Source organism: Hymenobacter psoromatis, from assembly GCA_001596155.1.
GTDB lineage: Bacteria > Bacteroidota > Bacteroidia > Cytophagales > Hymenobacteraceae > Hymenobacter.
The window spans coordinates 3,631,401-3,746,743 of record CP014771.1; the positions used below are offsets into that span (position 1 = coordinate 3,631,401).

General features: G+C 60.2%; 86 protein-coding genes and 1 pseudogene (2 of these 87 cut by a window edge). 41 read left to right on the forward strand and 46 right to left on the reverse strand.

Going from position 1 to position 115,343, the window contains the following annotated elements:
• From A0257_15535 to A0257_15560, 6 genes are all read right to left on the reverse strand, one after another.
• Nucleotides 1-161 carry the 5' end (the start) of a hypothetical protein gene (locus tag A0257_15535; protein ID AMR28361.1) on the reverse strand. The gene continues 670 nt to the left of window position 1, outside the view, so 161 of the gene's 831 nt are visible here — the first part of the coding sequence; it begins with the start codon at nucleotides 159-161; the stop codon falls past the left edge of the window.
• A gap of 178 nt (nucleotides 162-339) precedes the next feature.
• Complete coding sequence (locus tag A0257_15540) at nucleotides 340-1,161, reverse strand: energy transducer TonB (protein ID AMR28362.1); 822 nt, start codon at nucleotides 1,159-1,161, stop codon at nucleotides 340-342.
• Nucleotides 1,161-1,715: a biopolymer transporter ExbD gene (locus A0257_15545; GenBank protein AMR28363.1), complete on the reverse strand. Its 555-nt coding sequence runs from the start codon at nucleotides 1,713-1,715 to the stop codon at nucleotides 1,161-1,163. Before A0257_15545 ends, A0257_15540 begins: the two co-directional genes overlap by 1 nt.
• Nucleotides 1,716-1,724: 9 nt before the next feature.
• Nucleotides 1,725-2,357: a biopolymer transporter ExbD gene (locus A0257_15550; GenBank protein AMR28364.1), complete on the reverse strand. Its 633-nt coding sequence runs from the start codon at nucleotides 2,355-2,357 to the stop codon at nucleotides 1,725-1,727.
• A gap of 215 nt (nucleotides 2,358-2,572) precedes the next feature.
• Nucleotides 2,573-3,454, reverse strand: a complete 882-nt coding sequence (locus A0257_15555) for a flagellar motor protein MotA (protein ID AMR28365.1) — start codon at nucleotides 3,452-3,454, stop codon at nucleotides 2,573-2,575.
• Nucleotides 3,455-3,791: 337 nt separating this feature from the next.
• A complete protein-coding gene (locus tag A0257_15560; protein ID AMR28366.1) occupies nucleotides 3,792-4,628 on the reverse strand; it encodes a pyrophosphatase in 837 nt (278 codons plus the stop codon).
• Nucleotides 4,629-4,797: 169 nt separating this feature from the next.
• On the opposite strand from A0257_15560, the gene A0257_15565 reads away from it, so the two are divergent.
• The 4 genes from A0257_15565 to A0257_15580 all read left to right on the forward strand — a co-directional run bounded on the left by A0257_15565 (nucleotide 4,798) and on the right by A0257_15580 (nucleotide 10,002).
• Nucleotides 4,798-6,192, forward strand: a complete 1,395-nt coding sequence (locus A0257_15565) for a phosphoglucosamine mutase (GenBank protein ID AMR28367.1) — start codon at nucleotides 4,798-4,800, stop codon at nucleotides 6,190-6,192.
• Nucleotides 6,193-6,398: 206 nt separating this feature from the next.
• Nucleotides 6,399-7,547 (forward strand): cysteine desulfurase, encoded by a 1,149-nt coding sequence (locus tag A0257_15570; GenBank protein AMR28368.1) that lies wholly within the window; start codon nucleotides 6,399-6,401, stop codon nucleotides 7,545-7,547.
• A gap of 97 nt (nucleotides 7,548-7,644) precedes the next feature.
• Nucleotides 7,645-8,688: a hypothetical protein gene (locus tag A0257_15575; protein AMR28369.1), complete on the forward strand. Its 1,044-nt coding sequence runs from the start codon at nucleotides 7,645-7,647 to the stop codon at nucleotides 8,686-8,688.
• 75 nt (nucleotides 8,689-8,763) lie between these two features.
• Nucleotides 8,764-10,002, forward strand: coding sequence for a hypothetical protein (locus A0257_15580; GenBank protein AMR28370.1), 1,239 nt, complete (start codon nucleotides 8,764-8,766; stop codon nucleotides 10,000-10,002).
• A gap of 102 nt (nucleotides 10,003-10,104) precedes the next feature.
• Here the strand turns inward: A0257_15580 and A0257_15585 are convergent, their stop codons facing one another.
• Complete coding sequence (locus A0257_15585; GenBank protein ID AMR28371.1) at nucleotides 10,105-11,403, reverse strand: ABC transporter permease; 1,299 nt, start codon at nucleotides 11,401-11,403, stop codon at nucleotides 10,105-10,107.
• 117 nt (nucleotides 11,404-11,520) lie between these two features.
• Between A0257_15585 and A0257_15590 the strand changes: the two genes are divergently transcribed.
• On the forward strand, nucleotides 11,521-11,946 hold the full coding sequence (locus A0257_15590) for a hypothetical protein (protein AMR28372.1): 426 nt from the start codon (nucleotides 11,521-11,523) through the stop codon (nucleotides 11,944-11,946).
• Nucleotides 11,947-12,050: 104 nt separating this feature from the next.
• Here A0257_15590 and A0257_15595 read toward each other — a convergent pair whose 3' ends face one another.
• Nucleotides 12,051-12,977, reverse strand: a complete 927-nt coding sequence (locus A0257_15595) for a hypothetical protein (GenBank protein ID AMR28373.1) — start codon at nucleotides 12,975-12,977, stop codon at nucleotides 12,051-12,053.
• 182 nt (nucleotides 12,978-13,159) lie between these two features.
• On the opposite strand from A0257_15595, the gene A0257_15600 reads away from it, so the two are divergent.
• The 3 genes from A0257_15600 to A0257_15610 all read left to right on the forward strand — a co-directional run bounded on the left by A0257_15600 (nucleotide 13,160) and on the right by A0257_15610 (nucleotide 16,973).
• A complete protein-coding gene (locus A0257_15600; GenBank protein AMR28374.1) occupies nucleotides 13,160-13,519 on the forward strand; it encodes a ModE family transcriptional regulator in 360 nt (119 codons plus the stop codon).
• A gap of 91 nt (nucleotides 13,520-13,610) precedes the next feature.
• Entirely contained in the window at nucleotides 13,611-14,135 is a 525-nt protein-coding gene (locus A0257_15605; protein AMR28375.1) for a hypothetical protein, read from the forward strand.
• Between the two features lie 177 nt (nucleotides 14,136-14,312).
• On the forward strand, nucleotides 14,313-16,973 hold the full coding sequence (locus A0257_15610) for a TonB-dependent receptor (protein AMR29800.1): 2,661 nt from the start codon (nucleotides 14,313-14,315) through the stop codon (nucleotides 16,971-16,973).
• A gap of 60 nt (nucleotides 16,974-17,033) precedes the next feature.
• Here the strand turns inward: A0257_15610 and A0257_15615 are convergent, their stop codons facing one another.
• Both A0257_15615 and A0257_15620 read right to left on the reverse strand, forming a co-directional pair.
• Nucleotides 17,034-17,441 carry an antibiotic biosynthesis monooxygenase gene (locus tag A0257_15615; protein AMR28376.1) on the reverse strand — a complete coding sequence of 136 codons (408 nt, stop codon included), beginning with the start codon at nucleotides 17,439-17,441 and terminating at the stop codon, nucleotides 17,034-17,036.
• 105 nt (nucleotides 17,442-17,546) lie between these two features.
• Entirely contained in the window at nucleotides 17,547-17,957 is a 411-nt protein-coding gene (locus A0257_15620; protein ID AMR28377.1) for a hypothetical protein, read from the reverse strand.
• Between the two features lie 201 nt (nucleotides 17,958-18,158).
• Here A0257_15620 and A0257_15625 point away from each other — a divergent pair, with 201 nt between their 5' ends.
• The 6 genes from A0257_15625 to A0257_15650 all read left to right on the forward strand — a co-directional run bounded on the left by A0257_15625 (nucleotide 18,159) and on the right by A0257_15650 (nucleotide 24,594).
• A complete protein-coding gene (locus A0257_15625; protein AMR28378.1) occupies nucleotides 18,159-19,259 on the forward strand; it encodes a hypothetical protein in 1,101 nt (366 codons plus the stop codon).
• A 418-nt stretch (nucleotides 19,260-19,677) separates the two neighbouring features.
• Nucleotides 19,678-20,343, forward strand: coding sequence for a hypothetical protein (locus A0257_15630; protein ID AMR28379.1), 666 nt, complete (start codon nucleotides 19,678-19,680; stop codon nucleotides 20,341-20,343).
• 1,260 nt (nucleotides 20,344-21,603) lie between these two features.
• Entirely contained in the window at nucleotides 21,604-22,470 is an 867-nt protein-coding gene (locus tag A0257_15635; GenBank protein AMR28380.1) for a hypothetical protein, read from the forward strand.
• 242 nt (nucleotides 22,471-22,712) lie between these two features.
• On the forward strand, nucleotides 22,713-23,708 hold the full coding sequence (locus tag A0257_15640; protein ID AMR29801.1) for a cyclic pyranopterin phosphate synthase MoaA: 996 nt from the start codon (nucleotides 22,713-22,715) through the stop codon (nucleotides 23,706-23,708).
• Between the two features lie 191 nt (nucleotides 23,709-23,899).
• Nucleotides 23,900-24,142, forward strand: coding sequence for a molybdopterin synthase sulfur carrier subunit (locus A0257_15645; protein ID AMR28381.1), 243 nt, complete (start codon nucleotides 23,900-23,902; stop codon nucleotides 24,140-24,142).
• A gap of 23 nt (nucleotides 24,143-24,165) precedes the next feature.
• Nucleotides 24,166-24,594, forward strand: a complete 429-nt coding sequence (locus A0257_15650; GenBank protein ID AMR28382.1) for a molybdenum cofactor biosynthesis protein MoaE — start codon at nucleotides 24,166-24,168, stop codon at nucleotides 24,592-24,594.
• A 112-nt stretch (nucleotides 24,595-24,706) separates the two neighbouring features.
• On the opposite strand, the gene A0257_15655 is transcribed toward A0257_15650, so the two are convergent.
• The gene (locus tag A0257_15655; GenBank protein AMR28383.1) at nucleotides 24,707-25,198 is read right to left on the reverse strand and encodes a cyclic pyranopterin monophosphate synthase accessory protein; all 492 of its coding nucleotides are present in this window, start codon (nucleotides 25,196-25,198) and stop codon (nucleotides 24,707-24,709) included.
• 347 nt (nucleotides 25,199-25,545) lie between these two features.
• Between A0257_15655 and A0257_15660 the strand changes: the two genes are divergently transcribed.
• Nucleotides 25,546-27,339 carry a hypothetical protein gene (locus tag A0257_15660; protein ID AMR28384.1) on the forward strand — a complete coding sequence of 598 codons (1,794 nt, stop codon included), beginning with the start codon at nucleotides 25,546-25,548 and terminating at the stop codon, nucleotides 27,337-27,339.
• Between the two features lie 625 nt (nucleotides 27,340-27,964).
• Here A0257_15660 and A0257_15665 read toward each other — a convergent pair.
• Both A0257_15665 and A0257_15670 read right to left on the reverse strand, forming a co-directional pair.
• Nucleotides 27,965-36,031 carry a hypothetical protein gene (locus A0257_15665; protein AMR28385.1) on the reverse strand — a complete coding sequence of 2,689 codons (8,067 nt, stop codon included), beginning with the start codon at nucleotides 36,029-36,031 and terminating at the stop codon, nucleotides 27,965-27,967.
• A 495-nt stretch (nucleotides 36,032-36,526) separates the two neighbouring features.
• Nucleotides 36,527-44,299 carry a hypothetical protein gene (locus A0257_15670; GenBank protein ID AMR28386.1) on the reverse strand — a complete coding sequence of 2,591 codons (7,773 nt, stop codon included), beginning with the start codon at nucleotides 44,297-44,299 and terminating at the stop codon, nucleotides 36,527-36,529.
• A gap of 730 nt (nucleotides 44,300-45,029) precedes the next feature.
• Here A0257_15670 and A0257_15675 point away from each other — a divergent pair.
• Nucleotides 45,030-45,413, forward strand: a complete 384-nt coding sequence (locus A0257_15675; protein AMR28387.1) for a hypothetical protein — start codon at nucleotides 45,030-45,032, stop codon at nucleotides 45,411-45,413.
• Nucleotides 45,414-45,522: 109 nt separating this feature from the next.
• Here A0257_15675 and A0257_15680 read toward each other — a convergent pair whose 3' ends face one another.
• Nucleotides 45,523-48,285 (reverse strand): hypothetical protein, encoded by a 2,763-nt coding sequence (locus tag A0257_15680; protein AMR28388.1) that lies wholly within the window; start codon nucleotides 48,283-48,285, stop codon nucleotides 45,523-45,525.
• 142 nt (nucleotides 48,286-48,427) lie between these two features.
• On the opposite strand from A0257_15680, the gene A0257_15685 reads away from it, so the two are divergent.
• A complete protein-coding gene (locus A0257_15685) occupies nucleotides 48,428-49,165 on the forward strand; it encodes a hypothetical protein (protein AMR28389.1) in 738 nt (245 codons plus the stop codon).
• Nucleotides 49,166-49,309: 144 nt separating this feature from the next.
• Here the strand turns inward: A0257_15685 and A0257_15690 are convergent, their stop codons facing one another.
• Nucleotides 49,310-50,620, reverse strand: a complete 1,311-nt coding sequence (locus tag A0257_15690) for an N-acyl-L-amino acid amidohydrolase (GenBank protein AMR28390.1) — start codon at nucleotides 50,618-50,620, stop codon at nucleotides 49,310-49,312.
• A 153-nt stretch (nucleotides 50,621-50,773) separates the two neighbouring features.
• On the opposite strand from A0257_15690, the gene A0257_15695 reads away from it, so the two are divergent.
• Both A0257_15695 and A0257_15700 read left to right on the forward strand, forming a co-directional pair.
• The gene (locus A0257_15695; GenBank protein AMR28391.1) at nucleotides 50,774-51,481 is read left to right on the forward strand and encodes a hypothetical protein; all 708 of its coding nucleotides are present in this window, start codon (nucleotides 50,774-50,776) and stop codon (nucleotides 51,479-51,481) included.
• A 525-nt stretch (nucleotides 51,482-52,006) separates the two neighbouring features.
• Nucleotides 52,007-52,648, forward strand: a complete 642-nt coding sequence (locus A0257_15700; protein AMR28392.1) for a hypothetical protein — start codon at nucleotides 52,007-52,009, stop codon at nucleotides 52,646-52,648.
• A 467-nt stretch (nucleotides 52,649-53,115) separates the two neighbouring features.
• On the opposite strand, the gene A0257_15705 is transcribed toward A0257_15700, so the two are convergent.
• Nucleotides 53,116-54,540, reverse strand: coding sequence for a hypothetical protein (locus A0257_15705; protein AMR28393.1), 1,425 nt, complete (start codon nucleotides 54,538-54,540; stop codon nucleotides 53,116-53,118).
• A 49-nt stretch (nucleotides 54,541-54,589) separates the two neighbouring features.
• On the opposite strand from A0257_15705, the gene A0257_15710 reads away from it, so the two are divergent.
• The gene (locus tag A0257_15710; protein AMR28394.1) at nucleotides 54,590-55,300 is read left to right on the forward strand and encodes a hypothetical protein; all 711 of its coding nucleotides are present in this window, start codon (nucleotides 54,590-54,592) and stop codon (nucleotides 55,298-55,300) included.
• A gap of 261 nt (nucleotides 55,301-55,561) precedes the next feature.
• Here A0257_15710 and A0257_15715 read toward each other — a convergent pair whose 3' ends face one another.
• Together A0257_15715 and A0257_15720 are read right to left on the reverse strand one after the other, a co-directional pair.
• Nucleotides 55,562-56,095, reverse strand: coding sequence for a hypothetical protein (locus A0257_15715; protein AMR28395.1), 534 nt, complete (start codon nucleotides 56,093-56,095; stop codon nucleotides 55,562-55,564).
• Nucleotides 56,096-56,887: 792 nt separating this feature from the next.
• Entirely contained in the window at nucleotides 56,888-57,703 is an 816-nt protein-coding gene (locus A0257_15720; GenBank protein ID AMR28396.1) for a phytanoyl-CoA dioxygenase, read from the reverse strand.
• Nucleotides 57,704-58,118: 415 nt separating this feature from the next.
• Between A0257_15720 and A0257_15725 the strand changes: the two genes are divergently transcribed.
• From A0257_15725 to A0257_15735, 3 genes are all read left to right on the forward strand, one after another.
• Entirely contained in the window at nucleotides 58,119-59,675 is a 1,557-nt protein-coding gene (locus tag A0257_15725) for a hydroxymethylglutaryl-CoA reductase (protein ID AMR29802.1), read from the forward strand.
• Nucleotides 59,676-59,828: 153 nt separating this feature from the next.
• A complete protein-coding gene (locus A0257_15730; protein AMR28397.1) occupies nucleotides 59,829-60,503 on the forward strand; it encodes a hypothetical protein in 675 nt (224 codons plus the stop codon).
• Nucleotides 60,503-60,748, forward strand: a complete 246-nt coding sequence (locus A0257_15735; protein AMR28398.1) for a transcriptional regulator — start codon at nucleotides 60,503-60,505, stop codon at nucleotides 60,746-60,748. The genes A0257_15730 and A0257_15735 overlap by 1 nt, the downstream gene beginning before the upstream one ends.
• On the opposite strand, the gene A0257_15740 is transcribed toward A0257_15735, so the two are convergent.
• Nucleotides 60,745-62,397, reverse strand: a complete 1,653-nt coding sequence (locus tag A0257_15740) for a peptidase S41 (protein AMR29803.1) — start codon at nucleotides 62,395-62,397, stop codon at nucleotides 60,745-60,747. The genes A0257_15735 and A0257_15740 overlap by 4 nt on opposite strands.
• Before the next feature lie 469 nt (nucleotides 62,398-62,866).
• Here A0257_15740 and A0257_15745 point away from each other — a divergent pair, with 469 nt between their 5' ends.
• The 4 genes from A0257_15745 (at nucleotide 62,867) to A0257_15760 (ending at nucleotide 66,106) form a co-directional block, all read left to right on the forward strand.
• Nucleotides 62,867-63,301: a crossover junction endodeoxyribonuclease RuvA gene (locus A0257_15745; protein AMR28399.1), complete on the forward strand. Its 435-nt coding sequence runs from the start codon at nucleotides 62,867-62,869 to the stop codon at nucleotides 63,299-63,301.
• Nucleotides 63,298-63,918, forward strand: coding sequence for a peptide deformylase (locus A0257_15750; GenBank protein AMR28400.1), 621 nt, complete (start codon nucleotides 63,298-63,300; stop codon nucleotides 63,916-63,918). Before A0257_15745 ends, A0257_15750 begins: the two co-directional genes overlap by 4 nt.
• Nucleotides 63,919-64,024: 106 nt before the next feature.
• Nucleotides 64,025-65,101 (forward strand): hypothetical protein, encoded by a 1,077-nt coding sequence (locus A0257_15755; protein AMR28401.1) that lies wholly within the window; start codon nucleotides 64,025-64,027, stop codon nucleotides 65,099-65,101.
• A gap of 24 nt (nucleotides 65,102-65,125) precedes the next feature.
• Entirely contained in the window at nucleotides 65,126-66,106 is a 981-nt protein-coding gene (locus A0257_15760; GenBank protein AMR28402.1) for a S1/P1 Nuclease, read from the forward strand.
• Nucleotides 66,107-66,195: 89 nt separating this feature from the next.
• Here A0257_15760 and A0257_15765 read toward each other — a convergent pair whose 3' ends face one another.
• The 4 genes and pseudogenes from A0257_15765 to A0257_15780 form a co-directional block, all read right to left on the reverse strand.
• The gene (locus A0257_15765; protein ID AMR28403.1) at nucleotides 66,196-67,614 is read right to left on the reverse strand and encodes an MFS transporter; all 1,419 of its coding nucleotides are present in this window, start codon (nucleotides 67,612-67,614) and stop codon (nucleotides 66,196-66,198) included.
• Between the two features lie 150 nt (nucleotides 67,615-67,764).
• Nucleotides 67,765-69,552 carry an alpha-amylase gene (locus tag A0257_15770; GenBank protein ID AMR28404.1) on the reverse strand — a complete coding sequence of 596 codons (1,788 nt, stop codon included), beginning with the start codon at nucleotides 69,550-69,552 and terminating at the stop codon, nucleotides 67,765-67,767.
• A 71-nt stretch (nucleotides 69,553-69,623) separates the two neighbouring features.
• Nucleotides 69,624-69,998, reverse strand: a pseudogene (locus A0257_15775) (GxxExxY protein).
• A gap of 51 nt (nucleotides 69,999-70,049) precedes the next feature.
• Nucleotides 70,050-71,927 carry an alpha-amylase gene (locus tag A0257_15780; GenBank protein ID AMR28405.1) on the reverse strand — a complete coding sequence of 626 codons (1,878 nt, stop codon included), beginning with the start codon at nucleotides 71,925-71,927 and terminating at the stop codon, nucleotides 70,050-70,052.
• Between the two features lie 236 nt (nucleotides 71,928-72,163).
• Between A0257_15780 and A0257_15785 the strand changes: the two genes are divergently transcribed.
• The gene (locus tag A0257_15785; GenBank protein AMR28406.1) at nucleotides 72,164-73,810 is read left to right on the forward strand and encodes an alpha-glucan family phosphorylase; all 1,647 of its coding nucleotides are present in this window, start codon (nucleotides 72,164-72,166) and stop codon (nucleotides 73,808-73,810) included.
• A 193-nt stretch (nucleotides 73,811-74,003) separates the two neighbouring features.
• Nucleotides 74,004-74,666 carry a hypothetical protein gene (locus A0257_15790; protein ID AMR28407.1) on the forward strand — a complete coding sequence of 221 codons (663 nt, stop codon included), beginning with the start codon at nucleotides 74,004-74,006 and terminating at the stop codon, nucleotides 74,664-74,666.
• 28 nt (nucleotides 74,667-74,694) lie between these two features.
• On the opposite strand, the gene A0257_15795 is transcribed toward A0257_15790, so the two are convergent.
• The 4 genes from A0257_15795 to A0257_15810 are packed head-to-tail and all read right to left on the reverse strand — an operon-like array spanning nucleotide 74,695 to nucleotide 81,758.
• A complete protein-coding gene (locus A0257_15795; GenBank protein ID AMR28408.1) occupies nucleotides 74,695-77,106 on the reverse strand; it encodes a hypothetical protein in 2,412 nt (803 codons plus the stop codon).
• Nucleotides 77,107-77,144: 38 nt separating this feature from the next.
• A complete protein-coding gene (locus tag A0257_15800; GenBank protein AMR28409.1) occupies nucleotides 77,145-78,314 on the reverse strand; it encodes a hypothetical protein in 1,170 nt (389 codons plus the stop codon).
• Complete coding sequence (locus A0257_15805; GenBank protein AMR28410.1) at nucleotides 78,301-81,060, reverse strand: TonB-dependent receptor; 2,760 nt, start codon at nucleotides 81,058-81,060, stop codon at nucleotides 78,301-78,303. Before A0257_15805 ends, A0257_15800 begins: the two co-directional genes overlap by 14 nt.
• Nucleotides 81,061-81,119: 59 nt before the next feature.
• Nucleotides 81,120-81,758, reverse strand: a complete 639-nt coding sequence (locus A0257_15810; protein ID AMR28411.1) for a hypothetical protein — start codon at nucleotides 81,756-81,758, stop codon at nucleotides 81,120-81,122.
• A gap of 264 nt (nucleotides 81,759-82,022) precedes the next feature.
• On the opposite strand from A0257_15810, the gene A0257_15815 reads away from it, so the two are divergent.
• On the forward strand, nucleotides 82,023-83,183 hold the full coding sequence (locus tag A0257_15815; protein AMR28412.1) for a hypothetical protein: 1,161 nt from the start codon (nucleotides 82,023-82,025) through the stop codon (nucleotides 83,181-83,183).
• A gap of 170 nt (nucleotides 83,184-83,353) precedes the next feature.
• Here the strand turns inward: A0257_15815 and A0257_15820 are convergent, their stop codons facing one another.
• From A0257_15820 to A0257_15830, 3 genes are all read right to left on the reverse strand, one after another.
• A complete protein-coding gene (locus A0257_15820) occupies nucleotides 83,354-84,004 on the reverse strand; it encodes an endonuclease III (GenBank protein AMR28413.1) in 651 nt (216 codons plus the stop codon).
• Nucleotides 84,005-84,161: 157 nt separating this feature from the next.
• Nucleotides 84,162-84,347 carry a hypothetical protein gene (locus A0257_15825; protein ID AMR28414.1) on the reverse strand — a complete coding sequence of 62 codons (186 nt, stop codon included), beginning with the start codon at nucleotides 84,345-84,347 and terminating at the stop codon, nucleotides 84,162-84,164.
• Nucleotides 84,325-84,960: an RNA polymerase subunit sigma-24 gene (locus A0257_15830; GenBank protein AMR28415.1), complete on the reverse strand. Its 636-nt coding sequence runs from the start codon at nucleotides 84,958-84,960 to the stop codon at nucleotides 84,325-84,327. The genes A0257_15825 and A0257_15830 overlap by 23 nt, the downstream gene beginning before the upstream one ends.
• A gap of 269 nt (nucleotides 84,961-85,229) precedes the next feature.
• Between A0257_15830 and A0257_15835 the strand changes: the two genes are divergently transcribed.
• Together A0257_15835 and A0257_15840 are read left to right on the forward strand one after the other, a co-directional pair.
• Nucleotides 85,230-85,949, forward strand: a complete 720-nt coding sequence (locus tag A0257_15835) for a hypothetical protein (protein ID AMR28416.1) — start codon at nucleotides 85,230-85,232, stop codon at nucleotides 85,947-85,949.
• A gap of 115 nt (nucleotides 85,950-86,064) precedes the next feature.
• Nucleotides 86,065-87,042: a hypothetical protein gene (locus A0257_15840; protein ID AMR28417.1), complete on the forward strand. Its 978-nt coding sequence runs from the start codon at nucleotides 86,065-86,067 to the stop codon at nucleotides 87,040-87,042.
• A gap of 9 nt (nucleotides 87,043-87,051) precedes the next feature.
• On the opposite strand, the gene A0257_15845 is transcribed toward A0257_15840, so the two are convergent.
• Nucleotides 87,052-89,313 (reverse strand): hypothetical protein, encoded by a 2,262-nt coding sequence (locus A0257_15845; protein AMR28418.1) that lies wholly within the window; start codon nucleotides 89,311-89,313, stop codon nucleotides 87,052-87,054.
• Between the two features lie 292 nt (nucleotides 89,314-89,605).
• On the opposite strand from A0257_15845, the gene A0257_15850 reads away from it, so the two are divergent.
• From A0257_15850 to A0257_15860, 3 genes are all read left to right on the forward strand, one after another.
• Nucleotides 89,606-90,049, forward strand: coding sequence for a hypothetical protein (locus tag A0257_15850; GenBank protein ID AMR28419.1), 444 nt, complete (start codon nucleotides 89,606-89,608; stop codon nucleotides 90,047-90,049).
• A gap of 177 nt (nucleotides 90,050-90,226) precedes the next feature.
• Nucleotides 90,227-90,730 (forward strand): hypothetical protein, encoded by a 504-nt coding sequence (locus A0257_15855; protein ID AMR28420.1) that lies wholly within the window; start codon nucleotides 90,227-90,229, stop codon nucleotides 90,728-90,730.
• A gap of 1 nt (nucleotide 90,731) precedes the next feature.
• Nucleotides 90,732-91,163: a thiol-disulfide oxidoreductase DCC gene (locus tag A0257_15860; protein ID AMR28421.1), complete on the forward strand. Its 432-nt coding sequence runs from the start codon at nucleotides 90,732-90,734 to the stop codon at nucleotides 91,161-91,163.
• Between the two features lie 16 nt (nucleotides 91,164-91,179).
• Here A0257_15860 and A0257_15865 read toward each other — a convergent pair whose 3' ends face one another.
• The 7 genes from A0257_15865 to A0257_15895 form a co-directional block, all read right to left on the reverse strand.
• Nucleotides 91,180-93,225, reverse strand: a complete 2,046-nt coding sequence (locus tag A0257_15865; GenBank protein ID AMR28422.1) for an excinuclease ABC subunit B — start codon at nucleotides 93,223-93,225, stop codon at nucleotides 91,180-91,182.
• 107 nt (nucleotides 93,226-93,332) lie between these two features.
• Nucleotides 93,333-93,734 carry a hypothetical protein gene (locus A0257_15870; protein ID AMR28423.1) on the reverse strand — a complete coding sequence of 134 codons (402 nt, stop codon included), beginning with the start codon at nucleotides 93,732-93,734 and terminating at the stop codon, nucleotides 93,333-93,335.
• A gap of 9 nt (nucleotides 93,735-93,743) precedes the next feature.
• Nucleotides 93,744-94,076, reverse strand: a complete 333-nt coding sequence (locus A0257_15875) for a hypothetical protein (GenBank protein AMR28424.1) — start codon at nucleotides 94,074-94,076, stop codon at nucleotides 93,744-93,746.
• An 80-nt stretch (nucleotides 94,077-94,156) separates the two neighbouring features.
• Nucleotides 94,157-95,833, reverse strand: a complete 1,677-nt coding sequence (locus tag A0257_15880) for a hypothetical protein (GenBank protein AMR28425.1) — start codon at nucleotides 95,831-95,833, stop codon at nucleotides 94,157-94,159.
• Nucleotides 95,834-95,849: 16 nt separating this feature from the next.
• Nucleotides 95,850-96,413, reverse strand: a complete 564-nt coding sequence (locus A0257_15885; GenBank protein ID AMR29804.1) for an RNA polymerase subunit sigma-24 — start codon at nucleotides 96,411-96,413, stop codon at nucleotides 95,850-95,852.
• Between the two features lie 490 nt (nucleotides 96,414-96,903).
• Nucleotides 96,904-97,647 (reverse strand): shikimate dehydrogenase, encoded by a 744-nt coding sequence (gene aroE / locus A0257_15890; GenBank protein ID AMR28426.1) that lies wholly within the window; start codon nucleotides 97,645-97,647, stop codon nucleotides 96,904-96,906.
• Nucleotides 97,648-97,696: 49 nt separating this feature from the next.
• Nucleotides 97,697-98,365 (reverse strand): hypothetical protein, encoded by a 669-nt coding sequence (locus tag A0257_15895; GenBank protein ID AMR28427.1) that lies wholly within the window; start codon nucleotides 98,363-98,365, stop codon nucleotides 97,697-97,699.
• Between the two features lie 185 nt (nucleotides 98,366-98,550).
• Between A0257_15895 and A0257_15900 the strand changes: the two genes are divergently transcribed.
• Both A0257_15900 and A0257_15905 read left to right on the forward strand, forming a co-directional pair.
• On the forward strand, nucleotides 98,551-99,402 hold the full coding sequence (locus tag A0257_15900; protein AMR28428.1) for a hypothetical protein: 852 nt from the start codon (nucleotides 98,551-98,553) through the stop codon (nucleotides 99,400-99,402).
• Nucleotides 99,403-101,959: 2,557 nt separating this feature from the next.
• Complete coding sequence (locus tag A0257_15905; GenBank protein AMR28429.1) at nucleotides 101,960-102,454, forward strand: hypothetical protein; 495 nt, start codon at nucleotides 101,960-101,962, stop codon at nucleotides 102,452-102,454.
• 80 nt (nucleotides 102,455-102,534) lie between these two features.
• Here A0257_15905 and A0257_15910 read toward each other — a convergent pair whose 3' ends face one another.
• From A0257_15910 to A0257_15935, 6 genes are all read right to left on the reverse strand, one after another.
• On the reverse strand, nucleotides 102,535-103,365 hold the full coding sequence (locus tag A0257_15910; GenBank protein ID AMR28430.1) for a phosphosulfolactate synthase: 831 nt from the start codon (nucleotides 103,363-103,365) through the stop codon (nucleotides 102,535-102,537).
• 124 nt (nucleotides 103,366-103,489) lie between these two features.
• Nucleotides 103,490-104,887 carry a hypothetical protein gene (locus A0257_15915; GenBank protein AMR29805.1) on the reverse strand — a complete coding sequence of 466 codons (1,398 nt, stop codon included), beginning with the start codon at nucleotides 104,885-104,887 and terminating at the stop codon, nucleotides 103,490-103,492.
• Nucleotides 104,888-105,043: 156 nt separating this feature from the next.
• Nucleotides 105,044-106,072 (reverse strand): epimerase, encoded by a 1,029-nt coding sequence (locus A0257_15920; protein AMR28431.1) that lies wholly within the window; start codon nucleotides 106,070-106,072, stop codon nucleotides 105,044-105,046.
• Between the two features lie 56 nt (nucleotides 106,073-106,128).
• The gene (locus tag A0257_15925; GenBank protein AMR28432.1) at nucleotides 106,129-106,815 is read right to left on the reverse strand and encodes a capsular biosynthesis protein; all 687 of its coding nucleotides are present in this window, start codon (nucleotides 106,813-106,815) and stop codon (nucleotides 106,129-106,131) included.
• 103 nt (nucleotides 106,816-106,918) lie between these two features.
• Complete coding sequence (locus A0257_15930; protein ID AMR28433.1) at nucleotides 106,919-109,414, reverse strand: hypothetical protein; 2,496 nt, start codon at nucleotides 109,412-109,414, stop codon at nucleotides 106,919-106,921.
• 48 nt (nucleotides 109,415-109,462) lie between these two features.
• Nucleotides 109,463-110,266, reverse strand: a complete 804-nt coding sequence (locus tag A0257_15935) for a hypothetical protein (GenBank protein AMR28434.1) — start codon at nucleotides 110,264-110,266, stop codon at nucleotides 109,463-109,465.
• 357 nt (nucleotides 110,267-110,623) lie between these two features.
• Here A0257_15935 and A0257_15940 point away from each other — a divergent pair, with 357 nt between their 5' ends.
• The 4 genes from A0257_15940 (at nucleotide 110,624) to A0257_15955 (ending at nucleotide 113,544) form a co-directional block, all read left to right on the forward strand.
• On the forward strand, nucleotides 110,624-111,772 hold the full coding sequence (locus tag A0257_15940; protein AMR28435.1) for an acyl-CoA dehydrogenase: 1,149 nt from the start codon (nucleotides 110,624-110,626) through the stop codon (nucleotides 111,770-111,772).
• 83 nt (nucleotides 111,773-111,855) lie between these two features.
• A complete protein-coding gene (locus A0257_15945) occupies nucleotides 111,856-112,053 on the forward strand; it encodes a 30S ribosomal protein S21 (GenBank protein ID AMR28436.1) in 198 nt (65 codons plus the stop codon).
• Between the two features lie 162 nt (nucleotides 112,054-112,215).
• Nucleotides 112,216-113,100, forward strand: coding sequence for an integrase (locus tag A0257_15950; protein ID AMR28437.1), 885 nt, complete (start codon nucleotides 112,216-112,218; stop codon nucleotides 113,098-113,100).
• A 144-nt stretch (nucleotides 113,101-113,244) separates the two neighbouring features.
• Nucleotides 113,245-113,544, forward strand: a complete 300-nt coding sequence (locus A0257_15955; GenBank protein AMR28438.1) for a ribosomal subunit interface protein — start codon at nucleotides 113,245-113,247, stop codon at nucleotides 113,542-113,544.
• Nucleotides 113,545-113,645: 101 nt separating this feature from the next.
• On the opposite strand, the gene A0257_15960 is transcribed toward A0257_15955, so the two are convergent.
• Nucleotides 113,646-115,115 carry a hypothetical protein gene (locus tag A0257_15960; GenBank protein AMR28439.1) on the reverse strand — a complete coding sequence of 490 codons (1,470 nt, stop codon included), beginning with the start codon at nucleotides 115,113-115,115 and terminating at the stop codon, nucleotides 113,646-113,648.
• Nucleotides 115,116-115,235: 120 nt separating this feature from the next.
• A protein-coding gene (locus A0257_15965; protein ID AMR28440.1) for a methionine adenosyltransferase crosses the window boundary here: on the reverse strand, nucleotides 115,236-115,343 show its 3' portion. The gene runs 1,155 nt beyond the window's last position; 108 of the gene's 1,263 nt are visible here — the last part of the coding sequence; its start codon lies off the right edge, out of view; its stop codon occupies nucleotides 115,236-115,238.

Genomic DNA, 115,343 nt, shown 5'->3' on the forward strand with positions numbered 1-115,343 from the left:
CTAAGCAGCAAAAAGGCAAACAGCAGCAGCGTGATGCCCCCGGCCGAGGCCAGGTTGCGCTGGTAGTCATGGCGCAGCTGATACGCGCCATAGGCTTGGTTGCGGCCTTCAAACACAACCTCGTCGAGGCTGTCGAGCAAAAATGCGGGCAGAAGTGGCATAGTGGGTAAGGAGAAAAAGTGAGGGGTAACACTGGGAGCAGCCAGCTACCAGACTGATGCTACCCCACACTTTTTTCCACATCACCACCGCACTTTTTGTAGTAATAGTTTTTGTCACGAACGCAAAAAGGCCCTGGCTGCATCGCAGCCAGGGCCTTCAGTTTGAAGTAATTTCAGACTACTGAATTTTCAGCGTTACCGGTACCGTAAACGATACTTTCACCGCCCGGCCATTCTGCTTGCCTGGGATAAACTTTGGCAGCGCTTTGATGGAGCGAATGGTTTCGGCATCAACCGTGCCGGTCAGGCCTTTTACAATCTTCACGTCCGAAATATCACCATTTTCATCGACCGTAAAGCTGGCGAACACCCGGCCTTCTACCTGGTTGCGCAGGTCAACCGCGGGGTAGCGGAAGCTTTTCTGGATGGCCGCTACGATGGCACTCATGCCACCGCCACCGGGTAGGGAGGGCATTTGCTCCACGTAGGTGTACACCTTGTTCTCGACGACCTCGGCTACCACCTTGTTGCCTTCGCCGCTTAGGGCGCTGAGGTCGGGGGCATCCGTATTGCCTTTCACGGTCACGGTAGCTACCGTTTTATCCTTCAGCTCGTCTTGGTCGGGCACTTCCTCCTTCTTCACTTCCTCGTCCTTCTTGATTACCGGCGGCGTGAATTTCACCGTCGTTAGCTTAGGAGGTGGGGGTGGGGGCGCCTCGGGAGGCGGGGGCGGGGGCGGGGGCTTGGTATCGTCCAGGGGCGGCGCGTCCATCAGCACGTTCTCCTTTAGGTTCAGCACCTCTTTGGGCCTGCGGTCCTCGAAGAACTTTGCCACGGCCGGAAGGAAGACCAGAATTGTCAGCAGTATCGTGCCGATAACCAGGGCCCGCGACACGTTGCGTCCGTAGATGCGGCGCAATTGAAACGCGCCGTACTCCTTGTTCCGCCCCTCAAATACGATGTCATTCAGGCTGGCATTAGCCAGCTGCGCGTTGTCCATCATAGCAGGTTCTGTTTTTTAATGAGTTCCACGTCTTTCTTCGGGATGTCAATCAGCGCGTACTTCTTCTGATTGGTGATGTTCATCTCGTCCAGGATATCTACCATATTCTTGTATTTGGCATCCTTACCGTCCACGGAGTAAGGCTCAATCAGAATAATGGGTTCGGGCTGCTGGCGCTGGCGCGCCAGCAACACCTTGCGGATACCGTTGGCCGAGAAGTCCGTTACCTTGATTTCGGGCACGGACACACTCTTGTCACTGGGCTCGTTCAGGCCAAAAAAGTAGAATACTTTGTTGTCAGGAGCCAGAATAACCGTCATGGCCTGCGAGGCCTTGATTTTGGTTTGTTCGTCGGGAATCGGGTTCTTTTCCTTCACCGGCATCGTGAGCTGCATCACGTTGGGCTTGGCGAAGGTGGTCGTGAGCATGAAGAACGTCAGGAGCAGGAAGGCCAAGTCAACCATCGGCGTCATGTCAATCTTAGTTGACATTTTTTTCGCCCGTTTCTTGCCTCCCTTTCCGGAGTCGCCTTTTTGTTGGATTTCAGCCATGAGTTCAGACTATTTTTCGATGTAGGAAGGCTTCATTTCCAGGCTCGTGAGCAGGTTGAAGCGGTTAATATCCTTTTCCTGCAAGTCCTTGATAACGGTTTGCACCGTCTTCACATCCGCGTCGCCATCGCCTTTGATAACCAGAAAGGTAGGCTTCTGGAACAGCTTGGCGTTGGCTTTGCGGGCTTCCAGCACCCAATCCATCATCTGGTTGTTGAGCGAGTCGTAGGGGATGCCGCCCAGGGTAGGGTTCAGCGCCTTACGCTGCTCCGTATCCTTGTCGAGGTAGCTGCCAAGCTGTTGAATCGGCACCCCGAAGTTGGGGAGCAGCGAAAACTGCTTGGTCTGCGCCGGCGTGAAGGTCACACCGTATTTGGCTCCAACGGCTTTCAGGGCCTCTTGCAACACGGGAGCCTTGTCGTAGCCGAAGAAAACGCGCTTCTTGGCATCAATCGTCAGCGTCAGAATGTCGCTATCGGGGGCGTGCAGGTCGGAAGTCGAAGACGGGGGGTCCACGACTACCGCTTCATCGGGGCGAAACTGCGTGGTCAACATAAAGAATGTTACCAGCAGGAACGCCAGGTCCACCATCGGCGTCATGTCGAGCGACGGCGAGGTGCGGTGCGGTTTTACTTTAGGCATTGCCGGGGGGAGTTAAAATGACTGGGCTGGTCACGGGCGAGGGGGTAGGGAGGGATGAAAACTCAGCGGGCCACGGACCCGAAAGCCCGGCATTGGGAGCCGCTCACTAAGTCTGATGCCGACCAGCTACCGATTGCACACGCACCAGCCAAAAAAAGTTGGGGCGGGGACGGCAAAACGCCTCCGCCCCATTTTTCAAGCCAGTCGCTTGCGCTCTACGACACCTGGTTCGCGTTGCCGTGCTGCGCAGCGAAGGTCTGGATGATGCTGAACCCAGCCTCATCGATGCTGTAAGTTAGCTCGTCAATCTTGCTGGTGAAGTAGTTGTAGGCCACAATGGCCAGGGCTGAGGTGCCGATACCGAGGGCCGTGTTGATGAGGGCCTCCGAGATACCCGATGCCAGGGCCGTCGCGTCGGGGTTGCCGGCCTGAGCCAGGGCCGAGAAGGCCTTAATCATACCGAATACCGTGCCGAGCAGACCTACCAGCGTGGCGATAGAAGCCAGCGTAGAGATGATAACTAGGTTCTTTTCCAGCATGGGCAGCTCCAATGCGGTGCTTTCCTCGATTTCCTTCTGGATAGCCAGTACGCGCTGGTCAGTATTCATCTTGGTTTCGTGGCCCATTTCCTGGTATTTCTTCAGGCCGGCGCGCACTACGTTGGCTACTGAGCCCTGCTGCTGGTCGCAGATGGCGATAGCACCGCTAATGTCATTGGAGTTCAACTTCTGACGCACGCCGCGCACGAACTCTTCAATGCTCTTGGTGCCTTTAGCCCTACTGATGGTGAGGGCGCGTTCGATAGAGAATACGATTACGCAAAGCAACATGGTCATCAGCACTGGTACGATGGGTCCGCCCTTGTGTACAATGCCGAGGTAGTCGCCAGGTTTTGCAGCGAGCTCAGGGTTGCCACCTAAGTAGTGGCTGGGGGCGCCCAGCACGAACATGAAGATAATGATACTGACAACGAAAGCGAGAATGATAACGATGACCGAAAAGAGGGAGGCACCACCGCTGCTCTTGGCGGGTGCGGCCTTGGGAGCGACCGGGGCAATAGGCCGAGCGCCTGGGTTTACAGCATTTTTCTGTTCCATGAGTCCAGTAAGTGTAGGAGGTGGGGGTTGGTTGAGGGAAAAAAAGAAAGTAATACGAAGCAGTGGGGGAGGGCATGTTACCTGGTGTCGCCCTCGCAAGCAGAGGTTTCGGGGCCGAATCTACGCCGAAGCCAGTAAAATCCAGACTTAGTAGAATTTTTTTTGAGTGAGCTACCACTCACTAGTCTGATTGCGGGACAATTTTTCGGGGCCAAATGCCTAGCTGAATTATGGGTGAGCGGTGAGCGGGGGGGGCGGAGCGGGGGTTAGCAGCTTCGGGCTGCACCAGGGGGTAGGGAATGGAACTTTTACAAGCAGTTGTCGATAATTCAGGTAATTAGGTAGTCGCCGTTTCGCTTTGTTTGGCCTCATTCCAGTACTTATCCATTTGGGCCAGCGTGAGGTCGGGCAGGGATTGGCCGGCTTGCTTGGCCGCTGTTTCTAAATACTGGAAGCGCCGAATAAATTTTCGATTAGTTCGCTCCAAAGCTTCTTCTGGGTTGATGCCGGCAAAGCGTGCGAAGTTGACCAGCGAGAATAACAGGTCACCAAACTCCTGGGTGGCGCGGGTGGCCTGGGCCTCATCGGCGGGGGGCTGGCCATGGCCGTATTCGGCCCCAAACTCGGCCAGCTCTTCCTGCACCTTGAGCCATACTTGGGCCGGGTCTTCCCAATCGAAGCCCGCGCCGCGCGCCTTTTCCTGAATGCGCATGGCCTTCACGAGGGCGGGTAGGGAGGTGGGCACGCCGCCCAGCACGCCGCCCGTATTACCCTTTTCCTTGAGTTTAAGCTGCTCCCAGTTGCGCTTCACGGCGTCCTCGTCGTCGGCGCGCACGTCGCCGTAGATGTGCGGGTGGCGATAAATGAGCTTCTCGCACTGCGCGTTCAACACGTCGGCAATGTCGAAGGCACCTTGCTCGGCGGTAATGCGGGCGTAGAACACGAGGTGCAGCATCACGTCGCCCAGCTCTTTTTTGAGGTCGGGCAGGTCGTGGCGCAGGATGGCGTCGCTGATTTCGTAGGTTTCCTCAATGGTGAGGTGGCGCAGGCTTTCGAGCGTTTGCTTCTTGTCCCAGGGGCATTCCTGGCGCAGGCGGTCAAGCACATCGAGCAGGCGGCCGAAGGCTTCGAGCTGAGCGGGGCGGCGGCTGGCGGTAAGTAAAGAATTTTCCATAAAAAAAGCGTGGGCCAATTGTTCTCGCTGGTCGAAGCCGAGCCCTTATCCGCCGATTGTGCGGCTCAGCTTACGTTATCTCACCAAGGTGGCTAACCGGCCACGAAGCTAAAAAGGAATGGCCAGAAAGGCCAAATTGCCTACTTTTGTACAGCTTAAAAGACAAAAAGTGACCCTCATAAAATCTATTTCCGGCATTCGCGGCACCATTGGTGGGCCGGCCGGCCAGGGGCTTACCCCCCTCGACGTGGTGAAATATACGGCGGCCTATGGTAGCTGGGCCGCTACGCAGCAGTCGGGCAGCAAGCTCATCGTGATTGGCCGCGACGCCCGCCTGTCGGGCGAGATGGTGAACCGCCTCGTGGCCGCTACCCTGCAAGGCTTGGGCTTCGATGTGCTCGACCTGGGCTTGAGCACCACGCCTACCGTGGAGATGGCCGTACCTGCCCGGCAGGCCGCCGGCGGCATTATCCTCACGGCCTCGCACAACCCCAAGCAGTGGAACGCGCTGAAGCTGCTCGACGCGCACGGCGAATTCTTGTCGGCTGCCGCGGGCGAGCAGGTTTTGGCGCTGGCCGAAGGCGACAGCATTGAGTACGCGCCCGTGAACAAGCTGGGCAAGTACAACACCGACGACACTTTTCTGGCCGAGCACATTACCGCCATTCTGGCTTCGCCGCTGGTTGACGTGGACGCCATCAAGGCCAAGAAATTTCGGGTGGTAGTCGATGCCGTGAATAGCAGCGGGGGCATTGCGGTGCCGCAGTTGCTGGCCGCGCTGGGCGTGGAGACCATCGAGAAAATTCACTGCGAGCCGACCGGCGACTTTGCCCACAACCCCGAGCCGCTGCCCGAAAACCTGCGCGACATTGCCAAAGTGCTCTACAACGGCGGCTTCGACCTCGGCATCGTGGTGGACCCCGACGTGGACCGCCTGGCCCTGGTGAGCGAAAACGGCGAGATGTTTGGCGAAGAATATACGCTGGTGGCCGTGGCCGACTACGTGCTGGGCTACCACGGCGGCGGCAACACCGTGAGCAACCTCAGCAGCACCCGCGCCCTGCGCGACGTGACCGAGAAGCACGGCGGCACCTACACCGCCGCGGCGGTGGGCGAGGTAAACGTGGTGACCAAGATGAAAGAAACTCAGGCCATTATCGGCGGCGAGGGCAACGGCGGCATCATCTTTCCCGAGCTGCACTACGGCCGCGATGCGCTGGTGGGTATCGCGCTGTTTTTGACGCATTTGGCCAAGTCAGGCCTCACTATGAGCCGCTTGCGCAACTCCTACCCCAGCTATTTTATCTCGAAGAATAAGATTGAGCTAACGCCCGAAATCGACACCGACCATGTGCTAACGCAGATGGAGCAACGCTACGCCAAGCAGCCGGTGAATACGATTGACGGCGTGAAAATCGAGTTTGACAAGGAGTGGGTACACCTGCGCAAGTCTAACACCGAGCCCATTATCCGCATCTACGCCGAGTCGGACTCGAACGCGACGGCCGAGCATCTGGCCCAGAAAATTATTACCGATATAAAAGAAATTATTTCGGCGAATTAGCGAGGTTGGGTAAGCTTTAGCTTGCCGGATTTAGTTTGCCAGGCGTTAAAGCTCAGCGTACTTCGCAAGCAATAACTTAGCAAAACGTTAATCTTTGCAGGATTTTGCGGGTTATTCTTTTCATATCCTATCTTACTCAACCTGGACGGCAAGCTAAAGCTTACTACACAGTCGTTCAGGCAGTAAGCTAAAGCTTACCCTACCCTATGCACGCTTACTTCGACAACGCCGCTACTACCCCCCTCGACCCCGCCGTGCTCGATGCCATGCTGCCTTATTTGGCGCAGCATTATGGCAACCCGAGCTCGCTGCACGGGCCGGGCCGGCAGGTGCGGGCGGCCATCGAGCAGGCGCGCAAGTCGGTGGCGCAGCTTATCAATGCCGCGCCGAGCGAAATCACCTTCACCTCGGGCGGCACGGAAGCTGATAATTACGCCATTTTTGGCAGCGTGCGTACGCTGGGACTGAAGCACGCCATCACGTCGCCGCTGGAGCACCATGCCGTGCTGCACCCGCTGCAAGCCCTGGCCAAAAGCGGCGAAACCGAGTTGAGCTACCTGCGCCATGATGCCCAGGGACGCCTCGACCTGGCGCATCTGGAAGAGCTGCTGGCCACGCACCCGCGCACGTTCGTGAGCCTGATGCACGCCAACAACGAGCTAGGCAACCTCAACGATATCAAGGCTATCGGTGAAATTTGCGCCCGGCACGACGCCATTTTCCACACCGATACGGTGCAGACGATGGGCCACTACCCCCACGACGTGCAGCAGCTTTCAAACCACTTTCTGGTGGGCTCGGCGCACAAGTTTCACGGGCCGAAAGGGGTAGGGTTTCTGTATCGGCGAGGTGGCGTGGAGGTGGCACCGCTTATCCACGGCGGCTCGCAGGAGCGCAACGTGCGCTCGGGCACCGAGAACGTGTACGGCATCGTGGGCCTGGCCAAAGCGCTGGAAATTGCCTGCCACGACATGGCCGGGCACCAGCGGCACGTGCAGGCGCTCAAGGACCGCTTTATCGGCCAGCTGCGGGCCGGCATTGCCGATGTGCGGTTTAACGGCCTTTCGACCGAAGCCGACCAGAGCCTCTACACGGTGCTCAGCGTGAGCCTACCCCCCTCCAGCATCAGCGAGATGCTGCTCTTTAGCCTGGATATCAATAAAGTAGCGGCTTCGGGCGGCTCGGCCTGCACCAGCGGCGCGCAGCTGGGCTCGCACGTGCTCGAAGCCCTAGGTGCCGACCCGGCCCGGCCCACCGTGCGCTTCTCGATGAGCAAGCTCAACACGGAGGAGGAGGTGGACTACGCTGCCGCACAGCTGGTTAAGCTCTACCAATCGGTGGCGACACCGGCTTAGGGAAGGTGCTCCGGCGCGGCGGATGAGGTAAAAGTGAATTGCCTGGGCTATACTTGCAAGTTGCCGGATAGGCTTGTTGTAATCCGGCAGCTCTGCTATGCCTGTTTCGCCGCCCCCACCTCGCCCACCCGGAAGCCGCTGGCCCGCCTGGCGCTGGCTGCGGCGCTATTTCGGCTTTTCGCGGGCCGAAACCAGCGGGTTCGTGCTGCTGCTGCTGAGCGCGCTGGCTATCGCCGCCCTACCCCCCCTGTTGCGCCCCGCCGACCCCGTTTACCTGCCCGCCGCCGACCAGCACCAGCTCGACGCCTGGGGCCAGGACCTCAGCACCCGCCTCGACTCGGGCCGCGCCGCCAGTGCGCGCGCCTTTGCCGAGCGCTACCCGGCGCGGTCGCGCGCCAGCGGCAGCCGCTACCCCGCGGTGCCGCAGGTGCGCCTGGTGCCGTTTGACCCCAACGCCCTCACGGCCGAGGACTGGGAGGCGCGCGGCGTGCCGCACTTCGTGGCTGGCCGTATCGTTAATTATGGGCAGAAGGCCGGCGGCTTTCGGGCTAAAAGCCAGGTGCAGCGCATTTATGGCCTGCCCGACTCGGTGTTTCAGCGGCTCGCGCCGTTTATGCAGCTGCCCGAGGTGCCGCCGGGGCGCGGCGGCGCGGGCTACGCGGCAGCGGGCCGCTTCGGCGCGGGCGAGGGGGGTAGGGCCTTTGAGAAAGCCGCCCGCAAGCCGGCGCACTTGCAACCCTTCGACCTCAACCTGGCCGACACTACCCAATTGATGCAGATAAAGGGCATTGGCCGGGGCCGCGCCAAGGGGCTGGTGAAGTACCGCGCCGAGCTGGGTGGCTACGTGAGTGAGGGTCAGCTCACCGATTTTTTCATGTTGCGCGACGCGCCCGACCTCGTGGACAGCTTGCGCAAATACACGTTCGTGGCGGGTAGTTTCGCGCCCCGGCCGGTGCTCGTCAACTCGGCCACGTTTGATGAGCTGTGGCCGCATCCGCTGGTGCGCAAGCCGCTGGCCCGGCTCATCGTGGCTTTTCGTAAGCAGCACGGACCCTTCAAAATGCCCGACGACCTGCGGCAAATCAAGATTCTGAAGGAGGAAGATTTCGTCAAATTGCGGCCCTACGTGCGCTGTGAGTAGGCGGTGGTCGAATAAAGAGGCGATTGTTATTTAAAATCGTTCTAAATTGCGAGCCTATTCAATCGGCTTGCTTTTATGAACGTGATTTTTCGCCGCCTTCACCTGTACCTGGCCCTGGCGGCGGGCCTGGTTTTCTTCGTGCAATGCCTGACGGGCACGGTGCTGGTTTTTGAGGAAGAAATTACCCACGCGCTCTACCCGGCGCACTACGGCGTGGTGCTGCCGGCTGGCCAGCCCCGACTGGCGCTGGCGCAGCTGGCCAGCCAGTTTCAGCAAGCCAACCCCGAAGCGAAAGTGCTGGGCTTCAAAGTGTACGCCGACCCGGCTCGCACCGTGGAGCTGAGCTTTCGCGAGGACAAGGCCCGCCCCGCTGGCCCACTTCGCAGCGAAAGGGGGGGTAGGGAGCCGCCGCCGCGCGGGCAGGAAGGCGGCGAAGGCCGGGGCGAAGGTGGCCGAGGCCCGCAAAAAGGCCGGCCCGAGCGCGGCAGCACCGCCTTCGTCAATCCCTACACCGCCCAGGTAGTTGGTCTGCAAAAGGAGAAGCAGCTGCGCGTATTCAAATTTGCTGAGGACCTGCACCGCCGCTTGCTGGCCGGCGAAGTTGGCAAGGCGCTGACGGGGATTTCGGCACTGTTTATCCTCGTCATTACGGCGACGGGCATCGTGCTGTGGTGGCCCAAAACGCGCGCGATGCTCACGGGTCGCCTGCGCATTAAGTGGGGCAGCAGCGGCAAGCGCATCACCCACGACCTGCACATCGTGCTCGGCTTTTACTGCTCGCTGTTCCTGTTTGGGTTGGCATTTACGGGCGTCATTATGTCGTACCGCTGGGCCACCAACGGCCTGTTTTGGCTCACCAATTCGCGGCCGACGGTGGGCCTCCCTACCCTCCGCTCGGCGGCCGAAGGCGGCCCGGCCATCGCTTATGATGCAGCCCTGCGCGCCGGGCAGGCCACGCACCCCACGGCCGACTTCTGGCGCATTGGCGCGCCCAAAGACCCAACGGCGGCCATCCCCGTGAGCGCGCCCAGCACGCTGCCGCTGCGCAGCCTGGGCCTCGACACGCTGTTCGTGGACCGCGCCACCGGCGCGGTGCTGGGCCAGCACCCATACAGCCGGCAAACGGCGGGCGCGCAGCTGCGCCGCCTCACCAAGCCGCTGCACACCGGCGAAATCGGCGGCATCTGGACCAAAATTCTGGCCCTGGTGGTGACGCTGTGCAGCCTCACGTTCCCGGTCACGGGCGTGCTGATGTGGCTGCGTCGCACCCGCAAGGCGCGGCGCAAGCAAGGCCGGGTGGCGGTGGTGGGGTAGGGTGCGGGGCTTGCCCCCGCCCAGCGTTCGCATGATGCCCGCCTGGCGTTGCACGAAACCAGCGCGATTCGTGCAACGACGGGCGGGAGCAAGCCCCGCACCCTACTTTTCCGCGCCTTCTTGCAGGTTGCGCAGCTGGTCGGCGCGCCAGGCCGTGAAGCCCACTACTACCAGCGTCATTATTCCGCCGAAGACTACGCTGGGCACGGTGCCCATGAGCTTAGCCGTGGCACCACTCTCGAAGCTGCCGATTTCATTGCTGGAGCCGATGAAAATGTTATTCACCGCCGACACCCTACCCTTCATATACTCGGGCGTGTGGGTATGCACCAGTGTCGAGCGCACGATAACGGATACCGAATCGAACACGCCGGTGAGGAAGAGCAGGAATAAGGAGAGATACAGATTGGTCGAGAGCGCGAAGGCGATGGTGGCCGCGCCGAAGCCCGCCACGGCCCACAGCAGCTTGCGGCCCGCGCCCTTTTTGAGGGGCGAAAACGTGAGCCAAACCGCCATAATGACCGAGCCCACCGCCGGCGCGGCGCGCAGGTAGCCGAAGGCATCGGGGCCGCCGTGCAGAATGTTGCTGGCAAAAAAGGGTAGCAGCGCCACCGCGCCCCCAAAGAGCACCGCGAACATATCCAAAGACAGTGCGGCCAGCACCAGCTGGTTGCTGAAAATAAATTTCACGCCGCTTAAAATGCTCTCGCTCAGCTTTAAGCGCTGGCCTTCGATGGGCGGCAGCTCACGGCCCGCGATGCTGATGAAAAAGAGCAGCGCCAACCCTTCCATGACGGTATCGACGCCGTAGGCAAACTCGATGCTGCGGTGCAGCAGCAAGCCGCCGATGGCCGGCCCGACTACCGCCGACGCCTGCCAGGTGGTGGAGCTCCAGGTGACGGCGTTGGGCAGCAGGCCGCGCTCGGGCAGCAGCTGCGGCATGAAGGAGAACAGCGCCGGCCCCATGAAGCCCCGCGCGATGCCGCTCACGAAAATAACTAGGTACAGCGGCCACACGATGGTGGCGTTCACGGCGTCGAGGTGCACGCGGCCCTGCGCCAGCAGCGCCTGCTGCAAAGGGTGCGCCAGCCACCACAGCGTGATGGCGCACAGCACCAGCACCACCACGGCCGGCACCACGATGCGCTTGCGGCGCACCGAGTCGGCCACGTGCCCGGCGTAGAGCGAGACGGTGATGCTCGGAATGGCCTCGGCCAGCCCGATGAGGCCCAGCGCCAGCGGGTCGTTGGTGAGCTTGAAAATCTGCCAGCTCACTACTACCCCCTGAATTTGCGTGGCTACCGAGAAGAGGGCGCGGGCCGTGACGTAGCGCCGAAAATCGGGCACGCGCAGGGCCGCGTAGGGGTCGTGTTTGGTGGCGGGAGGCACACTAGGAGGCATAAACAACTAAATGACGCGAAAAACAATAACCGCCAAGGTGGGCAAAGGTAGGCTTGGGGGGAGAGGAAAAGTAGCCTATCTTGCACGCAGGCCCGTTTTGTCGAGCTTATTGCGCCCATGACTTCCGTCGGCCTCGACCTGCTCTATCGCCCCGACCTGCCCGCCGTTATCGCGCGCTGGCAGCGGGCCGTCACGCCCGCCGAGCTGCGCGCCGGCTACGAAGCGGTGCTGGCCGCCGCCGATGCCGCCGCCTGTGGCCGCTGGCTGCTCGACCTGCGCCGCCGCGAAGACCTCACCGAGCCCACCGTCAACGCCTGGTTTGGCAGCGTGTTCGCGCCCCTGCTCCGCGGCCGCTACCCCGAGGCCGTGCGGCTGGCCTTTCTCATCTCACCGCTGCGGGCCCAGCAAACCGTAACGGCCATCGTATCGGCCACTACAACCGATTGCGAAATCGCCACTTTCACCGAGGAAGCCACCGCCTACGCCTGGCTGAACAGAAGCAGTGTAGGCTTTAGCCTGCTGGGGGGTAGGGATGTGCGGTAAGATTTAGCTTGCCGTTTCCAGTCCTGAATGGCTTGCTTCGCATTGCTAATTCTTCCACGGCAAGCTAAAGCTTACCGCACATTCTCCCCACGGCAGGCTGAAGCTTACTCTATGTTGCTGCTCACCTGCGCTTTGGTGAGCGCCTCATTCAGGCAAATGGCGGCTTGGTTGCCTTTGGCGGCGGCAATCAGCGCCTGCTGCTGGCCGGGCGTGGTGTCGCCGGCCGCGTAGAGGCCCCGCACGCTGGTTTGCGAATTCTTATCGACCCACACCGCGCCCTTGCTGTTGAGCCGGGCACCCAGGCTGGCGGCCAGCGAACTGCGCTGCTCCTGCGGCGCGTGCAGAAATAGGGCCTTGCGCTCCAAATAAGTGCCATCCGTGAATTCGACGCAGCGCAGCAGGCCGTCGGGGCCGCCCACCAAGCGCGCCACTGGCTCCTGGCGTAGGCCAATGTGGTGCTGGCGCAGCCGCTGGCGGCCGTAGGCGGTGAGGTGGCCGGGGCCGTCGGTCACCACCACAATGTCGCGGCTCCAGTTGGTGAGCAGCAGCGCCAGGCCCACGGCGGCCTTGCCCCGGCCAAACACGGCCAGCGGCTGGTCGCGCACCTCGTAGGCGTGGCAGTAGGGGCAGTGCAACACGCCCGTGCCCCACAGCTCGCGAAAGCCGGGCAGGGGCGGCAGCACGTCCTCGACGCCCGTGGCGAGCAGCACGCGGCTGGCCGTGCCCGACCAGGCGTGCCCCTGGCCGGTGGTGCCCGTGGCCCGAAAGCCGTTCGCCAGTTTTTTTAATTCGCTGATTTTTAGCTCTTGAATGGCGACAGTGGGGTAGGGAGCGAGCTGCGCCCGGCCCAGCTCCAGCAGCTTGGCGGGGCGCACGCCGTCGCGGGTCAAAAAGCCGTGCACCGCACCCGAGGGCGCGTTGCGCGGCGCGCCGCCATCGGCCAGCAGCACGCGGCGGCGGCAGCGCCCCAGAGTCAGGGCCGCGCTCAGGCCAGCGCTGCCCGCCCCAATTATGAGGACGTCGTAGTCCATAGTTCACTGAATCAAAGGCAGACAATCGTTGGCGCGTCGGCTGCCTTGCTAAAGCAACTGACGCCGCAAAAGTTAAGGTCGGGCTTAACTCGCCCGCAGGGGGGTAGGGACCCGTTTTTAGCGCGGGCCTTACTTTTGAGAAGAAGCGCCTTGGTACATAGCGCTGGTTTTCCCCGTTTGCCATGCACGAGCTTTTCACTGAAAATCAAGCCTTCCGCGCCAATGGCCGCCTCTGGATAGAAGGCCCCGCCGACCGCTTTCTGGGCATTGGCCGGCTGGAGCTTTTGGAGCACATCCAGGCCACTGGCTCCATCTCGAAGGCGGCTAAGGAAATGGGGATGTCGTATAAAAAGGCCTGGGATTTAGTGAGTTCCATGAATGCTCAGGCGCGGCGGCCGCTGGTGGGGGCGCACGCGGGCGGCGCGCACGGCGGCGGCGCCACGCTCACCGAAGCCGGCGCGGCGGCCGTGGCCGGGTTTCGGGCCATGCAGGCGCGCTTCGCGCAGTTCCTGGCCGATGAGACGGCCCGGTTGTATCAGTGAAAGATAAATGGGGGGTAGGAAAATTGGCTGAACATTTGGAAGCGGCTAGCGTTATATTCTTCCAAACATAACGCTCGTCTTTATTCCCCAAATGCTACTTTTCACTGCCGGCCGCCGGCCTTTGCTTGCCGCGCTCGGGCTACTTGCCGGCGTAAGCCTCAACTCATCAGCAGCTTATGGGCAGGCAGCGGCGCCCGCCACTCTGCGCCTGGAGGGGCTGGTGGCCACGCCCCGCACCCTCACCGCCGCTGACCTGGCTGCCCTACCCTCCCGCGAGCAGACCACCACCGACAAAGACGGCAAAAAGCACGTGTACCGCGGCGTGGCCCTGGCCGATGTGCTGCACCTGGCCGGCGCGCCGGCCGGCAAGGCCATCCACGGCCCGGTGCTGGCCGAGGCCGTGCTCGCCGCCGCCGCCGACGGCTACCAGGCCGTGTTCGCGCTGCCCGAAATCGACGCCGATTTCTCGCCCCAGACCATTCTGCTGGCCAGCAGCCGCGACGGCCAGCCCCTACCCCCCCACGACGGGCCTTACCAGCTCATTGTGCCCCTGGAAAAAAAGCCCGCCCGCTGGGTGCGCCAGCTCACCAGCCTGAAGGTGGTGAAGGTGCAGTAAGCAAGGCATCTTAAACTGGGAAGAACGTCATGCTGAGCCTGTCGAAGCATCTCGCTCGCATCGCTGAACGATTGGAATTACTGCTGCGAGCGAGATGCTTCGACAAGCGGACGCTAGATGAGCATGACGTTCTGGTTAGGCCATATAAATTTTTTTATGAAGAAAAAGCTACGCATTCTGCGCGGCTCAGTGGCGTGGGCGTCGGCGCTGGCGCTGGCTCAGCCGCTGGCCGCCCAAACCCCGAAGCTGCCCCGCCGCCCTACCCCCCTTGACACGTTGCGCACCGACCTGAATGAGGTGGTAGTGTCGGCTTCGCGGGTGGAGGAGAGCTTTTTGCAGTCGCCGGTGACGGTAGAAAAGCTCAATGCCCGCGCCATTCGGTTGTCGCCGGCCCCGTCGTTTTTCGACGCTATTGAGCACTTGAAGGGCGTGCAGGTGATTACGCCCAGCATCGGCTTTAAGGTGATAAACGCGCGGGGCTTCACCAACACCACCAACGTGCGCTTCGCGCAGCTCGTGGATGGCGTGGACAACCAGGCGCCGCACATTGGCGGGCCGATTGGCAACGTGCTGGGGCCGAGCGACCTGGACATCAACAATGTGGAGCTGGTACCCGGCACCGCCGCCGCGCTCTATGGCCTGAACGCCATCAACGGGCTGGCCAATTTCACGACCAAAAACCCGTTTAATTCGGAAGGGCTGAGCCTGCGCCAGCAAACGGGCGTCAACCACCTCAACGACCCCAGCGTGAAGACGTTTGGCGAGGGCGGTTCGCCGGTGCATACCTATTCGGAAACCAGCGTGCGCTACGCGAAAGTGCTGGTGGCCGACAAGTTAGCTTTCAAAATCAACGGCACCTATCTGCGCGCTTATGACTGGATAGCTAATGACCAGACCGATATCAACCCCAACGGCAACGCCACGACGGGCCTGTTTGGGGCCGACAACCCGGCCCAGGACCAGGTGAGCCGCTACGGCAACGAGTCGTCGGACCGCAAGAATATTACGCTGGGCGGCAAGAGCTACTCAGTGGCCCGCACCGGCTACGACGAGCGCGATTTGGTGGACTACAATGTGCGGACGCTCAAGGCCGATATGGCGCTGCACTACCGTTTTCGGCCGGGCACGGAGCTGGCCTATACTTACCGCGTGGCGAGCTTCGATAATGTGTATCAGCGCTCGAACCGCTTCCGGCTGCAAGACTACCTGTTGCAGCAGCACGCCCTCACGTTTACGTCGCCGGTGGTGCAGGCCCGCGCCTACCTCACCCAGGAAAACACCGGCAAAAGCTACAACCTGCGCTCGATGGGCGAGAACATCGACCGTAGCTACAAGCCCGATACCCAGTGGTATAGCGACTACACCACTGCCTGGAACGCCGCCACCCGAGGCGGCGCGGGCGTGGCCGACGCCCTGCGCACGGCCCGCGGTGCTGCCGACGCCGGCCGCCTGCAACCAGGCACCGAGGCCTTCAACCAGCGCCTAAGCCAGCTGCAAGATATCAACAATTGGGACGTGGGGGCCGCCCTGCGCGTGCGGGCCAACCTGGCCCACGCCGAAGCGCAGGTGAACGTGGCCGAGGCCCTGCGGCGGGGGGGTAGGGCGCTACCCGCCAACCTCGACCTGCGGGCCGGGGCCGACCACCGCACCTACATCGTGGTGCCCGATGGCAACTATTTCATCAATCCCAACCCCGGCAAAGACCCGCTCCACGACGACCTGCTGTACTCCAAAACCGGGGGCTTTGCGCAGGCGGGCGGGCGGCTGCTGCAAGAGCGGCTGCGCCTCACGGCGACGCTGCGGGTGGATAAAAACGACTACTTCAACGTGAAATTCAACCCGCGCTTCACGGCTGTTTATTCCCCTACCCAGCGCCAGAACTTCCGCCTCAGCTACCAGAGCGGCTACCGGTTTCCGAGCTTGTTCGAAGGTTTTTCCAACGTGAACAGCGGCCAGGTGAAGCGCGTGGGCGGGCTGCGCGTGATGTCGAACGGCGTGTTTGAGAACAGCTACCTGCGCAGCAGCATCGACCGCTTCAACGCGGCCGTGACGGCCGGCCTCAACGGCACGCCCGCCCAAACGCGGGCCCAGGCCGTGGCCGCCAACCAGAGTCTGCTGGTAAAAAACCCGTACACCTACCTGCGGCCCGAATACATTCGCTCGCTCGAAATGGGCTACAAAGCGGCGGTAGGGCCGCAGGGCCGGCTGCTGGTCGATGTCGATTTCTACTATAATTCCTACCGCGATTTCATCGCCCAGGTAGAAGCCTACGTGCCCCAAACCACCAACGGCGCGGTGCTGGCCACTGGCACCGACCTGAACACGATAGCTACCGCGCTCAATACCACCTCCGTGCCGACTGGCGGCACCACTACGGGGCAGGCCCGCTACCGCCTCTGGACCAACTCGCAAAGCCAGGTGTACAATTACGGCGGCTCGGCCGGTGTACGCTACAACCTGGCCGGCGGCTACCTGGCCGGCGCCAACGCCACCTACACCCGCCTCGACCGCACCGAAAACGGCGACGGCCTCGAAGACGGCTTCAACACCCCGCAGTGGCTATATAACCTGAGCTTTGCCAACGAAAACGCCTACAAAAACGTCGGCTTTGGCCTGAATTTCCGGCACCAGGTCAGCTACTATTCCCAGACTTTTCTGGTGAATGGCAGCGTGCCGGCCTTCAGCAGCCTCGACGCGCAGCTGAGCTACTACATACCTGAGGCGCAGGTGCGCCTGAAGCTGGGGGCCAGCAACGTGCTCAATAAGTACTACGTGACGTATCTGGGCGGGCCCAGCGTGGGTGGGCTCTACTACCTCACGGTAGCGTACGGGTTGTAAGCCTGTTCACTTACGAGCTGGAAAATAATCGCGCAACAGAAAAGTATATCTTTTGCGGCCCTACTTTATTTTCATGCCCGGCACCAACGGCATCGCGTTGATAAGTTCGAGCGACTTAACCATCGATTGGGTGCTGGTTTTGTACTTGAGAAAGTGGGGGGTTTTCAGATGAGCCTGGTAGGCCGCCGGGCTGGCATATATCTCTAGCAGCGTGAGATGGGTGGGGTTGGCTTGCTCCTGCACCGCATACAGCGTGAGCACGCCCGGCTCTACCCGCACGGCCGTCTCGATGCCCTCCTTAAGCGCGGCTTTATAGCTTTCTAGTTGTGCCGGATATATTTCGAGCCGGGCCAGCCGCACTACCTGGCTGCTGGCCGGTGTCTGGGCTGTAGCACGGTTACACGCCACCAACGCCAGGAGCCCGGTGCTCAGCAGCAAGAGTGGCCAGCGGCGGGCCACCGCTGGCATGGGAGGTGCCCCGCCAAGTATCCCGGGCAACGAGTAGGGCAAAGGACCGGCGCAGTTAACTTTCATAAAATCAAGATGTTATTTGGTAGCGGCGGACAGCCGCTTTTACATTGTCTCCCGGCCTGCGGCCTGATACTCGGCATCCGTAACGGGGTCGAGCCAGTTGGCTACTCCCTGGCTGCTATTGGGCCCCACGGCCAGGTGGGTAAACAGGCTGGTGGCAGTAGCGCCGTGCCAGTGTACTGCGCCAGGGGCGATGATTACCGCATCGCCGGGGTGCAGCAGCTGAGCGGGCTGGCCCTTAAACTGGCAGAATCCTTCACCAGCGGTAGCTATTAACACTTGGCCGGCGGGGTGCGAGTGCCAGCTGTTGCGTGCGCCTGGCTCGAAGGTAACGCTGCCTATTACGCAGTCGGTGGAGTTGCCGGCCTGGGTGAGCAGGGTTACCCAGGCCGTGCCGTTGAAATTTGCGGCCGCTCCTATAGTAGTAGCCGCAGGCTGGTTAGAATCGCTCATAACGCAAGAGTAAGCATGGTTGAAAAGGAACGTGAGCTACCCTAAAAAGTTGGGTAGCCGCTGGTTTCGGCGTCAGCAGTGTAATCCCCGGAATCAGTGTTTTTGCCGGCCTGGGGCGGAGTTATGCCGGCCCTGACGGCCAGGGCCGACGCGGCGCGGCAACTTTCATCCGCCAGGCAGCTTTATACCCGAAAAAACGCCATGTCCTACTCCTTTTCCGCCGCCGAGCGCCAGCGCTACCGCCGCCACCTCCAACTGGCCGAAATCGGCGAGGCCGGCCAGCAGCGCCTGCGCCAGGCGCGCGTGCTGGTGGTGGGCGCGGGCGGCCTGGGCTGCCCCATTCTGCAATACCTGGCCGCGGCGGGGGTAGGGACCCTGGGCCTGGCCGATGCCGACCAGGTGGAGCTTACTAACCTGCCCCGCCAGATTCTCTACGGCCCCGCCGACGTGGGCCAGCCCAAAGTGGAGGCCGCCGCTCGCGCCCTGCGTCGCCTCAATGAGCTGAATACGTACGAGTTGCACCAGGTTAGAGTGAGCCCCGCGAACGTGCGCGAGCTGGTGGCCGCCTACGACGTGGTGGTGGATGGCTCCGATAATTTCCCGACCCGCTACCTGCTTAACGATGCCTGCGTGAGCCTGGGCCGGCCGCTGGTGTCGGGGGCCATTTATAAATTTGAGGGACAGGTATCGGTGTTTAATTACGCGGGCGGGCCGACGTACCGCTGCCTGTTCCCTACCCCCCCCGGCGCGGCCGAAGCGCCCGACTGCAACACCACCGGCGTGCTCAACGTGCTGCCCGGTCTCATCGGCACGGTGCAGGCCACCGAAACCCTGAAGGTGCTGCTGGGCCTGGGCAACGTGCTCAGCGGCCGCCTCTGGGTGCTCGACACGCTGAGCTTTCAGAGCCGCACCCTGCGCTTTCACCGCGACCCGGTGCAGAGTGCCATCAACCTCGACACGGCGGACCCGGCCGATTATTTCGACGCGAGCTGTGCGCCTGCAACGGCGGCCACCAGCATGAGCGCCAGCGAGTTGCGGCAGCAATTGGCCTCGCCTACCCCCCCGCTGCTGCTCGATGTGCGCGGGCCGCTGGAGTTTCAGCGCCGCCACCTGCCGGGGGCCGTGCTGCTGCCCCTGCCCGAGCTGGCTGCCCGTGCCGCCGAGGTGCCGCGCACCCGCCCCGTGGTGGTGTATTGCCAAAGCGGCGCGCGCAGCGCGCAAGCCGTGGCCCTGCTGCGCGGCGCGCTGGGCTTCGACAACGTGCTGACGCTGAGCGGCGGGCTGGAGGAGTACCCGCGTTAGCGCAATTAGCGGGTTGGTATTCTATTGAAGCTATTTTGAGTAGCAGGGTACTTCGTGCTTCCATTGTTGAACTTTACCAGGAGAGACTTATGCCCGCGCTAGCTAATAAAGTGGTGCGAAAGACGAGATGAAGCGTTTGAAAGCCGCCGGAAAATATTTTTTTGTTGGGAACAAAGTAATTCATTATAAATTCATGGGGGGGGATAATATTTGAAATACTTAAGGCACTCGGTACTGGTATTTTGTATAAACTGCTAGCTGGGCAGCCTGAATTAAGCTATCCTTGGTACGTACTCTTATATTCTTTTCTCAATCAAATATGTCAAACTTACTCACCAAGCTGCTGATAGGTAGCGGCTGCCTGCTGGCGGTTAGTAGCTGCCGGCACCACGACGACCCGCCCAATCCTTGCCAGGGAATGAAGCTCAAACCCTTGAGCTTCCAGTTTTTAGAATATCCTGGCACGCCTACTCCCGACACTACTTACAACAATCAGGTCGTCACCTTTGCCGGGCCGGGAGCACCTTACACGGCCTGGGATTGGCAGGTCGGGTCGGCGCTGAACACGCGCAACGTGCAGCAGTTTGCGCTGCGCTTCGACGACGTCACGACCGGACCCATTAGTGTGCGCCTGATTGCGCACCGCCCGCCCAACACGGCCTGCTTCCCGCACGACGACGGAGTGGACACCCTGACCAAGGTGCTGACGCTGGTGCCCTTCAAGGATTCACGGGCTCCCATTCGCGACCCCCGCGCACCCATCTACGGTAAGTTTCAGGGCGCTACTACCGATGCGCCGCGCGACACCTTCACGGTGCGCATATACCAAGGAACGAATTATTTCTATCCGAAAGACCCAACAGCTCCACCTACCGATTATATCGGTAATCTACCTAAGGGTTGTACGCGCGCCAACTTTAATAATTATTTAGCTTGGCGAAGTATTCATATGGACCCGAATTATTGTACAGATGATGATGGCGTTGGATACTTAACTAGCCGTGATAGTATTCGAATTAGCTATTACGTGCAGGGCAATACAGCCCGTACGAACAAAGTCTTTTTAGGCAAGCGAGTCCGCTAGCCATTTTTTACCCCCTTTTCCATCTTATATGCGTTTTTCTCTACTGTTCGCAGTGGGGCTGACAGCTACGTGCCTAGTGCATCGTGCTGCCGCCCAGGTGTGCCCACAAGCGGGCATCGAAACTGACCCACCACGGGCGACAAGTCCTGGAAGTACTCCTAATACTTTTTATTGGTATTCGGGCGATTATCAGCCCAGTGTCAACAATGGCACGCAATATCAACTTAATAGCGCTGTCGACTCTACGCCTTATATCGAATTGCCATGGCAGCAGGCTGATAATATAAATGTGGTTAGATTTCAGGGGAAAAACGATATTGGTATTAATGGCTGGGAATTAATTAAACGTGACTTAGGGTATGCCGATGCGGGTTATCCAGTAAAAACCTCTAATCCTTTCGTTATAATTTATAACAAATATCTGGGAGTATTGAGGGTTTTCGTCACTATTCAAAAACCGCTCGAATCTTATCAGTTTTCTGAAGTGAAAATAAACTTCAGCTCTAGTGCTAATTACAAAGCTGCCACACTCAATAGAATGTCGTCCCTTGGGGTACCGCTAGATGAAACACAGAAGGGCCTAACTAATCAGCCTTCTGTTATTTCACGCTACCTGAATGACGGCCGAAAGTGGCTGGTTGCGGATTTCCCAATGGACTACGACCCATGTGTCTGTCAGTTTGATTCGCGCTTGCAAATCGAAGTTAATCTTATTAAAAAAGCCTCGGTCAACCTTCAAGCAACTTCTACCGGTAGTATTGTTACCTCACAAGACGCTACGGCAGGTACTGCGAATGGTCCTTCTTTTTTTGGTGTCGCTAATAAGGCTATCAATGCGGCGGGTACGTCTTTTGACAGCGTTGATAAGCTTACAAGTAAACTCAAAAATGATGCGAAGGATACCTCGGTAAAGACAGCAATTGACCAATTCAATACTGCTGCAAAGGCCAGCGATTTTCTGCAAAAAGGATTGGCTGCATTACCTTACGTTGGTGCAGCCCTTGGCTTGTTAGATTTCTTTACCGGCGGTGGGGAAGATAGCACGCCTCAGCCGATAGCACTACAGCCATTAGCAATTCAGATGAGTACCAAAACCACGGGTACCATTCAGGATACTAATTTGTATTCTACACCCTCCCCGGTAACCGGCTGGCCAGCACGCGCCCTTCTGATGTGCCCAGTTACAACGAAGCGCTAGGAGTACTCAGCGTATTGCACCGCCCGGTAGTAGACGTTACGTCCCAAAATATTTCATCGGGTATGCGGGGCAACATTGCGCGGCAGATTGTTCAAAAGTTCAGGCTGACGCAGGATATTGCCTACGTCATCAACCCGGCGGCGGGCATGACCGTGCAGGATTTTCAAGTAGCATTGGTGGCGGAAGGTGACGAAACGACGACTGCGGGCAGCGGAGATTTTACCACCTTTGAAGGCAACACGGTGCACGTAGACCCGAACACCGGGGGTAGCACGCTACGGCAACTATACCGCAATCAGTACGTGGATGCGGCGTGCGTGAAGAACTCCGTGTTTACCTACACCAGCACCTATCAGTCAGACAATCCGGCTACGCCCCTTACGGCCGCCGTCACGACTATGTACGTCAAGCTGATGCTTAACCTGAAGCCAAATCCCGTGGCCGGAATGCCAACGACTAACCGGCAAAACGTCTTGCTAGTGGCTCGCTACCCGGTTACCCTTAAGGGCGGGACGACGTTTAGCAGTATTCCGACGGCTACTTGCGGGGTATTGGGGCAAGCCTCCGACAACGCCGTGCAGGCTACGTGCAGCAGCTCCCAATACGTAACGGCCGTCACGCTGCTCAAGAAAAATGACCCTGCGGTAGTAAGCGCAGTCGGGCTACCCGAAAAGGCCTTCTTAGTTTATCCTAACCCAGCTACGGGCAGCACGCGCTTTACTTTGACTACCACTGAACCCGGCTACGTGCGAGTGTTCTTGAGTAACGCGATGGGTCGCGAAGTCAAGCAAGTATTAGAAAATAATCAGGCTGCGGCCGGCAGCTTCGAAACGTCAGTTTCAATAGCTGACTTATTGCCCGGCATCTACTACTGCACGATGCAAACTACTAATGGGAAGGTAGTTCGAAAGTTAGTAGTAGCTCCGTAGTGAAAGTATCTGAATAAATTACGTTAAGTTCACATTTTTAGGGGTAAAAGGTCTGGCTACACGCGTAGCTAGACCTTATTTTTTGAGGTATGGTCATACTCACAGAAATTTCGTGGCAGATTGCCTTTAGTCGCATGAAAGAAACAAAAAGTGTGTTGGCTCATTAGTGTGGGCACAGAGCTAACTACATTGCCTCCCGCCGCTGCCGTAAATTTGAATTGATGTCTTCCCTACCCCCCACCGTGCTGCACGACGCTCACGGCCGGCCGCTCGAATACCTGCGCCTGGCCGTTACGGACCGCTGCAACCTGCGCTGCTTCTACTGCATGCCCGAAGAAGGCATTAAGTACCTGCCTAAGCACGAGCTGCTTAGCTATGAAGAAATGCTGCGTCTGGTGGAGATTATGACTGGCCTGGGCGTGCGCAAGGTGCGCCTGACGGGCGGTGAGCCCTTCGTGCGGCGCGACCTGGTGCCCTTCATGGAGCGCCTGGCCGCCCTGCCGGGCCTCGATGACATCAGCCTGACTACCAACGGGGTGCTCACCGCGCCCCACGTGCCGACCCTGGCCCGGCTGGGCATAAAGGCCGTGAACCTCAGCCTCGACACGCTGGACCGCCAGCGCTTCTTCGAGATAACCCGGCGCGACGAGCTGCCCCAGGTGCTGGCCACGTTTCACGCGCTGCTCGACGCTGGTATTCAGGTGAAAATCAACGCTGTAGTGATGGATGGCCGCAACATTCAGGACTTGGTGCCGCTGGCCGAGCTGACCCGCGACCTGCCCGTGGAAGTGCGCTTTATTGAAGAAATGCCCTTCAACGGCGGCAGCCACGTGGCCACGCCCGAGTCGCTGCCCTGGCACCACCGCCGCATCCGGCAGCACCTGGAGGCGCACCTCGGCGCGCTGATGCCCGCCCACACCGCCACCGGCGCCACCGCCGACGAGTACACCCTGGCCGGGCACCAGGGGAGGGTAGGGATTATTGCGGCCTACTCGCGCACCTTCTGCGGCACCTGCAACCGCCTGCGCCTCACCGCCGAGGGCGGCATCAAAACCTGCCTCTACGACCAGGGCGTGCTCGATTTGCGCGCTCTGCTGCGCGGCGGCGCCACCGATGCCGACATCGCAACCGCTCTCTCTCAGGCTTTTTATCACCGCGCCGCCAATGGCTTCGAGGCCGAGCGCCTGCGTCCCACGCATCAGCTCAACTTTGAAAGCATGGCGACGATTGGGGGGTGATTTTTTGGCTATACTAGTCACGAAATGAGTTGCGAAGAAGAACGTCATTCCGAGCTTGCCGAGGAATCTTGCTTGTAGTCGTTTGGGCTTCTTGCAACGACACGGGCAAGATTCCTCAGCAAGCCCGGAATGACGTTCTTCTTCGCGAAGTAGCCTGCGAAGAATATAAATGTTACTTTGATGATTATTGCATGAAACTAACCGTTGCCCTTTTTGGCATTGCCCGCGAAATCGTGGGGCAGTCGTCGCTGGAGCTGAGCGTGCCGGCCGGGCAGTCGGCCGCCGGCCTGCTGGCCGAGCTGCGCGCCGCCTACCCCCCGCTGGCTGGCCTGCGCAGCCTGGCCGTGGCCGTCAATAATGAGTATGCCGCCGAAGACGTGGTCCTGCACGAGCGCGACGAGATTGCCCTGATTCCGCCCGTAAGCGGGGGGTAGGGAATTGCCAGCTTAGCTATTATATGACTCTAAATCATTGCATTGACCTCACCGACCAAGCCATTGACGTAGCGGCTGTGCTGCACGCCGCCGAGTCGGAAGAAGCCGGGGCCGTGAATGCCTTTATTGGCACGGTGCGCAACCGCAGTGAGGGCCGCCGCGTGGTGCGCCTGCACTACGAAGCCTACCCCCCGATGGCCCTGCACCAGCTCTCCCGCGTGGCCGAAATGGCCCAGCAAAAGTGGCCCATGCTGCGCCGCGTAGCCGTGACGCATCGCCACGGCACCCTCGACATCGGCGACGTGGCGGTGGTCGTGGCCGTGTCCACACCCCACCGCGCCGACTCGTTCGCCGCCTGCCAGTATATTATCGACACGCTGAAAGAGGTCGTGCCCATCTGGAAAAAAGAGGAGTACGAGGACGGCACAGTCTGGGTATCGGCGCACCCGTGAGGTGAGTGAATGAGTGAATGGTCATGCTGAGCTTGTCGAAGCATCTCGCTCGCATCGTTTGGGTTCGTCCAACGATGCGAGCGAGATACTTCGACAAGCTCAGCATGACCATTCACCCGTTCACTAAAAAGTCGGACTTGCCGCCCGTTTTTTCCAGCAGCCGGATTTCCTCAATCACGATGTGGTGCGACATCGCCTTGCACATATCGTACACCGTGAGGGCCGCCACTGAGGCGCCGGTGAGAGCCTCCATCTCGATGCCGGTTTTGCCCGTGACACGGGCCGTGCACTCAATCAGTAGCGAATCGGGGGGTAGGACTTCGATATGCACCTGGCAGTCATCGAGCCCCAGCGGGTGGCAGAGGGGGATGAGGTCGGCCGTTTTCTTGGCTGCCATCACGCCCGCGATAATAGCGGTTTGAAACACCGGACCCTTGCGCGTGGGCAGGTCGCCGGCCGTCACCAGCGCCAGGATATCGGCCCCGAGGCGCACGCGGGCGCGGGCGCGGGCCACGCGGGCCGTTACGGCTTTAGCGCCGACGTTGACCATCGCTGGTTGGCCGGCGTCGTTGAGGTGGGTGAGCTTGGGTGCGGAATCGGACATACTGCGGGGACTATCGAAACCACGAAGTACGGGTTGCTAGCCGGAGAGGTGGCATAAAGCCCAACCGTAGAACACGGAAACACCTCTTATTGGATTGTTATTACGCACAGCTACGGCGGCTTTTTTGCATTATAGCTCTATAAATTATTGCTCAGCTGTTATTCGAAAAACGCGTGTATAAATTCGTAATTTATGATAAAATAAAAATTGTGAATTTTTGAGGGCAAGAGCTATATCTTTGGAACTGGTGAGGTAATAATATGACCTTTTCCTGTTATTTTCTTTCTTTTTCTTATTTTATGAAAAGTTTTTACTCAGCACGCGTGCTTCGTCTCGTAGGAGCAGCCTTGTCGCTGTGGCCGGCGCTGGCCTCAGCGGCTCCCTTCACACCTGGCAACCTGATAGTGGCGCGCGTGGGCGACGGCTCAGCTACGCTAACGGCGGCCGCGACCGAGGTTTTCCTGGACGAGTATACCACCAGTGGTACGCTGGTGCAGACTATTGCTTTGCCAACCTCCGTGAGCGGCAACAACCGCATTCTGACGGCCAGCGGCACGGCTACTTCCGAACTGAACATGACCCGCTCGGCCGATGGCCGCTACCTGGTGCTGACGGGTTACGGTGCTTCGCCAGGCACTACCCCGGTGGTAACTTCGCAGACGACGGACGTGGCCCGAGTAATTGGCCTCATCGCGGCCGATGGTACCCTCGATACCAGCACCAGCACGGGCGATGCGTTCAACGGGGTCAGCATTCGGGCAGCGGCCACCATCGATGGCACCAGCTTTTACAGCGTAGGTGGCAATTCGGGGGTGCGCTACCAAGCATTTGGCAGCTTCGCGACCACCCAACTCAACACCGCGCCGACAAACATTCGCAGCATCAACGTGGCCAATGGCAACGTGTATATCTCGTCGGCCTCCGGCCCTTACTACGGTATTAGCCAGCTAGGTGCGGGGCTACCCACCGCGGATGGCCAAACCGTGACGGCGCTGCCGGGCTTTCCGGGCGCCACGGCCGGCTCCAGCCCCTACGGCTTTTACTTCGCCGACCTGAGCGCGGCCGTGCCTGGTGTGGACGTGGTGTACGTAGCCGACGACCGCAGCGCGGCCGGTGGCATCCAGAAATGGAGCCTGGTGGATGGCAGCTGGGTGCAGAACGGCACCATTGCGGGCACCGCCGCTTCGGCGGTGCGCGGCCTCAACGGCTCAACCAATGGCACGATGGTAGCGCTGGCAGCGACCAGCAGCAACGGCCTGTTTTTTCTCAGTGACAACACCGGCTACAACACCGCACCGGTGCTGACGGCCCTGCCGGCGGCCATTGTGACGGCGGGCGCTAATACGGCTTTCCGGGGAATGGCTTTTGCGCCAGTAGCCCCCGCGCCCGCCATTGCCAGCTTCACGCCCGGTAGCGGGCCGGTGGGCACCACGGTCACGGTCACGGGCACTGACTTCACCAACGCCACTGCGCTGACTATGAATGGGGTAGCGGTGCCAACTTTCACCGTGGCAGATGCCGCCACCATCACGTTTGCGGTGCCTGCGGGCGCTACCTCCGGCCTCATCGCCGTAACTACGCAGGGAGGCACAGCCACGAGCGCCAGCGCCTTCACAGTCACGGTACCCGTGCCGGCTCCCACCATTGCGAGCTTCACGCCGACCACGGGCGGGTCCGCTACTACGGTTACTATCACGGGTACCAACCTGATGGGGGCCACGGCCGTGAGCATTGGTAGCTTAAGCATCCCAACTTACACGGTGGTGTCGGCCACTACTATTACCCTGGTGGTGCCCAGCAACACCGGCAACGTGAGCGGCCCGCTCACGGTGGTAACCCCCGGCGGCACGGCCACCAGCACCACTACCTTCAACCTGGTGCTGGCCGCGCTGGCCAGTCAGGCGCTGCCTGGTTTGACGGTATTCCCGAACCCGGCCACCGATTTCATCAATATCGAGCTGCCCAAGGCCGGGGCCGCCACGGTAGCCCTCCGCGACCTCACGGGGCGGCTGGTGATGGCGCCGGTAGCCCTGGTGCCCCAGCAGTCCCTGCGCCTGCCGGCTAGCCTGGCCGCCGGGGTGTACCTGCTCGAAGTGCATCAAGGCATAGAAACGGCCGTGCGCCGTATCGTAAAAGAATAACCCTACCCCCCCTGGTTCAGGCCAAGGGAGCTAGCCGTTTTAGAAGAAAAGGCCCCGCCCGAATTTTCGGGCGGGGCCTTTTGCGTTGCGTATATGGCGGGCCGTATGTCTAGCTAAACTTTAGCTTATAACCAACTTAGGACTTAGGCAAAATCGTCTGTCATTGCGAGCAAAGCGAAGCAATCGCACCCGAACGACCGGCGGGGGTATCATTCTGATGCGATTGCCGCGTTTCGCTCGCAATGACAGACGATTTTGCGTAAGTCCTAGAACAATTCCCAAGTTGGTGTACGGGGCGGGCTGCCGGCTTTTCGCCGGCTGTCCGCTTGTCGTTCGCGCCGCTCGTTCTTTTAGAGAGCGGACAGCCGGCGAAAAGCCGGCAGCCCGCACCAGTCAAGCTGTACGCCGACTTGGGAACCGCTCTAAGTTAGCTAAATTAGAGCTAGAAATTAGTCCTCCCTCTCCGCAGGAGTGGGGGCTAGGGGTGGGGTCACGCGGAGGGCGACAACCTTTGCGCAACGTCACTTACCAACCTGAAAACTGCTCTGACGCAATCCCTACCCCCACAAAAAAGCCCCAACCGCGCGAGTGCGGCCGGGGCTTTTCCAGGGGGGTAGGCTGGGGCTTATTCCACCACCACCTTCGTGTTTAGCTTCAGGCCATCGGCCGTCTGCCACGTCACGAAGTACAGGCCACTAGCCAGCGGCTGGGTAGGCTGGATGGTAGCTTCGGCCGCGGCGGCCACGTGGGTCAGCACCAGGCGGCCCACGTTGTCGAATACCTGCACCGTGCCGCCCGTAGTGCTCAGGTTGGTGGTGAGCAGCTGGAAGCCCTGCTTGGTAGCGGGGTTGGGATACGCCACCAGGGTAGGGGTAGCCGGCGCGCCATCGAAGCGCACGGCCACCACGGGCGAGTAGTCTTCCGTGCCGTCGGTATCGACCTGGCGCAGGCGGTAGTAGCTGAGGCCCGCCAGGGGCAGGGCATCGAGGGTGGCGTAGTCGTGGCGGCTGGTGGTAGTGCCCTGGGCCGCCACGCGCTGCTGGTCGGCAAACGTGCGGCCATCGGCCGAGCGCTGCACCACGAAGTAGGCGCTGTTCTGCTCCGACGCCGTAGCCCAGGCTACGCGCACCGCCGAGCCCTGGCGCACGGCCGTGAACTGCACGAGCTTAACGGGCAGCGGCACCGGCGGCGTGCCGGTCAGCGGGTTGTCCACTTTGTTGGTGGACGCCAAAGCGAAGAACGAGTCGCTGCCGCTGCTGCTGAGGCTAATAGTAGTGGCGGCCGACGTGGTGTAGCCGCGGGGGTCGGCGGGCGAGAACACGCCGGAGCCGCCAGCGGTGTTCCAGGTGCTGCTGCTGCTGGGAAGCGTGCCGGCCGGGACCACATTGAGGGCCACGCGCAGGTTGCCAGGCACGTGTACTTCCTCATCCACCACATCCGTATTGAAGCTCAACTGCACCGTGGGCTGGGCGATGGTGCCCGACAGCAGCTGAATACGATAGTAGCGGTTGGCCGACATGTTGGACAGTGTAGAAGCGACGATGCCGGCGGGTGCTCCGTTGATGATTTCCACCAACACTACCGGGCTTGTGGAAGTACCCTGCGGCGTAATCGTTACCGGCCGGTAGCGCCCGCCCAGGCCCACCGGGAACACCCGGATGCTGGCTGCGGCGTTGGGCAGGCTCATGGCCAGGCGCCCGGCCACGTAGGAAGTCGTGCTCGCCCCCACGATGGGCTGAACACCAGTGTTGGTGAGCGAGAGGATGTTGCTGGTGCCGGTTACGATAAGGCCCCCACGCATGGTCAGCACGTCGCCCACGGTCACGTTGGTGTTCGGGCGCAGGAAAAGATTGGCGGTGCTTACCTTCTGCAAGTCGAAGAAGGTAGTGGTGCCGGTCAGCGTGCGGTCGGCATCGGTGACGAGCTGCACCAGGCTGGTGCCGGCGTCGAAGTTGAGGCCATTGCTGTTGGTGAAGTTACCCTGCAACACCATTGTGCTCGCTTTGGCCGAGAACACGCCACCAGCGAGGTTGCTGAAATCGCCGGTTATGCGCAGGTAATTGCCCGTAACGCCATCGGTGACCCCGTACGAGCCAGCGTTCGCGAAGCTGCCCGTGGTTGCCACGTCGCCGCTCGCCGCTATAAAGTTGCCGGTGCTCGCGTTCGTGAAGTTGCTGCCCACCAGTAGATTACCTGCCCCCGCGTTGTAGGTGCCGCTGTTGGCGAAGGTGGTGTTCACCGTGAGGTTGCCGCTGCCCACGCTGGCGTTGTAAGTGCCGCTGTTGCTGAAGGCCGTGCCCACGGCTACGTCGCCGCTGCCGTTGTTCAAGGTGCCGGCGTTGGTGAGCGTGGTGCCGATGCTGGTGAGCCCCGCACCCAGGTTGAGCGTGCCGGTGCTGGTAGTAGCCAGGAAGGCCCCCGTGGTCAGCGCCCCATCGCCCTGGTTGAGCGTGCCGCTCACCGTGGCCCCGCTCGTGGCCGAGGTCAGGGTGATGTTCTGGTTGGTGGAGTTATTGACAGTGGTGCTCGGGTTGACCACCAACGCGCCGTTGATGGTCAGGTCCAGGTTGCTCAGCTGCTTGGTGTTGCCGCCCGAGAAAGTCAGGTTGTTATACGTGTCGCGGGCGGGCAGCTGCACGGCCCCGCTGTAATCCACGGTGCCGCCGTTGGTCGCCACGAACGCCGAATACTTGCCGGCCGGAAACAAGGCCGAGCCAATGCGCACGGTGCCGGTGCCGGTTACGGTGTTGAAGTTGTTGGCCGCGTAGGGACCCAGGTCCAGCGTGCCTTGTAGCGAGAGGTTGGCGGCACCCAGGCTTCCGACGGTAGTCGTAATCAGGTGGCCGCTTAGGATAAATACCGGGTTGGCCAGGGTGGGGTAGGAGTTGAACGTGGGCAGGGGGTCGCTGCCATTGGCATTGTTGGTCCAGCTAGCGGCGCTGGTCCAGGGTGAGCCCCCCGGCTGCCCCGCCGTGCTGGTGCGGCTGTAGAAGGTAGGCACCTGGCCAAACTCGGTTGCGTCGCCGCCCGTGTAGTCGCCGTCGATGGTGCCCGCCGCGCCGGAATAGCCAGGATTGTTGAGCGTGTGGGTAGCCGTCGTTACCGAGCTGGCGGGGATGCCGCCAATCGGCGTCCAGGCCCCGTTGTAGAAGCGGCCCAGCTTGTAGGTGCTTTCCGTACCGATAACGTCGTTGCTGCCGTAGGTGAAGTTCTGGTTTACCGTGGGCGAGCCGAGCGTGCTGCTCACTTTCCAGTAGAAAGAGATTTTGTTGGGCGTGCCGGTTACGGGGTCGGTAGTGGAAGGGTGCGCCAGGTCGATGGGCTGCACCGTGACGATACCGGCGGCCGAGTTAGCCGTTACGTTCATTACCACGGGCGTGTACTTGGCCGCCGCGCCCACCGGGAAGGTGAAGTTGAGCGCCCCGCTGGGGTAGTTCTTGCGCAGGCCCAGGTCAGCCACGATGCCGTTGGTGCGGATGAAGTGGCTGGCATCAAACCCTACGATAGTAGCGGCGGCCGGGCTGCTCATCCAGAGCAGGTTAGAGCCGATGGTGAGCACGCCGCTGGTCAGCGTCAGCACTTTCGTGATTTCCTGGTTCGTCGTAGTGGTCGCGCCCACGCTGTTGTTCAGCGTCAGGTTGCCGAAGCGGCCCGTGCCGTTGCCCCCGATGTTCTGGTTGGCAGCGCCGGCCAGAATCAGGCTGCCCGTGCCGGTGCCCCCGCTCAGGTGGGTCGAGTAGTTCAGCACGTCGCCCAGCACGGTGATGGTTTTGCCGTTGTCGTCGAGCGTGCCCTTGGTCAGGGTCAGCGTGCCGGCCACGCGGGCGTTGGCACCCAGCTGCAGCGTGCCGCTCGGCTGGGCATTGTTCAGCACGAGGCTGCCAAACACGGTGAGGTTGGCCGCCGTGCTGGTGAGCTGCTGCACCACCGGGCCTTTGCCGGTGAAGGTGGTCGTTTGGGTGGTCGTGCCCGGCCAGAATCCGCTGCCGGTGCCAAGGCCGGTCAGGCCGGTATTAGTCGAGGAGTTGTTGTTGTTTAGCTGCTGGTCAATGTTCAGCCCCAGGCCGTTGGCGTTGAAGAATGAGTTGTCGTTGCCAATGGTCAGCGAGCCCTTCAGGCTCAACGGAATCACGCCCGTCAGCAGGCCGGCGTTTTGGTTATTAGTGGCACCAGGGGCAACTTGCAGGTCATACAGCGGTACCGTCGAGCTCACGCTGATGGTTACGTTGCCCACGCCAGCCGCCGCGTTGCCCAGCACCACCGTGCCGGCCGTTACGACCGTCGAGTCGGGAGCCAGGTACAGGTCGGCCGTGAGGATGGGGTTCTTCTGGTTTGAGCGGTGCAGGTTCAGGGTGCCGCCGCTCATGCGGAAAATGCTGCCCGTGCCCTGCACCTCAAACAGACCGCGCTCGTTGTTCTGGGCCGCCGTAGCGCCCTGGCCGTCGATGTCGATGGTGCCGCCGCTCTGGTCGAAGCGCAGCGCGCCATCGAGGTTGGCTACGGTGCGCCGAATCTGGCCGTTCACGTAGAGGTTGCCGCCAGTTACCTGGATGCCGGGAGCCCCGGCGCTGGCATACTCCAGGTCGTTGCCGGCATTGCCGGCCGCGCCCACTTTCAGCGTGCCTTGCAGCACCTGGAGCTGGCCGGCGAGTTTGAGGTCGGCCGCCGCGTTGTTGGCGGTGGCTATCGTCACGGTTCCGCCGGTGGCGTTCACCGTCAGGCCGGCATTGTCGGTAATGAGGTAGGGCGTCGAGGAGGCATCGTGAATGACCAGCGGAGCCGCGACCGGTTTGGTGTAGTTCAGCGTGCCATTAGTCAGCGTCAGCCAGCTATTGGCGGGCGTGGTGAGTGAGCCGCTGCCGTCGAGGGTCAGCAGCGCCGCCCGGCCCAGACCTTTGTTTACCGTGAGCGTGTAGAGGTCAGTGACAGCGCCCGCGCTGGTCAGGTTGGTATTTTGGCTGCCCAGGAAGGTCAGGTCAACAGAGCCAATTATAGCGGGGGTGGTAGCCGTATTAACTTTTTTAAAGTCTAAAGTGCCATTATTGAGGAGTGAGCCCCCAACGGTCAGCGAGTTTGCTACCACAGTACCAGTCGTGTTTACATCAAACGTGGCACCATTATCTACCCGCACGTCAGTATCGACGGTCAGAGCGCGGGCGGTTGTGTTTTGATAGCGGAAGGTGCCGGCCTGTACGGCCAGCAGCGAGTCGGCCCGCAGGTTGCCTGCGGTGGCGCTGCTCACCAATACGGTGCCGGGAAAGGTCGTCGCCCCGTTCGCGACGCCCGTTTTGAGCTGGGCATAAACGCGCAGGTCCTGGTTGGGTAGGGTGACGGTCTGGCCGCTGGCGGCGTTCAGCCACAGGTTGCGGTACTGGTTCAGCGTCAGCGAGCCCGCAACGGTGGGCACCGTGAAGCTGGTGCCACTGGTGTAGTATTCCACCGTGCCCCCGCCGTATTGAATAAACGAGCCAAAGTCGCCGCCGGGAAAAACGGCCGTGGTATTGGTGCTTGACGAACTCACCCGCAGGCGGCCCGAGCCGCCAACTTTGGAATCCGGCAAGGCCCCGAAGTTGTGGCCGGTGGTAGAGGCCACGTCCAGGGTCGAGCCGCGGTCAATGACCAGTGAGCCGGAATTAGCGGTATTAGCGATTACGTTTACCGTGTGATAAATTTTACCACTGGCTGAGCCAACGAAAACGGGGTTGCCAGGACCAGGAAAATTGGTTCCGGCAGTAGAGCCGGCAGGTACTGCGGCCCCGGTGTTGCTGGCCGTGCTCCAGGTGGTGTTGGCAGTCCAGTTGCCGTTCGTCCGGCTGTAGAAAGAGGTAATCGGTCCGAAAGCCGCTGGCTCGCCGGCGGTAAACTCGCCGTCGAAAGCATCAATAGCATTAATGCCGATAAAAGAAAGTGAACCGCCTATCGACATCCCGCTATTTGGGTAAGGCGTCCACGCCACGGGCTGGTAGCGACCCGGCACGTAGTTAGCCAGCGTGCCGGTCGCATCGGCGTTGGTCATCGTAAAGGATTCGTTGACCGAGCCGCTAGGAATAGGACCGAAGCCTACACTACGAACTTTCCAATAATAAGCCAGCGAGTTAGTAGTGCCCGTTATAAAAGGATTACGTTTGTTGGTAGGGCTTACACTTACCTGACCAAACTTATCAAGCGGTGCCGACGAGGCTAGTTGAAGGCCGATAGTAGCGGGTGCATATCTTGCCGTACTGCCTATTCCAGTGCCTACAGGGAAGGTAAAGGAATTGCCCTGACCATAGGTTTTTTGTAAACCCAAATCGCTCTGGTTACCAGCGGTCTGAATAAAACACGAGGTTGAGAAGCTATTGCCTGGGCCTAGAAATAATGCACTCTTATTAGAGCCGTCGCCTATAACATTAGTAAGTGACAGGCGGTTAGCGCCGATGGCCAGGATATTAGTGCTCGACATCGTTAGCGTGTTGGCGACGCTCATGTTGGCAGTGAGCGTGGCCGCAACGGTTCCGGTGGCCGCCGTGCTGTTTAGTTTCAGATTACCAAATACGCCCATACCATTGCCGCTGATAGTTTGACCGCCAGCGCCGGCCAGCACAATACTGCCCGAGCCGCCTCCACTCGAGTGCGAGGCCGAATTAATAAGGTTGCCCAGCACATTGATGGTTTTGCCGCCGTCGTTTAATACACCATTGAGCAACGACAAAGTAACGGGGGAAGGTGGTGAGTAGTAGGTCGTTACCGCACCTCCGAGCGTGAGCGTGCCCGCCGATTTGTTAATCGTCCAGTTATTGAACGTGCCGGTGCCGGTCGCGCCTACCCCCGACGTGGGCAGCGTAGCGGCCGTGCTGTTGCTGATAGTGCCGTTATTAAATAATTGCTGGTCTTGTCCCCCGCTGAATGTCGTCGTGTTCGCTCCTGTCAGGTAAGTGCAGCTCGCGCCAATGGTCAGGGTGCCTTGAATGGTGACGTTCAGGCCGGCTGCGTCGAAGGTTGTCGGGTTGGTATTGTCGAGTGTGAAGTTGTTGAGGACGGTTATCGGCTGCGAATTATTTGTGGCACCGGTAGTGAATTGCGAATTAATGCCAGCAAGTATAGCCTTGCTGGTAGTGCCGCCCGAAAGGGTGGGCTTTTTGATAGTAAGGTTCCAGAGAGGAGCCGTAGTTAGAATAGAAGCGTTAGTATTAGTATTAGGTAAACTAACTTCGATAGTACCGCCCGTCACAGTGGCATTGTTACTATTGATACCAATATGTAGTAGGCCGGTGCAGTTTGCCGGGTTCATGACCCGCAGGGTACCTCCCGACATGCGAAAGGCCTGGGTAAGGTATGGGATGGCAAAGCGCGCAAAAGTGGTTACCGTAGAGGTCCCGGCGTAGGTACCATTTGCCTCGAATACACCGCCCGTCATAGTAAAAGACCCCCGGTGAGTAGAAGACGTGCTCGAAGGACGAAATTTATCAACCAGGGTCGTGCCACCTTCAATCAGCATCTGGCCATCTTCACGGATAACCATAGCGTCTGGGGTTATGCTCGAGAAGCTGCCACCGCTGATGTGGTACGTACCATAGACTACTACCCCCGTCGCATTATCGTTAATGACGGTGGCACCCGCTATCCAAAGAGTAGGGTTGGTAGCTGAAGAACCGATATTAAACCCAATGCCTGCGGTATTACCATTGTGAATTTTGGGTAGTACAATATTGTTCCCCAGCTTTACTACCCCATTTATTAAGCTCAGCAGGTCGTTATCAACGGTCAAGTCATTTAAGCGCAAATGGCCTTGTGCCTTGTTGCCGATAGCGGAATTGTTTACTGCGGAAGTTACATTCAATTGTACCTGGCTGTCAGTTCCTTTGTTGACTTGTAGAATGTCGAGGTCGGTCGGGCCATTACAGGCAAAATTGTTGTTCGTATTACCGGTGAAGTTGAGGAGAGCCGTTTGCGCGTCGTTAGTGGTGCCGTTATGCAGGTTCACCGTGCCGTTGTTGACGAAGCTGCCCGACGCATTTATCGTATGGAATGTTTGCGTAGCCGGAGTATTAGCAGTCGCAGGAGTCACGGGTAGGGTCACCGCTGAAACCCCCAGAAATGTACCAGCTCCAATAGTGATATCGCTGAGCACGTTGAGCGTCCGGGCAACAGCTGCTTTGCCCAAAGTGAAGCTGACCAGCGGGGTAGTAACCGTGGTGTTCGTGCGAATCAGCGTCAGGCTGCCGTTCAGCGTCAGGTCGTTATCGAGTTGGGCCACGTAGGCCGTGGCCGTGGTATTGAGCAGGCGCAGGTTGTTGTAAGAGCCGGTAGTCGGGATAGGCAGGGCCGTGGGTCCCGCGGGCCAGTTGTAGAATTCGACGGTGCCCGTGTTGGCGTCGTCAAAATTGTTGTTCGTAACTGTTGGGAAATAAGGGTACCCGATGCGGAGCGTGCCCTGGCCAGCTAGGCTATTCAGGGTAGCGAACGTAGCGCTGGAAGAGGTCAAATCGAGCACCCCGCCCTTTTGCACTGTCACGTTGAGCCCGGTGGTGGTTATGGCGGTGGTTACCGTGACCACGAAGCTATTAGTGACGACTACGCTATAGCCAGTTGTCGGCACCTGCTGATTAATAGCAGTGGAGCCGGTCGGGTCAGTAGTCCAGGAACTGGCGCTGTTCCAGTTGCCGGTAGTGCCGCCGCCATTGAACGTATACAAGGTTTGGCCCACGGCCAAGTTGCCGCATAAAAACGCTAATAATCCAAGTAATAATGCTTTCATGGAGGGTAGTTCTAATGAAAAAGGACTCAGGAAATATTTTAGTTGACTTTACTGATAACGGGCAAAATTTCTCCTCTGCGAAGTTTGCACAATTAATTCAGTATAAAAAGCCGTTTCCCGCGTGTCGATGCTTATAGCGCAATTATCTTCTATTAGAAAAAATATTGCTTCACAAAGTGCAATAAACAGTGGAAAAACAAGTAGAATTTAATTAGTATTTTAACAAGATAAAATTTTTGAACCCAAAGTTCTGACAGCAGAGGCCGCCCACGAGCCGGGCACGTAGCCAGTGCGTGGCGAGCTGGCCACCCGGCAAAATTTTCGGGAGCTACTACCCTTACCCAATGCTGGCCAGCGGTTGGGTACTGACTGGCTCCAAGGCTTTTCAAAAAGAAACCCCTACCGGAAGCCAGTAGGGGTTTGCTTGGAAAGAGGGGGGTAGGGATGGGCCTACTCCTTAATCAGGCGCAGCACCTGGCGCAGGGCGGAGCCATCGGCCAGCTTACCGGCAACGAGCACTTGGTAAGTGCCGCTGGCCAGGGACGTCAGGTCCAGCAGCTGGGGTAGGCCCCCGGCCTGGGTCGTGGTCAGTACCTGGCGGCCGATGGCATCGAGCACCACTACCTGGTAGGAGGCCGAGGCTGGCAGAGCACTCAAGTCGAGCGAGGTGCTGCTAGTAGCCGGGTTGGGATAAATACTCAGCGCTACGGCAGCTGGCTTGGTGAAGCTCACGGCGCGCACCGGCGAGTAGGCGGCCGCACCGTTGAGGTCGAGCTGCCGCAGGCGGTAGTACACCGGGCCTTGCGCCCGAGCACCAACTCCCGCGTCGGTGAAGGTGTAAGCGGTAGCCGAAACGCTGGTGCCCTGGGCCGCTACCCCGCCGATTTTAGCGAAGGCCACTCCGTCAACGCTGCGCTCGATGTCAAACGAGGCGCTGTTCACTTCCGAGGCCGTGTTCCAGCTCAGCAGCGCGTCGCGGTTCTGCACGGCCTGGGCCGTGAAGGCCGTCAGCACTACCGGCAGCGGGTTGGCCCCGATGGTGAACGTCACCGGCTGGGTGCTGATGCCGCCGTTGCTGTCGGTGGTCGTGACGTTGACGCTGTAGGTGCGGGCCGTCGGGTTATTCACCAGGCCGGTAGCGCTCACGTCGCTCACGTAAATCTGGCCGGTAATCGGGTTTAGCGAGACGCCGGCCGGCAGCGTATTGCCCGCGTTGCCGCTGGGGCCGGTGCTGGCGAGCACCGCGTTGGTGCCGCCCAGGAGCAGGCCGTTGGAGGCCTTGGCCAGCAGGTTGCCCGTAGCATCGTACACGAGGCCGGCGGCGGTGTAGGTGGCCGTATTGGGGTCCACTACCGCGGCCAGCACGTCATTGACCATATACTTATTGGCTCCGCCCTTCGCCGAGTTATAGGTGGCGTAAGCAGCGGCCTGGTCCTGCGCCATTGGGATGGTATATAGGGCCGGCGGCGAAGCCGCCCCGCCGTCGTCGGTGGCGACATAGGAGAACGTCGCGTTGCCTACGAAGCCGGGGGTAGGCACGAAGCTCAGGCCGCTGGCCGTCACCGTCGTGTTGTTCGTCACGGCCGAGCCGTTGTAGTACAGTGTGCCGCCCTGGGTAGGCGCTATGGTCACGGTATAGGAATCAATTTTGCCATCCACGTCCGTGGCCAGGAGCGGCGAGAGGGGTAGGGACAGCGCGTTGTTAGCGCGGGCCCCGCGCAGGGTGTTCCAGATATTCTCCGCTACCGGAGCCTGGTTGGCTGGGGCGGTGGTCAGCGAGGTTGTATTATTTTTGGTATTATCAGCTCCACTAACCGGGTTAGTCGCGGTTTCTCCCGCCGAGGTGATGTTGGTGCTGAGGGCTAGGTTTCCCGTGGTCGGCATCACGACTGAGAAGGTATTCACGACCGCGTTGGCCGCGCCCGGTGCCTGGCCAAAAGGAATATTCCAGGTGATGGTATTGTTAGCGCTAGCATACGAGCCACCTACGAAGCTGCCCGATACCGGTGCTACCCCGGCCGGCAGCGTCACCGTTTGGACGGTCGAGTTCGGATTCTGCGAGGGGCCGTTGTTGACCGTCGTGGCCGCGTAGGTAACGGTCGTGCCGGGCTGGGCCGTGGCCGGACCGTTCAGGGCCGCCACTACGTCCACGTTCGAGGTAATGGTTACGAAGGAGTTGGAGCGGTTTGCGCGCGGCCCATTGTCGGTAGTGGCCGAAGTGATTTCCGAGATAGCCTGCACGTCGTTGGCCGGGGCCGGGAAGGAAATCGAGTAGGAATTGCTATTAAGGCTGGCCGGCAGGGTAGCAAAGGGGGCAAAAGTCAGCAGGCCCGTCGTCTGGTTATACGTAGCTCCGGCCGGCAGGCCGTTGCTGGTGCCGCCGAAGGTAATGATATTGCCCGCCTGGGTACCCTTCACGCCGGTGCCACCTCCGCTGCCCGTGCCGTTGAGCACGAGGTCGTTGACTGACAGGCCGGTGGGCAGGTTCACGGTGCCCACCACGCTCACGGCCGGGCTACTACCCGCGTTACGGTACGCTGCGGTATAGTTGAGCTGCGTGCCGGCCGGTACCGTGGTCGGCGAGTTGCTTGGATTAAGCGAAAGGCTCGTAACCAGGTCGGCCACATCCGAAGTAATCGGGATGACGCTGGTTGTCAGGGCGGCCGTGTTGTTGGCGGCTACCTGGTCGGTGCTGGTGCTCGTTACCGCGGCAGTAGCTAGTATCAGCCCGTTGCTGACGGCGGCATCGCCGATGGCAGTGGCGCTGGGCATGGTAAAGGTCACGAAGTTGACGGTGCTGCCGCCGGGCGTGAGGGTGCCCTTCGTCGCGAATGTGACCAGACCGGTCGAACTGTTGTAGGTAGCCGAGCCGCCGGTGCCAAGGTCCACATTAGCCAGGCCCCTGGGCAGTTGCAGCGTGGGCGCGACGCCGGTAGCCGTGGTCGGACCGTTGTTGGTCGTTGTCAGGATGTAGGTAATCGGGTTGCCGATGACCGTCGTGGCCGGACCAGTCACGCTCACGGCCAGGTCGGCGTTGGGCGTTACGGTTGTCAGCTGGGTAGCCGAATTGTTGGTGGCTACCCCGTCGCTGGTCAGGCCGGCGATGGTGCTCGTCACCAGGAAATTCTGGGCCGGAGCCGTCAGCCCGATGGTATAGGTCTGGGTAGTGCCCACCGCGTCGGCGAGCAGGCCGGGGAAAGTAAGCAGGCCGCTGCCGCTGTCATAGGTCGCGCTCCCTACCGCATTGCCGCTGGCATCAGCGATAGTTACGCCGCTGAGGCCGGCCGGCAGCTGGGCCGTTTCGGTCACGGTCGCCGCGTCGTTGGTGCCGCTGTTAGTGAAGCGCACCACGTAGGTAGCCGCCAGGCCCGCTACCGTGCTGCTCGGGCCGCTGACGCTGGTGGTCAGGTCGGGCTTGGTGCGCACGCGCACGGCCACCGAGGCCACGTTATCGGCCGGCACGGGGTCCGTGAAGTTGGTGGTTTGCACCGAGGCCGTGGCCAGCAGCTGGCCGCCGTTGCCCACCGCCGCCGGGACCGTCACGGCAATGGCATCGTAGGTAGTGACATCGCCGGCCGCCTGGGTCACGCTGTAATAGGTCAGCAGGCCCGAAGCAGGGTTGTAGATTGTGGTGCCCGCCGTGTTGGCATAGCTGAGGTTGCCATTTACTATCGTGGGAGTAGCGCTACCCACATTCAAGGTGGCGGCGGTCAGGCCCGGCAACAGCTGCACCTGCTCCACTACCGTGGCCGAGGCCGTGGCAGCTTTATAGCCCCTATTAAACGATTTCACCGTGTAGGTAATCGTCGAGGCCGCATCCACCATCGTTGCCGGAGTAGTTGTCGCCCCCACGGTCGCCTGGATGGTCGTGGCTTCATTCGACAGCGCCGCAACCGTGCTCACCGCGATGCTGGTGCCAGTGGCCCCAGCGTTGAGGTGAGCCGTGTTATTCGCCGTGTTCGTCTCCGTCCCCGAAGCAGTTGTCACCGTAGCCGTGGGCGCGAAAGCGGCCGCCGGAGCCAGGAAGCTGATGCTATTAGTGATAGTCTGGCCGCTGGGCACGTTAGCCAGCGCGGGGAAGCTGACCGTTCCAACGCCGCCGCTGAACGAGTACATGCCGCCGTTGGTCATGTAGATGCTGCCCGCCAGCGTAGCTGCTGAGGGGATGCTAACTGTTTGCGTGGCGTTGCCAGCCGTGTTGGGGCCGTTGTTGGTCGTCGTCACGTAGAGCACAACGGGCGAGCCATTCACCGCCGCGGGCGGGCCGCTGAGCGTGGTCGTCAGGTCAAACTGCGTTGGCATAGTGGCCGACGCCGAGTTGTTAGCCGTCAGGCCGGCCTCGCTGGTCGTGGTGCTGATGCTGGCCGTAGCCGTCAGCGGGGCCACGGGCGCACCCGTTACCGGGTAGCTGATGGTTGAGGTCAGCGTGGTCCCCGACGTCAGGGTCGCGGGCGGAGCCGGATACGTAACTAGGCCCGTAGTAGCGTTGTAGCTGGCCCCCACGGCATCGCCGCCGTAGGTGAGGCTGGTGGCGGTCAGGCCGGCCGGCAGCTGCACCGAGCGCACGATGCCAGCGGCATCCTGCGGACCGTTATTTCTGAAATTCACGGTGAAGGTCTGCGTCGTCGTCGTGGCGGCCGCCGTGATAGTCGCGGCCACGTCGGCCGTGGTCACGGTGCTCAGGGTCAGGATTGCCTGGTCGGGCGCGATGTTGGTGCCCTGCGAAGCCGAGAGGGTATTGGCCGTCAGGGCCAGGGTAGTGCTCAACGTAGTCGGAGCCGTGAAGGCAAAGCTGACCAGGCTGCTCGCCTTGTTATCCAGCGCCACAGTGCCGAAGTTAATGGTCGTAATGGCGGTGGCCCCGCTGCCCGTCGTGGTGAAGCTGGCAGCATAGCGGGCTATCAAGTCGTTGCGCTGGGTCAGGCTCAGGCTGGCACCGGTGGGTAGGGTCACCGACCGGGCTATGTCCGAAGCGGAGGCGGGGCCTTCGTTGGTGAACGTAGCCACGTAGGTGCCCGTGCTCTGGCCCGCGTTAAGGGTAGTCGGGCCGGTCAGGCTCACCGTCACGTCGGCTACCATCAGGGCGAGGTTACCCGAGAATTCCGAAGTGCCCGTGCCGCCCAGGGTCGCCGTGCTGGTCAGAATGGCCGAGTTGCTTTGCAGCGCCGCTACCTGGGCGGCCGTCAGGCTGCTCAGCGGAATGGTTGCCGTGAAAGTGTTGGTGTTATCAGTTCCCTGGCTCAGGCCGTTGATGTTGCCGGGTCCGTAAGTGGTGGCGGCCCCAGTCACCACGTTGCCCGTGGTGCCCACAGCCGTGCCCTGGGTGAAGCTGGCCAGGTAGCTGGTGCCTTCCCCAAAATTTGTTGGGTCAGCGGCGGCCAGGTAGAGCTCTACCAGTGCGCTGGGGCGGGCGTAGCCGGTTACAACCAGGTTGGTGCCGCTCACGGTGGCCGTGTTCAGCACCGGAAAGTTGAGTAGATTATTAGCCCCGGTGCGGGTGCCGGCCGCGTTCAGCGTCACGCCGTCGCCGTTGGTCGTGGTGCCATTCGTCAAATCAATGCCCAGGCCGGTGTTGCTATCGAAGCTATTCTGGCTGAAAACGTTGTTGCTAGTGCCGCTCTGCGCCACAATGCCCCCGGCGCTGGCGCGCGTCGAACTGCGGATAACGTTGGTTTTGATACTATTGCCGGTAGCGCCGCTGAGGATACTCACGTTGGCCCCGTTGCCATAAAGCGTATTGCCGGCCACCGTGAGGCCGGTAGCCGTGCCATTGACCAGCACACCGCTGCTGGCGGCGGCCGAGCCGGTTACGCCCAGGTTCAGCAGGGATTCGTTGGTGCCCGAAAAAGCCAGGCCGGTGAAGTTGTTAAGAGTAACGATTACCTCCGGCCCGGTCGATTCGGCCCCCGCTGCCGTGGAGGGGGCATTGGTGCTACCCGTCGAGTTGGTTTGCGTGCTGCCATCAATGGCCGTTAAGGGGCCGCTAATGGTGGGTAGTGCCGATGCCAGGGTAATGCTGGCCGCCGTGCCGCCAGGAGTAGTAGCAAAGCCGCTGGTTAGGTTGGCCACCTGCCCGGCCACGGCCTGGCCGTTCGGAATCATGAAAATGCTGGTCTCTACACCCGTCGCCAGGGCCCTGGCGGTGCCCGTGCTACTGGTGTACACCTGCGCCAGCGCGGCCTCACTGCCCAGCGCGTTGCTGTTGAGGATAAACTGCCGTAACGAGCCCTGGCCCGCATCATTGGCATTTACCACCAAGTCGAAGTTGTAGCCAAAATCCACGCCCAGTGCTGGAGCTTTCGCAGCGGAGAGGGTAACGCTCGAAATACTTTCCACGGCAGTGGTCGGGCTGAACGTGCCCAGGGTCAAGCCGCTAATGTTAGCCGCCGCATCCGTGCCTGTGGGATTTTCGCCACCTACCCGGTTGGGGTCGGCTACCGTGCCACTGGTCGGCGTTGCATTAACAGTGGTGCGGAACGTTTGCACCGCAACCTGGCCGCTGGTGAAGCCGGGCTGCATAGAGGCGTTGCCCGTAGATATAGCTCCGCTACGGCTGGAAGTTACCGAGCTGTTCACTACCCGCACGGTGTACGAGTTGCCGGGGGTCAGGCTCAAAAAGTTGTAGCTGCCGTCGCTGGCGGTAAGCGTGGCCTGGTTGAAGGTCGCGGTTGCGCCCGAGCCGTTGTACAGCTCTACGCGCGCGCCGGGTCGGCCTACGCCGCTGCTGGTAGCGCGGCTTCGGCCAGCCCCGCCGCCGTAGTTCACATCCTCAAATACTACCCCCGAGATGCTGGGCTGGAAGGTAACCGGCGTGGGAGACATAGCATCGACGGCGTTGCCGCCGGAAGAAATGCGGGAGGCCGGGTAGTCAGTGGAATTAGTAGACTGGTCATTCGCCACCAAATCGTTGGGCGAAAGCAGGGTTGTGCCGTTGCTGGCCAGCCGGTAGCCGCTGTTAGGGCTGGCCGAGGTGCTGGTAGCATACGCCGTATTATTCTGGGCAGTAGTAGGTACGTTGCCCGCGGCCGAATATGTTACGCGCGCCGTGAAAGTGACAACGGCCTCCTGGTCGGGCGTTAAAGCCTGCGTGCCCGTAAGTAAGCTGGCGTTGCTGCTGCCGTTAAAGGCGGGGTTGGGTGCCAGCGTCGGGGCTGCCGCGCTGCCGTTGGCAACGTTCGTCACCGTCGGGGGGGTAGTAATCGTGATGCTGCTGGCCGTGGGAAAGGCCTGCCCGACAAAATCGCTCACCTGCACGTTGGCATCGGTGGTAGTGTAAGTGTTGCGAACGCGGATATTATACGTTACGTCAAAGGAGGTAGTGCTGATAGCCACCACGTTGACGGCCTCCTTGGTCACATCGATGCGCTGGCCGGGGTTGATGCAGCTGGCCCCGTCGCTCACGCTGGCGGGGTCAATTGAGCTGATGAGCGTGTAAACGCCCGTCGTCGTGTTTACCTGGTAGAAGTTGGCTGAGCTGGCCGTACCTACCGTGCCGTTGATGTAGGTAAACAAGTTGCCGGCAATGTCGAAAAATACCGTGCCCACGGCGTTGGCCGGATTTGCATTGGCGGCGGGGGAAGCAACGATAAGCGTAACGTTGCCCGTACCGGGGTCAACTCGATAAAGCGACCCGTTGAAGTTGGCCGCGTACAATAGTCCGTCAATGGGATTGAGGGCAAAGTCGTAGAAAGTAGGGTTGCCCGACAGCGGCACCGACGTTGCGACGGTTGGGGTCGCACCGCCTACTACCAGCTTATACAAATTGTAGTCGGCCGTGCCGGCCGTATTCTGCGCGCTGAAGTAATAGTTACCGAGCTTGTCGAAGCTGCCGCTGGCCACCGTAATCCCGAGGTTGGTAGCAGCGCCGCTCACTTTAATGGCGGTAGGGCTAACCTGCACAATGCCGCCCAGCCCGATTTTGTATAGGTAAATAGCGGCATTATTGTTAGCGCCAGCGGCACCAGGGGTGGTAATGGCGTACATATACCCATCGGCCGGGTTATACGCCAAGCCATTGAGCAGCACGCCCAGGTCGTTGGAAGTGCCGCCTACTATGTTCAAGGGCGTGGTAGTGTAAGAAGCCGGGTTAGAGCGGTCGACTTTGAACAGCGATGAGGTAGTACCTACTTGCCGAATCTGATAGAAAGTGCCGTCGCAGGAAAAGGATGTGCCTTGCGCCAACGCATTACCCGGCCATAGCAGCGCGGCCCAGGCCAGCAGCAAGCCGATGGAACGTAAGAATGGTTTCATAGGAAACTAATTAAATGAATAAAGAAAAAGTGGCGAAAGGGAGATGGCATGCCCAAGGCGCTCCGTCCGAGTGATTTTCGGAGACGGCCGCTGCCCTGTGCGGGCGGCCAATGAGTAGGGGTAGTACTAGGGGCAGGCAAAAAACAAATTGAGAAGCAGCGTAAAGAGGGTAAAAACAAGAAAGTGAAAATGAACTGACAATCTTATTCCTCCGACTAAACGCAACAAATATAATTTACGGATTCTCGGTGTAGCACAAAAACGCCCTGTCCTTCTATGAGCGAGGCTTATTTCTAGTTGAAAGGGATAAAACGCCCTTCAAATGGCTTTGAGCCACATTTTTTAATTCTACTGGCTTGATAAAAGATAAAATCACCTTACAAGAATTATTTTAATTAATTTTTCATAATGGAAAAACTATAAAACTAAACAAAAAATGAATGTAAAATTTTAGAAGAAATTTTCGCACATTAGGTGAGGGCCAAATTGAATAAATTTATTTTTCAAGAAAAAATAGAATTTATCCGCGTTCTCGTGTTTAGCTTTACCACTGCGGGGCGTAAAAAGCACGTAGCAGGATAAGCGCCGATGCTTAGGTGTCCCGACGGCTTTTCCTGGTGTTGGCCTGTGCCAGGCACGTCCGGGCATAAGCCGTGCTATGTAACCGCCGCGTTTCTTCACACTTTCCCCTCCTGCCTGCCCTATGCGCTCTCCCTTTTCCACCTGGCTGCTGAGCGGCTTGCTAGCTGCCGCCGCGCCCGCCCTGGCTGCTACCCCCCCCACCACCGTGCTGAGCCCGGCCGCCGCCGCCGGGCAGTTCGTGCAGGTGTGCCGCGCCCGCCTCGACCTCACGGCCGAGCAACGCACTTCCCTCACCGCTTACCTGGACCAGGAAATCAACTACCTGGCGGTGCAGGCCGCCAATCACCCGGCCGCCGAAGTAGCCGCCGAGCTGCCCGCTGAGCGCACGCAGTTTCAGCTGGTAGCCAGCCACCTGCTCTCGCCCGAGCAACTGCGGCAGTTCCGCGAGCTGGAGGCTACCTCCAAGGTGCGCGCCTACCTGCGCCAGATGTCGCTGGGCGAGTGATTAAGTTAAGAGTTGAGAATTAAGAGTTAAGAATTAAAAAGGGGGCTTGCCGACGTTCTCAACCGTCGGCAAGCCCCCTTTTTAATTCTTAACTCTTAATTCTCAACTCTCAACTCACTACTCCCCGGCCGCTGGCCTCCACCATTGCCCGGATGGGCTCGTTGAGCCCTGCGGCATCGCTGAGCTCTTCGAGGGTCAGGTGCAGGCGGTACTTCCAGAAGTGCTGGGGGTTGCTGGGCACGTTGATTTGCTCGTCGTGCGGGTTGGGGCGGCGCAGCTGCGTGTCCATACCCAGGAAGTCCTGGAGCGGGAAAATGGCCCACATGGCCGGGGAATGGAGGTGCTGGTTGAGCACTTCGCGCACCACCCAGGGCTCGCAGTAGTAGGGCGCGAGCTGGCGCCAGTGGCCCAGCATGGTTTCGTAGTAGCGCTGGGTGCGCACGTGGTCCTCTTCCCACCAGCCGCGTAGGGTGCTCATGTCGTGGCTGCCGGTGGTCACCACCGAGAGGTAGGGCGCGTCGTTGGGGTGGCCAAACTCGGTGGCGGGGTTCGAGGGCATCCGCTGGATATTCAGGCCCAGAATGCCGAGCTGGTGCATGACGCCGGGCACCGAAGCGGGCACCATGCCCAGGTCCTCGCCGCAGATGAGCATGTCGGTGGCGTAGCGCACGGCGGGCAGCTTGATGAGCCCCTGCTCGCGCCAGAACTCGTCGTTGCGGCGGAAAAAGAAGTCCACGTAGATGTCGTCGTAGAGCCGGCGCCGGCTCTCATCATCGGCCAGCTCGGCGAAGCTGGCCGTCTTGTTGAGCGTGATGCGCGGATGGTAGAAGTCGTTGCCAGCAGGCAGGAAAAGTACTTCATTCACAAAGTGATACAAGCCGGGCTGCACGCGCCGCAGGAAGTCGGCGCGCGCGGGCTGAGCGGCAATTTGCGCAGCGGTATATGACTCGATTTGGCGCTGGCTGGCCACCGCGGGCCGGAGCTGAATGGCGCCGTACTGGTCGGCCACCATAAACTCGTCGAACACGGCCTGGGCGTCGTCGCCGAAGGTTTGCTCCAGCAGGTGCCAGCGAATGTAGGGCTCGCACAACCGGCCGTAGTCGAACCAGCCCAGGCGGCGCTGCACCTCGTCGCGGTGCAGGGGTAGGGCCGGCGAAAAGTGACCCAGCAGGCCCTGCACCGAGTTTTCGGGCATTTCCCAGATGCGGAAGAAGCCCAGAATGTGGTCGATGCGCAGCGCGTCGAAGTAGCGGGCCAGGTGGCTCAGGCGCTCGCGCCACCACTGGTAGTCGTCCTGGGCCATGCGCGCCCAGTCGTAGGTCGGGAAGCGCCAGTTCTGGCCGGTGGTCGAGAAGTCGTCGGGCGGCGCGCCGGCCTGCTGGTCGAGGTGAAACAGCTCGGGCCGGGTCCAGGCGTCCACCGAGTGGCGGTAGATGCCGATGGGCAGGTCGCCCTTGAGCACTACCCCCCGGCGGCGGCCGTAGTCCACGGCGGCGCGCAGCTGGTGGTCGAGGTGAAACTGGGTGAAGAAGTGCAGGCCAAACTCGTCGAAGTCGGGCGCGCTTTCGGCCGTCAGCTGGTCAAGGTCGCGCGGCGTGCGGAACTCCGTGGGCCACTGGTGGTAGTCGGCGGTGCCGAAACGTTCGCGCAGGGCCGAAAACGCCGCGTAGGGAATCAGCCAAGCGGCCTGCTCGGCGCGGAATTTCTGGAACTCGGGGTCGGCCAGGAATTTCTTCTTCTCCTGCTGATACAAGAGCTTGAGAAACTTCCACTTGGCGTTCATCACGGGCTCGTAGTCCACGAAGTCCTTGGCGTTCAGCTCCTCGCGCAGCCTGGCCAGCTCGGCGCGGGCGACCTTATCCTTCAGCTCGGCAATGCCGTTGAGGTGCAGGTACTGCGGGTGCAGCGCAAACACCGAGATGGCGGCGTAGGGGTAGGAATCGACCCAGGTGTGGGTAGCCGTAGTGTCGTTGATGGGCAGAATCTGCACCAGGTTGAGGCCCGTCTTTTCGGCCCAGTCGATGAGCAGCTTCAGGTCCGAAAACTCGCCCACGCCCAGGCCTTTCTCGCTGCGCAGCGAGAACACGGGCATGGCCACGCCGGCCCCGCGCCAGGGCCGGGCCGCGTAGCGAAAGCCCTCGTCGTGCAGGGCCGTGAGCGTGCCGGGCGCGGCCGTGCCGGCGGGCAGCACCCGGTCGTCGCCGGTTTCGAGCTGCACCACCGCGTGCCGGCTGGGGTCCCAGAAGCCGTATTTGTAGCGCAGCTCGGCGGCCGGGTTTTTCAGCGTCAGCTCGGCCTGCCAGGTGGGGTAGGCGGCATCCGACAGAATGAATGGGTGAGTATTGTCCCAGCCGCCCAGGGCCGGGTCCGAGCCCAGCACGCACACCTGGTGGTGCGGGTCCACGCGCGGGGCGGCCAGCCCAAAGCGCACGGTAGCCGGCGCGGCTTTTTTGCCCTTGCCGGCCGGCGCGGGGGTAGCGCTGCCGCTGCCGGGCGCGTGGCCGGGCCGGCGAAACAGCGCCTTGGTGAAGGCCGCCGTGAACAGCTCGTTATCAGCCTCGGCCGGGGCGCGCCAGAAGTCGCGCACTTCCTGGTGGGCGTAGGCCGGGCCGGTGGGCAGGGGTAGGGCGCGGTTGTCGCCCCACTCCCACACCACGCCGCCGCCCTCAAACAGCAGCACGTACTTATACAAAATGGCGGGGCCGGCACCGGCGGGCACGTCTATTTCGGCGCTCCAACGGGTGGTGGCCTCGTCGTAGTGCAGGGGCAGGGCGTCGGCCAGCTGCCAGTTGCCCAGGGCAGGTAGCGAACCGCACAGCACCAGGCGCTGGCCGTAGGTGGTGCGGTAGGGCAGGGAAAAACGAATAGTCATGAGGAGAGCCAAAATACTGGCCGCAAGATACTGCCCCGGCCGCCGGGCCGCCGCCGGGCCAACGGCCGGGCGGCATCCGCCGTATGCGCCAGCTATCTTGCCACACTTCCCGCGCCAGCCGCTGGCCACTAGCTTTCACCCCATGCGTTTTCTTCTACTGAGTGCCTTACTGAGTGCCAACCTGGCCGCCGTGGCCGGGCCTCCCGGCTACCACGCCCCGCGCCGCTTCCTTACCCCCGATAACCAGCCCTACCACCGCCTGCCGCTGCGCCTGAACGCGGGCGTCAACCTGGCTTATTATAACGGCGACCTCACCAACCGCCTCACCGACAACAGCTTCAAAGTGGGCCTCAACGTGGGCCTGGCCAAAACGCTGAGCCCGCACCTCACCTTCGCGCTCGACCTGAGCTACCTGCACCTGGCGGCCAAGGATATCTACCCCCAGCGGGGCTACGCGTTTAGCAGCAACAACGCGCTGCTGACCACGCTCCTGCGCTACAACTTATTTGCCGATAAGAGCATGCTCATCGGCCCCAAGCACAAGGAAGTGCCGGTGCTGGTGTTTCTCAGCGCGGGGGTCGGGGCCACGCTGTTCAACCCCAGCGCGAGCCGGTATGGCATTGCGCTGCTTCCCGAAGGGAACAATACTTATCCTGGCCTGGCGGCCGTGCTGCCCGTGGGCGGCGGCGTCACGCTGCGGGCCAGCCCGCGCCTGGCGTTCACGGCCGAGGCGCTCTACTTCTTCACCACCACCGACCTGCTCGATGACGTGAGCCAGCGCGGCAACCCCGGCTCGACCGACAATTTCGCTACCCTCACGCTCAAAGTGGAGTACAGCCTGAGCAAAGCCAAAGGGAAACTGCTCATCCACAATGACTAAAAGCGTGTGCGGTAAGCTTGAGCTGGCCGTGGAAGTGGAAGGTAGGCCTTGGCCTGCCGGGCGTAAAGGCGCGTGGGTGCCGCGGCGGCCAGCTCAAGCTTACCGCACCTCTCACCCGGCCAGCTCAAGCTTACCCCACCCGCGCTACTTGCCCGTGAGGTAGTCGGCGGCCATAGTGGCCAGCGTTTTCACGCCCAGCGGAAAGGCGTTTTCATCTATCCTGAAGCCGGCGGTGTGGTGGTCGGCCACGGTGGCGGGGTCGGTGCCGGGCGTCATGCCGCCCAGGAAGAAGAACAGGCCGGGCACTTTCTCCTGGTAGCAGGCGAAGTCCTCGGCCCCGGTCACGGCTTTTATCTCGGTCACGTTGGCAACGCCGGCCGTGCGCTGGAGGGTAGGGAGCATGCGGGCCGTGAGGGCGGGGTCGTTATAGGTAACGGGCACGTAGGGCTCGATGGTGACTTCGGCCGTCGCGCCGTTGGCGGCCGCGATGCCGGTGGCCGTGCGCTTGATGGCCGCCCAGATTTGCTCCTGCGTTTTGGGGCTGAACGCCCGGATGGTGCCGCTGAGCGTGGCATCGGGCGGAATGATGTTGTAGCGCACGCCGGCCTGCAAGGTGCCCACCGTCACCACGGCGGCGTCCTGGGTCAGGTCAATCTGCCGGCTCACGATGGTTTGCAGGGCCGTGACAATCTCGGCCAGCGTCACCACCGGGTCCACGCTGGCCCAGGGCTTGGCCCCGTGCGCGCCCCTACCCAGCACTTTCACCGTGAAGCGGTCGGAGCTGGCCATTTCGCCACCGGGGCGGTATTTCAAAGTGCCCACCGGAGTCAAGGCATTGATGTGCAGCCCAAACACGGCATCCACCTTGGGCTTATCGAGCACGCCATCCTCCACCATGAGCTTGGCCCCGCCCACCACGCCGGGCAGCGACCCTTCTTCGGCGGGCTGAAAGATAAACTTGACGGTGCCGGGCAGGTCCTTCTTCACCTGGCTCAGCACCTCGGCCGCGCCCAGCAGCATGGCCACGTGGGTGTCGTGGCCGCAGGCGTGCATCACTCCCACGGGCTGGCCCAGGTACACGGTCTTGACGGTGCTGGCAAAGGCCAGGCCGCTGGTTTCGGTGAGGGGTAGGGCGTCCATGTCGGCGCGCAAGGCCACGACGCGGCCGGGCTTGCCCCCCTTCAGAATGCCCACCACGCCGGTGCGGGCCACGCCGGTTTGCACCTCCAGGCCCAGGCGCTTCAGCTCGGTGGCGATGAGGGCGGCGGTGCGGGTTTCCTCGTTGCCCAGCTCGGGGTGCTCGTGAATGTCGCGCCGCCAGGCCACCACTTTGAGCTGCTCGGTGGCGGCGAGCTGCGCGATGCGGGCATCGAGGGCGGCGTTTTGGGCGTGGGCGGCGGGGGCGGCCAGGGCCAGCCCAAGGCCGGCCAGCAAGAGGGGGGTAGCGTTTTTCATGGCCTCCAAGGTACTGCCCGGCCCCGCTTTGCCGCCCCGGCCGGCCGCGGCCCCGGCTTCAACGCGCCCGCCGCCCCGCTGGCCTTGGCCGGCTGGCGCGGCGGGGCGTACTTTTGCCTTCTTACCCCCGGCCCGTTTTAACTCCGTAGCGCCATGCACGTTTCCGCTTCTTCCGCGCCGCCCGCCGTCGCTTCTTCGGTGGTGGCCGCTCGCCCCTCCCTGCGCGCGCGCTGGGCCGAAGAGCTGGCAATGCCGGCCAACCGCCGGAGCTGGCTGCTGCTGCTGGTGCTGCTGTTTGGGGGGCTGGTGCCGCTGGTGCCAGGCTTCTTTCAACACATTCAGCAGCGGTCCGGTGGGCTGCTGCTGCCCGACCCGCTGCTGCGCCTGCTGCCCCACCACGACGTGGGCACCCTCATTTTCGTGCTCATGTACGGGGCGGTGGTGGTGGGCGTGGGCTGGCTGCTGGTCCACCCCCGGCTGTTTTTGCGCGGCCTCTGGGCGCTGTTGCTGCTGCTGCTCATGCGGATGCTCACCATCTGGCTGGTGCCGCTGGTGCCGCCCCTGGACATTCTGCCCCTGTCCGACCCGCTGCTGGCCCGGCTCTTTCACACCAGCCCCAGCGAGGCCATTACCAAGGACCTGTTTTTTTCGGGCCACACCTCCACGGTGGCCCTGCTGGCCCTGGCGGCGCGCGGCTGGTGGCGGCGCGGCCTGGCCGTGCTGATGGTGCTGGTGGGCGTGCTGGTGCTGGTGCAGCGCGTGCATTATACCTACGACGTGCTGGCCGCCCCGCTTTTTGCCTGGCTGGCCTACTGGGTGGCGGCCTTCCTGACGCGGCGCGCCACCAACGGGCCGGCCTAGCTGCGGGTCGCCGGCTGCGGTAAGCCGCCCTCCGCATCCTGTTGGCCCCTGGCATCCGGCCGCCACACCCACGCAGCCCTGCCGGGCGGGGGTAGGCCCCGCATCCTGCTGCTCGCCTCTGTTGGCAGCAGGGGTAAAGCTGTTGGCGGCGCGAACAACCTTACCCCTGGCGCGAACAACCTCGCTTCCGGCGCAAACAACCTCGCTCCCGGCGCGAACAACCTTATCCCCGCTGCCAACAGCCTTACTCCCGACGGGGGTAAGGCTGTTCGCGTTACCAATAACCTCGTCCTCGCCGCGGACAAAGGTCAGCCGGCCGGGCAGGCAAACGGCCGGCCGGCTGACAACCAGCCGGCTGAATAGGAGAAAGCCAGGAAAATGCTGGAATGATAGAATAATGACGAGTTGATGAAGGGATTTATGCCGGAGCTTACTTTACCTTTCGCCCTGCGGGGCTTTCAGGTGCAAGCCCGCTCCTAGCTGGCGGGGTGCCAGGTTATTCCTTTTCTTCTATCAACCCACCAAATGACGCGACCCCAGACTATTGCTACCAATTACAGCGGCTACATCGACCAGGACTTTATTGACCTAGGCGAAAACATTCTGGCCGGCGTGGCTGCCAACGCCAGCTACGACAAGCCCCCGCAACCCCTGGCCGAGTTGAAGGGCCTGCTCGGCCAGCTGGCCGAAGCCGCCAAGGCCATGAAGACCGGCCTCAAGGCCGCCACCCAGCAGCGCGACTACCTGCGCGCCCAGGCCGAGGCTGCCTTCAAGGCCCTGAGTGCCTACGCCACCGGCGCTACCCCCGCCCGCCCCGACCTGTGGGCCGCCGCTAACTTCCCGCTCACCAAGGCCGAAACCACGCCGCGCCAAACCAGCCTGCCCATCACGGGCCTGGCCCTGCTCGACGGCCCCAGCCCCCGCACCCTCACGGCCAGCGTCGATATCCAGGCCGGCATGTATGCCTACGCCTGGCGCGTCTTCCCCAAAGACACGGCCCCCGAAGACCTGGCCGCTGGCTACTGCTACCGCTTCTGCCTCACCCGCGAGCCCAAGGTCCTCCTCGATGCCCTCGACAGCGGCACGGCCTACGGTGTGGAGTGCGCCGCCTGGAACAACACCGGCCCCTTGCAGTGGAGCACGGCCGCGTTCCGCATCGTGCAGTAGGGGTAGGTGGTGGCTCGTCTGTCCGTCCGGCCAGCGCCCGGTTGCCTCGCGGCGGCCGGGCGTTTTGGTGGGCGGCCGGGTGGGGCCGTTGGGGTCGGCCTGGGGCAGTGCTAGAGCCTGCTTGGAATCGTTTTGGCTTGTTTAGGCTATAGGGAAAGTGAGAAAAGTACCCTGCATCTGGCGCTCATAAGCACCTTTCTTCTAAGGATATCGTGGCTGTTTCTCATCGGTCGATGGGGCTGGCCCGGAGTGCCGTCCTTATTCCCTCTGTTGTTCGCTATGAAAAGAACCACTACCGCCACCGGGCGGGCGGCCCGTGCGGGCTGGCCGCCCGCCGGCGTGTACGTGGTGCGCAGCGGCACCCGCGCCGTGCGCCTCACGGTGGAGTAAGTGCCCACAGCGAAGAAGCCAAAGACCAGATAGCCCGGCCGCCGCGAGGTGGCTGGGCTGTTGGCGTAGCGGGTGGGCTACCCCGGCTCTTCTTCCTGGACCACGGCGGCGGCCACCGGCGAGGCCACCGCCGTGGCCAGGTCCTGGCCATACCAGCCGCCCCGCAGGTACCAGATGCCCGCCACCAGCGAGATGCAGACGTTGGCCACCACGAACGACCACCAGATGCCCCGAAAGCCCAGCGCCGTGTGGTGCGACAAGTACCAGGCCACCGGAAACTGGATGACCCAGCTGCCGGTAATGGTCAGCAGCATGGCCGAAAAGGTGTTCCCTACCCCCCGAAAGGCCCCCGACACCGTTTGCTGCACCCCCGCGAAGCAGAGGCTGCCCGCCGCGATGCGCACAAAGCCCACCGCCTCGGCGGCCACGCGCGCATCGCCCCTGATAAAGAAGCCTACCAGCGGCTTAGCCACCAGCCAGATGGTGCCGCCCAGGGCCAGCAGCGTGACGAAGCTCACGCCCAGCGCGTAGTTGGCCGTGCGCAGGGCGCGGGGCAGGTTGCGCGCCCCCACGTTCTGGGCCACCAGCGTGGAGCAGGCCAGCGAGATGCCGAGCGCCGGGATGATAGCCAGCGCCACGATGCGCGAGCCGATGCCATAGGTGGCCAGGACTTCGGTGCCGAAGCCGGCCGCCAGGGTCGTGAGCATGGAAATGCCGAGCGCCCGCGCCGAGAGGTCAATGGACGAAGGGCCGCCCAGGCGCAGCATCTGGCGCAGCAGGGTCCAGTCGGGCCGGTAGCCGGCAAAGCTGAGCCGGATGCCCGCCCGGCCCCGCATTAGGATGTATAAGCCTACCAACACGCTCAGCACCTGCGTGCAGACGGTGGCCGTGGCCGTGCCCTCCACGCCCAGCGCCGGCAGCGGCCCCCAGCCGTAGATAAAGAGCGGGTCCAACCCGAAGTTGAGCGCCAGCGTGGCCAGGTTGATGTAGAGCGGAATCTTGACTTCGCCTACCCCCCGCATGAGCGACTGGAACATGAGGAAGCCGAAGTTGAAGGCCAGCCCCAGGAACAGCACCCGCTGGAAGGCGTTGGCGAGGGTGAATATGTCGGGCCCTACCCCCATCAGCCGCAGAATGAGCGGCGAGCCGACATACGCCCCCACGCTCAGCAGCGCCGCGAATGACACGGCCAAAATCAGCCCCTGCACCGCCACGTGGTTGACCATGCCCTGGTTGCGCGCGCCCGCGTTCTGGGCCACCAGCACCGAGCCCGCCACCGAGAAGCCCGAGCCCAGGGCAATGAGCAGGAAGTTGACGGGGAAGCTGACGGCCACGGCCGCCACGGCATTGGCCCCCAGGCGGCCCACCCAATAGGCATCCACCAGCTGGTAGCCGGTCTGGAGGAAGTTGCCAAAGACGATGGGACCCGCCAGCTTGAGCAGGGTCGGCAGGATGGGTCCCTTGGTCAGGTTGGGGCGGGCGCGGGGGGTAGGGGGCGGCATAGGCCCTGCATACGGCCGGGGCCAGGATGCGGCTGCCGGGGGCTGGCTTTTGGGGAAAGACCCGGTGGCGGCGGTGTTGGGTGGGCTGGCCGCTACCCTCCTGAACTTGAAGGGCAAGGAGGGGGCTTACGCTGGCGCTTGGGCCGGTGGGGGGGGTAGGAAAAAGGCGCGCCCCGGCGCGAACCACGGCAACAAAGCGCCGGGCAACGCCCCTATAGCCGCTTTCCCCTCACCCTTTAGCGTTCCTTTTCCAATGGCCGAGCAAGTCCCCGTCATCCACGACATCAGCAAGCTCCTTGAGAAAATCAAGGAGGTCAAGTACGCCACCATGACCACCCTGGAGGCCAACGGCCGCCTGCACGGCCGCCCCATGTACACCTGCGAGCCAGGCAAGGACCAGGCCCTCTGGTTCTTCACCGAGAAGGACGCGCAGAAGGTGACCGAGCTGCGCGCCAACCCGCAGGTGGGCCTCGGCTACGCCGACCTCGACAAGGCGACCTACGTCACCATCGCCGGCACCGGCGAGGTGGTCGAGGACAAGAACAAGATTAAAGACCTGTGGCGCGAGGACTTCCGCGGCTTCTTCCCCAAGGGCAGCGACGACCCCAACATTGCCCTTATTAAGGTCGAGATTGAGGGCGGCGAGTACTGGGACTCGCCCGGCAACTTCCTCGTGCGCGCCTTCGCCTACGCCAAAGCCGTGACGACCGGCAAAAAGCACCAGCCCACCGAGGACGAGCAAGCCAAGGTGCAGCCGTAGGGCCGGGTGGGCGCTGACCTGCCCGCTCCCTACCCCCCCGCAACCGCCCCGTATCCGCGCCCCAAGCCGCCGCTCCGCCCCCGGAGCGGCGGCTTGTTTTTGGAGGGTAGCCCGACCGCGCCGGCCGGGCGGCCGTACAAGCAGGGGAGCGCCGCGTCCCGCCGGGACCATTCAGCTCCCTACCCCCTGGTTGTGCCCGACACGGGCGCGCCGGGGCTTACCACGACTTATGCGCGGGTCAATCGCCACCATGTGCCGCGCCTAGCGCTGCACTTCGTACTTACGTTTGATAAAGTCGAGCATTTCGCGCACGTGCTCGTCGGTTTTGTTGGCCTCAATCTTCCACAGGGCCTCAATTAGCAGCAGTAGCAGGCGCGTTTCTTTGTCGGGCTCGGGGTAGCCGAGCTGCTCAAAGGCCGCTTGCAGGCGCGTGGGCACGGGCCGCATAAAGCGCTCGTGCTGCTGCTGGGCGGTGTCGTGGTCGGCCAGGCGGTACTGAAGCTTCCAGAAAGCGGGCTCCTCCAGCACCAGCTTGTAGGGCAGGTCGATGACGCTGTGAATGAACGTCAGCGGGTCAGTTTCGGTCAAGCCGCCCCGGTTATGCTCGATAATGCGCTGATAACCACTCTTAACTACGAAATCGAGCAATTGGTCCTTTGAGCCGAAATGCTTGAAGATAAGGGCTTCCGAAACGGCGGCAGCCTTGGCAATCTGTTGGGTGGAAGTATTCTCAAATCCTTTATCCCCAAAGAGTTGCAGCGCCACATTGGCAATGTGTTGGCGGCGGGTAATCATACGCGGAGCAAAGGGGGGTAGGGCGGCGGGCCAGCCGTAGGCAATGGATGAGGGCAAAGTTCGGGCATAAATGCCGGTCAGCCGTGCGTTAGGCCGCTTTAACGCACGTAAGGCGGCCTAACGTCTTCACTGCCAAAAAGAAACCGGCCGATTTGGAATTACCAAATCGGCCGGCTGAAAAACTTCGGACTCTACCAGGCCGGGGCGGGGTAGGGATACGTAAACCAGGCGGGGTGGGACGACGACTGGGTAAGCAGAGTGTGAGATGAAACCAGCCGGGGTGGGACAACGGCCGGTTGTCAGAGTGTGAGAGTGAAGCCAACTGGGGTGGGACAACAGCTGGCTAGTGTTGTGTAGCAAACCAGCCGGGGTGGGACGACAGCTGGCTGGTAGTGTATGGAGTAGGCTGCTACCAGGCAACCGGGTGGGACTCGTTAGCTGGTAGCGGGAGCAATATTACGACAAAATAATAAAACGTGGTGAGTGTTAGCTCACCTTTTTGGGTAAGTAGCCACTTACTTTTCGCTTTTTGAAAATAAAATGTTGTTAATCAGTGAAATAAGCTGACGTGCAAAATTATGTCATTTGTAGGAATCGTATCATTTGTTTTGCCGCTGCGCTTTCAACCCGATTTAGTGGTCTAAAAGCGCGTTTTTGCTTATTGCTGGGCAAGTGCTCGAAGTCTACTGCTTCGGGTTTTGCAACATGCTCATTACCAAACAAAAAACCCTACCCCCTTTGCAAGGAGTAGGGCATAAACGATACCGGCCAGCATTGCCGGGTTGCGCGTAGCTATTTTACCAAGTGCAGGAAGCGCAGGTAGAAGGGGGTAGGGCTCTCTTCGCTTTTGGGCTGATACTTGCCCCCGATGATGGGCAAATACATGACGCGGCGGCGTGACTCGGCCCCCACCAGCGGCGACTGCGCCACGCGGTGCCACATGCGGCCGTCGTGCACGGTGAGGTCGCCGGGCTCGGTTTCCACGGCCACTTCGTTGGGGTCGTAGAAAACGTCCTTGTAGTATTTTTTACGAAACAGCATCTTGCCCAGGCCCTGGCGATGGGTGCCGGGAATCACGCGCAGGCCGCCGTTGGTGGCTTTGGTGCCGTCGAGGTGCAGGCCCACGTTGAGCATGGGCCGGATGCGCTTGCCGTAAAAAACATCGCGCAGCGAGTCGGTGTGCCAGCCCATCTGGCTGAATTCGGAGCCTTCGACGTTCACGTAGTGGTTCACCACCAGGCCATCGCGCTCGTTTTCGCCCACGCGCCCTTTGGACGTTTCGAGCAGCGGAAACAGCGCCTCGAAGCGGGGGTCCTGCAGCAGCTCGTGCAGCACGGGGCTGTGCTGCGAGGCAAAGGCAAAGCGCTGCACGATGGGCGAGCCATCAACGTCCTTCCCATATTTAATGGGAACGCCATTTACCTTATCTACCTTGTGAGCCAGCCAGTTGGCTTGCACCTGCTGCGTGGCTTTCAGGTACATCTGCACTTGCTCGGGGGAAGCAAAGGGCCGGAAATGCAGAAACCCGTATTTAGAAAAGAAAGCCCGCTGTTCGGCCGTCAGTTCCTGGCCGAGAGTGAAGCGCGGATAATCGGATAAGGATGCCATAGAGGGAAAAGCTGGCGGAAAGAACTCCCGGCTGCCCTGGGATTCGAATGAAAGGGCAAAGATACGGTAGCACTACGTGGCAAGGGCATGAAACGTAGCGTTCTTGGGAGGTGCCGCGCGGCCTATAACCACTGTGCTCGGTAGAGGTTTGGGAGGAAGCCCAATTTTTGGGCAAAACCGGGTGCCTTTTTGGGCCAACGGGCGCAGCTTTGGTCTTAATAAGTCAATTTAGTAGTAGCATTGACTCGTATTGATGGGCACAGACATTTATTCTCCTCTTAGCCGCCGCATAAGATGGCGGTAGTCCTATTAAAATTAAATCAGCGCGCCTACCCCCGCCGGGCCGGCCAACGTACGCTAGCTGTCGCGCTTTATTCGGCACCTTCTCTCACTCCCTCAGCCCGCCCTACCCATGATGTTCACCCCCAGCCCCATGCTCCTCAAACTGCTCTACAACCGGGGCAGCCTCCGCAACTTGCCCGAGGGGCAGGGGGTAGCGTTCAGCATCAAAAACCGCCTCGACACGGCGCGGCTGACGGGCCTCAGGCAGGTGAGAATCGGGGAGGTGATAGTGCCAGCCACCCACATTCAGCTTGACCTGGGGGGTAGCGAGCGGCGGCCGGGTGCCAGCCTGGACGCTGACAGCCAGGCGATTGAGCTGCCGGTGGGCCGCACCATTACTTTCGTGCTGGCTACGCCCGCGCTGGCCGAAGGCATTCACCAGCTCCGGGCCGAGTTCAGCACCGATGCCTTTGGCGAGCTGAGCGTGGAGGTAGAAGATGCCATCGTGAGCCAGGACGGCCGGGTGCGCATTCCGCGCTCGGAGGAAGACGACTATTCTGAAGCGGCCATTCAGGCCCGGCAGCGGTTTGCCGAGCAGTTTACGGAGCAGGAATTCAAGCACTTGAAAAACTATTCCTTCGACCCGCACGAGCTAAAGGGTAACTGCGAGCAGTTTATGGGGGTAGCGCAGGTGCCGGTGGGCCTGGCCGGCCCGCTGCACGTGAACGGCGAGCACGCGCAGGGCGAGTTTCTAATCCCAATGGCTACCACCGAAGGCACGCTGGTTGCTAGCTACAACCGTGGCATCCAGGTACTTAACCTGTGTGGCGGCGTGAAATGCACCGTCATCGGCGACGCGATGCAGCGCGCGCCGGTGTTCGTGTTTGATGACGCGCGGGGTGCCCGCGACTTTGGCCGCTGGGTGGCCGAGAGCCTGGAACTGATTCGGCCCGAAGCCGAAAGCACTTCGCGCGTGGCCAGAATGCAATACATCGATACTTACCTGAGCAATAAATTTGCGTTCCTGCGCTTCAACTTTTCGACCGGCGACGCGGCCGGCCAGAATATGGTGGGTAGGGCCACTTTCGCGGCCTGCTCCTGGATTTTGGAGAATTATAAAGGCGCGCCGGTTCGGAATTTTTACCTCGAATCAAACTTCGCTACTGACAAGAAAGCCAGCCAGATAAACGTGATGCGCACCCGCGGCAAGCGCGTGGTGGCCGAAGCCGTTGTCCGGCGCGACGTGCTGCAACAGCGCATGCGCGTGACGCCCGAGCAGCTCGCCTATCACGGGCAGGTGAGCAACGTGGGTGCCTTTTTGAGCGGGGCCAACAACAATGGCGCGCACTCGGCCAACGGCATTACGGCGCTCTTTATCGCCACCGGCCAGGATGTGGCCAACGTGAGCGAATCGAGCGCCGGCGTGCTCTACTCGGAAGTGACCAAAGAGGGCGACCTGTACGTTAACATCACCATTCCGTCGCTCATCGTGGCCACCCACGGCGGCGGCACCGGCCTGGCCACCCAAAACGAATGCCTGCGGATGCTGGGCTGCGTGGGGCCAGGCACGGTCTATAAGTTTGCCGAAATCGTGGCCGGGGTGGTGCTGGCCGGCGAGCTGAGCCTGGGCGCGGCCATCAGCAGCAGCGACTGGGTGAGCAGCCACGAGCAGTACGGCCGCAACCGATAGGATAGGAGATAAACGATAAATATTTTTTGCTTATCGGAAAATATTTACTGTTTATCAATGAAAGATGACTTTCTTTGCAGCGCGTATTTTCAGGCGCTGCACCTTATGTCTTACCCTTACTTGTCTTCCATTTTACGTTTCACAAAGGCGCTGATGTGGTTTGCGCTGGTTGGCTCGGGCTTTATAGCCTTGACGCTGTGCGGGCGGGCGTATGATGTAGCCAACGCGTCGGAAGTCCGGCTAAAGCTCGATACCAGCCGGCCCAACCTGGGTGGTTTTTGGTACGAGATGGACGCTGGATTTAGAGGTGTTTGTCTGAGCCGGGCGTGCGACGCATGGGGGCCGCTGGCCAGCCCGCGCCCGGCCGCCGCAAACTTTGAGCTGGCCACTGACCTTCGCGCGCCCCTACTGCGCTACCGCGAACCCAGCGCCTGGAAGCGGGTCGGCTTACTAGCGCTGGGAGCGTTGGACGATAGCATGTCGGTGGCGGAGCTGTTACTACTGGCCGTAGGCAGTTGGCTGCTGCTCAAGCTACTGCAAGACGTGACGCCCGCTACCCCCTTCACCCTGGCCAACGCGCGGCGGCTGCGCCAGTTGGCGCTGCTGGTGTTCGGGCTCCATCTGTGGAGCTATCTGGCCTATGCCCTGGTGTGGCTGCTCGTGCCACCCTACCGCGTGGCCAGCCTAGCGGCACCGCTCAGTCACTACGTGCGCCTCAACACTGACGATTTGGTTCCTAGTGTTGCCGTGGGGTTTATGCTGCTCATTATCGCGGCCGTGTACCAGCGGGGCGTCGAGCTAAGCCGGGAAGCCGAACTTGTCATCTGATGCCCATTATTGTGAACCTCGACGTGATGCTGGCCCGGCGCAAAATGTCGCTGAGCGCCCTGGCCGAAACCGTGGACATTACGCTGGCCAATCTGTCCATCCTCAAAAGCGGCAAAGCCAAAGCGGTGCGCTTCAGCACCTTAGCGGCCATTTGCCAGGCGCTGGACTGCCAGCCCGCCGACCTGCTGGAGCACCGACCCGACCCGGCCGACCTGAGCAAGTCCGCCTCGGACGGCCCGGCCTAATGCCCGCCCAGCAGCGCGAGCTGCGCGGTGCTGTCCCGCACCACGCGCAGCGCCTGTTGCAGCTCCGGGTCATCGTCGCGCCAGATGGCGCTGGCTGCCTCGGGGCCGTAGGTAATGTGCGCGATGCTGGCCTTGAGGCTCGTGCGCAGGGCCGGCGCGCAACGGCGCAGGGCGGCCAGGTCGGGACGCAGTCCCGCCAGGGCGGCCAGCCGGGCCAGGCCATCCAGCTCGGTATCGGTGACGCGAAAAACGGCCTGGTACTGCGCGAAGCGCAGGCCCGTCAGTTCCACTTTATGCTGCTGATAAAAGGCCAGCGCGTAGGCTTGCGGCACGCCGGCCCGTTGCAGGCGCTGGTAGTAGGCCGCCTGGCGCAGCGTATCGCGGGCCACGAACACATCGGGCATAATGCCACCGCCGCCGTACACCACCCGGCCGTGGTCGGTGTGAAAGCGCGGCCCCGCGGCAAACTGCGCGCTGTCGGCCGCGGCAAACTCGCCGCGCTGCTGGCGCGCGGCCAGCTCGTGGTCGTAGGCGGCGCGGTCGGGGCCGTAGGGCTTCTGAATGCAGCGGCCGGCCGGGGTGTAGTAGCGCGCCACCGTGAGGCGCAGCTCACCGCCATCTTGCAGCATAATAGGCTGTTGCACCAGGCCCTTGCCGAAGGTGCGGCGGCCCACCAGCAGCGCGCGGTCGTGGTCTTGCAGCGCGCCGGCCAGCACCTCGGCGGCCGAGGCGCTGTTCTCATCCACCAGCACCACCAGTGGCGGCTGCTCCCAGTCGCCGGCCACGTGGGCGTAGGTTTGGGAGGCGTATTGCTCGTCTTTGCCCACCGTGGACACGATTTTGCGCGAGCCGGCAATGAACTCGTCGGCCAGGCGGGTGGCGCGGTCGAGGTAGCCGCCGGGGTTGCCGCGCAGGTCCAGCACCAGGCGCTTCAGGCCCTGGCGCTGCAAGTCGGCCAGCTGGGCCTTAAATTCTTCATAAGTGGTGGCCGCGAAGCGATTAACCTTAATGTAGCCCGTCTGCCCATCGTCCAGCAGCGCGCTCGGCTCGACCGACGCATTGGGCAGCCGCCCGCGGTTGAACTGAAAACGCAACGGCTGCGGCTGGTGCGGCCGGGCCACCGTCAGGCTTACGCTGCTGCCCCGCGGGCCGCGCAGCAGCTGCCCCAAGTGGGCTTGGCTCAGGTGGTAGCCGGCCACGGGGGTAGGCCCCACGCGCAGCAGCTGGTCGCCGGGCAGCAAGCCGGCCGTGGCGGCCGGGCCGGCCTGCTGCATCGTCACCACCGTAGCGGTATCACGGAAGAGGTTGAATTCCAGCCCTACCCCGTCAAAGCTGCTTTGCAAAAAGGCGTCGGTCTGCTCCCGGTCCTGCGCCCGAATATAGGCCGAGTGCGGGTCGAGCTTGCCCAGCAGCTGCGCCACGGCGTAGTTGGTGAGCCCATCGGCATCGACTGAATCCACGTAGTCGCGGTCGATGTAGCTCAGAATTTCCTTGTAGCGCAGGTAGCCGCGGGCCGTGGCTTCAGGGTTCTCCGTCTGCGGCCGAAAGGGGTTCGTGCCCAGGATAATACCAATCCCCAGCGTGAGCAGCGGCACCACCGTCAGGCACCACCGCCAGCCCCCTATAGTGCCCCTAACCCGGCCCGGCACCCGATTAAGTGCCGCCTTGGAGGCGTCAGCCGCTGGCTTGGGGGGTAGGAACATGGAGAAGATAGCGGCGGGCAGAAATTTAATCTAACCGCGAGAACTGGCAGCTGCCCGGCAAATTTATTGTATTCTGGCCGGCCTTGGTGCTGCCGACTAGCTAGTTAGGCCGTTTTCGAAGTTGGCCCCTACATTTTGTTGTTAAAATTCAAAAGCCCGGCTTGCCCGCGCGTTGGCGCTTGGGGAGGGGGTAGGGAGCCGGCGCTGGCTGGCCTAGCCCAGTAGCAGCGGCCTTTCTAAAACAGGTTTGGAAGTAGGCAAAAACGCTGCATGCTGAATTAAAAATTTGACAGCCAGGTTTTTGATTAATTGCTTGTCATTTTTAATGCGTTCTACAGAAAAGGGCTGGCTTGAAAACCGCCACAACCCTACCCCTGCGGCGGGGCCGTATCTTTGTGGCTTTCCCCATTACCTCATGTCCCCCACCGTTCCTGGCCGTATTCTGGCTATCGATTACGGCCACAAGCGCGTGGGCTTGGCCATCACCGACCCGCTCCAACTCATCGCTTCGCCCCTGGATACCATTCATAGCCAGGGCTTAGTGAAGTTCGTGCTCGACTACCACCTGCGTGAGCCGCTGGCGGCCGTGGTGGTGGGCATGCCGCGCACGCTGCTCAATGAGCCCACCGACTCGACCAGCGCCGTGGTGGGCCTGCTGCGCCGCCTGCGCCGCGAGCTGCCGGCCGTGCCCATCCACGAAATCGACGAGCGCTTTACCTCGCGCCTGGCCAAGCAGGCCATGCTGGCCGGCGGCCTGGGCCGCAAAGCCCGCCAGGATAAAGCCACCGTCGATAAGGTGAGCGCGGCGCTTATTCTCCAGTCTTTTCTAGAATCCACTCTGCATCCATGATTCTCCCGATTGTTGCCATCGGCGACCCCGTTCTCAAAACCCTCGCCAAAGAGCTGCCCGCCGACCTGCCCGCTGCCGACCTCACGAAGCTGGTCCAGGATATGTTCGAAACCATGTATTCGGCCCACGGCGTGGGCCTGGCCGCGCCCCAGATTGGCCGCAGCGTGCGCCTGTTCGTGATGGACTCGGGTCCGATGGTGGGCCCTGACGACGACGAGGACGACGACGAGCCCGTGGAAGTGGCCGCCCCCGACGAAATCGCTGAAACGCCCCTCAAGCGCGCCTTCATCAACCCCCAAATGCTGAGCGAAACCGGCGAGGCCTGGGGCTTCGAGGAAGGCTGCCTGAGCATCCCCGGCGTGCGTGAAATGGTGCAGCGCTGCCCTAATATCGTGCTACGCTACGAGGACGAAAACCGGCAGGTGCATGAGGAGGCTTTCAGCGGCATGGCCGCCCGCATCATCCAGCACGAGTACGACCACCTCGAAGGTATCTTGTTCACCGATAAGCTCTCCGCCTTTAAAAAGCAGCTGTTGAAAGGCCGGCTCGCCCGTATCAGCAAGGGTGATGTGAAGCACGAGTACCGGATGAAATTCCCGACCAGCACGCGTCGGTAGGAGGGTAGGATATAACTGATAAGTAGTAGGACAAAAAAACTGGCATATCCTGCGTGATATGCCAGTTTTTCTCGTTTTATTTGTCATATCAAGCATTCCCTTCGTCATGTTCTTTGCCCCTGCCCGGCCGTTTGCGTTACCTGATTTGCCGCCAATTATTGATTTTGGTAATATTCAATTCAGTCGTTTAATTGCCAAGGCGCGCACAGAGCTAGGAGAACTGAAAGGTTATTCAGCAGCGCTGCCTAATCCCATGTTGCTCCTTTCGCCAGCTATCCTGCGGGAATCTATCGCAAGTTCGGACATTGAAAATGTAAATACAACGGTGGAAAAAGCTTTGCAGCAACAACTTTTTCCGGAAGCCGAGCAGCGGCCGGCCGATAAGGAAGTATTGCGTTATGGACAAGCTATGCGTTGGGGCTTCGAGCAGCTGGCTACCCTCTCGTTGTCGTCGCGTCTAATCGTCGGTATTCAGCGGCAACTATTACCTGACGGGTACGCGGGCTACCGCACCACGCCAAATCAGATTATCAATTCAGCCACTGGACAGCCGGTTTATACGCCGCCACCTGCTTACGACATTAATCGACTATTGGGAAATTGGGAAAATTTCGTGCATCTGCCCGAAGAGCATATTGACCCGCTCATTGCCTGTGCCATTGCGCACTATCAATTTGAAGCTATTCATCCATTTGGTGATGGTAATGGTCGCACGGGCCGGATACTGATGGTATTGCATCTGGTTTATCATGAACTGCTGGCGCTGCCTACCCTTTACATTAGCGGTTATATAAATCGAAATCGCCCGCAGTATTATCGGCTGCTGGCTCAGGTGTCAGCGGCAGGCGAATGGGAGCCTTTTATCCTATTTATGCTCGAAGGTTTTTACCAGCAGGCCCGCGAAACCAAGCAAACTCTGGTTGAAAGTGTAGGATTGCTTCAACAGTTTCGGGAGGTAGTGAAACAAAATAAGCGCAAGATTCCACAGGAATTGATTGAAGCGGTATTTGTACAACCCATTGTGACACCTACCCAAGTTGCCCGCCTGCTTGACGTGCATTATAGTACTGCTACTAAGTACCTTAACCAACTAGCTGACCTGGGGCTTTTGGAAGATAGCGAGCTAGGCAAATACCACTTGTATAGCAATCAACAATTGATAGCTTTGCTCAGCCGAGCCTAATTTTAGCTGCCTGTTTTTTGGCTTATGAGAAAAAAGCGATTTCTACTATTAGTAGTACTATTGGCGCTGCCTGCGCCGGCTCAGGCCTGGGGCTTCTTCGGCCACCGGCTACTCAACCGGCTGGCCGTGTACACGTTGCCGCCCGAGATGCTGCCGCTTTTCAAGGCTAATATCGACTACCTCACCAACAACGCCACCCGGCCCGACTCGCGGCGCACGGTGGTGCCCACCGAGGCCCCGCGCCACTTTATGGATGTGGACGTGTACGGCGACAGCGCCCTGACGCGCCACGGCCTGCCCCGCGCCTACGCCGATGCCGTGGCCCTGGCCGGCGGCGAAGACTCGCTGCTGCGCCACGGCATCGTGCCCTGGCAGGTGGCGCTGATGAAAAACCAACTCACCGCCGCCTTCCGCAACCAGGACACCGACCGCATCCTGTACCTGGCCGCCGACCTGGGCCACTATGTGGCCGATGCCTGCGTGCCGCTGCACACCACCCGCAACTATAATGGCCAATTCACCGGCCAGCGCGGCATCCACGCGCTCTGGGAGTCGCGCCTGCCCGAGCTGCAAGCGGCTGACTACGACCTGCTCACCGGCCCCGCGCCCTACCTCGAACAACCCACCGAAGCCGCCTGGGCCGCCGTGGCCCGCGCCCACGCCGCCGTCGATTCCGTATTTCGGATGGAAAAGCTGGTTTCGGCAGAGCTGGCCGAAGACCGCAAATTCAGCTACGAGCAGCGCGGCAACCAGACCATCCGGGTCTATTCGCGCGAGTTCAGCCTGGCTTACCACCGGCGTTTGAACGGCCAGGTGGAGCGCCAGCTCCGCTACGCTTCCCGGCTCATCGGGGCCTTCTGGTACACCTGCTGGGTCGATGCCGGCCAGCCCGACCTCACGGGCCTCGACCAGCAGCCCTCAGCTGCCGCGCAGCTGCAAGCCACGCAGGAAGCCAAGGCGGCATCGGCAGCGCCCCCTACCCCTCTACCGGGCCACGAAGACTAATAACAAATGACCAGGGACCCATGACTAATGTCGTTCATTTAGCTTGAACGACATTAGGCATGGGTCCCTGGTCATTTGTTATTAAAACCCTATACTTCGGGATTGGCGCCGGCTAATGAGGCTTCATAAGTCAGGTTTTCGGCCGGGGTCATGTCGTTGGGTAAGCGGATATCGTCGGCGTCGTGAACACGGAGGGTGAGAAAACCGGCTAGTATCATTGAAATGCCCCCCATTACCAAGACATAGATGGGCTGGCCATGAAAAGCATATTTGATAAGGGGACCCTGTACTATGCCAACAACTCCTTGCGGAATCACAATGAAGAAATTAAAAACCCCCATGTAATAACCCATTTTGTGCGCGGGCAGCGCGCCGGCCAGCATAGCATACGGCATCGATAAAATACTGGCCCACGCAATGCCAACACCTACCATTGATAGTAATAAGTAGTGGTAGTCCTGGATAAAATAGATGGAAATCATGCCAATGCCGCCGGCTATCAGGCACAGCATGTGGGTAAAGCGCCGGCTGGTAGCCCTGGCTATGGTGGGCAGTAGTATGGCTACAAGCGCCGACAATCCATTATACACCGAGAAGCATACCCCTACCCAATCACCCCCTTTATTGTACAGAATAGAGTGAGTATCAGTAGTGTGAAATATATGGCTTGTAACGGCCCCAGTCGTGTAAACCCACATGGAAAATAATGGGAACCACGAGAAAAACTGCACCACGGCGAGTTGCCGCATTGTGCGCGGCATATTGGCAATGCCCGCGAAAGATTCTTTGATGCCGTTCATAAAGCCCGCGGTGCGGTGCTTCTCGGCCTCAAATTCTGCTAAATTGTAAGGTGGATATTCACGGGTGCGCAGGATAGTCCACAGCACGGCAGCAAATAGAATGAGGCCACCCGCATAGAAAGCATACGTCAGCGATGGGGCGATGTGGCCAGGCGCAGCGGTGTTGGCCATGCCAAACCAATTGGTGAAAATCCAGGGCAGTGAAGAGCCCACTACTGCGCCAACACCGATAAAAAACGTCTGAGTCGCAAAACCCACGGTGCGCTGGTTGGACGGAAGCAGGTCGCCGACCAGCGCCCGAAACGGCTCCATTGAAATATTGATACTGGAGTCAAGTATCCAGAGCATGCCGGCCGCCATCCACAGGGCCGAAACGTGCGGCATCACCAGTAGCGCCAGAGAAGCCAGCACAGCCCCAACGAAGAAAAACGGCCGCCGCCGCCCCCAGCGCGGGCTCCAGGTGCGGTCAGAAAGGTAGCCAATAATGGGCTGTACTATCAGGCCAGTGAGTGGCGCAGCCAACCATAGAAAAGCCAGATTATCCGCATCAGCTCCCATTGTGGAAAAAATGCGGCTCATGTTGGCGTTTTGCAGGGCAAAGCCAAACTGGATACCCAGAAAGCCGAAGCTCATGTTCCAGATTTGCCAGAAGCTAAGGCGGGGCTTAGCCTGCATGGCAGGGTTGTCGATGATGGCAGTATTAGCCATAACAGCGAAGCGAATGTTGGTGGGAGAAGAGGGGTGTTGAAAGTTACGGTGTGCTGTTGGTATTTCAGCATGCTTGGCAAGGCCAGCGGTGCCGGAAGTGTCTGTCTGACCGCAAACGTTTCCGCTCTAATACAGGGCTTGATGACCGTATTATCGAGGCTTAATCTCCAGCACCATAGCTGCCAGCGGCACCAGCGTTAGGCTGAGGCTGGGCTTGGGGTCACCGCCATTCAGCAAGTCCTGGTAAGTGTACACACGCTGCGGGTCGAGCCCCATGCGTTGGAGCACTTCGGCCGGAATGAGGAGGGTAGGGCGGTAGGTTTTGGTATCGCTGAAGTTGACCACTACCAGCACCTGCTGGCCCTTAGTGTAGCGCAAAAAGGCGTACACCTTGTGCTGGTCGTACTCTTTGCTGAGATTATTGGCATCCTGCAGCTCGTAGAACTGGCCCTTGCGGATGGCCTCGCTGCTGCCGGCCAGGTTGAGCAGGCGGCTGTAGAAATCGCGCAACTGCTTCTGCTCGGCGCTCAGCCGGCCGCCGTCCATCTTTCCCTGGTTCAGCCACTTCTGGTGCTCGGGCACACCCCAGTAGTCGAAAATAGTGGTGCGGCCATCGGCCCCCGAAAAGCCCTCGCTGCCCACGGCCGGCTCGGCCACTTCCTGGCCCATATAGAGCATTACGGGGCCGCTGCCCAGCGTGGCCGATACCGTCATGGCCGGAATGGCGCGGCGCGGGTTGCTCGCAAACTCCTGAGAGGCAATGCGTTGCTCGTCGTGGTTTTCCAGGAAGCGCAGCATGTGCGAGCCGAAGCCGCGGCTTTCGGTTTTCCACGCGTGGGTGATGTCGTCGGTGGTGCCTTCTTGGCGCATCAGCCGGCGCAGGCCGTCGTAGAGGCCCACTTTGTCATACAGAAAATCGAAGTGACCTTTGGTAAGGTAGGTGCTGTATTCCTGGGCGTTATAGGCTTCGCCGATGAAAACGAGGCCGGGCTTTAGCTTCTTTAACTCCGGGATGACGTAGGCCCAGAACTCGACGGGCACCATCTCGGCCATGTCGCAACGGAAGCCGTCCACGTCCTTGTTGGCCCAAAAAACCAGGATATCGCGCATCTTCAGCCAGGTGTCGGGCACTGGCTCGAAGTGCGTTTTGCGCCCGTTCTGATAATCGACGCCGTAGTTGAGCTTGATAGTTTCGAACCAGTCGTTGACGCTGGGCGCGGCCGAAAACACGTCGTTGCCAGTGGCCTTGGCCGGGAATTCATTGTACTTGCCATCCTCGCCCGGCCCGTGCAACGCTCCCAGCGGGTTGTAGCCGGCGGGCACCACAAAGTGCTGGCCGGGCAGGTAATAGAAGTTGTTATTCGGCGCGAAAGTCTTGGTCTTGTCATCCTGCGCGCCCAGGTCCACCACGCCGGCCGGCTTGGCGTCGGAGTGGTACGAGCGCGCCACGTGGTTGGGAATGAAGTCCATAATAACCTTCAGCCCGTGGGCGTGGGTGCGCTGGATGAGGGCTTCGTACTCCGCCAGGCGGTTTTTTTTGTCCACGGCCAGGTCGGGGTCCACGTCGTAGTAGTCCTTTATGGCGTAGGGCGAGCCAGCGCGGCCCTTCACCACGTCGGCATCGTCGGCGAGTAGGCCCGATTGGGGGTAGCTGGTCATGGTGGCGTGTTCGAGCACGCCGGTGTACCACACGTGCGAGGCACCCATCTCCTTTATCTTGGTCAGGGCCAGGTCGTTGATGTCGTTGAACTTGCCGCAGCCGTTTTCCAGCACCGTGCCGTAGGGCTTGTTCAGGGCCACCTTGTTGCCGAAGAGGCGGGGTAGCAGCTGGTAGATAACCAGCTTGTTATCCTGGGGTATTTCGTCGGTGGTGTTGGGGTTTTGGGCGAGGGTCACGAGGGGAAAGAGCAAGGTGAGAGCTAGCAGGAGGTTTTTCATGGGGTAGGCGATGTTTTCACCGCGGAAGACGCGGAAGTATTCGCGGAAGGGCGCGGAGGTAACGTCTCCGTCATGCCGTTGACTTTCCGGAAAATGCCGTCTCTGATGCGCGCTACGTTGAAATTAATCAATAACCCCGCCCGGCATCCCGATAGATTGAGGTAAGTTACCAGCTGCATGTGGTGTACCTCCAGAATATTTTCCAAAGCTTTTAGCTCGACTATCACTTTGCCTTCCACCAGCAGGTCGATGCGGTAGCCGACATCCAATCTAGCCTCGCCATAGCTCATGGGCAAGCCAACCTGGCTTTTGACAGTCAGGCCAACTCTTTGTAATTCGTACATCAGCGCCGCTTCATAAGCCGACTCCAATAGCCCAGGCCCCAGCGCAGTATGCACATTATAAGCCGATTGCCTAATCAAATACGTGATATCGTTTTCGTGCATAAGCTTCCGCGTCTTCCGCGAGTACTTCCGCGTCTTCCGCGGTGAAAAAAACTACTTCCGCAACTCCACCACCCAAGCCGTATGCGCCGGCACGGTTAGCAACTTCAAATCCGAAATCCCTACCCCACTCACCACCTCCACCCCCGAGGCAAACCCACCCGTGCGCTCCGCAAACCGCGTTCCATCGACCTTCTTCGCCTCCTTGCCCACGTTGGCGATAACCATCACGCACTCCGTAGCAGTATAGCGGAAATACGTATAAACCCCGTCCTGCGGAATGAACTGCATCAGCTTGCCGCTCGACAAAACCGGGTGTGATTTCCGGTAGTTGGCCAGCTTGCTCACGTAGTCAAATGCCTCGCCCGCCGGCCCCGGCCGCGCCGTGAAGTAGTCCACCTTGTCGCCGGCCCAGCCGCCCGGAAAGTCCTCGCGCACCTTGCCATCAGGGTTCGAGAAGTTCTTCATCAGGACCTCGGTGCCGTAATACAATTGCGGAATGCCGCGCAAGGTCAGCAGCCAAGCCAGGCCCATCTTGTACTTCGCAAAGTCTTCGCCGATAACCGAATAGAATCGACTCATGTCGTGGTTATCGAGGAAAGTCACGTTGCGCGTGGCATCCACGTACAGCCAGTCGCTTTGCATACTTTGGTAGAGATGCTCCAGGTTGCCATCCTTCAGCGCGTCCTGAATGGCGAAGGTGGTAATGAAGTCGAGTACGCCCGGCAGGTTCGACTTGAAGCCATCAACCGGCTGCATAATATTCTGAGCGTAGAAAGCCTGCTCGGCGGTGCTACCCTCCCAGGCCTCGCCATAGAGCGTGAGCTTGGGATACTCGTCCATGATGGCCTTGCCCCAGGCCATCAGAAACTGCGGCTCCGAGTAGGGATAAGTATCGATGCGGTAGCCATCGAGGCCGGTGCTTTCTACCCACCACAAGAAGTTCTGAATGAGGTAGGTAGCGACGTACGGGTTGCCCTGGTTCACGTCGGGCATGGTGGTGTCAAACCAGCCGTCGTTGTAGCGCTTGCGGTCATACTGCGAGCCGTGTGGGTCGTTGAGGGCGTAGGCGTTGTAGTTGGAGCGCGTGAAGCTGGGCCACGCGTGAAACCAGTCGGCCGCCGGCTTGTCCAGAAACAGGTAATTGTAGCTGCCCCAGTGGTTTAGCACAATGTCCTGCACCACTTTCAGGCCCTGGCCGTGCGCGTTTTTCACAAACTGCCCGTACTCGGCATTGGTCCCATAGCGCGGGTCGATTTTGTAGCAGTCCGTAACGGCATAGCCGTGGTAGCTGGCCTTGGGCATATCATTCTCAATGACGGGTGTAGGCCAGATGGCCGTGGCACCTAGCTGCTTAAAATAAGCAAAGTGGTTTTCGATGCCCTTCAAATCGCCGCCGTGGCGGGCGTACATCGAGTCGCGGGCCACATGGTTCACGCGGGTGCCCTTCACCACGTCGTTTTTTGAGTCGCCGTTCGAGAAGCGGTCCGGCATTAGCATGTAGATAAAGTCGGCCTGCGTGAGGCCCTGCGTGCGCGCCGGGTCCTGGTTGCGGGGCCGCAGCTCGTAGCTGTGCGTGAAGCTTTTGCTGCCTTTAAACTGCAATTTGAGCTGGCCGGGCTGCGCCTGCGGGCTCACCGTGAGGTTCACAATCAGGTAGTTGGCGCTTTCCAGCTTCTCGAAGCCGTCGAGCGTCACGCCGGGGTAGGTGGCCAGCGTTACCTGGTCGGTGGCAATGCCGGGGGCTTTGACCAGCAGCTGCAATTTGGGGTTTTTCATGCCCACAAACCAGTACGTGGGGTCGATGCGAACCGGGGGGGTAGGGCGGGCCGCCGGGCGGGCCAGCGGAGGCAGCGAAACGGCTGCGGCCGGACTGGCCGCCAGCAGCAAAATGGCCGACAACGGGGCCAGCAACGCGCTAAAAACGTGCATAGGGCAGATAATGAGAGAGAAAGGTGGGAGAAAGACTGAAAAGCTGCGGGGCGTAAGAAAGGCGCGGGCGAGCCGGAAAACGGCCATTCTGGCCCGCAAACCATTGCGGAGCTATCGCCCCTGCTTAGCCTCCAAAGTACGCCGACTTGCCCGGCCGCGCCGCTAGCTTTGGGCCGCGGGCGCTTCCTTTGTGGCCGCGAACTCACTTAGTAACAACTCGCTACCAACTTTTTTACATGGCATTTCAATTCAAAATGGCGGCTCCGGCGGCCAAATACAAGGCGGCGGCGGCATACTTCTCGATGGAGTTTGCCCTCGACCAGAGCCTGAAAATTTATTCCGGTGGCCTGGGTTTCCTGGCGGGCTCGCACATGCGCTCGGCCTACGAGCTCAAGCAAAACCTCGTCGGCATCGGGATGCTGTGGACCTACGGCTACTACGACCAGGTGCGCAACCCCGACCAGACCATGAAGGCCGAGTTTCTGCACAAGCAATACTCATTTCTGGAAGACACGGGGATTGTATTCCCGGTGACCATCCACGATGCCGAGGTACACGTGAAGGCGCTGTACCTGGCCCCCGAGACGTTCGGCACCGCGCCGATGTTTTTCCTCACCACTGATATTGAGGAGAATGACTACCTCTCGCGCACCATTTCGCACCACCTCTACGACCCGGACGCCGCCACCCGCGTGGCTCAGAGCATCGTGCTGGGGGTAGGCGGCGGCAAGCTGCTCGACATCCTGGAGCGCCAGACCGACATCTACCACCTCAACGAGGGCCACGGCCTGCCGCTGGCGTTTTTTCTCTACGAAAAGTACGACCGCAACCTGGCCGAGGTGCAAAAGCACTTGGTTTTCACGACCCACACGCCCGAGCTGGCCGGCAACGAGGAGCGCCCCATGAAGCTGCTCACCGACATGAGTTTTTTCGCCGGCGTGCCCGAGGAGGACGTGCGCCGCGAGGCCCGCATTGAGGGCGACACGCTCAACTACACGCTCACCGCGCTGCGCTTCGCCCGCCGGGCCAACGCCGTGAGCAAGGTGCATGGCGAAGTAGCCCGCGAAATGTGGGGCCACTATGAAGGCATTTGCCCCATCATCTCCATCACCAACGCCCAGAACGGCACTTACTGGCGCGACCCCGCGCTGGCTGCCGCCCTCAAGGCCAAGGACGACAAAGCCCTGCTGGCCCGCAAGCGCGAGATGAAAGTGGCGTTTTTCAAAATCGTGGCCGACCAGACCGGTACGCTGCTCGACCCCGACGCGCTGACCATCGTGTGGGCCCGCCGCTTTGCTGCCTACAAGCGCGCCGACCTCATTCTGCGTGATTTTGAGCGCTTTGTGAAGCTCGTGAGCGACGATTCGCGCCCGGTGCAGGTCATTTGGGCTGGCAAGCCCTACCCCAAGGATTATGGCGCTATCGACATCTTCAACAGCATTATTCGCAAGACCAAGGACCTCAAGCGCTGCGCCGTGCTCACGGGCTACGAGCTAGCCCTGAGCGCTGAAATGAAGAAGGGCTCCGACCTGTGGCTGAACACCCCGCGCTACCCCCGCGAGGCCAGCGGCACCAGCGGCATGACCGCCGCCATGAACGCCAGCGTGAGCGTAAGCATCGCCGACGGCTGGATTCCGGAGTTTGCCCAGGATGGGGAGAACTGTTTCCTCATCGCCCACGCCAACGTGACCCTGCCCGACGCGCAAAAGGATGACCACGAGGCCGATAACCTGCTCACCGTGCTCGAAAGCACCGTAGTGCCCATGTACTACGACCAGCCCAAGCAATTCCTGAAAGTGGTGAAAGCTGCCATGAAGGACGTGGAGCCCGAGTTCGAAAGTACCCGCATGGCCAAGGAATACTACGAGCAACTGTATAAATAAGTCTGAACCACGGATTCCTCCGGATTTTTCGGATTAGTCGGATTTTGTGGACGTTAAAAAAGCCGCCTTCTGGGCGGCTTTTTTCGTAGAGGCTTGTTCGTATTAAAAGTAAAAAATGAGGAGGGCGGTTAAGGTAATCGTCCACAAAATCCGACTAATCCGAAAAATCCGGAGGAATCCGTGGTTCAGACAAATGTGTGGTCGTTATACTGTTATCGCTCCCGCGCCGGCGCTGGCCGAGCGCTTCTCCGCTAGGGAAGTCCCTACCCCCCCGCCCAACTTCAACGCCGCGCCGTCGCAGGCGCTGCCCATTATTACCAACGCCGCGCCGGGCCAGATTCAGCTGGTGCGCTGGGGGCTGGTGCCGAGCTGGAGCCGCGACCCGGCCAGCGGCCCGAAGCCCATCAATGCCCGCGCCGAGACGCTGGCCGAGAAGCCCAGCTTCCGGCAGCTGCTGGCGCGGCGGCGCTGCCTGGTGCTGGCCGACTCGTTCTACGAGTGGCAGGCCACCGAGCGGGGCAAAATTCCACACCGCATTTTGCTGAAGAGCGAGGAGCCCTTCGCCTTCGCCGGCCTCTGGGACGAGTGGCTGGACCGCGATACCGGCGAGTTGCAACCCACGTTCACCATCATCACCACCGAGCCCAATGAGCTGATGGCCAGGATCCACAACCGGATGCCTGTCATCCTGCCCGGCCCCGACGCCGAGCGTGCCTGGCTCGCCGATGACCTAGCGCCCGCCGCCCATCAGCAGCTGCTCGTGCCCTACGATACGGCGCTAATGAAGGAATACGTCATCACGACCCGCGTCAACTCGCCCGCCCACAACGACCCCGAAGTGCTGGCCGCGCTGTGAGGAATCATGAATTAGAAATTATGATTCCTCACAGCGCCGGCTTCACTTCCAGTACCACGCTGGTGCTGCCGGCGCGGCCATCGGGGGCCAGGCCCTGGGCCACCACCAGGTAGCGGCCCAGCTGGTCGGAAGTGTAGAAGCTGAGCGTGCGGGGCTGGCCGGCGGCCAGCGCTATATCGGGCTGCCAGTAGAGTAGGTTGCGAAAATCGGGCAGGCGGCTTTGCTGCTGCGCGGCGGTTTCGTAGCGCGGGGCAAAGAACTCGCGCTCGCCCTGCACGCCTTCGTACTCTTCGAGCAATGCCTGGGGGGGTAGGGGGAAGCCGCCCAGGTCGCCCTTGTAGGTGGTGTAGCTTACTATCCCATCGTAGGTGAGCGGGCCGTGGAAATAATGGCCGTCCACCACATCCAGCTTGCGGATTTTTAGCGGGTTGAAGGCCATTATTTTATTGATATCAAACACCGGCACGCCGTCGAGCAGCACCATCGGGTTGTTGCGAAACGTGAGCCCATTGCGCTTATCCACCACCAGAAAGTGGAAGCCGTCTTTGCGCTTGCGCACCAGCACGCCGGGCACGTATTCGCGCATCACTTCCTCCAGCACCGGAAAGCGGGTGTAGTCATCGAGCAGATATTGCTCGTCGGGCCGGCCGTAGAAGGCCAGCGTATCGTGCGCCGGCTGGGTGTAGGGATTTTCGAAGCGGCCCAAAAAAGTGCGCTGCGTCTGCACCTGCACGTGGCGCTGCGTAAGGGCCGCCGCCAGCGCCGGGCTCAATGCCAGCGGCTGCGTGTAGCCAAGCGCAAACTGCGTCGAAAAGGGACTAAAGATTTCCAGGTGATAAGTGCTATCGCGCAGGTAATCAGTTTGAAAAACCAGTTGCGTAGGCCCGTAAAAATTGTGCAGCTCAAACTGCACCACGCCATTATACTGGCTGGTGGCGTTGTAAAACCGGATGGCCCGGCTCGGCGAGGCCAGGTAAGTGGTGATGCCATCGGCCGGCGCGCCCGTGACGCGGTCCGTGATGCGGCCGCGCACGAAGTGGCCGTTCAGCTCGGGCAGGGAGGGTAGGGCGGGCGCGCGGCCGTCCAGCACGTCATTCCACCGAAAGCGGCTCCAGCCCTGGGTGAGCAGGAGGTTGTCGAGGGCGGCGCGGCCGGTGGCGCTGGTGTCGCGCAGGTAGTAGTTCGGCTCCTCAATAGTCCCTTTCAGCTCCGAGGTAAGTGCCAGGTAGGTAGTGATATCGGCCGGCGAGCTGGCGGCCAGTGAATCGAGCTGGTACACGGCCAGCGAGGCCTGGGCGGGCGCGTCGGCGACTAGCTGCACCGCCACGCGGGCGCGGGGCGCGTAGCTGGCCGGGGCCGCGCGCACCGTCAGCGCCAGTGGGCGCCGGGGCCGCTGGAAGTACAGCCGCTCGGCGCTGGGCCGCGCCGCGCCATCAAACAGCGTGAAGTGCGTGATACCGTCGGGCAGGTCATTTTTGTCGAAAACAAACTCGCCTACCCCCCCACTTAGTGCGCTGTGGGCCGAGGCCACGATGCGCTGGCCAGCGTGGGCCAGCACCGCCACTTGGCCGGGGGGTAGGGTGCTGCCCTGGGCCTGCACCGTCAGGCGCAGGTGGCCGGCATCGGCGTCGGCCAGGTGCAGCACGTAGCCGGATTCGCGGGCGGCGGGCAGCGGTATTTTCACCACCTGGCCCGTGGCGAGCTGCACCGTGGCGGTGTAGCTCGCGTCCGCCAGCGGCGTAAAGTCGAAGTTACTCAGGCCAAATTTCAACGTTTCGAACGTGGCGACGGGCTGGCCTTGCGCGTCGTGCACGGTGCCGGTGGCGGCCACGCCCCGGCCGGCCGGGTTCACCACGCGCAGGCCCACGCGGCTGCGCAGGCCCCGCACCAGCTGGCCGCCTTCGGGGAAAAACTGCACGTCGTAGCTGGCCGCGGCGGGGTGGGCGGCGAGTCCGGCTGGCCGGGCGGTATTGATAATCGTGACCGGGCAGTGGAAGTAGTAGTCGGGGCTGAAATTGCGCATCCAGCTGGTGTAGGCGCGCACCACGTAGCTGCCGGTGGGCAGGTCGGCGGGCAGGTTGAGCGAGCCGTGGCCGGTGGCGCGGCTCAGGGCCAGCTTGGCTTGCAGCACGGGCTGCTGCTGGGCGTTGAGGACCTCCACGTAGGCGATTTTGCTCAGGGCCAGCGGCTGGTGGCGCGTGCCATCCACAGCGTAGATTTTCAGCCACATCGTTTCGCCCGCCGCGTAGGCCGGCCGGTCGAGGTGCACAAACAGCTGCTCGACCAGCGCCTGGCGCGTGTAGCGCGCAAACGGCCGGCTGATGCCCGGCAGCGAGTCGGGTGCCGCCGGGCTTTGAGCCTGGGCGGGGGGTAGGGCCGCCAGCGCCAGCAGGGTCGCCAGCACCAGACGCGAGAAGTTAGGAAAAAAGCTCGTGCGCATCGCGTTCAAACAAAAGAAGTTAAAGCCCAGGCTGGCGGCTAGTACCAGAAGCTGGGCCGCAGGTTGTCGCCGCCCTGGCTGCGGCAGTCCACGCAACTGGTCGGCGCCCCTAGGTAGCCCTTGATAGTTACCCCGTCGGCGGCGTAAATTGGGTCAATCGGCAGGTAATTGGGCGTGCTGAATTCTGCCTTGGCATCAAAGGGGCTGAACTCAATGGGTATCCGGCTGCAGCTTTCGTAGCCGGTTTCGAAGGGCCAGGCAAAGGGTAGGGGCAATTCATTGCGGTCAATGTAGATGCGGTGGGCACGCACCGAGTGTGCGCCCACGTAGCCCAGCACCGGCTCGGCGGGGTCGGCCAGGGCGTGGATGTTGCCGGTGAGCTGGGTCGGCAGCGCGTCGTAGAGCGAGCCGATGCTCTCGGTGTTCTTCTTCAGCGCTTCCCAATAGCGGTATTCGTCGGCAGTCTGGCCATATTGCATCACCAAAATGCTGTAGCGAATGCGCAGCCGCACCGACTTATTCGGGATGAAAAGCAGCGGCTGATTGGTAAGCACATCCTGGGCCAGCGCGGCAGTGTTGCCCAGGTTGATGGTGCTCGAATTGACGGTGCCCCAGCAGTTGTAGATGTCATCGTTGCGCTGCACCAGCTCCTGCATGGTCTTGTCATAAAACAAGTGCGAGTAGAAGGCCGACGTATAGCGCCAGGTTTCGCGGTAGTCCCAGCGGTAGTAGGTGGTGGGGCGGCCCGGCGCGCCGTGGGCCGACACAGCTATCTGCACGCCATCGCCGGTGTATTTCCACGAAATAGTGTCGATGGGCGGCGTCCGCTGCGACTCCACCAGGTCCGACTGGTACTCTTTATTACCACTCGTCACCACGTGCAGCTGGTAGCGCCGGGTCGAGTCCAGGGCCGTGCGCGGGGCGTAGGTGTAGGTGCCGGCCGGCCGCTCGCTGAGGGGATAGGAATTGCCGGCCTCGTCTTTAATAGAGACGGTGGCCTTGCTCTCCGACACGGGCGTGCTGGCCGCCAGCCCCAGCGTGCGCGACAACCGGAAGGTGCTTGGCCCATTCAGATTCACGAAGCCATCGACCACCAAATAGCTTTTGGCAGCGTCGGGCACCGGCGCGTTGTAGGGCTTCACGCAGCCGCCGAGCAGCAGCAGGGCCAGCCCTACCCCCCCCAGCCGGCTTAGGCTAAAAGCGCACATTGTAGGTAACCGTCGGAATGGGGGTGCCGAAAATTGAAAGCTGATAGCCATTGATAGTGCCGTTTTGCGATTTGTAATAGACGGAGTAAGGATTCTGGCGGCCGGTGAGGTTGTACACGCCCACCGTCCAGGAGCTGTGGAAAGGCTTGTGCACCTTGTGGTTGCCTTCAATATTGAGGGCCAAATCGACGCGGAAGTAGTCGGGCACCCGGTAGGCGTTGCGGTCTGAGTAGAGCAGGCGCAGCGTGTTGTTGAGGTAGTACTTGGCCAGCGGCAGCGTGATGGGCCGGCCGGTGCTGTAGTTCACGTTCACGGAGGTGCTGAAGCGGCGCGAGAAGCGGTAGTTGCCCACCAGCGTGGCCTCGTGGGGCTTGTCGTAGTTGCCGGGGTAGTAGTTGCCGCCGTTCACCTGGTCGGTGGCGGTGTTCACCCGCACCAGCGTGCGCGAGTAGGTGTAGCTCAGCCAGCCATTGACGCGGCCCGTGGACTTGCGCACCAAAAACTCGACGCCGTAGGCGCGGCCCTGGGCGTTCAGCACGTCGGTTTCGAGGTGGTGGTTGAGGATGAGCACCGCGCCGCTCTTGTAGTCCACAAAGTCGCGGGTGGTTTTGAAGTAGCCCTCCACCGACGTCTCAATGGTATTCTCCCGAAAATTGTGGTAGTAGCCCAGCGCGAACTGGTCGCCCACCTGCGGCCGGATGTAGCGGTCGCTCAGCTTCCAGGTATCGGTCGGCGACATGGCGGCCGTGTTGGAAAGCTGGTGAATATACTGGCGCGTGCGGCCCGCGCTGGCCTTGAGCGCCGAGGTGGGGGTAAGGGCAAAGCGCGCCGCCAGCCGGTATTCCGGCCCCTGGTAAGTCTGAATAACTTGCCCGCTGCTGTAGCTGGTAGTGCCCGAAATCGTGCCTTCCGAGCGCGACACGCCGGGCAGATACTCATTCGACACGCCCGGCCCGAGCGCATTGTAAAGCGAGTAGCGCAAGCCCAGGTCGAGGGCCAGGCGCGGCGACACGTCCCAGTGGTCGGCGGCGTAGAGGGCGCTTTCCAGGCCCTGCTCGCGGTCAAGTACGTCGCTGGTAGTCAGCGACATTTCGCCAATCGGCGTGCGCGCGCCGGGCGCCACGTGGTAGAGCGTGCTGCTGCCCCCGAAGGTGACGGTGTGCCGCGCATCGCGGAAATAGGTGAGGTCGGCGCGCAGCCCGCTCTGGTTCAGCGCATACGAAAAGGTGGAGGCGCTGGTCGGGTTCAACTCGCTCGAATTGCTGAACGCGTAGCGGCTGTACGTGCCCGTGAGTACCCCCGACAACTGGCTGCTAAAGCCGTGCTGCCACTTGAGGCTGGCGGCCGTGTTGCTATACTCAAACGTGGTATCGCTGGCCAGCCGAAACCGGTCGCGGCTGAAATAGCCGGTGGCGTACAGCGAGTTGTGCGCGTCGAGGTCGTAGCTCAGGTGCGCGTTCAGGTCGTAGAACGAGGCTGCGCTCTTCTTCAGGCTGGCATCGGGCACGAGGTGCAGCAGCCAGTCGGAATACGAGGTGCGCCCGCCGAGGAGAAACGAGCCCTTGTCCTTCACCAGCGGCCCTTCCAGGGTGAGGCGGCTGGTGAGCGGCCCGATGCCGGCCGCGCCACTAATCTTTTTGCGGTTGCCCTCGCGGGTTTCAATATCCAGCACCGAGGCCAGCCTACCCCCATACTTGGCCGGGATGGCGCTCTTATACAGCTCCACCGACTTCACCACGTCGGGGTTAAAAGCCGAGAAAAAGCCGAACAAGTGCGCCGGGTTGTAAATGGTCGCGTCGTTGAAAAGGACCAGGTTCTGGTCGGTGTTGCCGCCGCGCACACTAAAGCCCGTGCTACCCTCCCCGATGGACTTCACGCCCGGCAGCAGCAGCACCGCCCGCAGCACATCGGCCTCGCCAAACACCGAAGGCAGCTGCTTTATCTGCTTGATGTCCAGCTTCTCCACGCCCATGCGGGTGCTGCTCACATTCTGGTCCTGGCCGCCTATCACCACCACTTCCTTGAGGGGCGTAATGTCCTGCTCAGCCTCGATATCGAGCTGGCCATTAGCGTACAGCATCACCTGGCGGCGCGTGTTGCGTAGGCCAATGCCGCGCACGTTCAGCACGTAGCGGCCCACCGGCAAGGTCAGGGTGTAGGAGCCAAACTGGTCGGTAGCGGTGCCAATGACCGGGCCTTCCACGAACACCGCCGCGCCCACCACCGGCTCGCCAGCCCGGGCGTCGCGTACGCGGCCAGTGAGGGTGGCCCGGCTGCCGGCCGGCGCGGGCTGGCCCTTGCCCACCTCGTAGAGCCGGGTGGCCCCGGCGCCGGCCGGCCGCCCCGCGCTGATGGCCGGGTCGGCGGGGTTGTCGGCGGCCACGTCGGGCGCGGGGGCGGTGAAGTAGCCGGGCGGCAGCGTGGTCTGAATGCCCGGCGCGGCCGCGATAAACACGTGCCCCGCCGCATCGACGGACGCTTGCAGCTTGCTGCCCGCCAGCGCCTGGGCCAGCACCTGGGCCAGCGGCTGCCCGGTGGCAGTCAGGTTCACGGTGAGGCTGTCCACATCAGCCGCGTTATAGAAGAAACGGTAGGGGGTAGTGGCCTCCACGCGCCGCGCAAACTCCACGAAAGGCAGGTGCTCGAAGCGCCCGCTAATGGGCGGCCCGCCCTGCTGCCCATAACCCTGCAACGCCACCCCGCTCAGCAAAAACGCGAGCAGCATAAAACGGTAAAAATTCAGCATAAATACCTGTTAATCAAAATAATAATTGGCTAATAAAAGTCTATTTTCTTAAATAATGCCTACCTGACCAACGTGTTGTAGTAAGCTACCAGCGCGGTCAGCGAGGCCGCCCGTCCTTCCTCCCGGAAGGAGAGGTGTCGGCTGCGGGCAAACCGCTGCAAGTCAGCTTTTTTAGTTGGGAAAATAGCTGTAATGTCCCTGAGCCGGCTCACCACGTAGTAGTCTGTGTCGCGCTGCAGCACGTAGCGGATAGTCTCGTCGTAGTAGCCTTCCATGCCGAACTGCGTAGGGCGCTCTGATAGCTTGCGGGTGCGCCGGGCCAGCAGGCGGGCGGGGCCATCCACCAGCAGGTCGTAGAAGCCGGTGCGCACCTGCGGGTTGGCCACCGAGTCGGTGGTGAGGCGCACGAAGTGGTGGCCGCCCAGCGTGAAGCTCGCCACTTTCTCGGGCACCAGCTGCAAGGCAATGGCCCGGCTCGGCGGCAGCACTACCACGCGGTCGAGGTGGCAGTCGTAGAGCATGGGCACCGCCACGAAGTCGAAGCCATCGTAGCGCAGGCTGCCCGGCTGCGGGCTGGGCAGTAAAAAAAACGGACTACCCTGCACGTACGGCTTGGGGCGGCTCACGTACTCCGTCCCATTGAGCAAATGCGAATCGGCCTGGGTGGCCGCGTAGTAGCGCTGGGCGGCCACGGTCACCGCCGCTTGCTCACTCGAATCAACTCTGGCAACTACTTGAGCCTTAGCTGTATGAATGCGAATTGATAGGAGCAGTAAAAGAGGGTAGTAAACTAAGGTTTTCATGAAGAAGCATAGAAACCCAAAAGTAGCTGCTGGCTTACAAACTCTTCACCTAAAGCGCCTGCCCTGCCCGGCGTTCTTCCCGTGGGGAGGGGTAGGGCACCCGGCGGCTATTGAGCCCGGTAACGGACCTTTGCAGCTCGCCGGCTGTTGCGCCACTTCATGAAGAAAATATTTTCCCGCCTGCTGGGTAAGATTAAGCGCCGGGCCACTCGCGCGCCGGTCACCATTTGGCTCGCCAGCGTGCCGGCCAGCACGCCCGCCGCGGCCACGCTCTACCTCACCGGCTCGTGCAATGGCTGGACCACCGACGACCCGGCGTTTGCCTTCACCTTCGACCCCGCCAGCGGCGGCTACTACCTGGCCCTACCCCCCGGCCGGGGCACCCTGGACTACAAAGTGTGCCGCGGCAGCTGGGCCACCATCGAAACCGACGCCAACAATCTGGCCGTGCCCAACCGCCGCCACCTCTACGGCCAGGGTCCGCGCGAGCTGCGCCTGCACGTGCTGAACTGGGAGGACCAGGGCGGCATCGCGCCGCTGCGGCAGCATTCGGCGTCGCCTAACGTGCACATTCTCAGTCCTGATTTCCCGATGCCGCAGCTGCGACGCACGCGCCGGGTGTGGGTATATCTGCCGCCCGACTACGGCACCGGCGAGCGCCGCTACCCCGTGCTCTACCTGCAGGATGGCCAGAACGTGTTCGACCAGTACACGTCCTTCGCCGGCGAGTGGGGCGTCGATGAAACCCTCGACCAGTTAGCGGCCAGCGGCCAGGACCTGGGCGGCTGCCTGGTAATCGCCGTCGATAACGCGGACCAGCACCGCCTCGACGAGTACTCGCCCTGGCGCAACCCTCGCATCCGGCGCGGCGGCGAAGGCGAGCAGTACGTTGATTTTCTGGTCAATACCCTCAAACCCTACATCGACCACCACTACCGCACCCGGCCCGAGCGGGCGGCTACCTACGTGGCGGGCTCCAGCATGGGCGCGCTCATCGCCACCTACGCGGCCCTGCGCCACCCGGCGGTTTTTGGGGGGGTAGGGGCCTTTTCGCCGGCCTACTGGTTTGCCGGGCCGAGCCTGCTGGCCTACATCGCCCAGCATGCCCCACGCCCCGACACGCGCTGGTATTTCGTGTGCGGTGCCCAGGAAGGCCCCTCAATGGTACCGCTGATGACCACCGTGCGCGACGCCCTGCACGGTGCCGGCGTACCTGATACTAATCTGAATTTCAACGTCTTGTCTGATGGCGTGCACGCCGAATGGTTCTGGCAACGCGAGTTTGCCGGGGCTTACGAGTTCCTGATTTCTGGTTCGTAATCGGGCCGTTTGTCATTGCGAGCGCAACGCAGTGGAGCGCGGCAATCTTTCCTTGGTCGTTCGCTTCATTGAGTTAGTAATTCTGCTGGGAAGGAAAGATTGCCGCGCTCCACTGCGCTCCACTGCGCTCCACTGCGCTCCACTGCGCTGCGCTCGCAATGACAAATGCCTCAACCAGAAACTGCAAACTTCCCATAATACGCGCAGAAGTCGCTGAGGGGACACACGTTGCACTTGGGCGAGCGGGCCACGCACACGTAGCGTCCGTGCAAAATCAGCCAGTGGTGGGCCTTCGGAATGACTGCTTGCGGAATATATTTCACCAACCCTTTCTCCACAGCCAGGGGGGTAGTGGCCGTTTTGGGCACCAGCCCCAGCCGGTGCGACACCCGAAATACGTGCGTATCAACCGCCATCGCGGGCTGGTTATAAATCACCGAAACCACCACGTTGGCCGTCTTGCGCCCCACGCCCGGCAGCCGCTGCAGTTCCTCGATGGTGCTCGGCACCTCGCCGCCAAAGTCGCTGGTGAGCAGCCGGCCCAGGCCCGCCAGGTGCCTGGCCTTATTATTCGGATACGACACGCTGCGAATAAACGGAAAAATGTCCTCGGCCGCCGCTTCGCCCAATGCGAGGGGGGTAGGGAACCGCGCCAACAGCGCGGGCATCACCTGGTTCACGCGCTTGTCGGTGCACTGCGCGCTCAGCACCACGGCCACAATCAGTTCATACGGGTTGCCATAGGCCAGCTCGGTTTTGGGCTCCGGGAAATTCAGGGTGAAGTAGTCGAGAAAGCGGCGAAACCGTTCGGGGCGCGTCATAATCAGTTGGCAAGAAGCCAAAGCTAGCCAAAAAAGAACGTCATGCTGAGCTTGCCGAAGCATCTCGCTCGCACCGCTGGGTTACTAATCCAGCGGTGCGAGCGAGATGCTTCGGCAAGCTCAGCATGACGTTCTCTATAGGATAAAACAGCCGCGTTCAGCGCATAAACGTGCGCGCATACTGCAAAATGGCCGCCGTAGTGGCCGGGCGCGGGCGGCGCGCTAAGTGGTCGAGGGTGCGCTGGGCTAGCAGCAGGTCGGCGCAATCCACGGCGAGCGTGGAGTCGTGCAGCAGCGCGTCCTCGACGTCGTGCTGCTCGTCAGCTGGCAATTCGTTGTACACGTAGCGAAGCAACGTCGGGTGGGGTAAGGTTTGAATCATACAGGAGCGAATGAGCGGCCATTTTTTTCCGCAGGTTAATGAGAGCATAGCGCATGCGGCCCAGCGCAGTATTAATGCTCACGCCGGTTGCGTCAGCAATTTCCTGAAAGCTCATGTCGCCGTAATGGCGCATCAGCAGCACTTCTTTCTGGGCAGCGGGTAGTTCCTGGATGAGCTGGCGCAGGTGCGCGTGGCTTTCTTCGCGCCCCAGCGCGTCGTCAGCCGACTCTTCCGAAAGGTGTAACGAATTAGCCAGCCCCATGTTGTCATCGAGGCTCGTTTGGGGCGCTCTTTTTGCGCGGCGGAAGGCGTCGATGGCCAGGTTGTGCGCAATACGGCACAGCCAAGAGCCAAATTTGCCTTCGTCTTGGTAACGCCCGCTTTTGAGGGTGTGGATGGCCTTAATAAAGGTATCCTGGGTGAGGTCTTCGGCCATATCCTCGTCGCGCACCACGAGGTGAATGGTCGTAAAGACCCGCGCCTGGTGGCGCTGGAGCAGCTGGGCAAATGCCGCTTCGCGGCCGGCCAGGTAGAGGTCGATGAGCGCGGAGTCGCTCGGCTGCATGGGTTCCATAAAGAACTACGGATGATGGGGTAACGTAGAGCTTTCGGTCGATAGTGTGCAGCAGTTAAAAAAGGTGGAGTGAGCGAAAGATGAGGCCCACGATAATCGAGCCAAATGTAGCAGGCAAGGCCCGGATTTTACAAGTAGCTGGTGAGTTGGCGAAAATTATTTTTTCGCCATTTCGCGCATTTCGGCAACCTTGAATCGCGAAGGTAACCAACTACCGCCGAGCGGCCGCGTAGTACCGAGTGCTACGTTGGCCCTACCCCTTGATTATTATGCCTACTTACCTCGCCCTCCATTACTGGGCCGGCTCCGGCCGCGAATTTGAGTTGCTGCTACCCCACTTGCCCGCAGGCAGCCGCCTGCTGGCCCCCGACCTGCCCGGCTTTGGGGCGCAGGCCGCCCCAGCGGGGTTCGACTATTCGGTGGCCAGCTACGCCGATTGGGTGGCGCACTACCTGGCTGAGCAGCAGGTAGTTGATTATCATATTATCGGCCATAGTATGAGCGGTAAATTTGCGCTGGCCCTGGCCGCGCGCCAGCCGGCGGGCCTGCGCGGGCTGCTGCTGCTCTCGCCCTCGCCGCCTACTCCCGAACCCATCAGTGACGCCGACCGGGCCGCCAGCTTGGCCGCCTATGGCAAGCCCGAAGAGGCTGAAAAGACGTTTCATGTTATCACCAACCGGCCGCTGCCCGCCGAGTGGCACGAGCGCGTGGTGGCCGACAACCTCCGCACTACCCAGGCCGCCTGGGACGCCTGGCTGCAAAGCGGCTCGCGCGAGGATATCTCGGCCCTGATGCCCCAGGTGCAAGTGCCCTGCCGCCTGCTGGTGGGCGAAGATGACCGCGCCATCCCGCTGGCCGCCCAGCGCCGCCAGACGCTGCCGCTGCTGCCCCCCGGCTCGCCGCTGGTGGTGGTGCCTGGGACCGGCCACCTGCTGCCGCTGGAAGCCCCAGAATTTGTGACCGAAGAGCTGGCAAAGCTTGTAGGGTAAGCTTTAGCTTGCCGTAAAAAATGCTGTGCGTTCTATACCAATCACTCACATTACGGCAAGCTAAAGCTTACCGTACATCCCTTTTCCAGCAAGCTAAAGCTTACCCTATACTTTTATGGCTACCTACCAAAACCCCGTGCTGGATGCGGATTTTCCAGACCCTAGCATTGTGCTGGCGCCCGATGGCTACTACTACGCCTACGGCACGCAGACCAAGCGCAACGCGCTAATAATCAATATACAAGTAGCGCGCTCGCAGGATTTGACAGCGTGGGAATACCTCGGCGAAGCGCTGCCTGACAAGCCAGCCTGGGCCGCCACCAGCCAGCGCTTTTGGGCGCCCGACGTGAGCCGCCGCACCGATGGCCGCTACTTGCTCTACTACTCGGCGCAGCCCAATGACCCGGCCGCCGCCATGTGCCTGGGCGTGGCCGTGGCCGAGCATCCGGCCGGCCCCTTCGTAGATAGCGGCCAGCCGCTGCTGGCGGGGGGGGTAGGGTTTCAGGATATCGACCCCATGCGGTTTGTGGAGGCTACCGGGCGGCAGCTGCTATTCTGGGGCTCGGGGTTTGGGCCGCTGCGGGTGCGCGAGCTGGCCGCCGATGGCCTGGGCTTCGCGCCGGGCAGCGTGGCTGAGATAATGGTGCCGCCGCGGCCCGCCGGCCAGGCCGCCTACGGCCACCTCATCGAGGGCAGCTGGGTGCATTACCGCGCCGGCTGGTACTACCTGTTTTACTCGGGCGACAACTGTTGCGGACCCGTTGCCAGCTACGCCGTGCTGGCGGCGCGGGCGCGCCACCCGGCCGGCCCCTACGAAACGCTGGCCCAGGCGAGGGGCAACAACGGCACTATCCTCACCGAAAATGACCGCTGGCTGGCACCTGGCCACAACTGCCTCGTGACCGACGCGGCGGGCCAGGACTGGCTGCTCTACCACGCCATCGACCGCCGTCAGCCCACCTTCGATGCCATCAACGACGAGCAGGGCCACTCGCGCCGCGTGCTGCTGCTGGATAAAGTCAGCTACGATGCCGACGGCTGGCCCTCGGTTGGCACGCCATCCATTGAGCCGCAGCCGGGGCCGGTGGTGTAGCCGGATATTTTATTCCAGCGAACGGCCCCTAAACAGGATGTAGCCCAGGTGCCCATACACCCCGAAGCGGTGGTCGGGGTCATCGTAGTATTCGGCGTGCACGGCCAGCGGGCCCACGGGCGTATTCAGGATGAGGCCCGTCACGGCCGTCAGGTAGGGCCGGCTGATGCCTTTGCCCCGGTTAGCATCCTGCTGGTTGTCGGTGAGAGGCGTAATGTTAGTGTGCGCGAACACTTCCGAGCGCCATTCTATTTTGCCCAGCACCACCTGCGAGTAGCGCAGCCCGCCCGCCACGAAGCGCGGCGAGCGGTAGTGCTCCATAAAGAGCGTGCGCGAATCGACCAGCGGCGCAAAAACGGGCGCGCTGGTGAGTGTGGAGCGGTAGTTGAAAAACGTGCCCTGGCCGCTGAATGTGACTTCCCCAAAATAGCCCCAACTCGATTTGTCTTTTTGCAGGGCATGGTAGCGTTCGTAGGTGCCCCGAAATTGCAGCCACTGGTGGTTGCGCGAGCGCTCGCCCAGGTCCTGAGCGTTGGAGGTGGTGCCGGGCGTATATACTTCGGTGCCCGTGACGCCCCGCAGCGTCACCACCGCCCGCCAGCCCAGCGTAGCGTACTGCTTGCGGTTGAGCGAGTTGCGGTTGAAGCGCAGCGCCGCCGTGCCGCCCTTGAACGAAGTGCGGTCGAGCTGGTCCGACGATTGCAACTCGCGCGTGTTGGCGTAGTTATCCACGTTGTAGAACGCGCCCACGTCGAGCACCACGCGCGAGCGGTAGCGCGGCGACACGCCAAACTGCGCGCCTATCTTGGTGTCTTTCTGCTCCACCTGCGTGTTCAGCACGTCGCGGCCCAGCAGGCCGCCCGTCTGTTGGTAATCCCACTGGTTGTAGGTCACGATGGGCGCGATGTAAAACGGCAGCCGACCCGGCGAGTTCAGCCGAAACGACGCCTGCGCCCCGTTGTAGAAGCGCCCCACGCTCACATTGGCCGCCACCGAATACAGGAGCCGGCGCAGGTAGCGAAACTCCACGCCCAGGTATAGGCTCTCGATGGGCCGCGTGCTAAGCGCAAAGCCTACATCGGCCGATACGTTGTTGTTGCGCTGCGCATCCACGCTGAATACGTAGCCTTTGAGCGCTTCATCGTAGCGCAGGCGTGGATAAATATTACGGAAGTAGCTATCCGAAGCCAGGCGGTAGTAGCCTTCCTCCAGCCCTTCTAGGGTGTAGGTCGAGCCATCGCGCGGGAAAAAACTTCGCGCGTACTCGTTCTGGTCGGGGCGCAGGCCCTTCACTTCTACCTTCACGAAGCGGGGGGTAGGCACGTTTTGCTGAAAAGCCAGGCGGCGCCGCTGCAAGGCCACCGTATCGACGCGGCGGCTGATGCGCTGCCGGATTTCAGCCAGCTTGAGCTGGGTAGCCGTGTCGCCCGCCGCAATGAGCGTGCGCACTTTGTCGAAATCGGCCGCGCCCAGGTTGCCTAGGTTGGGTTGAATATAGATGCCGTTCTTGCCCACGCTATTAGTGTCGGCCACGCTGGTGCCCAGAAAAATCAACGTAGTGTTTAGCAGCTCATTATCTTTTTTAAAGGGATATTTTTTAAGCGCCACGTCGCCCACGTTCACCCCAATAATAACATCGGGCTTGAACTCCTGGCGCATCACATCGGTCGGAAAATTATCCAGCACGGCCCCGTCGAAGAGGTAGCGTCCATCGAGGTTGCGGATGGGCCGGAAGGCCAGGGGGTAGGCCAGCGAGTTGCGCACGGCGTCGGCCAGCAAGCCCGATTTCTGCACCACTTTCTCACGCGTAAACACCTCCGTGGCCAGGCAGCGGTACGGCACGAAAAGATTGTCGAAGTTATAATTGGCCTCGGCCGCCGCCGGGGCCAGCAGCCGCGCCAGGGCAAAATTGAGGTTGAGGTCGTTGACGAGGGTAGGCGTGATGGTGGCCTGAAACGTGGAGTCGATGGACAAGCCCAGGTTCAGGGACGCCGGCGAAGGCTCGGCGGTCAGGAAATTGAACGTCTTGTCAGGCAAAACCTTGCCGGTGGCCCAGCGCTGAAAATTGTCGGAGAGCACAATGTGCTCGATTTCACGCGGCGAATAGCCCGCGGCGTACATAGCCCCCACCACGGCACCCATGCTGTTGCCCACGATGTAGTCGATAGGAATGCCATTGGCTTCCAGCTCTTTGAGCACGCCCACGTGGGCCAGGCCCTTGGCACCGCCGCCGCTCAGCACCAATCCCACCCGCTGGGCCGACGCGGTCATAACGGTGCTAAAAACGAACAGACTAACTGATAAGTAGCGGAATAACGATTTGAACATAAAAAATAAAAGTATTCCGGCAAGTTACGTGCGCCTTACGCTACGGGCGTTTTGGTGGTTGCCGGTGGCAGGCAGGCACCTGCTGCCGGGCAGTGAAACGTCCCAAAGCGGGACGTCATTTTTTGTTTAATATTCTGAGGATGAACATTAAGCAGAAAATATAAAACCTGCTTATTCTATGCAACATCCGCGCTTTTCGCACGTAGTTTACTCGTTCTACTTTTCTGGCCCCCTGATGAAAACCCCTGCCCCTGATGCCGCAGCTAGTAGCAACCCGGCTCGCAAACGGACTAAAACCCGACCCGCTGCCCGGCGCCGCACCGTCGAGAATACGTATTCCGACCCCGCGCTGCGCGAGCGCCTCAAAACCGAAATCCGCAGTGCCGCGAAGGGCGGCGAGCCCGGCACCTGGAGCGCCCGCAAGTCGCAGCTGCTCACCCTGGCCTATCAGAAAGCCGGCGGTGGCTATATCCAGCGCCACCCCAATTCCAAGCAAAAAACCCCACGAAAAGAAGCCGGGCCGGATGTGAAAACCGCAGCTGCCAAACCCGCTCGCCCCGCAGCCGCTCTTACCCACCCCGGCGCTACCGCCCAAAAGGCCATTAGTGGTAAGAAGAATACCAGCTCTCAGCCGGCCGCGCACGGCCTCGCTAAGACTACGCGCGAGCAGACCACTTAATTTTGACAGCAACCGGCGACAAACGCGGCTGCCCGTGCTTTTTATCTGTCTCAGCCAGAGGTGGTTGATTGCGGCAGTTGAGCAATCGTTGCGGCTCGCAAGGGGGGTAGGGCTGGGTAGCCACTTTGGGCAGACTATCGTATAGCGGAGCTCACTAAGCCCCCTTAGCCCGCGCCAATGATTGATTTTCTGACTGACTTGCTTGGCCTGCACGCCACGGCCAGCGACATTACCACCAGCCAGATTTGCTGGCGCACCGTCGTTGTTTCTCTCGTGGCCATCGTGCTGCTGCGCCTGTCGGGCCGCCGCACGTTTGCCAGCAGCAGCGCCCTCGAAACCATTGTCAAGTTTATGCTGGGCGGGCTGCTGAGCCGCGCCATCGCGGCGGCCGGGCCGTTCTTGCCCACCATCGCGGCGGCGGCTACGCTGGTGGCGGTGCACCGCGCCATTGCTTATGCCACGTATTTCATCCCGCCCCTGGGCCGCTTAATCAAGGGTGAGCCGTCTATTCTGGCCGAAGGCAACCACATTCATTACAATGAGCTGCGCTTCGCCAGCGTGTCTGAGCAGGCCATGCGCGCTGCCGTGCGTGGCGCGGCCAATATCGATGACCTGGCGGAGGTCAAAACCGTGCGCCTGGAACACGACGGCACCGTCAGCGTCGTGAAAAAGGAAAGCTAACGTGCCCGATTCCGCGCCTACCCCCCCGCCCGCCGTCGTGTTGTTCGACGGTGTGTGCAACCTCTGCCACTGGCTGGTGCAGTTTATCGTCCGCCACGACCGGGCCGGGCGCTTCCGGTTCGCGGCGTTGCAGAGCGCGGCGGGCCAAGCGCTGCTGGCAGCCCACGGCCTACCCCCCCTCGCCGCCGGCCACGACCCCGATTCGGTGATGCTGGTAAGTGGCGGGCGGGTTTACGCGCACTCGGCGGCGGTGCTGCGCATCACCCGTGAGCTAGGCTGGCCCTGGCGGCTGGCATTGGTAGGAGGCCTGCTGCCGCCCACCTGGCGCGACGCGCTGTACCGCTACGTGGCGCGGCACCGCTACCGCTGGTTTGGGCGGCAGGCGAGCTGCATGCTGCCTACGCCCGAGCTGCAGCAGCGCTTTTTGAGCTGAACCAAGGTTGGTATGCCTATTCCCGCTTGCCCTTCAGCGCCTGCTTGAGGCCGCCCAACTCATCGCGCAGCTTGGCGGCCTGCAAAAAGTCGAGTTCCTTGGCGGCGGCTTCCATCTGTTTCTCGGTGGCTTTGATGAGTTTTTCGAGCTCGGCGCGGTTCATCATAGCGATGACTGGCTCGGCGGCCATCGCGAGCGTTGCGCCGCCTTCGGCGTAGGCACCGGCCGGGGCTTGCGCTTCCACGGTGCGGTAGTCGGCCAGGTCGGTCTGGCCCAGAATCTGGGCGTGGCTCTTGCGCACGGTGCGCGGCGTGATGTTATGCTCTTCGTTATAAGCCTGCTGCGTGGCGCGGCGGCGGTTGGTTTCGTCAATGGCGCGCTGCATGGAGCCCGTCATGCGGTCAGCATAGAGAATGACCTTGCCGTTCTCGTTCCGCGCCGCCCTACCCATCGTCTGGATAAGGGAGCGCTGGTCGCGCAGGAAGCCTTCCTTATCGGCATCCAGAATGGCTACCAGACTAACTTCCGGCAGGTCAAGGCCTTCGCGCAGCAGGTTCACGCCGATGAGCACATCGACCTCGCCCAGCCGCAGCCGCCGCAAAATCTCCACCCGGTCCAGCGTCTTCACATCCGAGTGAATATATTCGACCTTGATACCCAGGCGGTCCATGTATTTGCTCAGCTCCTCGGCCATGCGCTTGGTGAGGGTCGTCACCAGCACGCGGTCGCCGGCCTTCACGCGCTCGTCCACCTCATCCAGCAAGTCATCGACCTGGTTGATGCTGGGCCGCAGGTCAATCACGGGGTCGAGCAGGCCGGTGGGGCGAATAATCTGCTCCACCACCACGCCGTTGGCCTGGGTCAGCTCGTAGTCGGCCGGCGTGGCGCTCACAAACACGGCCTGCCGATACATGCTCTCGAACTCGTTGAACGTCAGCGGCCTGTTGTCAAAAGCGGAGGGTAGGCGGAAGCCGTACTCGATGAGCGCCGTTTTGCGTGAGCGGTCGCCGCCCCACATGGCCCGGATTTGCGGAATCGTGGCGTGGCTCTCATCGACCACCAATAAATAGTCATCGGGAAAGTAGTCGAGCAGACAAAACGGCCGCGAGCCCGGCGAGCGCCGGTCGAAGTAGCGCGAGTAGTTCTCAATGCCCGAGCAGTAGCCCAGCTCGCGTATCATTTCGAGGTCAAACTCGGTGCGCTCCTGAATGCGGCGGGCCTCCACGTCGCGGCCTTCCTTCTCGAAGTACTTGTGCTGCTGCACCATATCATCCTGAATCTCGTGGATGGCGGTGTTCAGCGTCTCCTTGCCCGTCACAAAAAGGTTGGCGGGGTAGAGCGTCATATTCTTCTCGTCCGAAAGCTTGCGCCCGCTCACCGGGTCAATCTTCTGGATGGCTTCAATCTCATCGCCAAAGAAGAAAATGCGATACGCGTAGTCGGCGTAGGCCGGATACACGTCCACCGTGTCGCCCTTCACCCGAAACGAGCCGCGCTTAAACTCCACCTCGGTGCGCGAATACAGAATCTGCACGAACTGGTAGAGCAGGTTATTGCGCGAGTAGCGGTGGCCGGGTGCCAGAAAAATGACGTTTTTGCTGAACTCCTCGGGGTTGCCGATGCCGTAGATGCACGACACGGAGGCAATAACCACCACGTCGCGCCGCCCGCTTAGCAGCGTGCTGGTGCAGTGCAGCCGCAGCTTCTCAATCTCCTCGTTGATAGCTAAGTCCTTCTCAATGAAGACGTCGGAGCTGGCAATGTAGGCCTCGGGCTGGTAGTAGTCGTAGTAGCTGATGTAGTACTCGACGGCATTTTGCGGGAAAAACGCCTTGAACTCGCCGTAGAGCTGGGCAGCCAGCGTCTTGTTGTGGCACATCACCAGGGCGGGCTTGCCGGTTTGGGCAATCACGTTGGCCATCGTGAAGGTTTTGCCGGTGCCGGTGGCCCCGAGCAGCACCTGGGCCGGCTCGCCGCCGTTCACGCCTTTCACCAGCTCGGCAATGGCGCGCGGCTGGTCGCCGGTGGGTTGGAAGTCAGAAGTAAGCTGGTACGTGGACATGCGAAAGCGGCCGGAAGAAGGCCAATCTTTCTAACCCCAAACCCGCCGCCGAGGTTTCTGCGCTTCCGAATAAAACGAGGGGGTAGGGCCCGCTGTGGCCGCGCGGGCTACTGCGGGCGCAGCTGCAGCGTGGCCGTTCTGGGCTGGCTTGCGTTCTTAGTAGAGGGGTAGGGAGTGACTGCCAGCAGCCGGAGCCAATAGGCCTGCCGATTCAGCGTCACCAGCACCGAGTCGCGCGCGTAGCTGCGGTCGTAGCCCAGGCGCGCGGTCTGGTCCGGCCCCGCGCCGGTGAACGTCACCGTCACGGCCACCGTGCCGCCCGTAATGCAGACGACATCGCTGGGGCAGCGCGACTCGTTGATGGTCGTAAGCGTTGCCTGCACCGGCCCGCTGGCCGTGATGGTGGTAGGCTGCTGATATACCAGGTCGAAGCTTTGGGCCGGGCTGGCATCATTCTTCTTGCAAGCCAGCAACCCGCTGAGTGCTAGCACAAACGGAATAGCTTTCACAGTGAGCCGCTAAAAGCGTCGGGTCACAAAAAAGCTGGTGCCGCTGGCCAGCGGTCCATCGGCGCTGGGCACCTCATTGCCTGGAAACCCGCCCGCCTGCCAGTAGGTATGCGGCAAATCGAGGAGCCGCGCTCGGCGCAATTGCTGCTCAGCATAGGCCAAATGCGCCTGCGTGCGCACAAAATCGGGGGTAGCCGCCGTGCGTGCCTCGCCAAACCGGGCCAGGTAGCTCGCATCGCCCACCACGGCATTTACCGGCGGCAGCCCAGTTGTTTCCGCGCGCAGGTGGCGTTGCATAACCAGGCGGGTTCCTGCCAGGCAAAGGCCGGCCACCGCCACCAATAAGACGCGTAAAAAGAAGGACATAAGCTTGTTGTGGAAAGAGTGGAGAGCAGCGTAATCGTCGGGTTAGCAGTTGGTAGCTACTGTATTTTAAACGGCCGGCCCAGCTCCAGCCCCGCTTCCAGCCCAAAGCTGTAGGGCCGTTGCTGATGCCAGAAATCCTGGTTCGGGTCCGCGTTGAGGCTCAAAATGCCAAATTCGGCCACCGGCCCCAGGCTAAGGGCCCACTGATGGCCCACCGGCCGGTACTGAATGCCGCCGCCGCCACGCAGCGAGCTATTGAAGTGCCGGTAGGGCGAGCTGGAAGACATGGGGGTGTAAATGCGAGTGGCTTCGGGCGTGCCCTCCACGTCGCTGCGCACGTTGAGCAGGGAAGTTAACAGCGCCCCTACCCGGCCGTAGAGCGAGAAGCCTGTTTTGAGCGGACTAGCGTAGCGCATTTCTGCCGCCGCGCTGGCCGAGCGGTAGCGATACGAGGTGCGCTGCAAGTGAGCCCGCATAGCCTGCGCGTAAGTGAGGTCGGCCACCTGCTCGCCCACGAACGACACGGAGGTAGCCGAGTTAGCAGTGTTCTGAGCCAGCTCCAGGCCCGTGCGCAGGTGCCAGCGGCTGCCACCCAGGCGGCGGCTGGCCCACACGCCCAGCCGTTGGCCCAGGCCGGCCCGCAGGTTGTTGCGGTACTCCGCCGCCGCATTATTGGTAATGGTGGCCGAATTCAACCCAAAAGAGGGGTTGTAGCTGGTGGGGGCTTTCGAAAAATCTATATTAGGCTGAAAAGAGCTGGCCGCATAAGAAACCCCATACTGCCAGTGCCGCGCCAGCTCCACGGGTGGCATGGTCACCTCCAGGGGGCTTAGGCTAGCCGGCAGTGTCGCCGCGCCAAGCGCATCCAGACTGGCCGCGTGGGCAGACAAGCTATTCATTGCCAGCCCTTGCGATGCCGGGTCAGCCGTGTTAGCATCGGCAAAAGCAGCAGTCAGGCGCTGCTCATTCGTAGCAGCTGGTGCGGCAGCCGGCAACCCGGTAGCCAGCGCCAGCGCTCCCGACTCCGCGCCGCTGGCGGGGGGTAGGGCGCCGTGTCGTGCTTCGCTCGCAGTGGCAGCAGTCCGCTTAGCCGAAGCGGCCGTTGCTGCCATCACCGTGCGAGAAGAGTTGTCTTCCGTCAAACCCACCTGGCTGCGGTGCGCGCCCGCATCGGTGCCCGGCTTCGGCGATTGCCAGATGGCCATTTCACGCGTCGGCCGTGCGCCTGCCCGCTGCCGGGTGGTTGCCTGGGCCAGGTAGGGGAGGGTAGCCGCCCGGCCCGTAGCTGCGGCAGAAGAACCAGTTGATTGGGCCTCCGCCCGAAGAGTAGTAGGTTGGTCGATAGCTGAGGGAGTAAGTGTGGAAGAGTAATTGGCACGGCTGGCAGCCACGGCCGTAGGCGCGGTAGCCAGCCCCGGCGTGGCAACTGCACGGCGGGCCGCGGCCACGCCCGGCAATTCGGCCGGGGTGGCCGTGGCGAGCGAAGCCGTGGGCGACTGCTGGCTGTGCCACCAGCCGCCGCCCGCCAGCGATGCCAGCAGCAAGCTGGCCGCGATGGCCCAGCGATGCACCCGCAGGCGCCGCCGATATTGTTCATTCTGAGCCAGAAGCAGGCTGTTGTCCAGCTGCTCCCACACCTGCGGGCGCGGGGTCACCGCGGCCGCCTCACTCTCCAGCAAGTGGTGGCGAAACAGGTCTTCCAGACTACCCTTGGGCGGGGTCAATGGGTTCATAAGGCGTAGTAGCTAATTATTTAAGAGGCGGTTGAAGGCGGGCCAGCTTGGTTTGAAGTACCACGCGGGCGCGAGAATATTGCGATTTACTGGTGCCTTCCGAAATTTCCAGCATCTCGCCAATCTCTTTATGCGTGTAGCCCTCGATAGCGTATAGGTTAAAAACCAGTCGGTAGCGGGGGGCCAATTCCTGCACTACGTTCAGCAGCTCGCCGTAGGCGTAGCTACTAAACGTAAATTCTTCACTGGCCAGCGTTTCGGGGTAGTCGCCGTCGCTCACGGCCACCAGCGGCGCGTTGCGGCGGTGCTGGCGCAGGGCCGCGTTTATCATAATGCGCCGAATCCAGAACTCCAGCGGGCACTCGCGCCGGAAGCTGCCCAGCGTCCGAAATACCGTCAGGAAGCCTTCCTGCAAGATGTCTTCGGCCTCAAAAGTCGTTTGGGCGTAGCGCAGGCACACGGCCATCATGCGGGCCGAGTACCGCTCATAGAGCTGCTTTTGAGGCAATTGCCGGCCCAGCAGGCAGCCATCTATCAGTTCGGCCTCGCTCGGGGGGGTAGGGGGGCCTGAGCGGCTCACGGTAAGGTTGTTACTGGCAGGAGCAGGTTCCCCGGCGGCCATTGCGGGCCAGGCAGCGGCACTCATAAACGGGGCCGGCCAGCGCCGGAATGAAAGACGTTCAACATACGCGCTGCTTACTGCCTACGAAAGATATGTTGCTACTTGGTTGCTCCTCGCACACCCCTAAGAAGCCGGACGTGTGATACTCGTTGCAAGTAGGACGAACTTTTTTCGTAGCGATAAACTAAGAAACTGTAAATCAACAAATTGGAAGAATAACCACCATACGGATAAATAATGTGCGTACATTTAATACGGGTGTATTCATAAAATAAGCTCCTCCAAAAATCACTTTGCAGGCTGCTTTCAACTCCGCTGCACCACCGCGCTAGCCAGCCCGTGCGCTGGGGCTGGCTGTTAACCATTTTGCGTAAGTTCTATTAAAAAATAGGGGGGGGTAGGAACGGCCACAGCGCGTCCCTACCCCCCTGTCGCGCGTCAGCGCCTGCTACGGTTTGTTCCAGATGGCCCAGGCGGCTTCGGCTTGCAGCTCCAGCATTTCGAGCCCGTTTTTGGTCTGCGCCCCGGCCGCGCGGCCGCGCTGCAAAAACAGCGTCTCGCTCGGGTTATACACTAGGTCGAACAGGTAGTGCCGGTCCGTGAGCGCCGCGTAGGGGAGGGGCGGGCTTTCGGCCACGTTGGGGTATGTGCCCAAAGGCGTAGTGTTGATAAGGAGCGAATGTTCGGCGAGGATGGTTGGCGTTACTTCCTCATAAGCAAGCTGGCCCGCGCCCGGCTGCCGCGATACTGCCTGGTACGCGATGCCCAGCTCCTGCAGGGCCACGCTCACGGCTTTAGCCGCGCCGCCGGTTCCCAGCACCAGCGCTCGCGCCGCCTCGCCCCGGTGGGGGTAAAAATGGCGCAGCGACTCCCGAAATCCCACGTAGTCAGTGTTATGCCCCACCAGGCTGCCATCGGCGCGCAGCTCAATCACGTTCACCGCCCCCACCAGCCTGGCCGAAGGCGCCACCTGGGTAAGGTAGGGCCCTAGCTGCTCTTTATACGGAATAGTCACGTTCAACCCGGCCAGGTCGGGGTAGCGCGCCAGCAGCGCGGGCAGCTCCTCAGCCTCCGCCAATTCAAACAGTTCATAGCGGCAGTCGGCCAGCCCGAGCCGGGCAAATTTCTGGCTGAAATAGCGCTTGGAGAAAGAGTGGGTAAGCGAACGCCCCAACAGGCCAAATGTGCGCATGAAAAGGACAGCAGGGTAGCAAAAAAGGGCAAAAATCCGTCACCAGCTACTACCCGGCCGGATTACCTCGCATCTTTCCACGAACAAATTGCCACAGCGGTGGCAAAACGGACAACAGAATGATGGTATAAATAACCAGCGTGAAGTTGTTTTTCACAAGCGGGATATTCCCGAACAGGTAGCCCGCCAGCGTGAGCGATACGACCCACAAGACCGCGCCGGCAATGCTGTAAGAAGCGAAATGGCGGTAAGTCATGGTCCCTACCCCCGCTACGAAGGGCGCGAAAGTGCGCACAATCGGGACGAACCGCGCCATAATAATGGTCTTGCCCCCGTGCTTCGCATAAAATGCCTGGGTCTGCTCCAGGTACTTGCGTTTCAAAAAACGAAAGTCTTCCCGAAAAACCCTCGGCCCCAAGTAGTCACCAATGGTATAGTTGAGGTTGTCGCCAATAAAGGCAGCTGCTATCAGCAGCGGAATCAGGTAAGCTATGTTGAGCAGCGGCTGGCCACTGTCTGGGTTGGGTAGCGCCGCCAGCGTGCCCGCCACAAAAAGCAAAGAATCACCCGGTAGAAAAGGCAGCACGATGACGCCCGTTTCAGTGAAGATGATTAAAAAGAGTATCAAGTACGTCAGGTTGCCGTAGTCATGCACGACGTTCACAAGGGTTTTATCCAGGTGCAGAATCAGGTCGATAAAATGTTTGAGTAACTCCATAAGGTGTAAGGGTTGAACCCGCAAAGAAAGCAGGGCTGGTATGAACATTGTGAGGCCGGCCTTTAACTCAGCCCGATGCCTAGCAGTGAGGGGGTGCCCAAAATCCTACTACCATGATTGTATATAAAGGGGGTGACTGGTGGCAGGCGCTTCGTCACTTCCACACTTCCACGGTTATTCGCCATTTGCTGGTGCGGGTTAGCTTGGTTGGCGTGTACAACGTCCTGATTGCCATCTGGGGCCTTCAGTACCACCACCACATGCTCAATATCAGCCGGGAATACTTCTCCTTCCTGGGTATTTTGCTGAGCCTGCTGCTGGTGTTTCGCACCAACAGCGCTTACGACCGCTACTACGAAGGCCGTAAAGTGTGGGGGCAGCTTATCTCGCAGTGCCGGGGCCTGGCTATTGAGTTCAATGCGGTGCTACCCCGCGAGGCCATTGCCAGCCGGCGTTATTTCGCCGCGCTTATCTCCAACTTTCCCTTCGCGCTCAAAGGCTCGTTGCGCGGCGACATGAAATTTGAGCAAATGGAGGCTACCCCGGACATTCTAGAGCGCCTGCGCTCAGCCGAAAATGTGGCGGCAACTATCCTGGCGGTGCTTCAGGAAAGTGTGGAACAGCTGCGGCAGGTTGAAATAATCCGCGATACGCACCTGCTTACTTTCAAGCCGCACTTCTTGGGCATGATGTCGGTAAGCGGCGTGTGTGAGCGCATTAAGGCTACTCCTATCCCCTTTTCCTACACGTTCTTCATAAAAGCCTACATCCTCACGTTCATCAGCGTGATGCCTTTTGTACTATTATCTACTTCTGGCTATTTCATGATTCCCATCACCATGTTTGGTGCTTATGCCCTACTCGGCCTGGAAATGATTGGGGAAGAAATAGAAAACCCCTTTGGCATGGACTCCAACGACCTGCCTCTCACGCAGTTGTCTAATCGAATTCGGGTGAGCGTGCATGACATTCTACGAGTGGAGCTTTCTGAGCAGAAAAAGGCTCTGGCCGCCGTGCCGTACAGCGTTGTCCACTAGCCATATGCTCTATTTTTTGCCAGGGAGGTAAAACCACTTCCGGTATTGGCACGTATCTTGCGCCCACTTGCATTATTTGTAGCTGAGTTAGGCTTTTGTCAGTTTGTGGGATTTTTCTTATAAAATTGCTAACTGCGGTTAACCTCTTGCGTACAAGGCCCGACTCACATTTTAAATCTAGCCAATTCGAACTTTCAACCACCTTTTTTTCATCATGCAAAATCTTACTCTTTTTTGCCAGAGTGGTCTAGGCCGGCTTTCCTGGCGGGCTATCCTGCCGCTGTTAGCCCTCTTTTTCAGCATCGGCACGCAAAGCGCAAATGCAGCCGTTGGTCTATCGAATCAAAACGTTATAGTAAATCAAGGTAACGGTAATAATACCTACGGTGAAACGGCTTTTGACGGGTTCACATTAGTTGACCAGAGTTCTGGCTCTACTACTACTCCGGCGTTTGATATTAATACTGGTACACTCACACTTAACGGTGGTACGCTAACTACTACTGAAACAGGTTCAAGTGTAGTGAATGGGGCATTTATTGATTACACTTTGTTTGACGCTATTGGCAATCCAATAAATCTCGGTTCCGGGTCCATTCAACTTACTCAGACTAGCGTAAATGCAGGGGTACGGACTTTTTCCCTTTCAAATGCGGCTATCAACTTAGTGCCTCTCATACAGAATGCGGGTAACGGCTATTCCATTTCTGTTGGTTTTCGCGCCCAGTATCGTGACGGTAATAAGAACCCTAAAGCTGTTGATGACAATGGAGGGCTTGGTTACACTGCCTCCTTTGATGTAGTGGGTACTCGCACACAGGCTCCTACTGTGAACCCGAGCAATATTCAGCTTGCGGCTGATGGGGCTTCTACTCCTACCAGCTACTACTATCCCAATACGGGCACTAATCCGCAGTTTCCGGGCTACCAATTCACTTCGTCGCAAAATGCAGGTGGTGTAAGTGGTGCCTTTGACATCAATAATGGTCAGTTGCGTCTCATTAATAGTACATTAACTACTACTGAGGCAGGCCCTAACACAGTTAGCAGCGTAGTACTTTACTACCGCGTTCGCTCAACCTCGACGGGTGGTGGAGCATTTCAGGCTATTACCCTATCACAGTCGGGAAATGTCTCTAATGGTACCCGAACTTTCATTATTGACCCCAGCAATTCCAGCAACTCCAACCCACAGCCTAACTTGGTTGCAGCGGCGGCAGTAAGTGCCACTGGTAATTACTCAATTGACGTATATTATCAAGCCAGTGGGGTGAATAGCTCAACAGGCACACCTTTTACCCTTACGTACCCACCCACTGGTTTTTCTACTGCTACTTTCACCGTTGGTGGAACACCAATCGCAGTTACTATTTGGACAGGTTCTGTTAATGATAACTGGTTTGACCCCAGTAATTGGACTAACGGAGTACCTACTAGAACCACTAATGCATTGGTTCGCGATTTGGGTGCTGGTAATACAGTGTCTTATCCTAATGTCCGTTCCGACTATCGTTATACTACGGCGGGGGGAGCACTGCTTTATGATAATACGAATTCTGGTCCGGCTGAAACCCTTAACTTTACTATGGCTGGTAGTTCGCAGGCATCCCGTTCTATCGCTCGTCTAGTGATTGGTCAGCTCCGTGTATTTGGCACCTTTGATAATACCTACGACAGCTTTATCCAACGCGATAATACCATTATGGAATTTGCAGGTGGTAATCAAAATATCACAGGTGGTACGTTTGTCAGGGTAGATATATCGGGTGGGGGTATTAAGAATCTGCAAGGTGTAATGAGCATTGCTGAGTCACTCAATTTCTTGACTCCAAATGTTTACGCTAATGCTGACGTGCCAGTGCCAGTTACTAATCCATACGCTACTCTATTGGATAATGCAGGTGTGTTGACTACCGATATCACTCAACCAACTATCAGTGTTGTAGTCCTGTCTGACCGTATTGCCAGCAATGGGAATAATGGTGCTCAACTCAACGGGGAGACCGATAAATCTTATTTATATGGTTTTGTGCGCACGAGTAGAGCGGGAGTTGCGGTAGGTGAAACTCGCACTTACGGCAACATCGGTTTGACGCTAACTTTTACGGGTGTAAATGACCCGAACAACGTAGACTTGACTCGTAATACCGTTGAGGCATACTCCCCTGTTTCAAATAGATTTGGTATCCGACGTATATTCGGCGTGCGACCGTCTAACCAGACCACTAATAATGGCGGTCTCATGGCTAATATGATATTCCACTACCGCAACTCCGAGACCAAGCGCTTGGCTGGACCTGATACGCGCACATATGGCACCGGTATTATTCCGGAAGAACGTCTGACTATTTTTGTGTCAACCAACTCTGGTAATACTTTCCAATTGGTTGGACGTGATGCCGTTCCTGATACGGTAAACAATACGGTAACCCGCACGGGGGTAACAACTTTCGCTACTTTCACTCTCGGCGATACAAATAACCCTTTGCCTGTTGTACTAACCGCTTTTAATGCCGTACGCAGTGGTGACAACGCTTTGGTAACTTGGGCTACGGCTATGGAAACGGGTAGCAAAGGCTTTGAGGTGCAGGTATCTACCGATGGCACGACTTTCCGCACGCTAGGCTTTATAAGCAGCGAGACGCCCAACAGCTTGCAAGCCAGAAGCTACAAGTATGTGGACACGGAGAGTGGTAAGTTTGGAACCCGCTATTACCGTCTGCACCAAATTGATTTGGACGGTAAAGACTCTTATTCGCCAGTACGAGCCGTCAATTTTGATGGTACTGCTAATTCGACGGCATTAACTGCTTATCCTAGTCCTTTCACTGATAAAATTGACTTCAGTATTAATGCAGCTACAGTCGGCAACGGTGTCGCCCGTGTACAGTTATTGGACATGACAGGTCGTGTAGTGCGTGAGCAGAACATAAGCGTGCAGAATGCCTCTATCACGTTGGAGAGCCTGAGTGACCTACGCACTGGGTTGTATGTGGCGCGCATAACGCTGCCTGATGGCAGTGCTCAGACCGTGCGTATTCAGAAGCAGTAATCAGCAAAAAACGCTGTTAAGGCATTGAAGCCGGCCATACATTGTATGGCCGGCTTCAATGCCTTAACGGGGGTAGGAAGCTACCCGCGTGGCATGGACGTGCCTGGCTTGCCCGACTTGGCGGCTGGCTGAAACATGGGGTCCACGGCGTCCATGTCGAGGAAGTGCGAGAACGTATCGCCACGCAGCCCGAGGCGGATGGTTTCGAGGCTCACCATTTCGTTGGGAGCGATGTTGCCGAGGTTCACGTTGGCACCGAGGAGCTTGATAAACCAAACCTGCTGCGCCTTCTGCGGGGCCTCCCAAATGATGCGCTCGGACGGGATTTTGGTCAGAATCTCTTCTACCAGGCCCGAGCGTACTTCGCCCGTGCTGCGGAAAAGACCCACATTGCCACCTTCGCGGGCCTCGCCAATTACCTTGATGGCACCGGCCTCCAACTCGGTCTGCATCTGCGCAATCCACTTGTAGGGCGGAATGATTTTCTCCGCGTCCTTCGAGCCCACTTCACTCAACACCTTGACCGACTTGCTCAGCTCGCGGATAAACTCGCACTTGCGGTCGTGGGGCAGGTCGATGCTGCCATCTGATACTTCCGCGTATTCCAGGCCGAAGCTGTCGAGCAGGCGGCGGTAGTCATCAAACTGATTGCGGATGATAAAGGCTTCGAACAAGGTGCCGCCCAGATAGACCGGCACCCCCGCAGCGTGGTAGATTTCCAGCTTCCGCTTCAGGTTAGGCACAATGTAGGAGGTGGCCCAGCCCAGCTTCACGATGTCCGTGTAGGGCGCCGCCACCTCCAGAAAGTCTTCTACTTCGCGCATGCTAAGGCCCTTATCCATCATCATGGTGAAGCCTTGTTCGCGTGGTTTTTGGGTGCGCTCGGGGAGCTGCGAAAGCGAGTAGTTCATGCAAAAAGAGGAGGAGAGTGATTCCCGCCAAAAAAAGTAAATGCCTAACAAAAGTGCCTGCCCCCGGTGAGGAGAGCAGGCACAAAATTAATTCAGAAAGCAGTCACCGCGTTTGGCTGGCTTCTTACTTGCGAAACTGGTCAATCAGGCGTTGCAGCGCGGGCTGCTTCTGCAGCTCGGGAAAGTAGTCGAACAGCAGCGAATGCTGGTCGTAATTGAGCGTCAGGGCCGTTTCCAGTTCCTGGTAGGCTTCGCGCAGCCGGCCATCGGCCAGTAGGTAAGCGCACAGCATATAATGAAAATGCGCTTCGTGCGGGTGCAGCTCCACCGCGTGGCGCAGCAAGTCGATGGCCTCATCGTAGTGGCCCTGCTCGTAGAGAATGGCGCTCCAGCTGACCCAGCCGGTAGCGTCTTCCGGTGCTACTTCCGTGGCCTTTTCATAGGCTTCGAGAGCACTCACGATATTACCAACCTGGTTTTCAGCGGCCCCAAGGGCAGCCCAATACTCCCCGCTATCGCCATACAGTTCCACGGCTTTGCGGAAGAAGTGCAGAGCTTCGAATGGCCGGTCCTGCTCCTGCATCAGCACTCCCTGCCCAAACCAGGCCTCGTCCATCTCAGGGTTGAGTTCCAGGGCTTTGCGGTAGTACTGGCGCGCATGCTCCCAGTCGCGTAGCTTTTCATAGCACTCGCCGATGTTGCACAAGGCTTCGTCTGTCGGCTCATCGGTTGGGTAGCTCAGCTCAAATTCCCCGATGGCCTTCTGATACTCCTGCTGGCACACGAATGTGTCGGCCAGCCAGTGGTGGGCATCGTGAAAATCAGCTTCAATAACAATGGCGTAGTCAAAGGCCGCCGCCGCCTGCTCATACTTTTCGAGCCGGTAGTAATACTGCCCCAGGTTGTACCAGGCCGTGGCCGAATACGGGTCATCGTCGGTGAAGCGTTGGAAGAATTCCTCGTGCTCCACGAGCCGGTCAGTCGTTTCCAGGCAGTTCAACAGCTCCTGAACGGTAGTTTCGTTATCGGGCTGCAAGCGCAGACTGTGCTTGTAGTGCCGCGCCGCGCTCTTGAACTTATGCCAGCTTTGGTAAGCCAATCCCAGATTAAAATGAATGTCTTCGCGGTCAGGATTGCGCTCCAAGGCCGACTGAAAGAAGCGCACTGCTTCTTCAAAATCGCCGCGCTGGGTGGAGATAATGCCGCGGGTCACGGCCACGTCGGCATTGTCAGGGTCGAGCGTAGCTACGCTGGCAATCTGGCGCTCGGCTTCGGCATAGTCGCCCATCATCGCGGCAATCTGGGCGCGGTCAATCAGCAGCTCGGTCGAAAAAGGATATTGGCTAAGCGCGGCTTCGCAGGCTTGCTGCGCCTTGTCGAAGGCAGCCGAGGTCACGTAGTGGTCAATAATTACTTCAAACTCTTCTAAGTCAAAAAATGTGGCGGCGTCATCCGCCAGCATACGTTCGTAGCGCCGCACGGTATCCTGGGCTGCTCGCGGGTCGTCAAATGGTTCGTTCATGCGCATAATAATCACGAATTATAACAAGTAGCTCTCCCTACCCCCCTCTACTAATAGAATGCCAACCCGAGCAACTAAAGTAAAGGTGTCTGGAAAGTCAACTTAGGAAGCTGCCAGCCCTACTCAAAACAATGCAAGGAGGCCAGCCAAGCTTCGCTAAGTTACAACCGGCGGCCGAGACGTCCGGTTCGTTTCGAGGGTAGTAGCCAGCCAGGCCACGGTTTCGGCCAGCGGGCGAAAGCCGAGCCCCGTGGTGCGCCGCGCTTTGCTGGCATCGTACGCTAGGGGCTGCCGGCCCGCGCGGGCCGTGTCACGGGTGATGAGCGGCCGCGCCCCGGTGAGCAGCGACCGGGCATGCTCCAGCCGCCAGATGACCTCGGCCGCCCAAGGCGGCACGGCCACGCTGGGCGGCCGCCGGCCAAATGCCTGCGCCAGCATAGCCAGCACCTCCCCCAGCGGCTGCATGCCCGCGTTCAGAATGTAGCGGGCGGGGGGCAGGTCGGGCAGGTCCAGCGTGAGCCGTAGCAGGTGCGCCACTACATCCCGCACATCTACGAAGTTGATTTGATTGGGCGTGTAGAATCGGTGCTCGTCGTAGGCGTAGCGCAGGAGCTGCGTGCTGCTGCGGTGCCAGTTGCCGGCCCCGAGTACGATGGAAGGATTAACGATAACGGCTGATAATCCTTCGGCTACCCCTCGCCACACTTCCAGCTCCGCCAAGTACTTGCTGGTAGCGTAAGCCGAGTGGCTGGCGCCCAGGTCCCAGGTAGCGGCTTCATCGAGGAGGCGGGGGGTAGGGGCCGCCGGCGCATCGGCCCCGCCGGCCGTGGCCGTTTGTCCCAGGGCTGCCACCGACGATACATAGCCCAGCCGGATGGCGGGGTGGCGCAGGCAGGCATCCACTATGGCCGCGGTGCCCTCCACGTTCACTTGCAGCAGCGCGTCCTCATCCTGCGGAGCATACGAAACAAGGCCCGCACAGTGCACGACGTGCGTTATCTCCGCCGTGATGACGCTGGTGAGCAAATAGGTGTCAGCTAAATCACCTTGCACCCACTCCACTCCGGCAGGGCCATTGCCAGGCAATGAGCCGCGATATAGCGCCCGCACCGCCAACCCACGCCCGCGCAGCTCCCGTAACACGAAAGAGCCAATAAGTCCAGTGCCGCCCGTCACAAAAATCATAGTGCCGAAATTACCCTACGCTACCGTACACGTTTATGCCCGGTTAGCCAGTGGCTTTACAAAGTAGTATTAAGCAAGGGCAAAGCCAGCAGCTTGCGGAAATAAGGCAAATGTTGCGTCTTTTTAGCCAGCGTAGCCGTGTGGCGGAGGTGGTGCGTATCGGTGCCCACAAAATCTACCAAGCCGCCGTCGATAAGCTTTTCGGCCACCTTGCGCGCCGCCGGGGAGTAATAGCCAGCCAGTGAATTAAGATTGAGCTGAAGCAAAACGCCATTTTCCTGCCGCAGCTTCTCCAGTTCGGCAAAGCGGCCGTAGAGGTACACGTAGCGCTCCGGGTGAGCCAATACGGGGCGGTAGCCCGCCGCTTGCAGCTCAAAAATGGTCGGCTGCAAATTAAAGGGTTCGTTGAGATACGAAGTTTCGAAGAGTAAATAGCGCTTATCGCCGCCAAAGCTGAGCAGCTCGGTGCCACTCGCCAGCTTGTGACCCAGCCACTCATCCAAGTAATACTCCGCCGCGCACTCCAACACGACATCGGCTAGGCCGGCTTCTGCCGCGGCAGCCTGAAGCGTAGCCAGCGCCGACCTAATTCCCTCCGGCGTATTCTTATAAAAATCGCCCATAACGTGGGGCGTCATTACCAGTTTGCGGAATCCCATGCTCCGCAACTCCCGCAATAAGTCTAGGCTATGCGCGAGGGTTTCGGCCCCGTCGTCAAGGCCAGGTAGCAAATGCGAATGCATATCCGCTCCCAAAGCCCCGAGCGGTGGCAATGCTGAAAGCCCATCGCTGGTAGCAGGGACTTGGCCACCAAAAAACTGCTTCCAGAAGTTTGTCATGGAAAGACTAACTAAAGAGGCTTTTTATGCGCTTGCCAAGGGTTGGTTTTTGCTCGGTTTCATCATAGTAGCCCATGCCTTTAGTGCCGTAACCGTAGCCATACCCGTAGCCATACCCGTAGCCGTAGCCATAAGAGCCTTGTGCCTTCGCGTCATTAAGAATAGTTGTCATACGCGTAAACTGATTATTGCGCATCAGCCGATTCATGTTTTTGAGGAAGGTTTTGCGCGAGTAGTTAGCCCGCACGATGTATATCGGCACATCAGCTTTACGCATAATCAGAATGCCATCCGTTACCAAGCCTACCGGCGGTGTATCAATCAAGATAACATCATAAGTGCGATATAATTCCTGAATCATCAAGTCGAATCGTGGGTTTAGAATCAGCTCCGATGGATTAGGGGGGGTAGGGCCCGCCGATATGAAGTCCAACGACTCGATGCTGGTGTGCTGAATGCACTCAGCAACCGTGTGCCGGTCAATAAGAATAGTACTTATGCCACGTACGTTTTCCGCATCAAAAGCCAGGTTTACTTTTGGCTTGCGCATATCCAAATCCAAAATGACTACTCGCTGACCAGATAAAGCGATAATGCCGCCAAGATTTACGGTAACAAATGTCTTGCCTTCGCCTGATATAGTGGAAGTCACCGAAATCAAGCGTTTTTTGTTGGATGGGCTAATAAAATCTAAATTAGTCCGAATAGAGCGAATGGCCTCTGATACCGAAGACTTCGGATTTTTATCTACTATTAGACGTGATATGTTTAGCTGCTCTTTATCATACGTAGGAATCACACCTAGTACAGAAGCTTTAGTGTTGCGCTCCAGCTCATTGACACTGGTGATAGTGTTATGCATCAGATAACGCGTTCCAATCAAACCTAATCCCAAAATCAGCCCACCTGCTAAGCCAATGGCATACACAAGTAGTTTTTTAGGTGATATAGGCTCTTCGGGAGCAAAGGCTGGCGAAAGTATCTGAAAATCAGCAGTAGTGCCCGCATTTTTGATATTGTATTCTACCTTTTTCTCCAATAGCATCTGATAGCTATTGCCATAAAGACCCAGTGGACGTTTAAGTCGCTCCAACTCTGTTTCCTTACCCGGAATTAATTGTAGCTCATTGCTCAACTTGCCCTGTTGAGTGTCAAGTAGCGCGATTTGACCGCGCAACTGCTTTTGTGCTTGGACCAACTGATGTTGTAAAGTTGCCTGTGCGAATTTTAATTGTGCGAGAGGACCTTGCACCGCTTCCAGCCGGTCCTGGTAAGAGCGCCTGATGCGCCGCAGATTCTGCTGTAGCGCATTCAAATTATTCAACTGTTGCGATAATGCCGGGTCTTCAAGTAATGCCAGGCCTGGGATAGTCTGGTCAACCGTTACCTCGTCACTGGGAGTTAAACGCTCTGCGGCGGCGCGTTGACTTACATCAGCTAAAAGAGTGAGCTTTTGCTCTAGTTTGAATCTATCTTCCTCAATCTTCTCTAGTTTATTAGTTATAGTTCCAAGTTCGCCTTTGGCGTCGTATGTGCCATTTTGTTGCACGAAGATTTTTAAATTATCTTCAGCTTTAGCAAGATTCTGCCCATTCTCTTCTAGCTGCTTATCTAGATAAGCAAGAGAATTTTCAGTTGTTTCTTGCTTATAAGCAAGCTTGACATCCCGATACACTGTATCAAGTGCATTAACAATTCGCTGCGCTTTAAATCGGTTATTATCCAGAAAAGAAATCTGGATGGTATTAGCAATTGGGTTTAATACTTCCGCTTTTAGATTATGGTCGAGATAAGAATTAATAGTGTTGTCGTCTACAATCACAAAATGATAAATGGCATCAAGCTCTGCGGGAGATGACGCTGACAATAATCTTAAACTAATTCCTGGTAATTTGACTAATTGGCCAAATTCATAATTGCCGCCTAGTTTTGCGTTACCTACCGTTACGTTGAGTCGGTAATGTTTTGCGTCGATGTACTCAACGTCAAATTTGTGGTTATAATAGGCAGGGTCGCTTATAACGTAGGTAACCCGATAGGGACAATTACCGAAGAGCTCGGTTTCCAGAACGGTTCCTTGCGTATAATAATTTATATCTAATGGCACTGTTTGCTTGAGCCTTTTGTAAGTCAACCCCGACTTTATCAACTCTACTTCTCCAGCCAGCTGTGAAGCTTGGTTGTTCTCCGCGCCCCCCATAGCCATTCCTAACCCCAATGCACTCGCGTCGCTATGGTCATCTATTTTGAGAATAGACGTTGCTTCGTAAATGGGTTTAGTATACCGCATATACAGCCAGGAGGAGGTAATGCCTAGCGTAAGGAGAAAAATAACCCACGGCAAGCTGCGACGGGCAACCAGCACTAAGGTGCTCAGGTCGAAGTTATCCCCATCTTCAGTATCTTCTTCGGCAAAACTGGCGCCCGTTGGTGGCGCGGCCTCGCCGCCAGTGCTAGCCCGCCGGATTAGCTCTTCCAGTTCCGCGTTTTCTGTAGATGCCATAGGTTAAATCGATAAAATGCAGGTAATTCCCGTCAAAATAAATTTATATTACCTGGTTATGCTATAAATAAAACCCGAGGTAGTCAATAGCAGCGTAAATACACTGAGCACCGGGGAAATGTCAGTGACTGCTTCAATTAATGGGCGCCTTACGGGCTGGATATAAATAATATCATTTGGCTCAACCTGTAAATTACCTTTGCGCATTCCCTCCAGGGTACTGAGGTCAATGAACTGAACTTGTGGATTCTTTAAATCACCACGAATAATACGAATATTGTTAATACGCCCGCCATAACGGGCTATACCACCACTACCCCCACTGCCGTCGGCACCCCCGGCTAATGCCAATACTTCCAGCAGGTTCATATTGTCATTATTAAGAAAGATGACCTGTCCCCCTGGTGCACCAAGTATAATGACGCGGTTATTCGTCACCGCTGTCTTGACGAAGGTTTCCTTATAGTAAATATTGTACTGAAGCTGTAAAACGCTGTCGGCCTGAATAAGGGTTAAGCCCTGAACCTTCACCCGGTCAACGAGGGGTAGGCGGGCAGTACCATCAGCCTGCACCACAAACTGCGTGCTGCTGCGGATAGCACCAGCCCCTTGTCCTACATTTCGCTGCCCCGTATTTACTGAACTAGGCGTGGCCGAGGTGCTGCCAACACTGGGCGTGCCGAACTGAAGCTCGCCGTTGGGGTCAATAAGCCGTTCGCCTTTGTTGGTGTAAACCTGAACATTTAAGACGTCATTGGGACGTATGCGGTAGTTGCGGTCCGTGCGGTTGACTGCCCGCCGCAGCTTGGCCGTGTCAATTACGCCATCAGCCCCCTTAGTGAGCTGAAACATAGTGCGTTGGCGATAATATTTGCTGGTAGCGCACGACGAAAGCATGCAAAGTACTGGCACGACCAGGAGCAAAAACCGGCGTAGCGGCGGAGACGAAAGCCCAGTAAGAATAAACAAGAGAATGTTAATTCAGCAAAAGCGCGTTGGCCGGGAGGGAGCTAACGGACACCTTTGAAAGGTAAAAAATGTCTCAAAAGTAACCCATTTCTCTGCGGCTTTCAAAAATGAGCTGCCGCAATGCCAAGCCATTTATAACGGCGGCGGCTGATAAAGCCGTATTTTTGCGGCGTGGCCAGCTCTTTGTGGTGACGCATTCCATTCTTCTTCTCTCCCTACCCACCCCTTTTTAATTACTATATGGAAGCTACCGTAGCTACCGAAAACCAAGCCATGATTGCGCAGATGGTGCGCGATTTTGGGCTTCAGAACATCAAGCCGCAGATGATGCGCTGGGATGAAACCCAGGAATTTCCGCGCGACGTGTTTCGCCAGCTGGGCGAGCTTGGACTGATGGGCGTGCTTGTGCCTCAGCAGTATGGCGGCTCCGGCTTTGGCTACCAGGAGTACGTGACGGCTATCGTTGAGCTGTCCAAGATTGATGGCAGCATCGGGCTGAGCATGGCCGCGCACAACTCGCTCTGCACCGGTCACATTCTTCAGCATGCCTCAGAAGCGCAAAAACAGCAGTACCTGCCCCGCCTGGCCACGGGCGAGTGGCTGGGGGCCTGGGGCCTCACGGAGCCCAACACGGGTTCGGATGCCGGCAACATGCGCACGACCGCCGTGCTCGATGCCGATGGCGAGCACTATATCCTCAACGGAGCCAAAAATTTTATTACCCACGGCAAGAGCGGGGAGGTGGCGGTAGTCATTGCCCGGACTGGCGAAGTGGGCGACTCGCACGGCATGACGGCCTTTATCGTGGAGCGCGGCACGCCGGGCTTTGAGGGGGGTAGGAAAGAGGACAAGCTCGGAATGCGCGCCTCCGAAACGACGGAAATGATTTTTACCGACTGCCGGATACCTAAAGCCAACGTTATCGGCAAGGTAGGCGACGGTTTCGTGCAGAGCCTGAAGGTGCTCGACGGTGGGCGCATCAGCATTGCGGCCCTGAGCCTGGGCATTGCCCAGGGAGCCTACGAAGCAGCGTTGCAGTACAGCAAGGAGCGGCAACAGTTCAACCAGCCCATCAGTAATTTCCAGGGCATCGCGTTCAAGCTGGCCGACATGGCAACCGAGATTGAAGCCGCCAGCCTGCTCACCTACCGCGCCGCCGAGATGAAAGACCGGGGCCAGAACGTGAACCTGGAATCGGCGATGGCCAAGTTATATGCCTCCGAAGTGGCCGTGCGCACGGCTAATGAAGGCGTGCAGATTTTTGGGGGCTACGGCTATACCAAGGACTACCCCGCCGAAAAATACTACCGCGATGCCAAGCTTTGCACCATTGGCGAAGGCACCAGCGAGATTCAGAAACTGGTAATCGCGCGGGCGTTGTTAAAATAAGTAAGGTTCTGCTTGACAATCTGTCAAGACCCTGCGTATCTTTGCGGCCCGTTTGCCCTGAAAGAGACTCCTCACTCCCCGATATGATTATCGTTCAAATCAAAGACAACGAAACCGTTGACCGTGCGCTGAAGCGCTTCAAGAAGAAGTTCGAGCGCACTGGCGTATTGAAAGAATTGCGTCGCCGCACGTTCTTCCAAAAGCCGAGCATTACCAAGCGTAAGCTGAAGCAGAAGGCAGTTTACAAACTGGCTACCTACGGCCCAGAAAGCGAGGCATAAGCCATCGGCTTATTGCTAAGGGCACAAAGTTCTTAAAAAGCCCGTCCGAATGCTGCATAGCATCTGGACGGGCTTTTCGCGTTGGCTAAAGCTAGGTTAGAAAATAGTTTTTCGCTACTTTGCACTATACCCTACCCCCTCAACCAGCGGTAGCGTTGCCACATGGACGAATTCCTGGATTTTCTGCGCTACGAGAAGCGTTTTAGCCCCCACACTGTCACTTCATATCAGACAGATTTGACGCAGCTTGCTACGTACTTGCGGTCAGAGTACGAGTTGGCTGCGCCGGCGCAGGCCACGCATCCGCTCATCCGGGGGTGGGTAGTGAGCCTGATGAGCCAGGACCTGGACCCGCGCACGGTGAACCGCAAGGTGGCCTGCCTGCGCTCCTTCTACAAGTTTCTGCTGCGGACCCACCAGATTGAGGCCAACCCGATGCTGCGCATCAAGGCACCCAAGATGGCCAAAAAGCTGCCCGAATTCGTGCCCGAAGAGTCCTTGAACCGCATGTTGAATTCGTTTGAGTTCGAGGACAGCTTTACCGGAGCCCGCGACCAACTGGTGCTCGAAATGCTATATGGCACGGGCATCCGTCTTTCCGAGTTGCTGGGTATTACGGATAATGAGTTAGATATCAGCGCGCGCACGGTGCGCGTGACGGGCAAGGGCAACAAGCAGCGCATCGTGCCGCTAAACCCTTCGCTGCTGCTGGTGCTGGAAAAATACCGGACTTGGCGCGCCGCGGAGTTTGGGCCAGCGGCCGCTAATAAGCCCTTCTTCCTAACTGATAAAGGCGAACCGCTCTACGAAAAGCTGGTGTATCGCACCGTGAAGAAATACCTGAGCCAGGTATCGACCTCTGCGGCGCACCAGCATCCGCACGCGCTGCGCCACGCGTTTGCTACCCACCTGCTGGGCAAGGGTGCCGACCTGAACGCCATCAAGGAATTGCTGGGCCACGCCAGCCTGGCAGCCACGCAAGTGTACACGCACTTGTCCGTTGACCGCCTGAAATCCGTATTTGAACAAGCCCACCCTCGGGCCTGATTGTCTTGTGAGCTGCGGCTACCAGGTTTTTAGTTGGCGTTTAGGCTGTTGGGATAGTTCTTCCTTCAACAGGCTTGCGCTGGTTCAAAACGTAGGAAGCGTAGCTACCAGTTTTTACTTCCCACCACCATTCCCTTTTTGCCCATGAAAGTGCAAATGCAGTCGGTCCATTTCGATGCCGACCAAACTCTACTCGATTTTATTCAGCAACGCCTCAACAAGTTGGAACATTTTTATGACCGCGTCACGGATGGCGAGGTCATCCTCCGCCTCAACAACAAGGACGGGGTAGCCAACAAAACCGTTGAAATCAAGCTAATAGTACCCGGCAGCACCCTTTTCAGCCAGGAAGATGCTACTTCCTTCGAAGCCGCTACTGACGCTGCGGTAGAGGCTTTGAAGCGGCAGATTACCAAACATAAAGAGAAGGCACTGAGCCACTAGCCGCTGCGATAGCAGTAAAAAAGCCCTGGTCGCATCGCGCGGCCTTGTCCTTACCCAAAATTCAAAAAGCGCCGGCCGATAGGTCGGCGCTTTTTTTGAGGTTAGTCGTCAAGTAGTTGGCTGGCCAGGTGGGCGGCCATGTTCACTCCTTCGACGAGTAGACGCAGGCTGCGGCGGCCGAGCCAGAGGGTTTGCCAGCCGGGTGGGCCGTCGCCTTTGCGGCCCAGGTGGCCGCCCAGTGCGGCCAGGGCCAGGAATACAGCGCGCACGGTGTCCAGCGGGCGGCGGCTCTGGTGGCGCAGTACCCGTAATTCCCTGGTCGTCAGGCCAGCCACCTCGGCAGGGGCGTCCGGCTCCAGGCGGCTTTTTTCGCGCAAGTCCACCAGGGCCAGCGCCACTACGCTCAGCAGGGCCACGGCCGCGAAGAGCCGGGCGGCGGTTTGCAGCTGGAGCTTTTCGGCCCCGAGTCCTGTCTTTAAGGCCTTGTGGAAATCTTCTATCAGCCAGCGGCTCGTGTACTGGCGGGCGCAGGTCAGGGCCTGGGCGAAGTCGGTGACAGGCTGGTCGCAAAGCCGCAGCCACTCCAGGCCGGGGGCCGCCTCAAGGGCCGTTTCTTCCCAGACCCGCACCAGGCTGGCGGGCACCGGCTCGCCCTTGCCCGTGGCCCCGCCCGGCCGCTGCGGGGCTCGTAAAGCTACTGCCGGACTGAAACTTACCTGCAAGACTAGCTCGCGCGCCGGCTGGCGGGGCCGCCCGCGCAGGGCCAGGGAAAAGGTGCCGACGCTGGGCTGGGCGCGGGCCAGCTCAAAGAGGCGGCCGGCGGGCGTTTTGGCCGGCCCCGCCACCAGGGCCCGGTCCTGGGCGGCCCGCACCACGAAGCCCAGCCCCTGGGTGTGGCACTGCTGCAAGTGCTCGTAAATGTCGGCCCCGCGGTCGGCCACTACTACCCAGCGCGTGCCGACCGGGGGACTCCCTACCGCCCGCAGACTCTGCGCCCACAGGGCCGACTCGCGGGGCCGGCCCTGGCGGGGGCGGGAACCGCCGTGGGGGGCCGCTTTCTCGGCTTCGGGCACGGGCTGGCGCACGTGAAACTGCTGGTCGAGTAGGCCCAGCAGCGGCAGGGCGGGCCGTTTGGCGGCCGGGTCGGGGTCGACGGCGGGCCAGGCGGCGGCCACTAGCGAGTGCAGCAGTACGCCCTGACTGCGGGCCTTGCCCGGCCCCACCGGCCCGAGGCCCGCCCGGCGCTCGGCGGCCTCGGGCCAGCTCAGCTCGGTCGTATCCTCGACCAGCAGGTACGTGCCGGGTACGTGCAATTGCTGACTAACCAGCTGCCGGTGTGGCGCTTGCAACGCATCAGGCGTGGTCTGCGAGTGGCTTAGCAACTGATAAGCGGCTTTGCTGGCGTAGGGCTGCCCCCGGCTCAACTGCGGAATGCTAGCCCCCGGCTGCCGCGCCCAACCGGCTGCCAGCGTACACACGCGCTGGCGGCGGCGCACATCACCCAGCCGTACCTCGCCAAAATGCGTCTGCGCCCACTGCTGTGGGTCGCCAAAATGCGTCGAAATAGACATGCCCGCAAGCTACTGCCAGCCCACAAAAAAAGCGCCGACCACGAGGACAACGCTTTTCTGAGTTTTGGGTAAGGACAAGGCTGCGCGAGCGGCCGGGGCTTCTTTTGTGCTGTGAATAAATTACAGCTTAAAAGCAGCTTTAATCTGGTCCACGTAGTCAAGTTTCTCCCAGGTGAAGGTTTCGAAGGTCTTCTCCTCGCCGTCTTTCATTTTCACCGTGATGGTGCC

Coding starts and splice junctions, on each gene's coding strand:
- A0257_15540 (AMR28362.1), bottom strand. CDS start 1,161: ATGGACAACGCGCAGCTGGCTAATGCCAGCCTGAATGACATCGTATTT.
- A0257_15545 (AMR28363.1), bottom strand. CDS start 1,715: ATGGCTGAAATCCAACAAAAAGGCGACTCCGGAAAGGGAGGCAAGAAA.
- A0257_15550 (AMR28364.1), bottom strand. CDS start 2,357: ATGCCTAAAGTAAAACCGCACCGCACCTCGCCGTCGCTCGACATGACG.
- A0257_15555 (AMR28365.1), bottom strand. CDS start 3,454: ATGGAACAGAAAAATGCTGTAAACCCAGGCGCTCGGCCTATTGCCCCG.
- A0257_15560 (AMR28366.1), bottom strand. CDS start 4,628: ATGGAAAATTCTTTACTTACCGCCAGCCGCCGCCCCGCTCAGCTCGAA.
- A0257_15570 (AMR28368.1), top strand. CDS start 6,399: ATGCACGCTTACTTCGACAACGCCGCTACTACCCCCCTCGACCCCGCC.
- A0257_15575 (AMR28369.1), top strand. CDS start 7,645: ATGCCTGTTTCGCCGCCCCCACCTCGCCCACCCGGAAGCCGCTGGCCC.
- A0257_15580 (AMR28370.1), top strand. CDS start 8,764: ATGAACGTGATTTTTCGCCGCCTTCACCTGTACCTGGCCCTGGCGGCG.
- A0257_15585 (AMR28371.1), bottom strand. CDS start 11,403: ATGCCTCCTAGTGTGCCTCCCGCCACCAAACACGACCCCTACGCGGCC.
- A0257_15590 (AMR28372.1), top strand. CDS start 11,521: ATGACTTCCGTCGGCCTCGACCTGCTCTATCGCCCCGACCTGCCCGCC.
- A0257_15595 (AMR28373.1), bottom strand. CDS start 12,977: ATGGACTACGACGTCCTCATAATTGGGGCGGGCAGCGCTGGCCTGAGC.
- A0257_15600 (AMR28374.1), top strand. CDS start 13,160: ATGCACGAGCTTTTCACTGAAAATCAAGCCTTCCGCGCCAATGGCCGC.
- A0257_15605 (AMR28375.1), top strand. CDS start 13,611: ATGCTACTTTTCACTGCCGGCCGCCGGCCTTTGCTTGCCGCGCTCGGG.
- A0257_15615 (AMR28376.1), bottom strand. CDS start 17,441: ATGCCAGCGGTGGCCCGCCGCTGGCCACTCTTGCTGCTGAGCACCGGG.
- A0257_15620 (AMR28377.1), bottom strand. CDS start 17,957: ATGAGCGATTCTAACCAGCCTGCGGCTACTACTATAGGAGCGGCCGCA.
- A0257_15625 (AMR28378.1), top strand. CDS start 18,159: ATGTCCTACTCCTTTTCCGCCGCCGAGCGCCAGCGCTACCGCCGCCAC.
- A0257_15630 (AMR28379.1), top strand. CDS start 19,678: ATGAAGCTCAAACCCTTGAGCTTCCAGTTTTTAGAATATCCTGGCACG.
- A0257_15635 (AMR28380.1), top strand. CDS start 21,604: ATGCGGGGCAACATTGCGCGGCAGATTGTTCAAAAGTTCAGGCTGACG.
- A0257_15645 (AMR28381.1), top strand. CDS start 23,900: ATGAAACTAACCGTTGCCCTTTTTGGCATTGCCCGCGAAATCGTGGGG.
- A0257_15650 (AMR28382.1), top strand. CDS start 24,166: ATGACTCTAAATCATTGCATTGACCTCACCGACCAAGCCATTGACGTA.
- A0257_15655 (AMR28383.1), bottom strand. CDS start 25,198: ATGTCCGATTCCGCACCCAAGCTCACCCACCTCAACGACGCCGGCCAA.
- A0257_15675 (AMR28387.1), top strand. CDS start 45,030: ATGCGCTCTCCCTTTTCCACCTGGCTGCTGAGCGGCTTGCTAGCTGCC.
- A0257_15680 (AMR28388.1), bottom strand. CDS start 48,285: ATGACTATTCGTTTTTCCCTGCCCTACCGCACCACCTACGGCCAGCGC.
- A0257_15685 (AMR28389.1), top strand. CDS start 48,428: ATGCGTTTTCTTCTACTGAGTGCCTTACTGAGTGCCAACCTGGCCGCC.
- A0257_15690 (AMR28390.1), bottom strand. CDS start 50,620: ATGAAAAACGCTACCCCCCTCTTGCTGGCCGGCCTTGGGCTGGCCCTG.
- A0257_15695 (AMR28391.1), top strand. CDS start 50,774: ATGCACGTTTCCGCTTCTTCCGCGCCGCCCGCCGTCGCTTCTTCGGTG.
- A0257_15700 (AMR28392.1), top strand. CDS start 52,007: ATGACGCGACCCCAGACTATTGCTACCAATTACAGCGGCTACATCGAC.
- A0257_15705 (AMR28393.1), bottom strand. CDS start 54,540: ATGCCGCCCCCTACCCCCCGCGCCCGCCCCAACCTGACCAAGGGACCC.
- A0257_15715 (AMR28395.1), bottom strand. CDS start 56,095: ATGATTACCCGCCGCCAACACATTGCCAATGTGGCGCTGCAACTCTTT.
- A0257_15720 (AMR28396.1), bottom strand. CDS start 57,703: ATGGCATCCTTATCCGATTATCCGCGCTTCACTCTCGGCCAGGAACTG.
- A0257_15725 (AMR29802.1), top strand. CDS start 58,119: ATGTTCACCCCCAGCCCCATGCTCCTCAAACTGCTCTACAACCGGGGC.
- A0257_15730 (AMR28397.1), top strand. CDS start 59,829: ATGTGGTTTGCGCTGGTTGGCTCGGGCTTTATAGCCTTGACGCTGTGC.
- A0257_15735 (AMR28398.1), top strand. CDS start 60,503: ATGCCCATTATTGTGAACCTCGACGTGATGCTGGCCCGGCGCAAAATG.
- A0257_15745 (AMR28399.1), top strand. CDS start 62,867: ATGTCCCCCACCGTTCCTGGCCGTATTCTGGCTATCGATTACGGCCAC.
- A0257_15750 (AMR28400.1), top strand. CDS start 63,298: ATGATTCTCCCGATTGTTGCCATCGGCGACCCCGTTCTCAAAACCCTC.
- A0257_15755 (AMR28401.1), top strand. CDS start 64,025: ATGTTCTTTGCCCCTGCCCGGCCGTTTGCGTTACCTGATTTGCCGCCA.
- A0257_15760 (AMR28402.1), top strand. CDS start 65,126: ATGAGAAAAAAGCGATTTCTACTATTAGTAGTACTATTGGCGCTGCCT.
- A0257_15765 (AMR28403.1), bottom strand. CDS start 67,614: ATGGCTAATACTGCCATCATCGACAACCCTGCCATGCAGGCTAAGCCC.
- A0257_15770 (AMR28404.1), bottom strand. CDS start 69,552: ATGAAAAACCTCCTGCTAGCTCTCACCTTGCTCTTTCCCCTCGTGACC.
- A0257_15780 (AMR28405.1), bottom strand. CDS start 71,927: ATGCACGTTTTTAGCGCGTTGCTGGCCCCGTTGTCGGCCATTTTGCTG.
- A0257_15785 (AMR28406.1), top strand. CDS start 72,164: ATGGCATTTCAATTCAAAATGGCGGCTCCGGCGGCCAAATACAAGGCG.
- A0257_15790 (AMR28407.1), top strand. CDS start 74,004: ATGTGTGGTCGTTATACTGTTATCGCTCCCGCGCCGGCGCTGGCCGAG.
- A0257_15795 (AMR28408.1), bottom strand. CDS start 77,106: ATGCGCACGAGCTTTTTTCCTAACTTCTCGCGTCTGGTGCTGGCGACC.
- A0257_15800 (AMR28409.1), bottom strand. CDS start 78,314: ATGTGCGCTTTTAGCCTAAGCCGGCTGGGGGGGGTAGGGCTGGCCCTG.
- A0257_15805 (AMR28410.1), bottom strand. CDS start 81,060: ATGCTGAATTTTTACCGTTTTATGCTGCTCGCGTTTTTGCTGAGCGGG.
- A0257_15815 (AMR28412.1), top strand. CDS start 82,023: ATGAAGAAAATATTTTCCCGCCTGCTGGGTAAGATTAAGCGCCGGGCC.
- A0257_15820 (AMR28413.1), bottom strand. CDS start 84,004: ATGACGCGCCCCGAACGGTTTCGCCGCTTTCTCGACTACTTCACCCTG.
- A0257_15830 (AMR28415.1), bottom strand. CDS start 84,960: ATGGAACCCATGCAGCCGAGCGACTCCGCGCTCATCGACCTCTACCTG.
- A0257_15835 (AMR28416.1), top strand. CDS start 85,230: ATGCCTACTTACCTCGCCCTCCATTACTGGGCCGGCTCCGGCCGCGAA.
- A0257_15840 (AMR28417.1), top strand. CDS start 86,065: ATGGCTACCTACCAAAACCCCGTGCTGGATGCGGATTTTCCAGACCCT.
- A0257_15845 (AMR28418.1), bottom strand. CDS start 89,313: ATGACCGCGTCGGCCCAGCGGGTGGGATTGGTGCTGAGCGGCGGCGGT.
- A0257_15850 (AMR28419.1), top strand. CDS start 89,606: ATGAAAACCCCTGCCCCTGATGCCGCAGCTAGTAGCAACCCGGCTCGC.
- A0257_15855 (AMR28420.1), top strand. CDS start 90,227: ATGATTGATTTTCTGACTGACTTGCTTGGCCTGCACGCCACGGCCAGC.
- A0257_15865 (AMR28422.1), bottom strand. CDS start 93,225: ATGTCCACGTACCAGCTTACTTCTGACTTCCAACCCACCGGCGACCAG.
- A0257_15880 (AMR28425.1), bottom strand. CDS start 95,833: ATGAACCCATTGACCCCGCCCAAGGGTAGTCTGGAAGACCTGTTTCGC.
- aroE (AMR28426.1), bottom strand. CDS start 97,647: ATGCGCACATTTGGCCTGTTGGGGCGTTCGCTTACCCACTCTTTCTCC.
- A0257_15895 (AMR28427.1), bottom strand. CDS start 98,365: ATGGAGTTACTCAAACATTTTATCGACCTGATTCTGCACCTGGATAAA.
- A0257_15905 (AMR28429.1), top strand. CDS start 101,960: ATGGAAACGGGTAGCAAAGGCTTTGAGGTGCAGGTATCTACCGATGGC.
- A0257_15910 (AMR28430.1), bottom strand. CDS start 103,365: ATGAACTACTCGCTTTCGCAGCTCCCCGAGCGCACCCAAAAACCACGC.
- A0257_15915 (AMR29805.1), bottom strand. CDS start 104,887: ATGAACGAACCATTTGACGACCCGCGAGCAGCCCAGGATACCGTGCGG.
- A0257_15920 (AMR28431.1), bottom strand. CDS start 106,072: ATGATTTTTGTGACGGGCGGCACTGGACTTATTGGCTCTTTCGTGTTA.
- A0257_15925 (AMR28432.1), bottom strand. CDS start 106,815: ATGCATTCGCATTTGCTACCTGGCCTTGACGACGGGGCCGAAACCCTC.
- A0257_15930 (AMR28433.1), bottom strand. CDS start 109,414: ATGGCATCTACAGAAAACGCGGAACTGGAAGAGCTAATCCGGCGGGCT.
- A0257_15935 (AMR28434.1), bottom strand. CDS start 110,266: ATGTTTCAGCTCACTAAGGGGGCTGATGGCGTAATTGACACGGCCAAG.
- A0257_15940 (AMR28435.1), top strand. CDS start 110,624: ATGGAAGCTACCGTAGCTACCGAAAACCAAGCCATGATTGCGCAGATG.
- A0257_15945 (AMR28436.1), top strand. CDS start 111,856: ATGATTATCGTTCAAATCAAAGACAACGAAACCGTTGACCGTGCGCTG.
- A0257_15950 (AMR28437.1), top strand. CDS start 112,216: ATGGACGAATTCCTGGATTTTCTGCGCTACGAGAAGCGTTTTAGCCCC.
- A0257_15955 (AMR28438.1), top strand. CDS start 113,245: ATGAAAGTGCAAATGCAGTCGGTCCATTTCGATGCCGACCAAACTCTA.
- A0257_15960 (AMR28439.1), bottom strand. CDS start 115,115: ATGTCTATTTCGACGCATTTTGGCGACCCACAGCAGTGGGCGCAGACG.